This window comes from Alistipes sp. ZOR0009, assembly GCF_000798815.1.
Taxonomy (GTDB): domain Bacteria; phylum Bacteroidota; class Bacteroidia; order Bacteroidales; family ZOR0009; genus Acetobacteroides.
Genome location: NZ_JTLD01000021.1, coordinates 1 through 89,015 on the forward strand (window position 1 = coordinate 1; position 89,015 = coordinate 89,015).

An 89,015-nucleotide genomic window follows, 5' to 3' on the forward strand; every position below is an offset into this window, starting at 1 on the left:
GCGGACGTTTTTGCAGGGGTGAAAATGCTCCAGCAAACTCTGCGGACGTTTTTGCAGGGGTGAAAATGCTCCAGCAGACTCTGCGGACGCCAATACAGGGGTGTATTTGCGACAAAAAAAAGGTAAACTTATAAGTGCATAAGCAACTATAGTAATCCAGCAGCGTTGAAGGAACTGAAGGGCTGTATTGGCGGCTTTGCCTTTACCTTGTAGCAGATGCTCCCTAAATTTATTTGCTACAACCTTTGGCCGTAAGTTTATAGGCTATAAACCTTATACTTAAGTTTGGCGAAAGTACAATGCCCTATGGCAATCGTATATTTTGATGAAAAAGTTAAATAAGACTGTAAATAAGTATTAAATTCGCCACTGAAATGCTTGCAGGCGTAGCCTGTAAACATATACCCATAACCATTATATAACGTAACCTCAAGTGTAAGCTATAAAATCATCGAACAGTACTTTACCTTATGGTAAATTTTATGAGTCTAGTGACCTTTTAGCAAAAGTTTTGGGATTAGTATATAAGGGCGATTTATTAGATATACGCGAGTTAATTGCAAAAAAAAAATATAAACCAGTAATACGGCAGGAATGTTTATACAATTTTTACATGGAGGTGACGAGCATAAACCAGAAACTCAAGATTATATTAGTTGGAATTATCTTGAGCATAAACGTAAATTTATAAAAATTCAAGGCGAATATATTTCTAACTATTACAATCAACCAGAAAAGAAAGTTGCTGAATTAAATTTATGGTGTGAATGGGAACCTCAATCAGTAGTTATTAAAGAGTTTGAATGTAGTCAATCAAAATTATTTCCTAAATATTTGTTTAATCCATATTTTGATTTGTCTGCAAGTTTAACTAAGCATATTGACTATTCTTTTTCAGAAAAGGTAATAAAAAAGCTTATTTCACTGGGAATCCCAGATTCAATTATCAACAATATGAGAAATATTGTTAAGGATGGGGAATTTTATGATTCTGAAAAACAAACTCCTAAAAGACTATCTCTTAAAAAATTTGAATATGCTTTTAAAAATATAACAAATGTATCGAATGTTTTTAGCAAATATAAAGAGCAAATATTGAATGCATCAAAAAATTACTACAATAGACAAAATACAGATCCATTTATATTTGGAGAAAATTTTAATTATTTTGTTTGTAGACAAAATTCGAAAAAAAGTTTTACAAAATTGACTGAACTTAAAGCTGGTGATGTAATTTTATTTGGATCGAACAAGAATAAATGTGATTTTATTCTTGATACAGTTTTTGTCGTTTCGGATAAACCTCCAATTATTTATTGTCCAACAAATTTTGAGCATACAGTAAAAAAAGAGATTTCTGATGAATATTATAACATTTCTTTTGTTTCAGCATTTTCAAAATTTTTGAATATTCAACGAATAAGTCAACCTAACAAAGGTTTTAAATTATATTTTGGTGCAACTTATGATAATCCAATAAATGGTATGTTTTCTTTTACACCTGTAATGTTACATGAAAAAAATAGCAAACGAGGGTTTAAGCGACCAAAAATCAAAATAGAAGATCATATCAAAGATAGGTTAAATACTAATTTTTTTGCAACTGCTTTAAATGATAGTGAAAAAACTAAAAAACTATGGGAGGAAACTGTAAAGCAAGTATTGACAGACGGTCAAAAATTACTGTTGGGAACTAAATTTGCAATGCCAATAAATAAAACTAAACCTGATTATCAAATTCCCGATAATGTTGTTGTTAGTGGGAATAGCTGTATTCCCGAATTAGATGAAATTGATGATGATAATTAATGCAATTCTAAGTTTGAATCTATAATCATTTTTATATATACTAAACGTTGGGTATAATAGAACTAAAATGAATCACCAAGAACAATTTTATAAAATGACTAAAGGAGATGTAATAAAAGGGGAAAAAACAGATCATCCAATTGTCTTTATTAAAAATGATGTAGATGATCAATTTATTGGGTGTATGATAACTCACTCTAGTAGTGATTTGTATCCGAATAATATAGGACTCAAGTCAGCACATTTTTTTGAAAAAGACGATGAGGGAAATGATTGGAAGATAAAATATGATAACTCATATTTTGTAGAACTATATCTTATTAAGAGAAATGATTGGGGGCCATATAAAATAAAAGGGCGATTAACACAAGATGGAGTTGAATTTGTTGAAAAATATTTGAAAGGTAAAACCCCAATTTGGTGGAATGAATATAATAAAAAGTAAAAGTCTTTTGCACAATCGAGTAGGTAGCCCACACTATCCGAAGTTTAGATTAAAAGCACTAAGCACGAAGGAGTTTGTATTCCGTCGAATATAATTAGCAGCTTTTGACTACCGTAAAACGTAAAAAAAAGAGAACTGTATAAAAGAGTTATGGTATTTGCAGATAAAAATAAGTTGTGGTTATCGAAAGGCCACAATATCTTCTATCAAACCAAAAAAACTATTATACCTCCTTATATACAAAACCAAAAGTGCCTCCAATCGGAGGCACTTTGCGTATTATACACCTATGTAGGTTAATGTTTTTGGTGTTTGGGGGCTGGCTATAGCGATAGGTGGAGCGCTAGCCCGACGTTGTTTCTATCTATAAGGGTGGGGCCAAAGGTTAGCTTTCCCTTATTGCTCTCCTTACCCATTTTTCGGATAAACGAAATGGTTTTTCCTCGCGATGTCACTATTTTTCCGTAGGTGTAGCCAATGGCAAGGGCCAACGGGTAGTCGCTAAGCCAATGCACGCCGTTGTTCATCATCGACAGGCCAATAAGTCCGATAACGGAGTAGCCAACGGGGCGTATCCACCTTATTTCGGGATAGTTTTCGGCGTATATGGTAACGGAGGCCATGGCGGTGGCCAAATGGCCCGATGGGAAGGCGTCGTGGTTGGGCACATCCGATTGGTAGTGCGAGGTGCTGGGGAAAAGGTGCCAATCGCCCGTTCCGCTTTCGGTTTTAAAGGGGCTTTGGCGTCCCGTAATACGTTTAATAAGCTGTACGGTTACTCCCATGGCAATATAGCCTTCGGCAATTTGCGATGCGGTAAGTATGGCCCTACTATCCTTGCAAATTAGCCCTTTGGTCAGCACGCCAGCTGTAAAGGCGATGGTTGGCCATCCCTCTCCTATATAGTAAAGGGTAGAGTTTAGGTTTTGCGGAAGGTCCATCATGTTAACCCTAGTACCGCCAACATTAAACTTAATGGCGTTGGCAAACTTACGCTCGTTGCTAACTCCGGCCCATCGGCTAAACTGCTGCACGGCGTCCATTGCCTGCCTGTCGAAGGTCATAAGGATGGCGGTGGTGGCAGCCAGCGCGCCCACGGTAATTAGCCCCTTCTTCTGTACGGTGCGTCGTCCAAATTCGCACCAATCCTTAGGGATGTTGGTAATAAAGTGATATCCTTTTGGCGATTCGTAGGTGATTTGGGTAGAGTCGTTAACTTGGATGGTTGTTGTAGGTCGCGATTTCTTTGCGAGGGTGCTGTCGTTGGCGCTAACGGTGCGGGCAGATACTGCCGTGCTGTCCTGCGCCGATGCCATCCCTACGTGGATAAAAAGGAGAATGAGTGGCGTTAAAAGTAGCTTGTTCATGGTACTATACGTAAACGGGTATTTTGTTTTGTTTCTGTTGCTGCTTGCCCTTCTGCCTTCGGCGATGGGCGTTTTGGGGTATCAAACCCGCTGCGTTGGCTTCGGTATTAGTCGAAGTAGGCGTTAATGCCAATCCCCAGCACGAGATTTTGCGTGGCATCGCGGGTATCCCTAAAGGAGGAGTAGGTGGGAACTCCTGCATCAATGTTTTCTATTTCGGCGTAGCGGGGGCGAGCAAGGCTCATGGAGTAGTCGGCAAAAAGGCGAAGCCCCATGTTGCGCGATAGCATTGTTACCGTGGCAATGCCCGTTTCGAAGCCCCAGTGCCTGTCAATCTTCGATCGGTAGCCAACAATCTTCTCTGGATTGGCGGTACCGGGTACCTTCTTTTTTACAAATAGTATTTCGGATGCCGATGATGATGCGTAGCCACCAAGCAGCTTGGTGTTTAGGTAAAATCGGCGCGAGATGGGGTACGAAAAGTAGGGTCCCACAAAGATATGCGTTACCGACATGCTGCCCGGCTGCACGTAGTCTACCTGCGACTTGAAGTTGGGGTGGGCATCCAAGAAGGAGGACTCGTTAAGCTCCAGTGTACTGGTATTAATGGATATCTTACCGCCAAAGCCTAGGTGGGGCGTTACGAAGTAGGCTCCTTCGGTACCCACATAGAATCCCAAATTTAGCTCTATGTTGGTGTCATCCTCCAGCTCTATTACGTTATTTAAAACGGAGTATCCCGAGCTGATATTCCAGAAGGTAGGCTTAAAATCGGTGGGTGGCAGGTCTTGACAAATGGCGCGCGAGGATAATCCCTTATTTCCGTAGATAAGATCGCCGAAGTAGTATCCTAGGTTAGATGATAGGATGCCAATACCAGCGCCGGCGGCCACATCCGAAAGCCAGTGCTTGTTGTTCATAACCCGCCCCATGGCAATGGAGGTAGCTGTAGCGTATCCAAAGATGCTGTAAAGCGGGCTTCGGGTTACCCCATACTCCTTATGGAGCCAAGTTGCCAGGGTGAAGGCCATTGCGGTGTGTCCCGAAGGAAAGGAGTTGTTGGCAGAGTGATCGGGGCGCCACTTATGGATGGTTCCCTTTAGGGTATTAACCGTTGCCCCCATAATGGCTGCCGAAAAGCCCGTTGATACGGCTAGTCGGCCCCACGAGCTACGTCCATCTACCCCAAACGCTTTTAGCGCGTAGGTAAGTAACCCCGGAGCGTACTGCATGTAGTCGTCGTAGCGGTAGCTGAATTGGGGAATATTGTAGTTGCGGGCTGCCCTAACGTAGTCGTCGCTTTTGCACGAGAGTGCTGCAAACGTAAAGATACCAGCAGGAATGTAGGTTAGCTGAAATGCTTTGCTGGTTGTAATTCGTTGAAACTGATTTTCCAGAGGCTCTTTAGCGAAGGCATCGGGAAAGGAGGGATATCTTATCGCGGTGCGCGTTGTGTCGTAAGCTGCGCGGTGGTACAGGCTGGCATATTGGGCCGTCAAATTTGTTGGAAATAGCAAAAGGGGAGTAAATAGTGCGTTTAGCAATAGTAATCTTATAGCTTTCATTTGTGGTGATTTTGTACGTGGTATGTGCTCCTTATTTCCTCTAGGTTCTACACCTTTCTGCCAAAAAGTGAATGGCAAAAGTAGAATTCATTTTGGCAGATGGATAAACCCTAATGTTAATTTATAGAGATATTTTTTGTAGAATGTACTGGTAAAATAGCTTAAAAAGCGTTTCTAGTGTGAATAACATGCCCAATTGCAGGGGGGCGTAAGGTTGGGCTGGATAAAAAATAAACGCTTTCCGCTATTTATTGTAGGGTAGCATCTCATCGTGTTGGTAATAATTATATATTTGAGGCTCATCCGAAGCAAAATGATTCTATTCAATCGTTTTATTCTTCTTTACAACACCTCCTACAAGGGGCTATTCGAATGCTTGATGTGCTAGCGTTCGCCCTTTCTGCATGATCATTTTTCCTTGGAATATTTTTCTAACCATATAACCTATTTCTTATGTTTTCAGCAAAAACGTATATCGAACGCCGTAGGCGTCTGCAAGCCGATGTTGCATCTGGTATTCTCCTATTCTTGGGCAACGACGATTGCGGCATGAACTATGCCGATAACACCTACCATTTTAGGCAGGATTCCACTTTCCTATACTTCTTTGGCTCCGACTATGCGGGGCTTTCGGCCATTATCGATATCGATAACGATCGGGAAATCATCTTTGGTGACGAGCTAACCATCGACCATATTGTTTGGATGGGCACGCAGCCCACCATCCGCGAGAAGAGCTTACAGGTTGGCGTTAATCTAACCATGCCGCTCTCTTCGCTCAAAACCTACATCGACGAGGCTATCAGAAAAGGACGTAAGGTGCATTTCCTTCCTCCATATCGACCCGAGCATCAGGTTAAGCTGTTCGAACTAACAGGGGTTAACCCTGCCGAACAGGCATCGTTGGCGTCGTTGGATTTTATTAAGGCGGTGGTAAACCAACGTAACTATAAATCGGACGAGGAGATTGTACAGATAGAGGATGCGGTGAACATATCTGCCGAGATGCACCTGCATGCCATGCAAATGGCCCGTCCGGGGATGAAGGAAGCAGATATTGCTGCAGCTGTTACCAGCATTGCGCTTGCTAGGGAGGGGAACTTATCGTTTCCGGTTATTGCCACCATCAACGGACAAACGCTGCATAACCACTACCACGGAAATACTCTGAAGGATGGCGATATGCTGCTGCTCGATGCTGGTGCCGAGAATAGGATGCACTATGCTGGCGACCTATCGTCTACCATTCCGGTATCGAAATGCTTTAGCGATAGGCAACGAAGCATTTACCAGATAGCGCTTAATGCCCACCAAAGTGCAGTGGCCGCCCTTAGGCCCGGTGTTGCCTTTAGGGATATCCATCTGCTGGCCGTAAAAGCTATTGTTGATGGCATGAAGGAGCTTGGCCTTATGAAGGGCGACGCTACCGAAGCGGTAAATGCGGGTGCGCACGCGCTATTCTTCCAGTGTGGCTTGGGGCATATGATGGGGCTAGATGTGCACGACATGGAAAACCTGGGAGAGGTTTGGGTTGGCTACAACGGAGAGCCAAAGAGCACCCAGTTTGGGTTAAAGTCGTTGCGCCTTGCCCGTAAGCTCGAGCCAGGATTTGTGCTTACCATCGAGCCAGGTGTTTACTTTATTCCAGAGCTTATTGATATGTGGAAGGCAGAAAAACGCTTCGAGCAGTTTATTAACTACAGCGAGGTGGAGAAGTATCGCGACTTTGGAGGGCTACGCAACGAGGAGGATTTCCTTATTACCGCCGATGGTGCCCGCCGCCTAGGTAAGCATGTACCCATTACCATGGAGGATGTTGAAGCGATGCGCTAGCATTTAGCGGTTACACCATCATTTACGTTAGGAGTGGAATTTTCGATACTACATTAATACGAATAGTATGAATAAGATAGTTAAGTTGGCTGTGTTGCTTATCCCTGCGCTGCTTTGGCAGAGTAACCTGTTGGGATGTACCGTTATTGTTGCGGGGAAAAAGGCAACGGTAGATGGTAGCGTACTGAATTCGCATACCGACTGTGGCGCCGATTGCCGTATTCGGGTTGTTCCGGGTAAAAAATATCCGAAGGGAGTGCTTGCACCCGTGTATTACGGTATCCAGCGTGTAGATCTTCCTTTTGGAAACGATGGCGAGGTATTGGGGTATATTCCTCAGGTGGAGCAAACCTACTCCTACTTTCGCTCTGCCTACTCGCACATGAATCAGCACCAGCTTTGCATTGGCGAAAGCACCTTAAGCCAAAGGGACGAGCTGCAGGTGGCCAAAGGCGAGGGAAAGCAGATAATGACGGTGGAGCAGGCGATGATTTTTGCGCTGGAAAGGTGTAAGAAGGCCGAAGATGCGCTTGCCCTTATTACTTCGTTGATGGAGAAGTATGGGTTTCTTCCATCGTGCGGACCCGAAAGCGAATGCCTAACCATTGCCGATCCCGACAAGGTTTGGATTCTGGAGCTCTTTAGCGTAGGCAAAGGATGGACGCCCGAAAGCGGAAAGCCCGGGGTGATATGGGCTGCCCAGCGTTTAGCCGACGAAGATGTTGCCATAATTCCCAACTGGAGCATCATAAAGGAGATTGATCTATCGCAGCCAGATAGGTTTAAGGCCTCGTCGAACTACATGAGCGAGGCGATTGAGCGTGGTTGGTACTCTCCTAAAAGCGGAAAACCCTTCATTTGGCAAAAGGCGTATGCCCCCATCGCCAGAGAGTGGGCAACCAACCGATTTTGGCTTTTTGCGAACACCTTTAAGCCCAGCGAAGCTAAAATCCCAAGCCGAAAAACTACCGATGCATACGGTATGCTCGATCAGTACCCCCAGTTTGTCGAAGATCTAGACCTGTATCCAACATCCTTTACGCCAGATAAGAAGGTTACCGTAAGGGATATTATGGATTTTCAGCGCTCTACCTTTACTGGAACCATCTACGATAAGGAAAACGATCCGTCGTGGTACTATATGGGCAAGGATGGTAATGCGGTGAAAAGCAAGCTGGCAACTCCATTCCCCACAAGGGAAATGCAGCGACTTTTTAAGACAACTCGCCGCCGTGCAGTTGCTCGTCCCGATGGCGAATATGGCATGGTTGCCCAGCTAAGAGGATGGCTGCCCAACGAGGTAGGTGGTGTATACTGGGTTTTCCAAGATAATGCCTACACGTCTCCCTATCTTCCAATATTTGCAGGGGTAACGGCTGTTCCGGCTAGCTATGCAACCTATAATCCCAATAAGGTGGAGGATAACTCTGCACGTTGGGCCATAGATATGGTAGATAACCTGCTATACCTAAACTGGCAGGATGGGAAGCAGGATTTGGCGGCTGCGCGCAGGCCTATGGAGGATCGTTTCTTTGAGAGAAACGCTCAGGTGGAGAAGGAGTATGTGGACTTGAAGGCGAAAAATCCTAAAAAAGCGCAGGAGCTGCTAAATGCTCATTGCGCCGAGTGTGCCTCGCAGATTATGGATACCTACAAGGAGTTACGCAATACGCTTTTGGTAAAGTACTCGAATAATAAGAGGTAGTGCGCCGATTATTTTGTGGACTATTGTGTGAATTTATTAGCAATTTTGTAACTTCATCTCCATATTATAAACCAAACTTGACGAATATGAACAGCATTAAAGGAACAAGAACAGAGCAAAACCTTCTTAAAGCATTTGCCGGAGAATCTCAGGCTAGCCGTCGTTACAAAATGTTTGCAAAGAAGGCGCAGGAGGAAGGGTACGAGCAGATTGCCGCCATTTTTAATGAAACAGCATTGAATGAGGACGAGCATGCGCGTATTTACTTCAGCTTCCTAGAGGGTGGAATGGTAGAAATTACGGCTTCTTACCCAGCTGGTGTTGTTGGTACTACTGCCGAAAATTTGGCAGCTGCTGCAGGTGGCGAAGAGGAGGAGTGGAGCGTTCTTTATCCTGAGTTTGCCCGTATTGCAGAAGAGGAGGGTTTCAAGAAGATTGCTACTCACTTTAAGCTTATTGCTGCGGTGGAAGAGACACACATGAAGCGCTATCGTAAGCTTCAGCAGGAGGTAGAGGAAGGAAAGGTTTTTGAGAGAGAAGAGGATATTGATTGGGTTTGCCGCGAGTGTGGGTATCACCACAAAGGGAAGAAGGCTCCTAAGAACTGTCCAAACTGCCAAAAGTCTCAAGCTTACTTCGAAGAGTATAACGATAACTACTAGCAGATATAAAAAAACGAAAAGGCTGAGTATTCTCAGCCTTTTTGCTTACAACCTAATTGTATGAGCGTAAATAGACACGTTGGAATTGATCTGCTGAGAATTATTGCTGCACTTGGGGTGGTGTTTGTGCATGTTTCATCGCCATTTGTAATTAAAAACATGAAGCAGGTTAACGACCTGTTTTGGGCTGGTAATCTTTTCGACTCGATAGGTCGGCTCAGCGTGCCAATATTTGTGGTTATAAGCGGCTACTTCATCTTAAAACCTATTGATGATCTGCGTGGGTTTTACAGCAAGCGCTTTACCCGCATTCTTTACCCATTTTTTGTGTGGTCGGTAATCTACCTTCTTTGGGCTTGGTTGTTCGACGGAACTCGTACCTCTAAAATATGTGAAGGCATTTTGTGGGGGAAACCATACTTTCATCTTTGGTTCTTGGGGATGCTCATGGGGCTTTACGCCGTGGCTCCGCTAATTGCCGACTTGCGTAGGCGTATCAGCTCGCGCAGCTTTTTGATGGTTGGCCTCGGTGCTCTCCTATTTGGAATGGCCATCGAATCGTGGAATGGCTATGCCGGAGCACGAACATGGGTAGGCACATGGTGGTTGTCGTACGTTGGTTACTTTATGGTTGGCGCCTCTCTTCCCGATTTGCGCGCGTTGGGCAATCGCCGCTTTGCGTTATTATGTACCGTAGCGGTTTCTGTGCTCTCCATTTTTATTTTAACGGGATGGCTCTTTGCGCAAAAGGAGTACTGCTGGTATTTCTACAGCTACTTGGGTCTTCCGGTTATCGTTGGATCAGTATCTTCGGTTTTGCTATTCGTAAACCTTGAAATTCGAGGCTATGCTTTTATCTCAACCGTGTCGGAGCTATCGTTTGGGATATACCTATTTCATATGATCCCCCTAAACGTTATAAAGAAGTACTGGAATGGAATGCTGGTGGAGAATCCTTACTGGAATATCCTGCTGGTTTCGTTGGTGGTGTTTACCATTTCAGCAATTGCCATGTGGGGCGTTTCTAGGGTTAAACCAGTTGCCCGGCTGGTAATGTAGTGGTGTGGACAGGTAGTATCACAAGCAAAGGCGGCAGAATGAAACCATTCTGCCGCCTTTGCTTTTTATGCCGAGGGTTTTTCGCCAAACTCGATGGTCAGGTTGTAAATCGCAGCGTGCGAATCGTCAATAACTGCCTCGTTTTGTGCCATCATTGCTTTGATGGTTGAGCCAATTTGTGACTGAATCTCATCAATTGCCTCCTCCTCGCTTTCTGCTTCGACAAAACAATTGGGAATTGATGGTGCCGATGCGATGTATTCATTCTCCGATATCTTCTTAACTAGAATTTTAAATGTTAAGTCTTTCATGGCAAAATATTTTATTTGATGTAAAGTAGCGACACTGGTCGGTAGTCAATTTCCTCGTTGTTATAGTAAACGTGTTCGAGGTATAGTCCAGACGGTGGCGCCGTGTACTTTGCGGGTTCGTTAGAGTAGCTATCGAAAAAGGATTGTAGCTTCCGCTCCGTAATATTTCCTCGTCCAACTTCGATAAGTACTCCTACCATTCTACGCACCATTTTCCAAAGGAAGTGGGAGCCTACAACGTGAATAACAATAGAATCGCCCTCCTTGTAGACGTTTACGCTCTTAACCTCCACCTTGGTTGAGGTTGTCTCTGAATCTTTGTCTCCAAACGAACGAAAATCTTTCAAACCAACCATTTGCTGGGCTGCATGGTGCATATCTTCCATGTTCAGATAGTCTTTCACCCAGTAGGCGTATTTTTTTCCAAACGCCGTTTTGCGTTTCGCAATGTGGTATACGTAGCTACGTGCGGTGGCATCGTAGCGCGCATGGAACTTGGCGTCTACCTCCTCTACATCTATAATGGCAATGGATGCAGGTAGGTTATCGTTGAGCTTAAATCGGATTTGCATGGGTGAGAGCTTGGTGTTCACATCTAAATGTGCTACCTGCCCTAGTGCATGTACTCCTGCATCTGTGCGGCCAGAGCCGTACAGCTCAAATTTATCTGTTTGAAAAGCTTCGCGGCAGGCATCCATTATCTTACCTTGGATAGATGAATGTCCTTTTAGGAGTTGCCAGCCGTGATATGCCGAACCGTCGTATTCTAGTGTTAGCTTAAAGCGCGCCATTATTAAAAATTTGGATCAAAGGTAGGGAGAATGAATTGATTTGCGAAAGGTTATTTGCGGATAGGCTTCTCTAGGCCTCGAATGGCGTTGCAAGCTGCCCGTTGAATGGAAAAGGCTTGAACCTAACTATAGATTCAAGCCTTCCTTATTTTTATTCGGTAGCAGAATGTTGCCTTAAAGTTGGCAATCGGCTATTTAGTTGACGAAGGCTTTTTGCCTGCGCTTCTGATGTTAACGAACTTGTTTAGTATGTCGAACCAGAATGGGGCGCCAAGTGTAATGGCGGCGGCAGTAAACATCCAGCCAATAAACGACTTTACAATTAGGCTGAGAATGAAAAGAATTTTTCCTTTCACATCCTTTTCATGCTTTAACCCTTCGGTAATGGTGGGCTGAGTCCATCCCATTGGTATGCCAACTGTTGTCATGCTGCGGTATAGCGAATCACCCTGCTGCTGTGCTGCGATTGACATGTTTATGGTTTCTTGTACGGATGCTGCAGCATGAGCACTGCTGGTGTCGAGCTTACTTTTTATGGAATCGAGCTTCACTACGGTTTGCTTGTATAGCGTACTGTCTTTAGCCACCTTCGCTGCCGTGGTTGCAAGCAATTCTGCCTGTTGTGGGTTATCTTTTAGGTACTTTGTAATGGCAATGGTGTCTGCATTAATTCCGACGGTTAGCGCTATTGCTGCTATAATGGTAATAATTCGCGTTTTCTTTCGGTATGTTCCCGTTAGCCTATCCATTGCATCTTCATACCAATGCTCAATTCTCGTTTTTAGCAGGTCTATGTTTTTTTGTACATCCTGGCATTCGTCTATGGCCTGTAGCATGTAGCGTCTTAGGTCGGCGGGGATGATGGTCTCTTCGGAGAGAATGGCCTCGCGCAGCCTCTCGCAGTTGAAGGTTAGTCCTGCGTCGGATTTTTGCTGGCTCTTTACGTAATTCTGGTAGATGATGTCGAAAAGAGCAGCGGAAAAGACGTTAGCAGGAATGAAGCTGGCAATTCGTCCCTTCATGGTAAGGCCGTCTACAAGTCCATGGTTAATTATTTGGTCGCCAAGCGTACCTCCCTGGGCGGTGTTAAACGAATCTTTTATCCACTTATTAAGGCTTGCCGCTCTTAAGTTCTTCGCTTGCGCTACTATCTCCACTATGGACGTGCAAATCACGCTTAGGATAAAGTAGATGAAGGCTAGTCCAATTACAAGATCGAGTATCCCAAAGTTTGTCATGAGTTAAGTTTTTGAAGAGGTTGTTTTGTTGCTATATTGTGAGTCATGAGAAATTTGTTTAATCAATTTGTTGAGGTGTTACTGGTCGGCTTATCAGAGGTTTATAATATTTTGGTGTTTTTTCAAATTGTTATATTGTTGCAATTTATGAAAATAATAATTAAATCGAAAGCAATTATAATCGGGGGATTATTAAAAGGTTTATTCTATCTCACAGCATCTTAGCCACAAGACTGAATCCTGAATAGTTTGAATGATCTTGTAGAAATAAGCAAAAATGAGTGTGATTCACGAAGAAAAACTTCTTATTGAAAATGTGAGAAGGGGTGATAAGCATTCGTATGAGGTTCTTTTTCATAAGTACTTCAGCGAATTGTCTCTCCTTTCTTATCGAATTGTGCGCAATAAGGTTGTTGCAGAGGAGATTGTGCAAGATTTTTTTGTGAAATGTTGGATTAAACGGGAGGATCTTTGGATATCGACCAGCTTCAAGGCATATTCGTACCGTTCTGTATATAATTTGTCGCTTAATTTTATCCGAGACAATAAGAAATTCACCTCATTAGAGAATGTTGGTGCTGCTTTTGTTGATGAAAGTGAAATGGGTGATGACTATTCATCAGATAACACCCGGTTACAAGCAGCAATCGAATCCCTGCCACCCCAATGTCGTCGAATTTTTACGCTTATTTGTGTTGAGGGATTGTCTTACGCCGAGGTAGCGGAGGAGCTGGGGCTCTCTGTTAATACAATAAAGGTGCAAATGAGTAAAGCTTACCGGTTGCTAAGGGAAAGCCTCTCGGTACATTCTATTATTTACTTGGCTATAGCTTTTATGGTATAGCATCGTTGTGCGATGCTGACGTAAAGCGCTTTTTATTCTGCTTTTTTACCTATCGTTAATATTTTTTCAAAAAAAATCTATTTGCAGTAATACTTTTTGGGGAAGCGTGTGTCTTTTCGGTAGAAAAAAGGATGCATGGAAAGAATTGATCTCCCCGAAAAGGATTGGAATTACATTATTGAACGAATCGATAGTGATGTTTCTGCCGATGATTTAACGTTTCAGGCTTGGTTGTCGGAAGTGGAGGTTCGACGGGTATTGTATGACGAGCTTTTGCTTATTCGCAGGAGCTCCTCCTTCTCCTCTTTTTCTGGTGAAAGGTATAAGAAGCGTGCTTGGGCGACTATTCTTGAAAAAATAGAGAGGGAAGAGCGACAGAAAAAGATGGCGGCTCGTCGTCTTTACATAAAGGTAGCTGCATCTCTTGCACCTTTTCTTTTTTTAAGCTTTGGCTATTGGTTGGGAAATAGGAATTCCATTCAGGATATTAATCTTAAGGATAACCTGTTTGCGCTATCGAGCAGCATTGAGCCTGGCTCTAAGAAGGCTAGGCTTGTACTTCAGGATGGAACGATGCTTGACCTTGGGAAGCATATTGTGCTTAAGGAGTCGGATGGTACCGAGATTACCAATGCCCCCAATAGTATGATTTCGTACATAAACCCAGATGCGGGGAGAGGGGCAAAAATAAATACGCTAATAGTTCCTAAAGGAGGCGAGTACCGGGTTTTGCTGGCAGATGGTACAAAGGTATGGCTTAACTCTGGGTCAATCCTAAGGTATCCAACCTCTTTTAATAAGAAGGAAAGAATGGTACAGCTCGAAGGGGAGGCGTACTTCGAGGTTAAGAAAAATCCGAAGGTTCCTTTTGCGGTGAAAGTTAGAGGGATGAGTCTCGCCGTTTTTGGTACTTCCTTTAATGTAAACTCCTACGAGCCGGGGAAAGGTATTGGAACGACGTTGGTGGAAGGGAAGGTTACTATGAGAATTGACAATGGGAAAGAGTACGTGATGAGGCCTCATGAGCATATTACCTACAACTTGGAAACTGATACCTATTCCGTTCTAAAGAATGTGGATGTTAGCCTTTATACCTCGTGGAAGGATGGTGTTTTCCGGTTTGAAAATCAGAGGCTGGAGGATATAACAAACCGACTTAGCCGCTGGTATTCATGCGAGGTTGTTTATAACGATAATTCGTTGCGAGATCTGAAATTTACGGGTGTTGCAAAGAAGAATGAACCTATAGATCACTTGCTTAATCTAATATCATTACTAAAAGATGTAGACTATGATGTAAAAGACGGAGTTGTTTTTATTAGCAAGCGAAGGAATTAAAAAAAGGAGAAGTGTTGGCCCACCTCTCCTCTGAAAATTCAATTCGCAAAAGCTGCTACTGATGGCAGCTAGTTACTTAACCAAATTCATTTCAAATTTATGAAAAAACTATGGCATTTAGGTATTCCAACGAAATATTTGGAATGCGGAAAGGCTTTTAGAACCCAATGTTTTATTTTTTTGCTTTTCGGGTCGCTACTATGCTTCTCAACCCAAAGCTTTGCTCAGAAAACAAGGCTAACAATTAACCTTACAAACGTTTCGCTTGAGCAGGTATTCGATCAAATCAGAAGCCAGTCTCAATTTGACTTCTTTTATAGCAACGATGATCTTGATGCAAGTCGGAAGGTGTCCGTGAAAGTTAGTAATGGATCGCTCGATGATGTGCTAAAGCAAGCGCTAGGCTCATCGTACACCTATAAAATCGTCGATAAAAAGATTCTTATCGAAGCGGTTAAAACCAAAAAGGCGGCACCTGCTCGCACCGATCAACCTTCGCGTAAAATAAAAGGAAAAGTAAGTGATGCCACTGGGGCATCCTTACCGGGGAGTACGGTTCGTGTTGTTGGCCTATCCAAAGGGGTATCTACAAATCCGAATGGGGAGTTTGAGATTGATGTTCCTGGCGGGTATAAGCAGCTTGAAATATCATTTATTGGTTTTATGCCCCAAATCGTGGAGTTGGATAAAAGCAGCAATATCGCTGTTACCTTAAAGGAATCGAACCAAAAAATTGATGAGGTAATTGTTACGGGATACCAAAAGGTCGACCGCAAGCTCTTTACAGGATCAGCATCACGAGTTAATGCGGATGATGCTAAGATAGAAGGGGTGTCCGATATCGGTAAAATGCTTGAGGGACGTGCTGCCGGAGTATCCGTACAAAGCGTATCGGGAACCTTTGGTGCAGCGCCTAAGATCCGCGTTCGAGGAAATGTTTCTATCTACGGAGACTCAAAGCCTTTGTGGGTTGTTGACGGTGTTGTACTTGAAGATGTGGTAAGCGTTTCTCCCGATGAGCTATCGTCTGGAGATGCCATTACCCTAATCAGTTCTGCTGTTTCTGGCCTTAACCCCGATGATATTGATAACTTTCAAATCCTTAAGGATGCTTCTGCTACTGCACTTTATGGGGCTCGCGCTATGAATGGCGTTATTGTGGTTACCACAAAAAAGGGGCATAAGGGAAAGACGTCGGTGAGCTATAACGGAAACTTTACAACCCAGTTTAAGCCAACTTACGATACCTACAATATCATGAATTCTAAGGATCAGATGTCGGTATATCGCGAGTTGGAAAGGAAAGGCTGGCTTAACCATTCAAACATATCAAGGAGTAATGATGGTGGTGTTTTTGCCAAAATGTACGATCTGATAAACTTTTATGATCCAGCAACAGGGTTTGGTTTGGAGAATACGCCAGAGGCTCGAGCTAAGTTTTTGCAGAAATATGAAATGGCAAATACAAATTGGTTCGATCTTCTTTTCAAGAACTCCTTTGTGCAGGAGCATTCAATTAGCATGTCGTCAGGAACTGATAAATCGCAGTTTTATGTATCAACCAGTATTTACAACGATAACGGATGGACAATCGCCGATAAGGTAAAGCGCTATACTGGAAATTTTAAGGGGACATTTAATCTTACCCCCAAAATAACAGCGAGCCTTTCTACCTCTGGTTCGTACCGCGATCAAAAGGCTCCAGGTACGCTAAAGCGAGTTCAAAACGTTGTGGAAGGGACTTATGAGCGCGATTTTGATATAAATCCTTACTCATATGCTCTCAACACAAGTAGAACGTTGCGTCCGTACGATGATAATGGGAACCTCGAGTTTTTTAGAAAAAATCTAGCCCCATTTAACATTCTTCGCGAGCTGGAAAGAAATACGCTGGATATAAAGATGCTTGATTTGAAAATGCAGGCCGATTTATCCTATAAGATTACCGACTGGCTTTCTTATGATTTTGTAGGATCTATGAGATGGGTTCAGTCAAGCCGTGAGCATAGCATTAAGGAGGGATCTAACCTTGCTGAGGCATACCGTTCGGCAGGTAGCGCTGTTACTCGCGATGCCAATCCTCTTTTGTACAGAGATCCAGACTATCCAGAAGCCGAAAAAGTTGTTGTGCTACCAACAGGGGGCTTCTATAATAGGGATGAAAACAACTTGACAAACTTCTACATACGTAACGTCTTTAATATTAATAAGACATTTAAAGAGAAGCATGCCATGAACATCCTTCTTGGTCAAGAAATCAGGTATGCCGATAGACAAAGCCTTTTCTTTAATGGGTATGGGTATCAGTTTGACAAGGGAGGAGTTCCTTTTGTTGACTACCGATTTATTAAGAAAATGATTGAAGGTGGTTTTAACTACTACGGAATGGGCTGGGAGTATGATCGATTTACAGCGTTCTTTTCTAATGCAGGCTACTCTTACAACAATAGGTATACTGTTAATGGAACACTTCGTGTGGATGGTTCAAATCAGCTTGGAAGATCTAGAAGCTCTCGTTGGCTGCCAACTTGGAATATAAGCGGGCTATGGAATGTCCATAATGAACAATTTGCTAGCAAGTTTAGCAAGATTTCGAGATTGTCGCTTCGTGCAGGATATTCGATGAATGCCAACATGGGGCCAGCTCGTAACTCTACGCTTATTCTCCGAAATGCAACAACCGATCGTCCATATACTAACGAAAAGGAGTCTTCTATCTACATTGATGACTTGGAGAATAGCGAGCTAACATGGGAAAAGCAGCACGAAATTACAGCTGGTATTGATCTTGGTTTGTTCAACAACCGTCTATCTATTACTGCGGAAACATACCAACGAAAAGGTTTCGATCTACTTGGATACTTGGATGTGTCGGGGATTGGTGGTAGCAGCTCAAAATTTGCAAACTACGCTAATTCGGTATCTAAAGGCTACGACTTCTCCATCAATGGACGAATTTATGAAACAGACGGATTTAGCTGGACATCTAATATTCAGCTGGCTTATAATACAACCAAGATAACCAACTTAAGATCTAAGCCTCGCATATACAGCCTAACCCGTGCTGAAGGCGGTCCGTTGGAAGGATATCCTATAAGGGGACTATTCAGCGTTCGTTTTGATGGTTTAGATAACTCGGGGGTTCCTACTTTTATAAACGAGGATGGAGCAAAAGATTACGGAACATACATTCAGAGCGATAAAATTAAGTACTTAAAGTATGAAGGTCCCGTTGATCCTACTTTTACTGGTGGATTTTCGAACACGGTAAAGTATAAGAGTTGGACGCTAAACCTCTTTATCTCCTACCAATGGGGGAACAAAATCAGGTTAAACCCTGTGTTTAAGTCGTTCTACTCCGACACCGACGCGCTACCCAAAGAGTTTAAGGATAGATGGGTGTTACCTGGAGACGAGCAGTTAACAAACGTCCCTGCCATCATGTCTCGGAGGGAGTATTACCGCATTGACGGGACTAACCTTTACCCATATCAAAACTATAACATTAGCGATGCGCGTGTTGCAGACGGTGGATTTGTTCGCTTAAAGAATATATCGTTAACTTACGATATCCCACAGTCTTTAATCAAAAAAATTGGATTAAAGAGTTCTACGCTAAAAGTTGCAGCGGTTAACCCTTGGCTAATTTATGCAGACTCCAAATTGAAGGGGCAAGATCCTGAATTTTTTGGAGCTGGTGGTGTTGCCATGCCTATGCCTAAGCAGCTAACGCTTACATTAAAACTAGGATTATAATCAACTCAATACATGAAAAGATTAACTCTATATATTGCTGTATTCATGGGCATGCTTACAAGTGTAGCCTGCAACGAATACCTAGATAAAGTTCCGGATAACAGAACAGAACTCGATAGCAAAGAAAAAATAGCAGAGCTTCTTGTAAACGCCTACCCAAAAGCAAACTACTTCAGCTTTTGCGAAGCAATGACAGATAACGTTGGAGACAAGGGATCGGGTGTAACTGCAAAACCTCTGAATACAGAGCCTTACTTTTGGAAGGACTTTTCCATTGACGGAACAGACACACCTGCTAGCTACTGGGACGACTGCTATAATGCAATTGCACATGCTAATGTTGCTCTCGAAGCGATTGACAAGTTGGGTAATGGAAATGAGTATGCTGCACAACGGGGCGAAGCGTTAGTTTGTAGAGCTTACGCTCATTTTATGCTGGTTACTCTTTTTGCCAAAACCTACGATGCCAGTACAGCCGCATCCGATTTGGGAATTCCATATGTTACGGAGCCAGAGAAGGTGGTTATTAAGAGCTACAAGCGCGAAACTGTTGCAAAGGTATATGAGCTTATAGAAAAAGATTTGACAGAGGGTATGGCTCTCATCTCGGACGAATTCTATAAAATTCCAAAGTACCATTTTACCAAAGCAGCCGCAGCTGGATTTGCATCTCGTTTTTACCTCTTCAAAAAGGATTACGAAAAGGTCATAAAGTATGCCGATATGGCTATTGGAGTAAACCTTGCCAGCAAGCTACGCAACTGGAATGTTTACGTAACCAAAAGTTACTACGATCTTCTTAAAACCTATACGTTATCTTCCGAGAGCGCTATTCTGTTGCTTCAGGAAACCATAAGTGTATGGGGGAGGGAAGTTCAGAGGTATCGTTACTCCCTTTCTTCTCAAAAAGTCGATGAGTTTTTTGTTCAAAAGAATGTGACTGGAGTAAAATGGATATACCCTATTTACGGTGACGAAAAAACTTCAGGGATTCCAAAATTTGAGGAATACTTCAAGAAGTTAAGTGTAGATGCCAATACAGGCTATCCAATGAATATGATTCCGCTACTTACCTGCGAGGAGGTTCTGTTTAATAAGTTGGAGGCAATGGTGATGTCAGGTCAACCTGCTAGTAATATTCTACCTCTTATTAATACGTTTGTTATTAGTCGTGTAGCAACCAAAGATGCTGCCGCCGCTAACCTTACGCTTGATAAAATTGCTCAGTTTTATAAAAAGCCAACGGAGAAAGAAAACCTACTTGCCTGCATTCTCAACTTAAAGCAGGTTGATTTTATCCACGAAGGTATGCGCTGGTTCGATATTCTTCGCCACAAGATCGAAGTTACCCATAAGGCAGAAAGTGGCGAAGTTGTAACGCTAAAGGCCAACGATTTAAGGCGAGCCATTCAAATCCCGCAAAAGGCGATAAACAACGGCATTACTCCAAATCCAAGGTAAATACAAGAACTTTATGAAAACTTACAGCAAATCAATTATACTAATTCTCTTTGCTATTGCAACCCTTTGTGCCTGCAGTAAGGAGGAAGATTTAGGGAAGTCGAACATTGACGTAGAAACCCCCAACCGACAAGGAACCGACAAGTGGATTTACGATAACTTTGTAACGCCACTAAACCTTGAAGTAAAGTATCGATGGGACGATAGCGAAGTTGAGATCGACAAGAAGCTTGTGCCCGCCGAAGAATCTCAGGTTATCCCCTTCTTGGAGGTTGTAAAAAAGGTTTGGATAGAACCTTACACTGATAAGACCGTAGTTCCAGACGAAACCTTTTTGAAAAGGTTAAGCCCCAAGCAAATTGTCCTTGTAGGTAGCTTGAACTACAATTCAGATGGAACAATAACCCTTGGAACTGCCGAAGGAGGCCGAAAGATTGTTTTGTATGAAGTTAACGGCTTTAGCAAAACTAATAAGGAGCAGGTGCTACGCATGCTTCATACCATGCAGCACGAGTTTGGGCACATCCTTCATCAGAATAAGCTTTATCCAGCCGAGTTTAAGAAGATAACTCCTGCCTATACCAAGACCTGGAATAACTATGATTTGGAAACCTGTAATAAGGAGGGCTTCATAACCCAATATGCCCGTTCGTCTCCCGACGAAGACTTTGTGGAGATGATTGCTGCTATGCTTACCATGAGCAAGACGGAATTCGACAATATGGTTAAGGCCATAAAGTGGGCTGATGGTAGAAATAAGATTAGGGAAAAGGAGCAGTTTGTGGTAGCCTACTACCGTGATAAGTATGGCATAGACATCTACGCGTTACAGCAGCGAATTGCTGATGCAATGGCTTCGCTCAACGCACCGGTTACTCCTCCTGCTGGGAAGTAATCTCAGCTGCACATGTTTTCTAAAACAAATTAAAACACAATGAACAAGCTATATATCGCGATTGTGGCAATGTCCATTTTACTCTGTGGATGCCAAAAAGAAGACTCGCCGATTTTTAGTAAAAGCGCCGATGAGCGAATTAATGAAAAGCTCAGTGAATATCAAAAGCTGCTAGTGAGCGCGAAGTATGGATGGAAAACCGCCTACTTTCCCAAAGACCTAAAAACTGGTGGCTGGTCGTACATCTTTAAGTTTAAGGAAGACGGATCGGTTACCATGATGGGCGATTTCAATAAGACAACTGCAACAACCGAGCAGCCCTCAAAGTATCGCGTTTGTCAAATCCACAAGCCAAGCTTGATATTTGACACCTACAGCATGCTGCATATTCTGGCAGATCCAGAACAGAGTAATCCTCCTGGTCCAAGCTTACAGGGTGACTTCGAATTTGAATTCTTAGCCTATAAGAACGATACGCTATCGCTTGTAGGAATACACGATAAGACCATTCTTAAAATGGTGATGGCTACCGATAAGGATATCTCGCTCGAAAAGAACGTAGCACGTCGTGCGCAGGCAAAGGCTTTTTTCTCCGACCTCCCTACCCGTCCTTATTTTAAGGGCGTAAGCATAGGCAGTAGTAGCATAGACATCAGCTATGTGGATAAAAGTAAAAAGGTGATTATTCGCTACTCTAAGAACAACACCGTTTACACATTAACCAGAGCCGTTGCTTTCAACGAGCAGGGAATGGTGCTCTCTTCTCCTGTAACGCTACCCAACGTATCTAAACCTGTTAGCACCATTGCTTTTTCGGGTGATTCGCCTACCGAACTTAGCCTGTTGTGGAATAACGAAGGTACGCCATGTATGGTGCAGCATATGGATTATCCCGTAGTCCCTTATATTAAAGAGCTAAATACCATAACGCAGCTAGAGTACTTCAACATCATGAGGGTGTCGCCATCTTTAAAAGATGCATTAGATCAGGCCGAAACAATTCCTAATTTAAAAGACCTGCAGCTAATGTTTGATGCTTTTGTAAAGGAAGGGGCGCCTAGAGAAAGCGCTTTGCTTGCTTACTGTCCAGAAGCTACCAAGAAGAATTGGTTTCAGTATAACCTACAATGGACTTATGGCGATGATGGCGTATTAAAAGGTAAGTATGTTGGGGCTGTGTCTGGGTTAGAGCACGAAAGCAAGGTTAAGCCTTTAATCAACCAGCTTTGTAATGGAGATGGATATACCGTAGCAGATATCAGCATTCAAAGCTTTGATAAAAGCTCGTTGGTAACGGCAACGTTAATATCTCGAGCTAATAGCCAAGATCGGATTTTTATTTACACGTTTTTATAGCAAACTCACGTATTAACTACAAACAAATTTATTATGAGAATTAAATTACTACTAATGAGCTTTGCGCTTTTAATCTTGGCCTCCTGCTCGAAGGACGAGGTGAAAAGTGCTGAAAAGAGCATTCTTGATTTTTCTTTTTCGTTAAACGGAAAAACAATTAAAGGTGCTATTGATAACGCTAAAATGGCTGTTTCGCTAACCGTGCCTTACGGAACGGACGTTACAGCAATTGCGCCTGCTGTGGTAACATCACCGCTATCTACCGTGCTTCCTGCAAGTGGTGCTGCGCAAGATTTTACAAAGCCTGTAACCTATACTGTAACGGCCGAGGATGGATCTAAGCAGGCCTACACAGTTACCATTACCGTCGATAAAAATACGGAGTGTCTTATTAAGGAGTTTAAGTTTACGCAGTTTTCTCCTAATGTGGTTGCCGTAATCGATCAGAACACCAAAACAATTTCTGCAAAAGTTCCTTTTGGTACAGATCTTACTGCTCTTACTCCATTTATTCAGATTTCTAGTGATGCTACCATTTCTCCAGAGGCCAACAAGCCAACCAACTTTACTTCGCCTGTAGAGTACACGGTTACCTCTCAAAATGGAGAAACAAGCAAGTATACCGTTACGGTAGTTACTGACGAAGATCCTTCTGTTCTACGAATTATTACACTTAACAAGACATCGTTTATCGTTGGTCTTGGAGATATCGTAATTACTGGTCGTAACCTAAAAAAGGAGGGAACTACTTCGTATGTTCTTTTTGGTACTACCAAGGTGAAAGGCGTAGTAAACGAAGCGGGTACCGAGATTACAGCAGGAATTCCAACTACGCTAACTCCTGGAAAGGTTATGGTAAAGGTTCAGGTTGGGATAAACAACAACTCTAACGAAATGGAGGTAACCATCATGGAGAACACTTTCCCCAAGCCTACAATATCTAGCGTTACGCCAAGTGAAGTTGTGTCTGGAGATATTATCGAGATTACTGGCTCAAACTTTATGAAATCAGGTAATACCGTACGGTTGGCAACATCTGGCTATCCTGCTCTTAACTATGTACTAACACCTGTAGAGGAGAGCGAAACACGCTTACGTTTTAGCACAGCAGGTATAAGTAAGCCTGCAAGCTTCGACTTATACGTAAAATCGAACGGAAAGGAAGAAAAGTATACAGCAAAGGTAAAGCTTACCTTAAAACCTGCTGTAATTGCAAGCGTATCGCCTCTAAAAGTAAAGGCTGGAGAAACGATCACCATCACTGGCGAAAACTTTAACAAGGAGACGTTGAGCATGGTGCTTATAGATAACGGCGCGCATGCTATTACCTATGTTGATGACAAGCATGTTACCATTAAGGCTAGTACCGATTTAAAGCCAGGTAAATATCTTTTAGAGATTAAGATAGGAGCAACAGCACCATCAGGCGGTCCTACCTTCAAGGTTATCTATTCTACCCAGGTAGAAATAATAGCCTAAGGGTATTATTTAACGAGTTCATCCCTGTTTAGCATATTGTTATATCTATAATTAAAAGTCTTCTTAAACATATACCAAAAGAAACGAGGTTGTCTATTTTTAGGCAACCTCTTTCTTTATTAGAGCCTGTATCTGAACGAATGCTGCCACCTGCGTTATATCTTATTTGTTGCTTACGGCCTTTGCTAAGGCCTACAATTAGAGGAATCGTTCTTGTTTTTGAATGTATATATATGATTTTATTTGGATTTTACACATTGAAATGTGGCGTATTTATTTTAGAATTATTGTGAATTATCTTTCCTGTTAATAATCAAATCTACATCTAAAATACGGCTGGTTCCGTTCGTTTTAAAGGTCTGATATGGTGCTTTAAATTAACATATGTTTAATAAAGCGCCCTTGTTCTGTGGCGATTGACCGTCTGTGGAATTTTTGCCTTGTTTTTTGGGAGTAAATTTGCTAAATATCAGAAAAAGTGAATTGTATGTATTAGTATATGTTAACATATGTCTTTTTATTGACCTTGAGATGGTTCATTCTTTATAGGTTTTGTTCCATTTGATATAAAGGATGAAGCATTCTTTACAGGTTTTGTTCCATCCTTTATAAAGAATGCTCCATTCTTTACAGGTTTTGTCGCATTTTTTGGATGTTTTACTCTATTTTGCTAATGTGCATACCTGTTTTTGGGCTATTTTGGAGCATTTGGTATAAGAAATGCTTCATCCTTTACACCGAATGCTCCATCCTAGATCTAGGATGAAGCATCTAGTATATAATTTACTTCATAATTTATACGATTTGTAGTATAGTATACATGTTTTTTTACATCTACGTTCTTGTTTCGGGCGATGGAGTTACAAACCGTAATAATTAGGGCAAACTCTGCAACGTTTTTGGTAAAAAAAAATCAATAAACGGTAAATTTATTTATAATATATGGCGATATTTTGTTTAAATATTTATTTTAAAATAAACTGAAGTAGGTTTAATTAAATGTTTGCTAATATTTAGTTGAGAATAACGCAGTCTGAAAGGCCCTTTGCCCGTTAAGCGTTGCCTTGCTAAGCTTTCGGAAATGCGCTTATTGCGGCTGCCGTATAGGATAAGTTTTTAAAACGTAAGCCGATAGCTAGGATTTCTATTTAACAGGTAGAGGAATGTTTGAAGCCGATGTAACGAGAGGCAAATCTGCCGTTGTAAGGTTGTGGTCGTAGGTTATAAGCTACCTGACGATATGCGCTATTTTAGTGGGTGTTGTGCTGCATTTTATATGTAGTTGCTTACAGTTGTTTGCACATCGTTCTTAGGTTGTTTTATAGAAGAAGAGCTAATGTTTGGGATTGTTTGGTATATTTATGCTGCTACTCATGTTGTCAAATATAACCGAACATTTATGGAAAATGAAAAGGATAGGCTGTCAATTCTGAAGTATCGGCTTGAGATTTTGGAACAGAAGCATGCCGCCTATGGGAAAGAAATTGCTGAGCTGAGGGAGGCTCTTGGCAGTGCAATGAGGCAGGAGCCTTGCGGCTCTCAGCAGAACGCGCGCGTCTCATCTGTAACAAGGGATACACCTGATTGCGTAGGCGTGGAGGCGAATGCTGTATCCTATAGGGATTCCTCTACTAAACAACGAGCCACCTCGTCTTTTCCCCGAGTTCGCATAAATATTGAGCGGTTTATAGGCGAAAATCTCATCAGTAAGTTAGGTATTGCCATTCTAATTATCGGAGTTGCCATTGGGGTAAAATATGCGTTCGATTACCAGCTTATTAGTCCCGTTGTGCGGGTTGTGCTTGGGTATCTTGTAGGAGTTGCTTTAACGGGGTTGGCTTTCTGGCTAAAAAAGAAGTATGCCGGATTTAGCGCGGTGCTGCATAGCGGTGCTATGGCCATAATGTACTTTATAACGTTTACCGCCTGTAGCTTTTACGGTATCTTTTCTCAGGAGGTGGCATTCTGCTTAATGGTTTTCTTTACGATCTTTACGGTTCTTTCGGCCATTTCATACAACTTGCAGGTGGTTGCTCTTATCGGAATGGTTGGGGCCTATGCCGTTCCGTTTTTATTGAGCGACGGTTCTGGAAATCCCGCTGTGATGTTTGGCTATATGGCGATCATAAATGCGGGGATTTTATTCCTTGCATTCAAGCGTAGCTGGAGGCTGCTTAACTATGCCTCTTTTCTGCTAACTTGGATTATTTACGGGCTCTGGTTGGGGTTTGGATACCAGTACGATCGGCATTTTATGCTTGGGTGTACTTTTGCTTCCATCTTCTTTGTAATATTCTATTTTACGTTTTTGGCCTATCGGTTTATTCAAAATGATAGGTTTGATGTTTGGTCTGTTTCCTTGCTGTTGGCAAACTCCTTCTTGTTTTATGGGTTTGGATATGCTTTGCTAGATAGTAGCAATAGGGGAGTGCTCTATCTTGGTGCGTTTACGTTGGTTAATGCGGCCATTCACTTTGTGGTGGGTGCTATTCTTTATTTCCGTAAGCTGGCAGATCGCAGCCTTTTTTACCTTGTGATGGGGTTAGTTTTGGTATTTATCACGATAGCCATTCCTGTGCAGCTTTCAGGCTCGTGGGTAACGTTGCTGTGGGCTGGCGAGGCTGCTCTTTTATTTTGGATAGGGCGTAAGCTCAAGGTCGGATACTACGAGCTGCTTTCGTATGTGCTTATGGTCATGTCTTTCCTGAGCCTCATTTTCGATTGGCAGGTTTACTTTTATGAAACAGAAGCAGCGATGGCCACGAAGCGTTTTGTACCGTTATTTAATGTGGGATTTTTATCTTCTTCGGTATACGTCGCGCTATTTGGATTTATAGGGTATGTGGCTTTTAAGAATAGAAGTGCGCTGTTGCAGGATAGGTATAGCCAGCTTGTTAAGCTGATGGGATGGGGGATTGCTGCCATCTTTTTATTAGCTGCTTACTATTCGGTTCGGCTGGAAATTGCGTTGTACTGGCAGCAGGAGTTTAATGTTCGGATGGCGTATCTGATGAAATTGCCTGTGCATTTGCATGCAACTCAATTTGGAACTGATTGCGTTGATTTTAGGATAGTCTATATCTCTCTTTATTCGATGCTATTTCTATCTCTCATTTCCATCGCCAATATGCGATGGGCAAAGAACCCTGCTTTTGCAAAGTTAAATTTGGGTGTTAGCCTGGCTGCATTACTTATATTCTTGATACATGCCCTTCTCCATATTAGCAATCTTCGCGATTCATATCAGGCACAGCAGGTGGTGTTTGCAGGAAGTGCTCCTTTGATGAATTTGGGGATTAGGTATGTTGCTTTCCTTTTTGTATTGCTACTCTTAGGTGTTTCCTACTACACTATCCGGAAAGTCCTTATAAAAGAGGAGTTTTATGGCATATTTACCATTATTGCTCATGTTACCACTTTGTGGATTGGCAGTAGCGAGCTAATTCATTGGTTGTATATTTTAGATTTTAGCAATGAGTATCGATTTGGATTGAGCATTTTATGGGGATTATACGCATTGCTGCTTATAGTCTTGGGCATTTGGCAAAAACGGAAGTATTTGCGTGTGGCCTCAATGATTTTGCTTGGCGTTACGTTGGTAAAACTCTTCTTTTACGATCTTCTACTGCTCGACTCTTTGTCTAAAACGCTTGTCTTAATTTGTTTGGGAGTTATATTGCTCGCCGTATCTTTCCTTTACAACAAATACAAAAACGTAATCTTTGAGGATGATGGGCAGTCGTGATTTTTTTAAATGTACAAGACGACTTGAACCATAATAAAAAGGGAAGCCACAATGGTGACTTCCCCTTTTATATTTGAAGAATGGCTAAAGCCTTTCTAACAATTTGGTCATAATTTGGGTCATTTTGGCTTCTGCCTTTTTTCCAACTTCCTGAACCTCTTCGTGCGAAACCTCTACAATTTTACCTGGTACGCCAAGGTCTGTGATAATCGACATCGCAAATACAGGAATATCCATATGGCGAGCAACAATAACTTCAGGAACTGTTGACATACCTACTGCATCGCCTCCAATAATGCGGAAGTATTGGTATTCCTTTGGAGTTTCAAAGGTTGGGCCAGTAGTTCCAACGTAGCATCCTCGGTGTGTCTTAATTTGGAGTTCCTTAGCAACCTCTTCAGCCTTATCCATCAAATCAAAATCGTATGGACGGCTCATATCTGGGAAGCGAGGTCCTAGCTCATTGATGTTGGCGCCAATAAGCGGGTTGGGAAGCAGGTTGATATGGTCGTTGATAATCATCAAATCCCCAATTTCAAACTCTGGGTTCATTCCACCACTCGCATTCGATACAAAAAGCGTTTTTACGCCAATGAATTTCATCACACGAACAGGGAAGGTAACCTGTTGCATATTGTATCCTTCGTAAAAGTGGAAACGCCCTTTCATGGCTACCACATTTTTGCCTCCAAGTTTTCCAAAGATAAGCTTGCCAGAGTGTCCCTCTACTGTAGATATGGGGAAATTTGGAATTTCTGTGTACTCGAGCTCTCTTTCTACTTCGATTTTGGTTGCAAGTCCACCAAGACCTGTTCCTAAAATAATGCCAATCTCAGGCTCGTTCTCAATGCGTTCTTTTATAAAATCCGCGGTTGCCTGTATTTTCTCTAACATACTTAACTATTTTGTTGAGTAAAACGGTATCGGAATCCTCCGACAATTTTGCTTTAATCGGCACAAAATACAAATAATTCTTGACATCTTCAGGCAGATTTAGCGAAGCGAGGCGTTTTGCATCTTTTTCGGTGGTAATAATGTTGGCTGCTTTGCCCAACTTATTGAAAAGTTCTGCTATTTGGGATATGTCTTTAGTCGTAAAGTTATGGTGGTCGGGGAACGCTAGCGGTGTAACGTTTTTATACCGCGACTCAAGATGGGAAATGAAGGGTGTTGGCTCTGCAATTCCGGTTAGTGCAATCGTATTTGGGGTAGCACTAAAAGTTTGAGCATCTTTAAACAGTGGTGTTGGCTTGTCGTATTCTGTTGAGGAGAATAGCAGCGTTTGATAGGGGTATAGGTTTAACTTTTTTGAAAGTAACCTTCTGTCTAGTGGTTTCATGCAGGAAGGGCACTTGGTGACGATTATTACGTTGGCCCTTTTTATCTGGCTGCTGGTGTCTCTTAGGTTTCCTATTGGGAGCATGGAGTCTTCCCATATTGGGCGATTGTAATCTATCAGCAATATGTTGAAGCCAGCAGTAACCTTACGGTGCTGAAAGGCGTCGTCTAGCAGTATGATTTCTGTGTCAGGATGTGTAAAGGTAAGCTGATCTATTCCATCTTTTCTATTCGCATTTACAGCGACTTTTATTTGAGGGAATTTGTGCTTTATCTGTAAAGGTTCATCGCCTGCTTCTGCAGAGGTGTCGTCTACGGTAACCTCTTTGTATCCTTTGCTGCTACGTTTATAGCCTCTCGAAAGAACTGCAAGACGATACTTGTCTGCCAGTAGGCCAATTAGAAGTTCTATATGTGGTGTTTTACCTGTACCACCAACGGTGAGGTTTCCGACACAGATTGTGGGTGTTTTGGGGTGATAGGTGCTGAATATTCCTGTATCGTATAAAGCATTTCTTAGGGCGACTACTAAATAGTAGATACCAGCTACTGGGCTAAGTAATATTTTCCCAAATCCTTTATTCCTTTCCACGGTTCGGTTTTTTTCGAAAGTAGGCAATTTAACTTAAAAAAGTTACTTTTTTTTGGACCATTCCTAGGAAAGAAAAAAGTTCCCTCCCTTTTTGAGGGAAGGAACTTTTATAATCAGATGTTTGTGACTTTCTATGTTTGGTTTTTCAGGTTGGTTAAAAAAAGCAATTTCTTGGAAGTTATCGTATCTCTAACCAAAATGGGAGGCGTGCCTGTACGCCTTGGTTTTTGATGAAGCTGCGAATTTCGTTGTAACTTTTAATCGATTCTTCAAATTGTCCTCTTGCAAACATGGTGCTGATTGATTCTCCTGTAAACTCGGCCATAATTTGCGAGAAGGTGCTTTTTTGTTCAGGAAGATCAACTGTTTTGTATTCTTTCAGCTTTGCAAGTTTCGCGGCTTCTGCTATTGCGTCGGTTAAACCTCCTAGCTTATCTACAAGTTTTAATTTTTGAGCCATTACTCCGCTCCAAACTCGGCCTTGACCAATGCTGTCGATGTAGCTTACAGGTAAACGGCGGCCGGCAGATACGTGACCTGTAAAGGTTCCGTAGATGCGCTCAATCTCCTTCTGAATGGCCGCAGTTTCGTCGTTGTTAAGCATTCTGAAAGGTTGTCCCATATCAGCATGGCTATTGGTTTTGGCAACATCAACGGTGATGCCGAGCTTGTCTTTTAATCCTTTTTCTGCATTAAAGAGCACGCCAAATACACCAATAGAGCCAGTTAAGGTAGTTGGTTGCGCATATATAACGTTGGCTGGAGCGGTGATGTAGTATCCTCCTGATGCGGCAAGGTCGCCCATTGAAACAACTACTGGCTTTGCTTTGCGGGCTAGCTCCATTTCTCTCCAAATTATTTCGGATGCAAGGGCGCTACCTCCAGGAGAGTTGACCCGAAGTACAATCGCCTTGATGTTTTCATCCTTGCGAGCTTCTCTGATGGTGGCGCTAATCTCTTTTTCCGAAAGATTTTTCGAGTCAGATCCCATTACAACTTCCCCATTTGCGTAAATTACGGCAATCTTCTCCTTCGAATATTTTTGGTCTTCGGGGATAACTTGGTCGTACTTTGCAAGTGAAATTGCTTCTGGATCTTTATCTTTTTCAACCTTTGCAAAAGAAGCTAATTTTGCTATCACCTGATCTTTGTAAAGAAGCTCATCAACTAGTTTTGCGTTAACTGCTGATTTCCCGTCGGGGGCGCTAAGGTTGTTTGCTATGTTATTTAATTCTTCAGCAGAAACATTACGGCTTTTGCTTATTTCGGCAGTCATTTCGTTCCATATTGAGCCTAGCAACGCGTCCATTTGCTCGCGATTTGCGGGGCTCATCTTGTCGAGCATAAATGGTTCTACTGCGCTTTTAAACTTGCCGTGGCGAATTATTTGTGCTTGTACGCCCAACTTGTCTAAGGTTCCCTTGTAGAACATGACTTGGGCTTTTAGGCCAAGTAGCTCTAGGTTGCCTTCGGGGTTCATGTATATTTTGTCGGCAGCGGAGGCTAGGTAGTAGGCAATTTGCGTATAGGTGTCGCTAAAAGCAACGACAAACTTGCCCGATTTTTTAAAATCGACTATAGCATTGCGAATTTCCTGAACGGTTGCAAATCCAGGAGCGTTTACCGTCGTTAAATCCATGTATACTCCCGCTATATTTGGGTCGGTCTTCGCCTTTTTGAGGTTGGATACAATTGAGTTTAAACCAAGCGGCTTATTGCTCTTCATGCTTCCAAAGTCAAAGTTGTCAAAAGGGTTGGTTGGGGTTCTTTCGAAGATTGGTTGGTCTAACTCTATTTTTAGAATGGTTTTTGGTGCGATCTCAACTTTTTCTTCTGAGCTCGATGCTATTATCCCAATGAGGCTAAAGCCAAGGAGAATTAGGAGAAGAAACGAGATAAGAACTCCCAAACAGGAGCCCAAAAAAGCTCTGAAAAATTCTTTCATTGCGCTTATCTTTTTAGTTGTTTAATTTTGACTTCAATTTAGCTAATAAAATTCAGTGCTAAATTACTTGGCAGAACTTTTTTTTCAAAATAACGAGAATTATTATTTTATGAAACTATTCCTGCTTATTGGCGGAAATCAAGGAGATAGGTCGTTTTTGCTGCGCGAGGCTAAACGGTTGATAAATAGTCTTATTGGTGTGGTAGTGTCGGAGTCGAAAGTTTATGAAACAGCGCCATGGGGTTTTGATGCAGAACAAGGTTTTCTGAATCAAGCATTAGGTGTCGAGTCCAAGTTGGATCTGAAGACAGCAATCTTAGCATGCCATGAGGTGGAAAATATGCTAGGAAGGATTCGGAATGCCGAGCATCAGTATGCGTCTCGTACGATGGATGTCGACATTATTTTTGCTGATGATCTAATAGTTGACGAGCCTGATTTGATTGTGCCTCATCCTAGAATGCAGGATCGAAGATTTGTACTGATTCCCTTGAATGACATAGCCTCGGAGTATGTTCATCCATGCCTTAAAAAAACGGTGCAAGAGCTGCTTTTTGAATGTTCCGATACTGGCGATGTTCAGGTTTATTCAGACGAAAAGTGAAATAGCCAGCGAAAGTGCTGGCTATTATGCTATTTTAGTTTCTTCCCATAGGCAAGATCACCTGCGTCGCCTAACCCTGGAGATATGTACTTCTTAGGAGTTAGCACAGGGTCAATTGCTCCTGACCAGAAGGTTACATTTTCAAAATTTGTATTGGCAACCGTGTAGTCAATACCTTCCTGGCTTGCAATTACCGATACGATGTGAACATGTGATGGCGTTCCTCGTTCTAGCAAAGCCTTAATTGCAAGAACCATTGATGCTCCAGTGGCAAGCATTGGATCTACCAATATTAAATCCTTGTTGTCAATTACAGGGCAGGAGAGGTTGTCGAATTGGATGCGGAAGGAGCCGTCTTCGTTGTATGCGCGGGATGCAGAAATGAATGCGCTGTCAGCTTTGTCGAAAAAATTTAAAAGTCCTTGATGGAGAGGAAGACCAGCTCTGAGTATAGAAGCGATAACAGGAGGGGAAGAAGGAACGGTTACTTGGGCAACGCCGAGAGGCGTTTGAACTTCAGTTTCTATTGATGGCATTGTTTTGCTGATCTCGTAAGCAAATATTTCGCCAATCCGTTCTAAGTTTCTTCTAAATCTAAGGCTGTCGTTTTGGATGTTGACATCCCTTAACTCTGCTATAAACTGGTTTAGTAGAGAACTCTGCTCTGCTAGGTTGATGACCATACTATGTATTGTTGTAAAAAATCTGTCAAAGGTATTAATTTATTTGTTAAGTCGTTTCGCAAGTTATGGCAGATTAAGAAGGATGCATCTATTAAAAAGGTTAAAGAAGGCCCTCGTCTGTAAAACTGAAGCATTCTCCTTCCGTAATAATGATATGATCAAGCAGGTGAATGTCAAAGATGGCAGCAGCGTCCTTTATTTTGCGGGTGATGTTCTTGTCTGCATCAGAGGGGAGTTTGTTGCCCGAAGGGTGGTTGTGAACGGCGATAATGCCGCTCGCTAGCGAGTCTAACGCATATTTCATAATTATTCGAATGTCCGTAATGGTTCCGCTTACGCCTCCTTGCGAAATTTTATGCTTCTCGATGATTTTGTTCGATCGGTTTAGAAGGAGTATCCAGAATTCTTCATTGGGGATGTCTGCGAGTCGCGGCTGGAAGAGGTCGACAACGTCCGAACTTGACGAGATTTGCTTTCTGTTGACTGGCTCTGCTACGGCTCTACGTCTTCCCAACTCAAGCGCAGAAGCAATCGTTATGGCTCGGGCTTGGCCGATTCCTTTTACTTTGCATAAATCTTTTATTGATTGGCGTCCGAGCTCAGATAGGCTGTTGTTGCAGGAGTGTAGTATCCGTTTGGCCACTTCGACGGCAGATTCATTTTTGGTTCCCGATCCGATTAGTATGGCTAGTATTTCTGCATCTCCAAGGGCTCCGATTCCTTTGGTTAGCATTTTTTCTCGTGGTCTATCCTCTACCGACCACTCTTTTATGCTAAGCTTTTTTGAGAGATAGTTGTCCGGCATTTGCTAGTTGTTGGTTAGGTAAATATAGCAAAAGACAGACAATGTGCGGTTGTTCAAAACAAATTAGGCCGTACTTTTTGAGTACGACCTGTAAAAAATATCTTAAGTTAAGATTATGCTAACTTATTAACGTGAAGTTGAATGCTGCTCTTAAGGTTGGCAGCCTTATTCTTGTGAATCACGTTGATTTTAGCGAGCTTATCAAGCATTGCACTTACCTTTGGAAGTAGAGCAACTGCTGCTTCTTTGTCGGTTGTGTTTCTTAGTGCCTTTAGGGCATTACGAGTCGTCTTAGCATAGTATCTGTTGTGCAATCTTCTTGCAATGCTTTGACGGTTTCTTTTTTCTGCTGATTTATGATTTGCCATTGTACAAAACTTGCTATTTAACGTTTAGTAGTCCATAGGGGAATCGAACCCCTGTTACAAGAATGAAAATCTTGCGTCCTAACCCCTAGACGAATGGACCTTTATTTGTGCAATTCTTATGTTGACATTGCGGGTGCAAAGGTAAGCCAAAATTTTATATCTGCAAGCGTTATTCGAAAAAATTAGAACGTATATCGAGCAAATATTCCTAGGTGCACGTTTAACTTAGTTTCGTCTGCAAGGTTGATGCAAGGTCCTAGCTCTGCACCTATGTTGAGAGGTATTTCTGGGAATTTATATTCAACGCCACCTACTCCGTTGACCCCCAGTGCAATGTTGTTGTCGTGGTTGGAGTCGTTCCATAATGAGTTGTGTCCGCTGATGAAGATGAGGTGTCCTCCTCCTCCTACAAACCAATTTAAATGAGGAACTTCTTTTATGGGGAAAAAATATTGGTAAGAACCCGTAAAACCTAAGGTGTTATTGCCAAAGGTAAACCCTGCTTCAATGGCGTTTTCCCTGCTAACAAAAAGCTTATAGGTGATTCCGCTATATGTTCCAAATTTGATACCAATAGCATTCCCATATTCTTGAGCCTTTGCGCTGCCGCCAGTGGAGCATACTCCTAAAAATATGGCTACTGCAATAAAAAAATGTCTCATTTTTATTTGATGTTTTGTTCTACGAGTTCTTGTGCAAAAGATTTTAAATCTACACCAGAGAAGTTTCCTGATGTCATAATTAGCAGGTTGCTGTTGGTGTACTGTATTTTTTTTAGTTCAGAGATGAGCTGCTCGCTGCTGGTGAAAACTTCCACATTTCCTCCGAAGGCTGCTTTTACCTCCTCTTTGTTGATTTCAGGAAGCCGTTTGTGCTTAATTGTTTCAGGGTTGAAGTAGACATACGCAACATCAGACTTGCTCATCGTTCCTCGATATTCTGATAGAAAATCCTTATTAAGGCTGCTGAATGTGTGTAGTTCCATGCAGGCTATTAACTTCCTATTGGGGAATTGTTCTTTTACAGCTTGGGTTGTTGCCTTAAGTTTTGACGGAGAGTGGGCAAAGTCTAGATATATGTTGGTGTCTGACTTTGAAGCAAGTAGCTGTAGGCGTTTAGCTGCGCCAGCGAAGGTTGCTATTGCCTCATAGAAGAGGTCGCTACTTATGCCTATGGCGGTGCAAATGGCCTTTGCTCCTGCGATGTTTTGAAGGTTGTGCTCTCCAAAAATTTTGAGAGGAACATCTGCACTTTCTGTTGTTAGAATGCAAACTCCATTTACAACCTTGTATGGATGCGTGTTGTATGCCTGCTTGCTAATTGAGGTCTTTGTTTCGTTTGCAATTTTTGAGAGGTGCTCGTCTTGAGCGAAGTATATGAACGTTCCGTTCTCTTCAACTAAATCGGCAAAGATTTTGAACTGTTCAACGTAAATGTCAAATGTTGGAAATACGTTGATGTGGTCCCACGCAATTCCGGTGACAAGCGCAATGTTGGGGTTGTAAAGATGAAACTTAGGTCGTAAGTCTATTGGAGAGGTGAGGTATTCGTCTCCCTCAAATACGGCATATTTTGCATCGTCAGAGAGGCTGACCATTGTCTCAAATCCATCCAATTGAGCGCCTACCATGTAGTCGAATTTGATATTAGCGTGTTTTAAAACGTGCATAACCATTGCCGTTGTGCTCGTTTTGCCATGACTCCCACCTATAACAATACGACATTTGTTTTTAGTTTGCTCGTAAAGGTATTCAGGATACGAGTATATCTTGAGCCCAAGCTCTTTTGCTCTAATTAATTCTGGGTTATCTTCTCGGGCATGCATTCCAAGGATAACCGCATCTAAATTTTGGGTGATTTTTTCAGGATTCCATCCCATTTCGGAGGGGAGTAGCCCTTTTTTGTCCAAGCGTGTGCGAGAGGGTTCAAAAATTTCATCGTCCGATCCTGTTACTTGATATCCTTTTTGATGTAGCGTAAGTGCTAAGTTATGCATTGCGCTGCCTCCAATTGCTATAAAGTGAACTCTCATAGTTACAATGGCTTCTTGGTTGGTAATGTGTGTTTTTCTAGAAAACAAAGATAGGAGAATGTGGTGACGATGCGATGAGATAGGCAACTTTTATTGTGCTGGCTCGTTTATATGCTAACTTTGAATCTTAAAAATGAACGTAATGAAACTGTCGTCAGTTAATATAACCAATTTTAAAATTGATGGAGGAGCAATGTTTGGTGTTGTGCCAAAGGTGCTTTGGCAGCGAACTTATCCTGCAGATGAAAGTAACCTTTGCTCTTGGGCCTTGCGGAGCTTGGTTGTTGAAGATGGAGATCGTGTTGTCCTCGTTGACAATGGATTTGGGGATAAGCAGGATGCCAAATTTTTAAGCCATTTTTATTTGTTTGGAGGAGATGGTCTTTTGGATGGCTTGGCAAAGCACGGCTATGCCCCCGAGGATATAACTGATATTGTCATTACCCACATGCATTACGATCATTGTGGTGGAGGACTTAAGTTTAATGCAGAAACAGGGGGCATAGAAGCCGTTTTTCCTAATGCAACGATTCATATCTCACGCTCGCATTGGAACTGGGCTGTAAATCCCAATGCACGGGAGGCCGACTCATTTTTGCCCGAAAATATACTCCCTATGTTGGAGTTAGGTTTAGTGAATTTTATTGAAGAAGGTGGAATGTTAACGTCTAATGTCGAGCTTCGAATCTTTGATGGGCACACACGAGGTCAGATAATCCCAATAATTCATCATCCAAAGGGAAAACTTGTGTTTGTTGCTGACTTATTTCCTTCAACAGCGCATATTCCTTTGCCATACATAATGAGCTATGACGTAGAACCAATGGTAACATTAAAGGAAAAGGAGGTTTTTTTAACTGAGTCGACAAATTTGGGGTACACCTTTTTCTTTCAGCACGATTTTTATACAGAGTGCTGCACTCTCAAGCATACACCGAAAGGAGTTAGGGCTGATCGCCTATTTGCGTTGTCCGAATTTTTAAAATAAAAGGGTGCTTTTAGGCACCCTTTTTTATTTGGCTACAAATATAAACGAGTAACTGTCGGAGAGTAGAGTATCGCCGTTGAATGCTCCATACAGGTCTACATCATAAAAACCTGCATTTTCTAAGAAAAATAGCGCTTCTTCAGGAAGCAATGGGTATAGCGTCTCCCTATTCTCAAGTATTTTTCCAGAACTTTTGATGTAAGTTCTAGTTTTAAAGTATAAAGGTTCTCCTGGTCCTGTAAACTGGTAGCTTCTTTCGAAGCTAATAAACTCATTGTCTATAGTTGGTAGGCCCGTAACCATCTTGTCAAAGATGCGACGGTAGTTGATGATCTGTCCTATGAACTTTCCATCAGGCTTAAGAAGCGACCTTACCGACGAGAATAGATTCTCGATTGCTTCTGGGCTTCCTAAGTGAACGATTGAGTTGCCAAAGGAGTAGATAGAGTCGAAGCTGCCTGCTTTGAAGCTGCGTTGAATCTTATTCATGTCCTCGACTAAAAAGGTGGTTTTCCCGTTCCCTTTTCCTTTTTGGTGAGCAATTTCGATCATTTTTTCATCAATGTCGATACCTACAGTGTTGAACCCTTCTTCAGCAAGTGCAACGGCAAGGCTTCCCGTACCACAGCCTAAGTCTAGTAAAACGGGATTCTCTTCTGGTGACAGTCTGCTGGTAATAAATTCAATTTGCAGCGGATTTAATGGGAATATGTAGTCGTAATAATCCGCAATGCTTGCATAGGAGTCACTCATAGTTTTAAGTTTAAAATTTTGGTCATTGGTAGCAGTAATTAACCATCAACAAGTTAGCGTAAAACTTAAAAAATCGCAAATAAACTGGCAGATTTTTTTAATATGCTATCTCTCAAACCTATACGATTTAAATAATTGAACGGATTAACCTCCACATTCAAAAAATCACACAAAATTATCTTTTAAATGCATATAAAAAAGGTAAGCGTTGTGCTCGAAGGATAAAATGCTTTAATCGAAAGTGTTAAATCTGGTGTTTTTATGAAAAAACGAGAAGTTTTTACGCTTCTCGTTAAATTATTTTTAAAGTCTTGCTCTTAACTTTTTGCCTTCTTCTTCAAATCCGGGCTTATCGAGGAGGGCAAACATGTTGGCTTTGTAGGCCTCTACGCCTGGCTGATCGAATGGGTTAACATTTAAGATTTGACCGCTGATGCCACAGGCCTTCTCGAAGAAGTAGATGAGACCTCCGAGCGTTAGCTCGTTTAATCTTTCAATATCCAATCGAATGGCAGGTACTCCTCCATCTTGGTGAGCAATAATGGTTCCTAGCTCTGCCATCTTGTTGACATAGTCTATGTTCTTATTGGCAAGGAAGTTTAACTTGTCTAGGTTGTCCTTATCTTCGGGAACCAGTAGAGTTCTGTTTACACTTTCAACCGCAAGGAAGGTTTCAAAAAGGATGCGTTCTCCTTCTTGGATGTATTGTCCCATAGAGTGCAGGTCGGTAGAAAAATCGGCTGCAGCAGGAAGTAGCCCTTTGTTTTCCTTCCCTTCGCTTTCGCCGTACAGCTGCTTCCACCACTCCCCAAAGTAGTGAAGTTTTGGGTTGAAGTTCACCAGCATTTCAACTTTCTTGCCTTTGTTGTAAAGAGCATTTCTTGCGGCGGCATACTGCTCAGCCGGATTTTGATCAAATGAAACCTCCGGTTTACACTGCTCGGCCATGGCCTTTGCTCCTTCTACCAGCTGGGCGATGTCAAAGCCCGCAATCGCAATAGGAAGTAGTCCAACTGGTGTGAGAACGGAAAAACGTCCTCCAACGTTGTCTGGAATTACGAATGTTTTGTAGCCCTCTGCATTTGCGAGCTGACGAAGCGCTCCTTTTGATTCATCGGTAATTGCGACGATCCTGCGCTTTGCCTCGTCTTTACCGTATTTCTCTTCTATGTGATTTTTGATAAGACGGAAGGCGATAGCAGGTTCTGTTGTTGTTCCCGATTTAGAGATGACAACGCAAGCTGCTGATTTTGTTTTTATGTAGTCAAGCAGCTCGGCATGGTAGTCTTCTCCAATGTTCTGACCTGCAAAAATTACATGGGGGTGCTTACCTTGGATGTAAGGCGCAAAGCTGTTGGACAACGCTTCTATTACGGATTTAGCACCAAGGTATGAGCCTCCAATTCCTATTACCACAACAACATCAACGTTGGAGGAAATCGAAGATGCCGTACTTTTGATGTCTGCAATTTGTTCGCTGGTGATTTCGTAGGGAAGAGTTACCCATCCCAAAAAATCACTTCCTTTACTGGTGCCATCGTGCAATTGTTTGTTGCTCTGCTTTGCAAGTTGGCTCAATCCTTCAACCTCTTGAGCCGTAGCGAAAGGCGCCACTTTGCTTAGGTTTACCTTGACTTTTACCATTTTAAATCATTTTTTGTTTAAAAGTACCACTTAAACTTTGTATTCTAACGTAGCTTTTCTATGAGCTGCTTCATTGCATATTTGGGGTTGATGTTGAGGTATAGGATGTTGTACACTGTTTCTGCAATTGGCATCTCCACTTTGTATTTTTTGTTGATGGAGTTTATGCAGTTTGATGCGTAAAATCCTTCTGCAACCATGTTCATTTCTGCCATTGTTGCTTTAACCGTATAGCCTTTGCCAATCATACTTCCGAAGGTTCTGTTTCGGCTGAAGCTTGAGTAGCACGTTACAAGAAGATCACCTAAGTAGGCTGATGAGTCTACATTCCGCTTGCAGGGATAGGTAGAGTCGAGGAAGCGTTTCATTTCGCATTGTGCGTTTGATACAAGTACGGCCTGAAAGTTGTCTCCGTAGCCTAATCCGTGGCAAATGCCAGATGCTATCGCATAGATATTCTTTAAAACGGCAGCGTATTCAACACCATAAATGTCGGTAGTTGTAGTTGTTTTAATGAAATGGCATTCAAACTTTTCGGCAAGAAGCTGCGCGTTGTGCTTGCTTTTGCAGGCTAAAGTAAGGTATGATAGCCTCTCCAAAGCAACTTCTTCGGCATGGCAAGGGCCTGTGACAACTCCTATATTATCGAATGGAATTTCATATTTCTGGTTAAAAAATTCGGCAATGGTTAGAAAGTCATTTGGAATAATCCCTTTTACAGCAGAGATGATAAACTTCTCTTTTATAGAAACCGAGATGTTGTTTAGGCTGTCAACTAAGAATGCTGAAGGGATTGCCACAATAAGTACGTCTGCCTCTTCAATGACTTTGTTGATGTCGTTGGAGAGCCTTATTTTATCTGTGTTTATTTCGGCTGAGCTAATGTACTTAGGATTATGCCCATATTGAAGTATGTGGCTGATCGTATCTTCATTTCTAACAAACCAACCCAGCGAATCGAGGTTGTAGGTCAGTATTTTTACAATTGCCGTAGCCCAACTTCCGCTGCCAAGAACGGCAATTCGAGAGTTTGGGTTTAAGGATATGTTGCTTTTACGTTGCATGCTAGGTAGTTGTTAGTTATGCTTGCGGGGATGTCCAAAACGGGATACGTTGTATTTGGGGCAATCGCAAGGCTTTGTATTCCTTTTATATGACGAATTTGGGGCTGTTCTTGATGTTGTGCAAGACGATGTTACAACTCCTCCTAAAATAATTAGAGGGAAGAAAAGTGTGAGTAAGTGTTGTTTTTTTAATCTTGCCATGGCTAACTTTTTGGAATGTAAAGTTACGACAAAAGAAGTAAAAGTGTAAGAGCTTTCCTGCTTAAGTACCCATTCAGACTTCCCGAGGTATGCTTAAAAAAGAGAAAGGCACTAAAAAGTGCCTTTCTCTTTTTTATATCTTGGGTTAGGCGCCAATCCATCCTTTTACATCGTCGGCAGAAGGATTCGAAAGCCCTAACTTGTGCTTTTTGTTCATTCCGCAAAGATCGTTGAAAAGTTTTCCTGGGTTTGCCTTTTTTAGTGATTCGATGGTGGTGTAGCCCATTTTTTGGATTACAGGGATCCATTCAGCAGGAATTCCAATTGAAAGATAGGCTTCCGTGTCATCCTTTGCGACCTTTTTTTCGGGGCGCATTTGTGGGAAAAACAGGACATCCTGAATCGAAGGTTGGTTGGTCATAAGCATGGTAAGTCGGTCGATCCCAATTCCCATACCAGAACAGGTTGGCATTCCATACTCTAGCGCTCTTACGAAATCCATGTCGATGAACATCGCTTCATCGTCTCCTTTTTCAGAAAGCTTCATTTGCTCCTGAAAGCGCTCTAGTTGGTCTATTGGATCATTTAACTCCGAATAGGCGTTGCAAAGCTCTTTCCCATTAACCATAAGTTCGAAGCGCTCTGTTAGAGCTGGGTTGCTGCGGTGACGCTTGCAAAGTGGCGACATTTCGGTTGGGTAATCCATCACGAATGTAGGTTGGATGAAGTTGCCTTCGCATTTTTCTCCAAATATTTCGTCGATAAGCTTTGCCTTACCCATGGTTTCGTCTGCTTCAACTCCAATTTCTTTGCAAACTTTTCTGATTTCCTCTTCGTTCATGGTGGAAACATCAACGCCAGCATACTCCTTAATCGCATCCAGAATGGTGATGCGGCGGAATGGTGCTTTAAAGTCAATCGTCTTATCACCCACCTGTACTTGTGTTGTGCCATGTAGCGCAAGAGCTACTTTTTCAATCATTTGCTCGGTGAATTCCATCATCCAGAAGTAGTCTTTGTAGGCTACATAAATTTCCATTACGGTAAATTCTGGATTATGAGTTCTGTCCATTCCTTCATTGCGGAAGTCTTTGGCAAACTCGTATACCCCTTCAAAACCTCCAACAATCAACCTTTTTAGGTAGAGTTCGTTGGCAATGCGAAGGTATAACGGCATATCTAGCGCGTTGTGGTGCGTGATAAATGGCCTTGCTGATGCTCCTCCAGGAATTGGTTGAAGGATAGGTGTTTCTACTTCGAGGTATCCTTTTGCATTAAAGTATTCGCGCATCGTACTGATAATCTTTGCACGTTGCACGAAAACGTCTCGAACTTGCGGGTTGACGATAAGATCGACATAGCGCATGCGGTAGCGTTGCTCCGGATCGCTAAAGGCGTCAAAAACTTGGCCTTCCTTTTCTTTTACAATGGGAAGTGGTCGGAGTGATTTCGATAGAAGTTTTAGTTCTTTAGCGTGAATGGAAAGTTCTCCTGTCTTTGTTACAAAGACAAAGCCTTTAATGCCAACAATATCCCCAATGTCGAGCAGCTTTTTGAAAAAGGTGTTGTACAGGGTTGGATCTCCTTCAGGACAAATGTCGTCACGACGAACGTAGACCTGTATTTTTCCTTTGTGATCTTGAAGTTCGAAGAAGGAAGCGCTGCCCATTATGCGGCGGGTCATCATTCTTCCTGCAATACTTACTTCCTGAAAGTTCCCTTTTGCTTCATCAAAAAGGTCTTTGATCTCTTCAGTGTTGGTATTTATTTCAAACTTTTCGGCTGGATATGGGTTGATGCCCAACGCTCTTAGCTCTTCCAGCGAGTTGCGGCGTATAATTTCCTGTTCGCTTAAGTCTAAATTGATCATCTCCGGATTGACAATTTTGTTTAATTCGCAAATATAGTAATTATTAGATTTTATGTGCTGTTGAAACTTTCATGGCTTAATTTCTAGGAGGAAACGTGAACTACTTTAGCTTTTGTTGTCCAAACTTTTTATCATGCATGATGTTTGGCTCAAAAAATAGAGGGATGGAGAAGAAGTTTGCTTCGAAAATAAGTAAGCCAGATTGGCTAAAGGTGAAATTCACGCAAGGCGAACGGTATGCAAAAACAGCTGCGATTGTAAAAAGTCATAATCTGCATACAATTTGCGAAAGTGGAAAATGCCCCAATATAGGGGAGTGCTGGGGGAGAGGTACCGCAACGTTTATGATTGGTGGTGATGTTTGTACCCGCACCTGTGGTTTTTGTGCTACTAAAATTGGGAAAACCCCAGATTTGGATCTGTTTGAACCATTAAAAGTAGCAAAGTCAATCAGCCTGATGGGGGTTGAGTATTGTGTAATAACTTCAGTGAATCGGGACGATTTGGAGGATGAAGGTGCCGAGCATTGGTTTCGGACGATCGCAAAAGTAAAGGAGCTAAATCCGAATGTTGGAGTGGAGGTTTTGATTCCTGATTTTCATGCTAAAAAGGAACTAATTCAGCGGGTGTTGGATGCAAAACCTCATGTGGTATCTCATAATATGGAAACGGTAAAGCGTTTGACCTCAGAAGTCCGCTCTCACGCTGTTTACGACGTTAGCTTGTCTACGCTTAAGTATGTTGCAGATGCTGGTTTTGTTTCTAAATCGGCGGTGATGCTTGGTTTGGGCGAAAAGGATGATGAAATTTTTCAGCTGATGGATGACTTGTTGGCAGTCGGTTGTAGAATTCTTACAATGGGGCAGTATTTGCAGCCTTCCTTTAAGCATCTAAAGGTGGTTGAATTTGTTTCTCCCGAAAAGTTTGATTTGTTCAAACAAGTTGCATTGCAAAAAGGGTTTGATTACGTAGAAAGTGGACCTTTAGTAAGGTCCTCATATTTAGCCGAACGTGCTTTTCATGGAGTTTTCGGGAGTTCGAGCGCAGAGTAAAAAGAAAGAGCAACCTCACGGTGGCTCTTTTTTACTTTAATTGGCTGTTGGAATTAGCTATAACAGCGGGATTGCTGCTACGCTATCTGTCATTCATCTTACTTGTTATGATGAATATTGAGGGAATTATCGTTTGTCAATATTACGAAAAAGGTATTTATCGTAGTTCGGAAAAATCAACAATAAAATTATCTGGTCAAGATTTGGCGATAACTGGTCGTTTTAGCACGATAACTGGTCGTTTTTTCCTGTTTTCTGGTTTTTATAAATTCGATATTCTTGCTAAAAATTCAGTCTTGCGCCTGCGAGATATTTCTATTTTACTCCCATTCGTCATAATTGCATAGCTTGCGCTTCCTCCGCTTATGTAAGATTTTGCATGTGTGAGATTGATAAGTGATGATGGACTTACCCTCATGAAGTTAAATTCTGAGAGCATTTCTTCAAAATCTTTCATTGTTTTGGAGCTATGCTGTTGTTGGCCGTCGATTAAATGAACCGTTGTGTAAAATTCATGATACTCGCAGTGTATTATTTCTCGGACTTCAACGAATGATGTTGTTTTAGCCCCAATTATGGCAATCTTTTTAAGATCGTTTTTAAGATTTTTTAGATTGTCCAAAAGGTTCTTAATCTCTGGAAGGCTGTTGAGGTTGTCGTTTTCTTTTTTTCGTACTATTTTTTTTATAGCTTCCTCCAGTTCAATAGGATTAACAGGCTTTAGCAGGTAATCTATGGCATTGAACTTGATAGCTCTAAGGGCGTAACTTTCGTGTGCTGTAATGAAAATAACGTTGAAATTGTGGTTTTGAACATTGGCAAGAAAGTCAAAGCCGGTTCCATTTGGAACTTCAATGTCTAAAAAAACAACTTCAGGATGGTACAAGTCCATGCATCTTAACGCATCTGTAATATTTGTGCATTTAGCGACGATGTTGATTAACCCGTTGAATTTTTTTTCTAAAATCAAAGAGATCGTGTCAATGCTGTCTATTTCGTCATCAAGAATTAGTGCATCCATAATTCTAAAATAAGTCAATTAGTGGTATTGAGTATGAGATTACCGTTCCTCGTTTTTTATCTGTCTGATTCGATACATCTACAATTTGGATATCGTGGCAAAAATGTATGTTTTTGGCTTTGTAGGCGAGCATAAACTGCTCAATTGTAATATTTATCCCCGATGATTGGTGGGGATGGCTTAGCGTTGTTTTGTTTTCTATAGATTGATTTATTCCAATTCCGTTATCTTCGACGTATACATTCAGAAATTTTTTATTCCTAGAATATCTAATGGCTATATTTCCTTTGATGTCGTTAGGCAGAGGGGCTATTCCATGCCATATCGCATTCTCAATAAATGGCTGAATAAGCATCGGGGTAATCTTTATTTCGTCTGGTTTTAAATTTGGACTTGTTTCTATGGTATACTCAAAGCCATTTTTGAGGCGTTGTTTCTCTAAATTCAGGTATATTTTTAAAATCTCAATTTCTTTTGATAGTAGTATTTCATCTTGTCGTAGGCATTCTAGCGTTTTTCGCATAAGTGTCGAAAAATTGGATAGGTATATAGAGGCTTGTTCGGGATTGTTAGCCCAGATGAACTTTTGTATAGAATTTAGGGAATTGTATATAAAATGAGGGTTGAGTTGGGATCTTCTTAGTCGTAGCTCTATTTCTGTTGAATTTTGAATTGCTTTCGATGTTATTTTTTTAGAAAGAAAAAAAATGGCGACTATAATGGAGGTTGAGCATAGGATTACAACAACTAGTATTGGTTGGTCGTCAGATTTGGTCGTTTCTTTTATTTCGCTTTTTGACGACGGGTAGTTAGACGTTTTTTGAAAAAAAGAATTTGGGTTGGACAAGGTTTGATTTGCATTGTTGCTGTATGTCAGAGTTTTATTTTTTGATGTGTTTTGCGAATAGTTGTCTGTTAATTCTATTGTATCGTTCCCGTATTCCTTCTGGGAGTGCGCCAATATTTCGCCTAATCTATTATAGCAGATGCTAGTCTCTTTTTTATTGTTTAGTATAATGTTTAATCCTAATGCTTCGTAGTATAGTTTTTTTGCTTCTGTGTATTTTTTGCATTTTAAATAAGCAAGGGCTAGATTGGTAGTTGCTATGGAGAGTTTGCTGCTGTTGTTAAGATTTTTAGCTCTTTTAATTGCTTGTTTAAACAGAGGGATGGCTAGATATGGTTGGTTAATTGAAAGATAGTGGTTGCCTGTTTTGTTGAGAATTTCAAAAGACCGGTATGCCGTGGACCTATTTTGTGCTTGTAGAGGAAGTTTTGCGCATACACTATTGCTGTCGAATGGATTGTTGCTTGTTGATTTGGCTGTATTTAGTGCAGAGTGGTTAGCTAGTTTTAGAATATCCGTGTTGGCTAGTTCTTTTGATCGAATGTTTTTGTACGGATGGGGTCGAGATATTGCAATCAACTGGATTGTACATAATGCTGTAATTAGCAGTGTTTTTTGCCAGAAGTCAACGTTGGTTCTTACTCGTTTTGTGGTTGTGTCGTCCATCGCGGGCTATTGTTGTTGTTACAAAAGTAGTTGTATTTTGTTAACGTAAAAGAGTAATTGTTATAATGAGAGTGGCTCGTATTGCTTTTTTTGTTAGATGGCAACCCCGGGAATCTTCAAAAAATTGCTTACTTTGCTACTTTAAAAAGTTATTAACCTTGGAAAACCATCATAAAAGATTAAAGAAACCTGAGTGGCTTAAAATAAAACTTACAGAAGGCGAAAATTTCGCAAGTACGAGTCAGACCGTAAGGGCTCACAATCTCCACACGATTTGCAGTAGCGGAAGATGTCCGAATATTGGAGAGTGTTGGGGGAAAGGCACCGCTACATTTATGGTGCTTGGTGATATTTGTACCCGTTCTTGTAAGTTTTGCGCAACCCATTCTGGTCGCCCTCTTCCTGTAGATCAGGAGGAGCCTGCTCGCTTAGCACAATCTGTCCGTTTAATGGGGGTAAAATACTGCGTTATTACTTCTGTTGATAGAGATGATTTGCCCGATGGAGGTGCAGAACATTGGGCAAAAGTTGTTCGGGCAGTTAAAGATGCTAATCCTGAGACTTCTGTTGAAGTCCTGATCCCTGATTTTGATGGCCGTAAGGATCTTATCGATATCGTCCTTAATGCTAAGCCTGATATTGTAGGGCATAACCTCGAAACCGTGAAACGGTTGACTCCTGAAGTACGCAGCCGTGCTCGTTATGATGTCAGCCTGTCGACGCTTAGATGCATTGCCGATAGCGGAGCTGTCGCAAAGTCGTCGCTTATGCTTGGTTTAGGAGAGACCGAGGAAGAGATACTTCAGTCAATGGATGATTTGCTTTCTGTTGGCTGCCGAATTTTAACTTTAGGTCAATACCTTCAGCCGACCCATAAGCATTTTCTTGTACAGGAGTATATTCATCCAGATAAGTTTGCCCAATATAAGGATATTGCCCTTAAAAAGGGATTTAACTACGTAGAAAGCGGTCCTCTTGTGCGTTCGTCTTATATGGCAGAACGGGCATTTCATGGAATTTCTAAACAAGCTAACCCTTAAATAACGATGAAGAAAGAACTTTCATACATTAACTTGGGGTTGATTGACTACAAGGAAGCATGGGATAGGCAGCAAGAACTGTTTGATAGAATCGTTGAGCGAAAATTGAGTGGGGGAAATGCTAGCGACACCCTGATTCTTTGTGAGCATCAGCATGTTTATACGTTGGGAAAAAGCGGCCATAGCGCTAACCTTTTGATAACCGATGACTTTTTAAGTAGCATTGGAGCTTCTTACTATAAAATAGATAGAGGTGGTGATATTACTTATCACGGGCCAGGTCAGATTATTGGCTATCCTATAATTGATTTGGAAAAATTTGGGGTGTCGTTGAAGGATTACATTCGTTTAGTGGAGGATGTAATTATTCAGACTATCGCTCATTTTGGTCTTGTCGGGGATAGGTTGGAAGGTGCAACTGGTGTTTGGCTTGATCCTTTAAAGCAGGGGAAAGCGCGAAAAATATGTGCTATTGGGGTTAAAGCAAGTCGCTTTATTACCATGCACGGTTTTGCCCTGAATGTAAATACAAATATGGATTACTTTTCGTACATCAACCCATGCGGATTTATAGATAAAGGAGTAACATCCCTAGAAAAAGAATTGGGGACATCCTTAAACATGGATGAGGTTCGAAGTGTTATTGTCGAAAAGTTTTTAAAGGTTTTTGATGCAACTTTAAATAAGAACTTGGAGGCAAAGTAGATGGTGAAATCTTGGATAGTAAAAGAGCAGAGCGACCCTATAAAAGTGGCAGAATTGGCTACATCTTTGGGGATCGATGCTGTTTTAGCCAATCTGCTTGTTCAGCGTGGGGTAACTTCTTACGATGAGGCCAAAGCATTCTTTCGACCTTCGTTAGACGATTTGCACGATCCTTTTCTTTTGACGGATATGGACAAAGCCGTTGAAAGGTTGCATCGTGCAATGGAAAACAACGAGAAGATTCTAGTTTACGGGGATTATGATGTTGACGGAACTACTGCTGTTGCGTTGATGTATTCTTTTTTGAAACCCCGTTACAATAATGTTTCGTACTATATACCAGATCGGTATAGCGAAGGTTATGGGGTTTCTTATAAAAGTGTTGAGTACGCTGCAGAAAATGGCTTTACGCTGTTTATAACTCTAGACTGTGGAATAAAGGCCGTCGAGAAAGTGGCTCATGCTAAGGAGTTGGGAATCGAATTTATCATCTGTGATCACCATTTTCCTGGTGAGGAAATTCCCGACGCTGTTGCCGTGCTGGATCCTAAGCGTACGGATTGCCTGTATCCATTTAATGATTTGTCGGGATGTGGGGTAGGTTTTAAACTGCTTCAGGCTTATTGTCAGAGGTATGATATTCCATTTTGCGAGTTGGAGCCGCTGTTAGATTTGGTAGCTGTAAGCATCGCTTCAGATATTGTTCCCGTAATTGGAGAAAATCGCGTACTTGCATACTTTGGGCTTAAGCGCCTCAACGAAAAGCCGCGTCATGGCTTGAAATCAATCATAAAGATATCTGGATTAGAGCATCACAATATTGCTATTGATGATATTGTGTTCAAAATAGGGCCGCGTATTAACGCTGCCGGACGAATGGAGTCTGGTAAAACGGCTGTAGACCTGCTTACCGCAACGAATGAGGAGTTTGCGCGTGAAATGGGCGAGATAATAAATGAATGCAATAACGACCGAAAAAATGTAGATAGAACAATAACGTTGGATGCTTTCAACTTTATTGAAAGCAACCCTGAATTTGCAAAAAAGAAAAGTACCGTTCTTTTTAATCCAACTTGGCATAAAGGGGTTGTTGGAATTGTAGCATCTCGCTTGATTGAAACCTACTATCGACCAACCGTGGTTTTAACACTGTCGAGCAACGGATTCGCCACAGGTTCAGCGCGTAGTGTTCCTGGTTTTGATCTTTATCAAGCAGTTGAAACCTGCTCTGATTTGCTGGAGAACTTTGGAGGGCATATGTATGCGGCCGGTCTGACTTTGAAGGTCGAAAATGTGGAAAAATTTGCTGAGCGTTTTGAAGAGGTTGTTAGCGCTTGTATTCAACCAGAAATGCTTATCCCTCAAATTGAGATTGATGCTAAACTTGACTTGGAGGCTATAACTCCAAAGTTTTATAGAATTCTTCGCCAGTTTCAGCCATTTGGCCCTGGAAACATGTCTCCTGTTTTTCTTACCGAAGAGGTGTACGATAATGGTGATGGGAGGAAAGTTGGTGCTGGTGCGGAACATTTGAAGTTAGATTTGATTCAAGAGAATAATCCATATAAGCCGATTGGTGCAATAGGTTTCGGATTGTCAGATCATTACGACAACATAAAAAAGGGATCAGCATGCAAGGTTTGCTATGCTATTGTAGAAAATCATTTTAGAGGAGTATCCTCTTTACAACTTCGGATCAAAGATATTAAGTTGCAAGACGAACCACTCTAGATTAAAAATCTAGGGTGGCCTGTAGCTTTATTTCTGTTTTCTTGCTACCTTCAATCATATCGGTTCCTTCTCCTATGCTGCTTATTGGCAGAGCGTAGAATGTTTGAGATATTTTAGCCCAAAAATTCAAGCGTTTTCTTGTTTTTATCTTGAGCATGAGATAAGCTCGATTTCCTTTGTTGTTAAAGGATGCAGATGCATACATTCCAGGGAGATCATTTTCGTAGTTATACTGAGCCACGTCCCAGCTGTCCGCTTTAAAGGTGGTGAATCTAGCGTATACTTGTAGCCGCGTTGAGGGAAAGGAATGCTGGATGTCGGTGTACAAGAGATAGCCCCATTGCGAACTGTGAGATTCTGGGGTGTATTTGCTAACTGATGAGCCGATGGTGATTTCAGTGTTTTTTGAAGGTATAAACTTTAAGTATAAATCACCCTTGTTGGTCTGAATTGTTTCTGTTTGGGAAAAGGTTGGTGGATTTTGTTTTTTATCCTGTTCTATTGTTTTATACCTATAGCGTAGTCGTCCTTCTATCTGTTTGGATAGGAATCCTTTGATGGCAATTCCAACTTCTGAACCATTTGAAGATTTGCTAACTCGATATTTGGGGTAAGGAAATTTAAACATATCGGCATATGCCGTGATAGCGTAGTTGAATTTGGGAATGATTTTTAGCCCGATGTAAAAGCCTTCTTCGTTGGTTGCGTTTGAATTTTCGCCAAAGGCATTGTTCCCAGATATTTTATATTGTCGAGAGTAGTTTCTGTAGGATGCTGATATGGTCGCTTTTGATGATATTTTAGAGGCCGTGCTTATGAGCGATGCCAGATTAAGGTTGTTGTCACTAGCAAATTCTCCAAATAGAGAATATTTTTTCCATTGCTTGTAGAAGTCGAGGCTAAATGCTTGTTCTAAATCTTGGACTCCTTTTTTGTTCATCTTTTTTGAAACGAAGTTTAAGGCGATGCTATTTTGCTTGTTTGAGTAGCTTATCTTGCCCGCAAGCAGCTGTTGGTTTACTGTTGCACGGCTATTGATTTCATTTTGGGTTCGATGCAATCCTGTTGTATAGGTTGTGAATTTAGAAGAATCGCTTGTAGATATTCGGCCGTCAAGCCATCTGTTTGAGGCGGCAAGTGTGATTGTAAAGGGCTTCATGTCTACCTCTGTTGCGATTCCTCGATAAAAAGATGTTTCATCAAATGATTTGTAAGCCGTAATACTACTTCTTTTTCGTATTGTGGAAGGGTCTCCACTTTTATTCATAGAGAATCCAGCCCAAGCAACAAGACCCTGTCCTAAATTTATTCGGTAGTCTCCAATTATAATTTTAGCCACGTGCTTAATGGGCGAAATTGCCGTAATACTAGTTGAGAAATTGTCAAAATAAAGTTGCTTGAGAGGGGCTTTTTCTCCAGCATCTTTTTCAGAGTGGATGTTGATAAAAATATTTGTACCCATTGTGAGATTGTAGGCCGCAGCATAGTGGAGGCGATTTCCTAAAAATTGATTATCAGTGGTGTCTTTGTATCCTTTTGCTTTTTGGAAAGTATAGGTGGATCTTCCCATGGCAGATTGCCTTGTCGGGATCAGATTTTTTAGCGTTAGGTACGTTTTTTCGGACGAAGTGGTGGTAACGAACGGAGAAATGATGCTAACGAGTTCTAAATCAAACCCAGGGACAAAATGGAGCTCGGTTGTTGACTTGAATTCTCCAAATTCTTTGATGTAATCTTTGATGCTTTGGATCAAAAAATCAGATAGTAGAGGGATTTTATCTAGTTTTGAATGGATGCTGTCATTTATGCAAATTGGATTTTTTAGGAGATCTTCGAATATTGACGAAAGTTCTTCAACATCCACTTTATCTTCGCTGATACTTGCGGTGTACTCAACTGCCCTTTTTACAGGGTCTCCTATGTCTGTTTGGGCGTAAGATAGTAGGGTGGCATAGGTTAGCGTTATGGTTATAATGTAGCATCGGAGCATGCTATGTGTTTTTGTTGTTGAAGAGAATTGTGACAGAAACTTGGGGCGAATATCCAAGGATATTATGCTTGGTTACGGCAAAATCAAATGTTAAAAAGTTGGTTGAATATCCAACTCCAATGCTAAGGATGTTCGGGGATGATCTAAACCCAGATCGGGCGTGTAGTCTTTTTAAAATATCCCATTCTATACCGGTGTGAATGGACGCTTTTTTATTAGTTTGATTTTCTATATCTGAGAAAATGGATATTCCCCAAGGTGACATGTAGGATATCCCTATTGCTAATGAAGCGGGGAGAGGTTCTTTAACTTCATTCCCAATAGACTCGTTTGTTGGATTTACAATGTGTATGCCAACCAGTAGTTCCTTGCTGATTTGTGCGTTTATCCCAACTTCGCCTGTAAAAGCCGCTACCGAACCGTAATTTTCGGTAACCTGAATATAGTGGTAGCAAAGTTTCCCTCCAAATGAAACTCCTTTCCAAATTTTCTTTCCGAAAGCAAGGGATGCAACCCCTTGGTTGTAGGAGGTGATTCCAAATCGGGAAATATACAATCCTACATTAAGGAACTTAGAGGCGTAGGTTCCTCCAATGGTAGTTTGATTGAGCTCTTTTATTAAGTAGGAATTTTCATAAAAGATTCCGGCTTGAAAGGTGGCATTTGAAAAAGTGAGGTTGGCTGGATTGTTCAGTGATGACCAAAAATCTGTAAGAGCAACATAGCTGCTTCCAAGGGCATTAGATCGGCTTCCTTTGGGAGTTATTTCTTCTACTTGTTGAGCTAAGGAACGGCTGGGAAAAAGAAAAAGAATGGATATCGAAAAAATACAGTAGATTCTCGATATGCCATTCTTTCGGTTCATTTATGTTTAATTTGTCTTGTATTCGTATTTGATTTCGGCAAGCTCTTTATTTGCTGCACTGATTTTTTTTGCTAAATCGGCTTTGAAAGCCTTAATTTTTTCAAAAATATCAGGCTCTCCAGTGCCAATGATCTGAGTTGCCAGAATAGCCGCATTTTTTGCTCCATCTAAAGCTACGGTTGCAACAGGAATTCCTGCAGGCATTTGTAGTATTGAAAGTATAGAGTCCCAGCCATCTATGGAGTTTGATGAGTTGACTGGCACGCCAATTACTGGTAGTGGAGTAAGTGCTGCAACAACTCCAGGGAGGTGGGCAGCACCGCCTGCTCCAGCAATAATCACCTTAACACCGCGAGTGTGCGCATTCTTTGCAAAATCAAGCACCATTTCGGGTACGCGATGGGCTGATAAGGCGTTGATTTCAAAAGGAATGTGCATTTCGTTTAAGAACTTTGCAGCGTCTTCCATTATTTTCATGTCGGAAGTGCTACCCATGATAATGCTAACTTTTGGTTGCATAAAGCGAACTTGAGGGATTAAATTAAAATTGAACAAATATTCTTACCTTCGCAAGATACTTAAAATTTCAACTCCAACTATGGAACGTATTAAACTTCATGACAAGGTTTTCGAAGTTTCTATTCCTTCAGAAAAAATACAAGAGGCTGTAAGAAAGGTTGCCGAGCAGATTAGTCGTGATTACAATGGGGACGATTGTCCTGTTTTCTTGAGCGTGCTGAATGGTTCATTTATGTTTACCGCCGACCTGCTAAAGAATATAGAGTTCAACAGCGAGATATCTTTCACTAAGCTTTCATCATACGAAGGAACCTCAACAACGGGCAAGGTGCACGAGTTGATCGGTATCACCAAGAGTTTAAAAGATAGGATTGTTATTGTAGTCGAGGATATTATTGATACAGGTACCACGCTTGAAAAGTTGGTGGAAATTATAGGCGCACAGCAGCCTCGTGAAGTCAAAATAGCAACGTTCCTATTTAAGCCTGAGGCTTATAAGAAGGATGTCAAAATTGACTACATAGGAATGGAAATTCCCAATGACTTTATTGTAGGTTACGGCTTGGATTATCAAGAACTTGGTCGTAATTACAAGGACATTTACACGCTAGTATCAGAATAACTTTAAAATAGTTTCGGCTTCTAATTATCATGTTAAATATTGTACTCTTTGGAGCTCCTGGTGCAGGCAAAGGCACGCAGGCCGAGTTGCTCATGAAGGAATATGGACTTTTGCATCTTTCAACAGGAGAAATGCTTCGCGAAGAGATTGCCAAAGGAACAGCTGCGGGGCAGAAAGCAAAGGCTATAGAGCAGGGGAATTTTGCACCAGATGAGGTTGTTATTGAGTTGGTAACTAGTAAGATTTTAGAAAATAGAGATTCTAAAGGTTTTGTTTTTGACGGTTTTCCACGTACGACCTCTCAGGCTGGAATCCTAGATTCCATTTTAGAATCGGTAGATTCTAATGTAACCATGATGATTTCGTTGGAGGTCGATCAGAAGGTGCTTGCAGAGCGACTTTTGAAACGTGGAGAGGAAGAAAATCGATTGGATGATAGGAATATCAGCATAATTGAGAAACGGATTGGAATTTATCACGAGCGAACAGAGGTTGTGATGGATTACTACAAGCAGGCCGGAAAGTTTTATCCGGTCTCCGGAGAGGGGACATTAGATGAGATCCTCAATCGGATTAAGGAACAAGTAATTGTGGCTACTCAGAAGTAGCTTAACGGAACCTAAGTACCAGAGCTGTAATTTTTGTACCTTTGCTGCTTAGGTTTGTAATATCAGCATCATGCAATCTAACTTTGTAGATTACGTTAAGGTCTTTTTACGCTCGGGCAATGGAGGTGCAGGTTCGTCTCACTTTCGTCGAGAGAAGTTTGTGGAGTTCGGTGGTCCCGATGGCGGTGATGGAGGCAAAGGAGCCAGCATCATCCTGCGTGGTAGTACCCAGCACTGGACGCTTATCCACTTAAAATATCGTAAGCATATTCATGCCGACAATGGAGATTGTGGCCATGGGCAGCGACGTTCTGGAAAATCCGGTGAGGATATTATTCTTGACGTTCCGCTGGGAACCGTAGCAAAAGATGCTGAAACGGGCGAGATCCTGATGGAAATAACCGAGGCGGGAGAAGAAAAGGTTATTGCACCTGGTGGGATTGGCGGTTTAGGTAACTGGAACTTTAAAACGGCTACCAATCAGGCTCCGAGATATGCTCAGCCAGGAATGCCTGGAATCGAAGGATGGTTTATTCTTGAACTGAAAATTCTTGCAGATGTGGGGCTTGTTGGTTTTCCCAATGCCGGTAAGTCAACGCTACTTTCGTCGATATCTGCGGCTCGACCTAAAATTGCTGATTACGCTTTTACTACCCTAGAGCCAAGTGTTGGTATTGTGGAGTATCGTGATGATCGCTCTTTTGTAATGGCGGACATTCCGGGTATCATAGAAGGTGCTCATGAAGGACGCGGTTTGGGTCTTCGCTTTTTGCGGCATATTGAACGTAACTCAATGCTACTTTTCTTGGTTCCTGCTGATAGCAAGGATATTCGTCAAGAGTATGATATACTCGTGAATGAGCTTAAAATGTATAATCCAGAGCTGCTCGACAAGAAGCGCATATTGGCTATTTCTAAGTCGGATATGCTTGATGAGGAGCTGATGAGTGAAATGGAGCAAGATTTGCCGAATATCCCTCATATATTCATAAGTTCTGTGGTTGGATATCATATGATGGAACTTAAAGATATGATTTGGAATGAACTAAATACAGATTAGAAAATGGAATGGCTGCTTGGAATTGATACGAAGATACTTTATTTTATAAATGGACTTAATACTCCTTTTCTGGATGAGGTTATGTGGATAATATCAAAGCCGATGCTATCCATTCCTATCTACTTGTTTTTTATTTACCTGTTTTATACGCTCGATGGGAAGAACTTCTGGAAACCTCTTTTAGCCGTTGTTTTGGTGGTTACTTTGGCTGATAGAATATCGGTAGAGTGCTTTAAAGATGTTGTTTGCCGGCTGCGTCCGAGCCATACAGAAGGTATTTTAGAAAATCTGCACTTCTACGTTAAATCCAACGGGCAGGCGTATCAGGGAGGACTTTACGGTTTTGTATCGTCTCATGCTGCCAATACCTTTGGAGTTGCCGTATTTATGATGCTGTATGCAAAGCGAAAGTACGTTACTGCAATCGCACTTGTTTGGGCTTCTGTAGTCTCTTTGAGTCGTGTGTATCTTGGGGTTCATTTTCCAACTGATATTTTGGCCGGTGGAGCGTTGGGTGCTCTACTTGGTTGGTTCGTTTTTTGGGGCTATAAAAAGCTGTCTAAGAAATATGGCTGGGTGAACTAAGCCCAGCCTTTTTTGTTTGATGCTAAAATTGTAGTTATGATATGTATCAACTTAGCATCAACTAACCCATATTTTAATCTGGCTGCCGAGGAATATCTGCTAAAAAACTATACAGATGATGTGTTGATGATCTGGCAGAGCGTTCCTTCCGTTATTGTAGGGAAGCATCAGAATATGATGGCCGAAATAAACTATCCCTACATTCTTAAGAATGGTATTCCTGTAATTCGACGCCTTTCTGGTGGAGGTACCGTATTTCACGACCTCGGTAATGTAAACTTTACGTATATAGCTAATGGCAAAGAGGGGCATATTGTCGATTTTAAGCGCTTCACTCAGCCAATCGTCGACTTTTTAAATTCGTATAAGGTACCTGCCGTTTTATCGGGGCGTAACGATATTTTGGTCGATGGGCTTAAATTTTCGGGGAATGCTGAGCACGTTTATAAGCAGCGGGTTCTACATCACGGAACAATTCTTTTTTCGTCGAACCTCGAAATGTTAAAGCAGGGTATAACTCGTGTTGGAGGTGTATATTCTGATAGCTCTGTAAAAAGTTTTAGAAGTAAGGTGGCAAACCTTGCTCCTTATTTTCGACCTCAGATAGATGTAGATACTTTCCGATCGTTGCTTTTCTCGTACCTAAAGGAAAGGCATTTTAGCGATAGCCACTTTTTTAGTGATGTAGAGATGGTGCAAATTCAGAGGCTGGCGGATGAAAAGTATAGTACATGGGAGTGGAATTTTGGCTATTCACCCGACTATTCATTCAATTCTGGAGATGGTTCTTTGATGAAAATCCATTTTTTTGTAAAAAAAGGGCGCATCGACGATATTAAAATCAGCAGTTCTGATGCTAATTTTTCGGATGTAATAATAGAGAGCTTGCGCGGCCTACCTCACGATGATTTCAAATCAATATCCCAAATTCTTGTTTCAAATTGTAATGATGGCTTGAAAGAATCCGATATAATAGCAGATTGGATTTACTAGTTTGACTTTTTTGTTAAGTGAAAGTTTGCTGCTTGTGATGTTAAATCACTTATATTTAACGTAATTCTGAAGTGATGTTAGAATAATATTTTATATTTTGTTAATCGAATTTATCTATTAGTTAGTAGTACATATGATCCAAGCCATGCATTCCCTATGGCTTGCCTACAGTGCACCATTGATATTGAACACTACACTTAGCAGCTCCCGACAAAAGCTGTTAGCATGATGGAATAAAGCCTCAACGTTGTCTACAAGAGGAAAATATATATACCAGATGTAGAATTAAAAATTGTGGTAGTATGAAGGTGTTAATGTTCGGGTGGGAATTTCCTCCACATATCACAGGAGGACTAGGTACTGCCTGTTATGGAATGACTAGGAGCCTTTCACGTAAGAACGTGGAGACAATTTTTGTAGTTCCTAAGGTTTATGGTGACGAGGATAAAGACGCTGCACGTATTATAGGTGCCGATGGTTATCAAATTAGCGAGCAGATTTTGGATAAAGAATTCCGGGAAAAGGTTTTAAAAATTAGTATTGATTCCAATCTTATTCCTTACGTATATCCAGATGGACCTGTTTTTACAGAACAGCAAGATTTGGAAGTAAAGCTCAATGCTATTCGGGATCAAGCCTCCTCTTTCCACTTTTCGGGGACTTATGGTGCTAACTTATATGAGGAGGTGAATCGTTTTGCTTTTATTGCAGGGATCATTGGTGCTGAATATAAATTTGATGTTATCCATGCTCACGATTGGTTAACATTTCAGGCAGGTGTTGCTGCCAAGCACATATCCGGAAAACCGCTCATAGTGCATGTTCATGCAACAGAATTCGATCGTTCGGGAGAGAATGTAAACAAGCATGTTTTTTCGATTGAAAAGTTGGGTATGACAGAAGCCGACATGGTGGTTTGTGTCAGTAACCTCACCCGTAATATTGTAATTAGCCGTTACGGTATTAATCCCAAAAAAGTAAAGGTGGTGCATAATGGTGTCGATTTTAAGCCGAGTAAGCTCTCCATGGTCGAAAAGCAAAAAACGGTACCAGAAAAGGTCGTAACCTTTATGGGGCGGATAACCTACCAAAAAGGGCCTGACTATTTTGTGGAAGCGGCCTATAAAATTCTAGAGAGAACTTCTAATGTTCGGTTTGTTATGGCAGGCGATGGCGATATGCTTAAGCATTGCATTATGCGTGTTGGTAAGCTGCGCATGGGCGATAAGTTTCACTTTACTGGTTTTTTAAAAGGATCAGATGTTGAGCGAATGTTGGCTAATACAGACGTATTTGTAATGCCATCGGTTTCGGAACCTTTTGGTATTGCACCCCTCGAAGCAATGCGATCAAAAGTTCCTGTTATAATTTCCAAACAATCTGGGGTTTCAGAGGTTTTAGATTATGCATTAAAGGTTGATTTCTGGGATGTCGATGCTTTGGCTGATGCAATTTATGGATTGGTAACCTATCCTGCTCTATCACAACTTCTGAAGCAAGAAGGCTACCTTGAAGCTTCAGATTTGAAGTGGGATAAGGTTGCAGACAACTTAATTCGTTGCTACAAAGCTTTAGTATAACATTCTTCCATTTTTTTAATCACTGATAATGAAAAATATTTGCTTTTACTTTCAGGTTCATCAGCCTTTTCGGTTAAAACGGTATAGGTTTTTTGATATTGGTAAGGATGTCAGCTACTTTGACGACTCTGCAAACAGGAGTATAATGAACAAGGTTGCAGAGAAATGCTATTTGCCAATGAATTTGCTGCTGCTTAAGCTAATCAAAAAGCATAAGGGTGAATTTAAGGTTGCATTTTCTATTTCTGGAACTGCTATCGAGCAGATGGAATTGTATGCACCAAAAGTTTTGGATTCGTTTAAAGAGCTTGCTAAAACTGGATGCGTTGAGTTTTTGGCTGAGACATACTACCACTCCTTATCTTCTATATCGGATACTGAAGTTTTCGAAGATCAGGTTCTTAAGCATAAGCAAAAAGTTGAGTTCCTGTTTGGGCAAGTGCCAACGGTATTTCGCAATACGGAGCTCATTTACTCCGACTTAATTGGTGCAAGGGTTGGCAAAATGGGCTTTAAGGGGATGCTGGCCGAAGGGGTAGATGGCATCTTAGGAAAAAGAAGCCCCAACGTACTTTATGTAAATCCCTTTATGCCTTCACTGAAGCTGCTGCTCCGGAACTATCGCTTAAGCGATGACATCGCCTTCCGCTTTTCGAATCAAGGATGGGCTGAGTGGCCTTTAACTGTAGAGAAATATTTGAAATGGTTGAAGGAGACGGCTATAACCGACCAGGTTGTTAACATCTTTATGGATTACGAAACGTTTGGAGAACATCAGTGGGCGTCAACCGGCATTTTTAATTTTATGGAGATGTTGCCCGCCGCAATACTTAAATCTAAGGAATTCAATTTTGCTACTCCATCCGAAATCGTAGAATCTCTCACACCTGTCGATGCCATTAGTGTTCAAACCAATGTTTCGTGGGCTGATGTAGAGCGAGACCTTTCTGCGTGGCTAGGAAATGGGATGCAGGATAATGCTTTTGAAAAGATATTTTCATTGTCGGCAGCCGTTGATAAGCTTGCTGACGATAGCTTAAAGAGCATTTGGGGAAAGTTGCAGACCAGCGATCATTTTTACTACATGTGCATTAAGTGGTTGGCCGATGGTGATGTGCATAAGTATTTCAACCACTACAGTTCTCCTTATGAGGCGTTTATTACCTATATGAATGTGGTAAGTGATTTTGAGATGCATGTAAATAGGGGTTTAGAATTACAGAATAAGGTGCAGGTTAGCCTGCAAAAAGATATGGTTGAGGAGAAGAGTTCTGCTCAGCCTACCGATCCAATGTGTTACTTAGGTTAAAATGTTTACGATATGAGCATAGCTAACGACATCGTGCCTTCCTACCTTTTTGAGGTTGGTTGGGAGGTTTGCAACAAAATTGGGGGGATTCATACTGTAATAGCAACAAAAGCTCTCCAGATTTCGGAAGTATTACCAGGTCGGCATATCTGCATAGGGCCTGATGTTTATAAAGATACAACAGACAATCCCGAGTTCTTAGAAGATAAGGAGCTTTTTAGAGGATGGCGAGAGCGACTTTTTCATGAGGGGTTGCGAATCCGTGTCGGTAGGTGGAATATTCCTGGGTATCCAATAGTCTTTTTGGTGGATACATCATCTTACATATCTAAAAAGGATGAGCTGCTAAAGTGGTACTGGGAACAGTTTAACCTAGACTCATTGACTGGGCAGTGGGACTATATCGAGCCAGTTCTTTTTGGATTTTCGGCAGGACGTGTGATCGAAAGCTTCTATCACTATACCCTTACAGGCGATAACAAGGTGGTTGCTCACTTTCATGAGTGGATGACAGGAACTGGGCTGCTTTACTTAAAGGCTCAAATGCCTTTGATATCTACAATCTTTACAACTCACGCAACTGTGCTGGGGCGTTGTTTGGCTGGTGCTAGCATGCCTCTCTATGAAAGTATGCTCAGTGTTAATCCGGATCTTGCTGCTCGCGATCATAACGTTCAGGCAAAGCATTCTCTTGAAAAAACAGCGGCAAATGAGGCAGATGTTTTTACTACTGTAAGCAGCATCACGGCAAAGGAGTGTTCCCACTTTTTGAATAAAACGGTGGATTTAATTACCCCAAATGGGTTTGATTCTTCCATTGTACCAGGGGTGAACGATCTTAAGCTGAAAAGAATTGAGGCTCGAATTGCGATGTTAGAAGTCGCAGAGGCTCTGCTTGCTCGTCCAGTTGCTCAGGATTGCATTATATTGGGAACTTCTGGTCGATACGAGTTTAAAAATAAGGGATTAGATGTTTTTATCGATTCGCTAGGATTGCTAAATAAGGACGAGGAGCTAAAGAAGGAGGTGCTTGCGTTCTTTTTTGTTCCCGCAAATCAGCATGGCCCCAGAAAAGATTTGGTAAAAAACTTACACGATAAGAATATTGCCGATGCCGTCACTTTACAGGATCCTTTTTTAACCCATTACTTGGTCGAGCCGAGCATCGATCCTGTTCTGAATAAAATTAGGCAGGCTGGATTGGGGAATGGAGAGTCGGATAAGGTGAAGGTGTTCTTTGTTCCCAGCTACTTAAACGGGAATGACGGTATCTTTAATAAAAAGTATTACGAGCTACTGGTTGGTCTTGATGCAAGTGTTTTCGCCTCCTACTATGAGCCTTGGGGGTATACACCTCAGGAAAGTTTGGCTTTCCATGTGCCTACATTTACCACCTCGCTAGCCGGGTTTGGTAATTGGATGGAGGTTCATGGCTATACAAACAAGGGGTTAGAGGTTATTCCTCGTACCGATAGCAACTACCCAGATGTTGTAGAGAACATTAAAAAGACCATTCTCAACTTTACAACGGTAGAGGTTAAACAGTTTGAGAAGCTGAGAGTGGAGGCCGGAACCCTAGCTGCTCAGACGCAATGGCGATCGTTTGTGAAGTACTATCAAAAGGCCTACTCACAAGCAATCAATAAGTCTTTTGGTAGAACTAATAGGCAAGTAGGTATGGATAAGAGCGACTTGATTTCGTTTATAGATAAAGCTCAAGAATTGAGCAAGCCTCGTTGGTCGAAAGTATTTGTTCAGAAGAATGTGCCTGAGCGGCTCAAGCCTCTTGAGGAGATTTCGAGAAACTACTGGTGGTCTTGGTCGTATGCTGCTCAAGATTTATACAAGGAGATTGATCCTGATCTTTGGGAAAGCTGCGGAAAGAATCCTGTTGACTTCTTGAACCAGCTAAGCTTCTTGAAGTACAGGGCGCTTGAAACCGATAGTGACTTTCTCTCTCGCCTGAACTCTGTTTACTCCGATTTTAAGTCGTATATCGAAAAGAAAGAAAAGAATGGCTACAAGGTTGCCTACTTTAGCATGGAGTATGGTATCGATCGTTCCTTAAAAATCTATTCGGGTGGATTGGGCGTGCTTGCTGGCGACTATTTGAAGGAAGCTAGCGATCAGAATGCTGGAATAGTTGCCGTAGGTTTGCTCTATCGGTATGGCTATTTTGCTCAGCAGCTATCCTCTACGGGTCAGCAAATATCGCTTCATGATGCCCAGGACTTTTCCAAGTTGGCCATTACTCAGGTAAAAGATTGCGATGGCTCTCCGTTAACTATATCGCTACCACTTCCTGGACGACGGCTATTTGCTCGGGTATGGCGGGCTGACGTTGGCCGTACAGAACTTTATTTGTTGGATTCGGACTATGAGGCAAACCTTCCTGAAGATAGAACGATAACCCATCAGCTTTATGGTGGAGATTGGGAGAATAGGCTAAAGCAGGAGGTTTTACTGGGCATTGGAGGTATTCGTGCTTTAAAGAGAATGGGCATAAATCCGAATATTTACCATTGCAACGAAGGGCATGCGGCATTTATTGGTTTGGAGCGTATGGTAAACTACATCGAAGATGAGAAGCTATCCTACGCCGAGGCTATAGAGGTTGTTCGTTCCTCTTCCATATTTACTACGCATACTCCTGTTCCTGCAGGGCACGATGCTTTCCCTGAAGAGATGTTACGTCCTTACTTAAGCTACCTTCCTGCTCGGTTGAAAATTTCGTGGGAGCAGCTCCTTCGTTTGGGTGATTTGAAGGCTAGCAATCCGGCTGAAAAGTTTTCGATGAGCATGCTTGCCGCCAACCTCTCTCAGGAGATTAACGGCGTTAGTATGCTGCATGGAGAGGTTAGCCGAGATATCTTTAAGAAGCTGTATAACGGCTATATGCCATCTGAACTGCATATTGGTTATGTAACAAATGGAGTGCACTATCCAACTTGGGCATCTAAGGAAATTGTACAGCTTATCGAGAATGATGATGTTCCTAATGCGGCAGAAGCCATCGGAACTCCCGCATGGAAGGAGCGAATTGATAGCATAGACGATAGGCAGCTCTGGGAGACAAAGCACAAGCTCCGATCAAAGCTGATAGAGGTGGTTCGGCGTAGGCTCCTAGATCCAACGTATGCTAAGTACGACGATCCAAAGCAGGCCATGAGGGTAGAAGAGGGGCTTCGCGATGATATTCTTATAATTGGTTTTGCGCGTCGCTTTGCAACCTATAAGCGAGCTAGCCTTCTTTTTAGGGATATGGAACGCCTAAAGGCTATTGTTAGTAGTACAGACAGGCCTATTCTATTCCTATTTGCGGGTAAGGCACATCCAAACGATAAGCCAGGACAGGACTTGATAAAGTATATCGTGGAGATGTCTAAGCGGGAAGAGTTTGAAGGCAAGGTGATCTTCCTTCAAAATTACGATATGGAGTTGGCACGTAGCATGGTTCAGGGGGTTGACATTTGGCTTAACAACCCAATGCGCCCTATGGAGGCTTCGGGAACCAGCGGGCAAAAGGCAGTTATGAACGGAACGTTACATTTTAGCGTTCTAGATGGCTGGTGGGTCGAGGGTTACCAGCAAAATGCCGGATGGGCCTTGCCTCAGGAGCAGCTTTACGAAAATCAGGAGTATCAAGACCAGTTTGATGCCGAGACAATTTACTCGATTATTGAGGATGATGTTCTTCCATCTTTTTACGAAAAGGGAAAAGATGGCGTGCCACATATCTGGATTGAGTACATCAAAAACTCGTTGAAGTATGTTGCACCGCAGTTTACCACTAAGCGAATGCTGCACGACTATCAGAAGAAGTACTACAAGGTTCTGATTGGTAGAAATAAGGATATTGGTGAGAACAGCTACGATATGGCTCGCGAATATGCCGATTGGAAACGAAAGGTGCTGAGAAATTGGTCGAGCATAGGTTTGCTTTCCTTGAGCCAATTCCAGGCAGACAATGATGAGATCATTTTAGGAAAGAAGTATAGCTCCTACGTGAAGCTCGATTTAAAGGAGCTCTCAACCGAAGATGTTGGTGTGGAGCTGGTGGTTGCTAAGATGCTCGAAGGGGATGCTGCTGAGATTCTCGTCAAAAAGGAGTACGACTTGGTGGAGACCGAAGGGCCGATTGCCACCTACAAGGTTGATTTGATCCCGATTACCCCAGGTATTTATGAGGTAGGCGTAAGGGTGTTTGCAAAATGTAAGTACATGCCGCATAGGCAAGATTTTTGCCTAGTTCGGTGGTTGTAGATAAAAAAAGAGGGAGACCATTTGGTCTCCCTCTTTTTTATAGTAAAGGTTTCTTTGTGTTCGCCTTTTTTACTTCATTTTTCATCTTGCTCTCATTCTCAAGAGGCGAAGTGCCGTACACCTCGCACTCCATGTAGTATTTCGGAACTTCTCCGTACCCTCCAAGCTCCTTCTTCTCTTTTACCAGCAGGTACATCCCTCCGTTGGCGGCCGCTTTTTTCTTGGCCATAACCTCGGCGCTCGATTTGGCTCCCAGAGCCGTAGTAACGTTGGATGAAGATTTTCCGATGATGATAGCTCTTAGGTACATGCCATCAACATCCGACTGCTTGTCTGTTACAATAATCGAACGCCAGTCTGTTGCCGACACGTTCGAGAAAACAGGCTTGTTGTACACCTCCACCTTGCCAGAGGCATAGACAATACGCTGCACCATCTTTCTAACAATTTCGCGCTCCACATTGTTGGAGTCTGGTAGCGTGTAGAATACTTTTGAGGAGGAAACGCTGGTTACCGAGGTAAGTAGCGTATCGCGTGTAAGGGTAAATATGGTATCCTTCGGATGTTTCGCTGGTAGATTACCTTGACCAAAGCTAAGGTTAGAAAGGGTAATGCCTAGTAAAAATAGAAGGGGGCTGAAGATTCTTGCCATAACATTAGTTTATTCCCGTGACTAAATAAGTACTCCACGCTGCATGCGGGCGTTGAAGATTGGCAAAAATAGCAATAATTGTGCACGAGCCCACATAATTAACATATCTCCTCTCATTTATTGAGGCAGGCACCGTCGCTATGACGAAATAAAAGAATTGACACATTTTACCACACATCCCTAAGTGGTTAGTGATCAAAAAATAAATTGTCAAAATAGAGGGGAAGTGTAGTGCTCTGCAAGAGGTTTTATTTGAGCTCTATTCCTTTTTGTCCGAATTATTCCGAAAAATGATGTAAAATTGTAGCGGGTTCAAAGGCTTGAGCTATTTTTGATGACACGAGAAGATGGAAACAGTAGTTGTTGTAATTTACCTAATCGCTTATATCGCATTATCTTGTATTTTGTTCATCCCTGCTTTGATCGTATGGCTTATCAATTTGCCGTTCGACAGGGAGGTTCGTTGGCTTAACAGCTACCGCTTTTGGTGGGGGCGGCTGTACTTTAACATAAGCCCCGGCTGGACCGTAAGCGCCGAAGGTATGGAGAACATAGACGCTACCAAGCAGTACATCGTGGTGATGAACCACCAATCGGCCCTAGACATTCCATTTTCAACCTTTATTCGATCGCAGTTTAACTGGGTGTCGAAGTTCGAGGTGCTATACATTCCTGTTATTGGATGGCTTATGTGGATGTGCCGAGACATTCCTATCAAGCGCGGAACCACCAAGAGCACCCGCATGATGATGCACGCCATATCGGAAAAAATAGCCAACGGGAAGTCGGTACTCCTTTACCCAGAGGGAACCAGAACCCGAGATGGAAAGGTAAAGCACTTTAAGGAGGGAGCCTTTGTGGTAGCCAAGAGCAACAAGGTGGGAATACTGCCGGTAGTTATAGAGGGTACCTTTGATGCGATGCCCCGCGGTAAGTTCGGGTTTAAGCTCTCCCAAGAGTTTAGAATGAAGGTGCTTCCGGAGGTTAGCTTCGAATCAATCAAAGACCTAACACCGCGCCAGGTGGCCGAGCAGCTCGAGGTGATGATGCGAACCGTGCATCAGGAGATGGCCCCCGAAAAGTACAAGTAGCATGTAATTTACGTCTTATCCCCGGCCATGCTTTTGGCCGTGTGGGGATATGCTTTATAAAAATAGAACAGAAGATGCCTTTGCTCAGATTTAAATCGGTTGACCAAGATAAGTTGGTTGCCATTAGCACCAAGCTGGTGGACGAGTTGGTTGAAATAGTTGGCTCTCCTCGCGATTACTTCAGCTTGGAGCATATCCCTTCGACCTTTATTATGGACGGACGAATTGTAAAAACCAACCCAATTGTGGAGGTCGCTTGGTTTGCCCGTACGCAGGAAATGCAGGATAAGGTGGCGCAATGCATAACCAACCACCTTATAAAGGCGGGGTATCTTACCGTTGATGTCTACTTCGTGAAGCTAAAGCGCGAGCGATACTACGAGAACGGAGAGCATTTTTAACATTCGAGGCATATGTCTAAAGGCTTGCCATATCGTCTATGAAGGTGGATGTGGCAAGCCTTTTGCTTCTAGGCCCTCCATTTTAATAATGCTTTAAATCTGTTGGGGTTGAGGCGGTACGTTAATAACTTGTTGATAATTTGTATTAACGAGCCACGCTATTTTCTCCTATATTTGCAATAGCAATCTATATAGCCAATATGACTGTAAACTATTCTGAAGATAGTATTCAGACACTCGACTGGAAAGAGCACATCCGTCGTCGTCCTGGTATGTACATCGGTAAGTTGGGCGATGGCTCTTCTCCCGATGACGGTATTTACATCCTGCTAAAAGAAGTGCTGGACAACTCCATTGACGAGTTTGCCATGGGCTTCGGAAAGAAGATCTCTATTAAGATTGACGATAAGACCGTGTCGGTACGCGACTATGGGCGTGGTATTCCGTTGGGCAAGCTGGCCGACGTTGCCTCTAAGATGAACACTGGAGCAAAGTATGACTCTAAGGCATTCGTAAAGTCGGTAGGGTTAAACGGGGTTGGTATAAAGGCGGTTAACGCCCTTTCTATCGACTTTCAGATTCAGGCCTTTCGTGATGGGCAAACTCGTAAGATCGTCTTTTCCAAAGGGGAGGTTATTTCAGACACCAATACGGTGGCCGATGAGAATGGCTTCTCCAACGGTACAGCCGTAAGCTATACGGCCGACGAGACGGTGTTTGGTAAGTACATCTTCAACTACGATTTCGTAGAGGCGATGATTAAGAACTACATCTACCTGAACACCGGCTTAACCATCGAATTTAACGGCACCAACTATACCTCGAAGAATGGTCTGCTCGACCTGCTAACCGATAACATCTCGGACGAGCCACTTTACGCGCCAATCCACCTAAAAGGGGAGGATTTCGAGATGGCCATTACCCACGGCACCTCGTACGGCGAAGACTATTACACCTTTGTGAATGGGCAGCACACCACGCAGGGGGGAACGCACCTTGTTGCCTTTAAGGAGGCTTACGTTAAGACTATTCGCGAGTACTATAAGAAAGATTTTGATGCCAGCGATATCCGTAACTCCATTGTCGCGGCCATTAGCATCCGCGTGATAGAGCCGGTATTCGAGTCGCAGACAAAAACCAAGCTGGGCTCTAAGGATATTGGTCCCGATGGCCCATCGGTACGTAACTTTGTTGTCGACTTTGTTAAGGAAAAGCTGGATAACTACCTGCATAAAAATCCAGAGGCTTCCGAGGCGCTGCTAAAGAAGATTCTGGAGAGTGAGAAGGACCGCAAGGCCATCTCTGGCATTCAGAAGCTGGCAAAGGAGCGCGCTAAGAAGGCCAACCTCCATAACCGAAAGCTGCGCGACTGCCGTTTGCACAATGGAGATAAGAATCCTCGTGCCGAAGAGAGTACGCTCTTTATCACCGAGGGTGACTCGGCGAGCGGTTCTATCACCAAAAGCCGCGACGTGAATACCCAGGCTGTGTTTAGCCTAAAGGGTAAGCCCCTAAACTGCTACGGACTTACCAAAAAGATTGTTTACGAAAACGAGGAGTTTAACCTGCTTCAGGCAGCCCTAAATATTGAGGAGGATATCGATAACGTTCGCTACAACAAGGTGGTTATCGCTACCGATGCCGACGTGGACGGGATGCACATCCGCCTGCTGCTTATTTCCTTCTTCCTGCAGTTTTTCCCCGATCTTATTCGTCGTGGGCACCTCTTCATTCTGCAAACACCCCTTTTCCGTGTGCGCAACAAGAAGCAAACCTTCTACTGCTACAATGAGGAGGAGAAGCTAGAGGCCATTGCTAAGCTGGGTGCCAACCCTGAGATCACCCGATTTAAGGGGCTTGGTGAAATCTCCCCCGACGAGTTCCGCAACTTTATCGGGGAAGATATCCGCCTAGACCCCGTGCGCCTTACCAAGGAAGATTCGGTACACGACCTGCTTCAGTTCTATATGGGGAAAAATACCCCCGAGCGCCAGGAGTTTATCATCGGCAACCTGAGGGTTGAGGAGGATGTGGTCGAAGATCTCGAAAAGATGGTTGAAGTGGCCGACGTGCTCGACGAAATTGAGCTGCTGGCCGAAAATATCGAAGAGATGACGCAGCGCCAAACGGCCAACGAATAGATATAGACAAAAATGACTACAGAATAGCTACATAGATGAGCGAAGAGCTGGACAAAAGTTTGGAAATGGAAGACGACTCAGTCAAATCGTCTAGTCCCGAAGAGAAAGCCCACTACCAGAAACTGTTGGGTGAAACAAAGAAGTACAAGCTATCGGGGATGTATAAGGATTGGTTTCTTGACTACGCCTCGTACGTAATTCTAGAACGTGCCGTTCCGCACGTAATGGACGGGTTTAAGCCTGTACAGCGTCGTATTCTGCATGCCATGAAGAAAATGGATGATGGCCGCTACAATAAGGTAGCCAACATCATCGGCTTTACCATGCAGTTTCACCCGCACGGCGACGCCTCCATTGGCGATGCGCTGGTACAGCTGGGGCAGAAGGACCTGCTTATCGACTGCCAGGGTAACTGGGGGAACATACTAACCGGCGACAGCTCGGCGGCCCCTCGTTACATCGAGGCGCGCCTCTCGAAGTTTGCCAACGATGTGGTGTTTAACCCCAAAACTACCGAGTGGATGGCCTCGTACGACGGCCGTAACCAGGAGCCGGTAACCCTGCCCGTAAAGTTCCCTTTGCTGCTGGCACAAGGCGTAGAGGGTATTGCCGTAGGCTTGGCTTCGAAGATCCTTCCACACAACTTTGTCGAGCTAATCGACGCTTCGGTAGCGCACCTGCGTGGTGAGGATTTTGAGCTTTACCCCGACTTCCCAACTGCCGGGATGATTGATGTTACCCGCTACAACGACGGGTTGCGCGGTGGAGCCGTAAAGGTTCGCGCCAAAATCAACAAGCTTGACAAGAAAACCTTGGTGGTAACTGAGGTGCCTTTCGGAAAGACAACCACGTCGCTCATAGAGTCGATTCTTAAGGCCAACGATAAGGGCAAGATCAAGATAAAGAAGGTGGACGACAACACCGCCCAGGATGTGGAGATCGTGATACATCTGGCCAACGATGTGAGCCCAGATATGACCATCGACGCGCTCTACGCCTTTACCGACTGCGAGGTATCCATCTCGCCCAACTCCTGCATCATTATGAATAAGCGCCCCTACTTTATGGGCGTTAAGGAGATACTTCGCCGCTCAACCGAGCAAACGATGCTGCTGCTTAAAATGGAACTCGACATCCGCCTGCACGAGCTCGAGGAGGGATGGCACATGTCGTCGTTGGAGAAGATATTTATCGAAAACCGCATATACATTACCATTGAGGAGTGCGAAACCTGGGAGTCGGTTATCGAAACCATCGACCTTGGGCTGAATCCGTTTAAGCCGCTGCTACGCCGCGAGGTTACCCGCGAGGATATCATCAAGCTGACGGAGATAAAAATTAAGCGCATTTCGAAGTTCGACACCAAGAAGGCCGATGAGTACATTCGCGGCATGGAGGAGGAGATGGACCAGGTGAAAAACCATCTGGCCCATCTGGTAGACTATACTATCGACTACTTCGAGAACATTCGCCGTAAGTACGCCAAGGGGCGCGAGCGTAAAACCGAAATCCGCAACTTCGACGTTATACAGGCAACTCAGGTGGTTGTGGCCAACGAGAAGCTGTACGTTAACCGCAAGGAGGGATTCTTTGGTACCGGCCTTAAGAAGGAGGAGTTTGTTTGCGAGTGCTCGGATATCGACGACGTAATTGTATTCCTACGCGATGGCCGCTACGTTATTACCAAGGTAACCGACAAGGGCTTTGTGGGCAAGGATATTCTTCACATTGCCGTATTTAAGAAAAACGACACCCGTACCATCTACAACGTGGTTTACCGCGATGGAAAGAACGGGGCGATATACATGAAGCGCTGCGCCATTACCGGCATTACGCGCGATAAGGAGTACGATATCTGCAAGGGAACACCCGGTTCCAGCATCCTGTACATGAGCGCCAACCCCAACGGCGAGGCCGAGGTGCTTAAGATATACTTTAAGCCACGTCCAAGGCTCAAGAAGCTTATTGTGGATCTCGACTTCTCCGAGCTGGCCATCAAGGGGCGTTCATCGATGGGTAACATCTTCACCAAGTACGCCATCCATAAGGTGGTGCTAAAGGAGAAGGGCGTTTCTACGCTCGGTGGGCAGAATATATGGTTCGACGATACGATACGTCGCCTAAACGCAGACGGACGCGGCACCCATCTTGGCGAGTTCCTTTCTGACGATAGGATTCTGGTAATTGCCAAAAACGGCACCTACTACACCACATCGTACGAGCTAACCAACCGCTACGAGGATGAGATACTTCGAATTGAGAAGTACGATTCGGAAAAGGTATTCTCCGTTACCTACTACGATGGCGAGCAGAAGTTCTTCTACGTGAAGCGCTGCACGCTGGAGCTCAGCGAGCGTCCGTCGGAGCTTATTGGCGAGCACAAGGCTTCGTACATCATAGAGGTTAACGACGACGACTATCCGCAGCTCGAGGTTGTCTTTGGTGGAGGCCATAGCGCCCGACCAATGGAGCATATCGACGTGGATGAATTCATTGGCGTTAAGAGCTCCAAGGCAAGAGGCAAAAGGGTATCCAACTACGAGGTGGGTAAGGTAACCTTTATCGAGCCGCTGGAGAAGGAGCCCGAGCCTACCGATGAGGAGCTGGAAGACGAGGAGGATGGACCTGTAGATTTAAGCCTCGATCCGGAAGATACCAGCAACGCCAAGCAGATGGACTTGGGCCTTTAGCCCCAGCATCGGCATCCGTAGAGGCATAAAATATCGAATCCCCTTCCAAAGCAGCATGCTTTAGAAGGGGATTCTTCTTTTACATGATGGTCTTGCCCCTGCAGCATCCCTGTTTCTGCGCTTGGGTTCGCTCTGCAGTGGTGGTATATTCTGGGATGCCGCCAAAAGAGGCGGTGGATGGGTGAGTACAAAATCGGGAAAAGTTGCTCTTATATAGGTAGAAACCCCCTTTTATGGATGGGATTTCTGCCTATAACTATAGCTAAATATATCTATCTATGAAAAAGCTTCTTTTCTTGCTCTCGGTACTTGCTCCGTTTGCTCCAAGTCGCACCCTTGCGCAGGAGGCCAGCGTCGAAAAATCTTTATGGCAGGTTCAAACCAGCTTTCTGGATATATGGGGAAGCAACGAGCGGCGCCTGACCAGCCAGCTTACCCTACGCGGTGAGGCTGGTTTTACGGGATACTTCTGGTACGGCTCCTTTTACCCTAAGTCTGGCTTTGCCATTGTACCCGTGCTTACGGTAGAGCCGCGCTGGTACTACAACCTCGAGAAGCGAAGCCGTATGGGTAAGCCTACTGATGGGAATAGCGCGAACTTTTTGGCCTTCAGCACCTCCTTCTATCCACGCTGGTTTCTAATCTCCAACTATCGCAACGTCGAAAGCGTTAACCAGCTCGAGCTTAGCGCGCTTTGGGGGATAAGGCGCAGCTGGAAGTGGGTAAACTTTGAGGTTGCCCCAGGAGTTCGCTACTACTACGCCTTTGCTAAGGCCGTAGGCTACGAGCGTAACGAGGGGCGCTTTACGCTTGCCGCCAGGCTTCGTGCAGGTATCAACTTAAGGTAAGCTACCCGGGCTGCCACAGGTGCCTACTGTACATTGTTTTAGGGGAACTATTGACGTTCAGAATTTAAAACTAGGTGTTTATTTGTTTGAGATTATTTGTACTAAGTCGGTTTCTCGAACAAAGTTTATGAAGATGTAAAAACGAGGGGAGTCTTGATTTTCGAGGTTCTCCTTGTTGTTAAGGTCGTTGATCCCTATAAAAAGAAAGAGGCAGCATTCACATGCGACCTCTTTTTTCCATTTGGGAATAATAAATGGTGACTTTACTTTAAAAAAATAAAGCTGGCTGTTGGAATATAAGGGATAAATTTAGTCAACTTTTATGTGTATACTCGTGGCAAAAATCTTGCCATTTGATTGCCTTCAAAATTATTTTAGTACATTTTTGCATCAAAAGGAAGTCAATCTACTACTTTAACGGATTAAAAAAGGGAAAGGTTCAAAATTGACTATTAAATAGTTTGAATTAGTTTAAATATAGTTGATGTAAGTCAGCCTTTCGTGGTTATCTATTTCCAAAATTATTACTACTTTACTCGAAAATCCAGCCATCGCTGCTTTATTTTGATTTATATGCGTATTTTTTTGATTGGCTTCATGGGATGCGGTAAAACTACAGTTGGAAAACGGCTGTCCTCCAAGTTGGGGTTGAAATTCCTCGATTTGGATCAGTTTGTAGAGGAGAAGTATGGAAAAACCGTTACCGAACAGTTTTCTGAGTTAGGAGAGCAGGGGTTTAGGGAGCGGGAGCGTGATGCGGTTGTTGAAGTTTCAACGATGATGGATGACGTACTCGTATCTACTGGCGGTGGTGCCCCTTGCTTTTACAATAATATGGATGTAATGAGGGAAAATGGCATTACCATCTATCTTAAAATGACCCCCAATGCACTTGCAAGCCGATTAAAAGGTGCTCGAAAAAATAGACCTCTGCTGCAGGGAAAAACTTATGAGGAATTGGTAGACTATATTGCCCTCACCTTAAATAATCGAGAACCTTTTTACGATAGAGCAAGAATTGTGGTTTCTGCATTAAGTATTGATGTTGATGGACTTGTTAATAGGGTGTATCATATCGTGAAATAGCTATCTACAAGGTCGATTGTTGTTGTGTTAATTCTAAAATGTATCGAAAAGTGCAGTACGGTGTTGTTGAAATATTAAATATTGTAGGTTCGCTAGCTTTGTTTCTTTATGGAATGAAATTGATGAGCGAATCGCTTCAAAAGTTGATAGGAGGCACATTGAAACGATTTTTGCCTGCAATGACAGCTAATCGGATTAATCAAATTTTTGCTGGTACTTTTTTTACGGCAGCCATTCTTTCTTCTTCTGCGGCTTCTGTTATGGTTGTTAGCTCTGTGAATGCTGGGGTTATATCCCTGTCTCAGTCGGTTGGCATAATATTGGGCGCAAATATTGGTGCTACTTTTTCTGCGTGGATGGTTTCTTTGCTTGGCTTTAAGTTTGGTGTAGATCTATTTACAGTTTCGGTATTGGCTATTGGAGTCCCTTTGGTCTTTTCTTCGATTGAAAAACGAAAAGCATGGGGAGGCGTTTTAGTTGGCTTTTCGTTGCTTTTTATCGGAGTTGCTATTTTAAAGGATGCAATTCCGTCATCTCGAATGGTAGAAATTGTCATTGATTTTGTGAGCCAAAGTGCTGTTTGGGGTTTTGGAGCAGTAGTTGTATTTTTATTAGTTGGCATGTTGTTAGCGCTTATTACTCGTTCGTCGAGCGCTATCTTTGTGTTTACTTTGGCCCTTTGTAGTCAAGGGTGGATCCCTTTTGCATTGGCAACAGCAATGATTTTGGGTGCTAATATTGGAACGGCAATTGTGACGAACTACATTGCATCCGCAGGGAATGTCTCAGCGCGAAGGTCTGCTCGTGTTCATTTTATTTACAATGTGTTTGCAACTTGCCTAATGCTGCTCGTTTATTCCATTGTAAAAATTGATGGAGTAGAGACGCTTTTTGCAGGTATGGATGTGGCTGTTGCTTTGCCTTTGTTTTATACCTCTTTTAACTTGCTAGTTGCAGCCATCCTTATCTGGTTTTCTCCTCAAATAGTGGCATCGTTGGTTAAATTTGGATTTAGGCCTCACGAAGAGGAAGATTTTCGTCTAAAGTATATCTCTATGGGCTTGTTGCATACATCAGAGATGTCGTTGTTGCAGGCAAAAAAGGAAGTAGGGGCTTACGGAGAGCGAGTGGTTAAGATGTTTGGGATGGTTCGAGAGCTATTTCAACTGTCGTATAATGATGAATTTGAAAGTCTTTACAGCCGAATTGCCTACTATGAGGAGAATTCAGATAAGTTAGAGGTTGAAATTGCTGCTTATTTGCGGCGAATTACGACTACGGACTTGAGTTCCCTTAGTCAACGAAGGATGATGGGAATGTATAAGGTCATAAGCAATTTGGAGAGTATAGCAGATTGTAATTATAGTATTGCCAAAACAATTAAACGAAAAAGAGAGAAAGGGGTAATGCTTGATGATGAAATGAGGTCTAATATCAACATCTTATTTGATTTGATAAGCGAATCATTGGGTATTATGCAAAAAAATTTAGAGATCGGTTATGCTGGCGTGGATTTGGGCAGCGCAAATGAAATTGAAGATAAAATCAATCAGTTTAGGAGCGTGATGAAATCGGAACATGCAATTTATCTCGAATCGCGAAGGTATAGCTATGAAACAAGCGTGTTCTATTCCGATCTATTTTCTGAGGCTGAACGGTTGGGCGACTACTGTAATTATGTGGCTGAAAACATAGCAGAGGTGAACGTTGATTAGAAGCCAAGAGAAACTCCTAATCGAAACGATTTTGTTCTAAACCCATTTCCATTTACAACATTATTGGCGCTAAGATCGGTAATGCCATAGGTTATACCTGCCGTTACGCTGATTTCCATGCTGCCTATTGGGTAACGAATTCCCGTACAAAAAACGCCGCTGGCCATCATGGTTTGAACTTTTTTGGAGACATCTATGAAGGTTGTTACAGAAGTGTATGTCCCATTGAAGTTGAGAATCCGGTTTAGTGCGGCCTGGGATTTTAAAATATACATGCCGCTTGCACCAATGCCAACAAAGAGTTCGGGATATAGGGAGGAAAAGTGATATTTAGCAATTACAGGAACCTCTACCCCATACATCATTAGGTCTAACGATTTGGTGTCATTCAGTAGTATAGAATTCGGATTAAAAAGAATCTCGGTTGGAACATTTTCTCCTCCAAGTGAGGCGAAGTTTGCTTCTACTTCAATACCGAAATCTGCAGGAAGCATATATTCAAAGAAGCCTCCTGCGTATATTCCCGTCTTAAACTGCGTGCCTTGCGAATTCTGGGGGATTAGGTTGCTATAGTTTGCACCGGCATTAACCCCAAACGAAATTGATTTTGACGTTTTGTACGAAAATTTTCTTCGTTGTGCAGATGTGTCTAGCGAGTTGAATAGTAGAAAGCATGTAAATCCAAGTAATATATTTCTTTGTAACCCCTTCATTCCTAGACTTTGTGGTTGATGTGTTGGCTTTTGTTCCTGAGATTTTATCTCAATAGGCTGCTAATATAGCTTATTTTAAAAATTTACGATGCAGATTGACTTAAAAGAATTTGCATTGTTTCTCAAATTATTTCTATATTTGACCAAATGGTTAAATCGAATAGTTAAACTAAATGGTTATGTGTTATGGAAGAAAAAACTGAAGAGAAAATACTAGATGCTGCAAAAAAAATATTTATAGAAAAAGGGTTAGATGGTGCTCGTATGCAGGAGATTGCAAATGAAGCAGGGATTAATAAGGCGCTTCTTCATTACTATTATCGATCAAAAAATCAGCTTTTTGAGGCTGTGTATGAGCAGGTCTTTAAGAAGGTGCTTCCAAAGATGTACGGTCTTTTTATGCAGGAAACATCTTTACTTGACATTATTCCTCAGTTTTTTGAGCTGCATATGGAGTTTCTTAAAAGGAATCCGTCTATACCACTTTTTATTTTAATGGAAATCAAAAAGGTTCCTGATTTTATGAAAAGGATGATGGATAAGAATCAAATTGACATGCTTGCTGTCGTCAAGGCTAAGGTCGCAGCGGCTGTCGATGCAGGGCTTATTCGTTCAATAAAAGGAGAGGATTTGATTCTAAATATGCTGTCGTTAAGTGTTTTTCAGTTTGCTGCTGCGCCCATGTATCAGGCTGTTGCCGGTATTACAGAAGAGGAGTATTTTGAAATTATTGACGAACGCAAAAAATCGTTGGCTGAGTTTGTTATAAACGCAATTAAAAAGTAAAAGTATGCGGAGATTTATACTCTTCTTGCTTTTCTGGGGTACTAGCATAGCCTATTCGCAAGATGTGAGGCTGTTGCAATGTTGGGAAAAAGCAGAACAGAACTATCCTCGGGCAAAGGATCGGGAAGATTATGAGAGAATTGCCAACCTGAGGGTGAAGAATTATAGGGCTGTTTATCTTCCAAAAGTCGATGTGAATGCTCAGGCAACCTATCAGTCGGATGTAACACAGGTAGATGCAAGTAGAATTCCAATTCCGAACTTTAATATTGGCTCGCCCGCAAAGGATCAGTATAAGTTAACGGCAGATATCAGTCAGCTGATTTGGGATGGAGGAGCGGCAAAAGCTTCCGAAAAATTGGAGATGGCATCGCTTTATGCCGATAAGCAGCAGGTTGAGGTGGATTTGTATAATCTAAAAGGACGTGTTGCGCAGCTATTTTATAGCGTTGCGTTAAAGCGGGAGCAAATTAAGTTGCAACGCGCCTTGAAGTCTGATCTTGATGAGAAAATGAAGAGAACGATATCAGGAGTGCGCAATGGGGCAACGCTTAAAGCAAACGAACTATTGCTTCGTTCGGAAATCCTGAAGCTAACACAGGAAATTAATGGTGCAGAAAATGAGATAAACGGATTGATAGATGCGCTTTCTATTCTTGTCGGAGAACCTATTTCTAGAATAGCCGAATTTGTATGGGTAGATGTTGCTATGACAGAGATTTCTAGGCCTGAGTATATGCTGTTTCAAAAACAGAAGGATCGGATAGAAATACTTAACGAGAGTTACACTTCTAAACGGATGCCAAAGATTGCGGCTTTTGGTCAGGTAGGATACGGAAAGCCTGGTTTGAATATGTTTAGCACTTCTTTTGATCCTTTTTACATAGTTGGGCTAAAAGCATCGTGGAATATTTTTGACTGGAATAGCACTAAACGTGATCGTCAGTCGCTGAGGTTGCTGCAAAATATGGTAGATACCCGTCAGGCTATGTTTGAGATCTCCCAGAAAATGGAGTTGGCACAGGAATCGTCTACTGTCGCAAAGTTCGAATCGTTGCTAAAGACGGATGAGGAGCTAATTACAGCGCGACAGGAAGTTGCTAAAGCGTATTCTGTAATGTATGATAACGGTGCAATTGATGCTGCTGATTACGTAGGCCGTCAAACTGAGCTGAAGCAGGCAGAGCTGAATAGGGAGATGCACAGGGTTATGCTGTCGTTCTCCAAAGTGAATATCAACATAATTAAAGGAAAGTAGACAATGAACGCACAAAAATATATTTTGCTGGTAGTTGCCGCATTACTTGCAAGTTGCAGTGGTAATGAGGAGAAGAATGACGCGTATGGAAATTTTGAGGCAACCGAAGTGGTGGTTTCATCGGAGGTGAGTGGATTAGTAACTTCTGCCCCCGTACTAGAAGGTAGCGAGGTCGTGGAAGGACAAATGCTTTGTACGATAGATTCGTTACAAAACTCGTTAAAGGTAGGGCAACTTGATGGTATGCGTGAGGTTACATCATCGAAAAAAGGAACTATCGAGGCGCAGATTGCCGTTCTGCAGGCTCAAAAGCAAACAGTGGAGAAGGACTTTGCGAGAATTTCGGCGATGCTTAAAGATGGAGCTGCGACTCAACGCGATTTCGATAATGTTAGCGGTCAGCTGAGCGTTATCAATAAGCAGATTTTACAGGCAAAAAGCCAGTTGGCTGGAATTCAAGGTGAACTGAAAAGTATTACCTCTCAGCAGTCGCAAGTGAAAGATCTTATTGGAAAGTCGGTGCTGAAGGCTCCTATTGCTGGAATCATACTAGATAAATACATCGAAAAGGGAGAACTGGCAGCCCCGGGTAAGCAGCTGTTTAAGTTAGCTAATACCAAATCTCTAATACTAAAGGTTTACGTAACAGGAGCCGTACTCCCCAAGGTGGTGGTTGGGAAGAGAGTCGTCGTTTATATCGACGAGAGTGCCAAGTCTGACTCTAAGTTGGAGGGCGTGGTAACTTGGGTTTCTCCTCAGGCGGAGTTTACGCCAAAGATCATCCAAACCAAGGAGGAACGAGTAGACATGGTTTATGCCGTAAAGGTGGAGGTGCCTAACGATGGTCGGTTGAAGATTGGAATGCCTGGTTCAGTTGTTTTTCAATAAAGCATTATGGCTGCACTCGTAATCGAAAATATACATAAGCAGTTTAAGGATGTGGAGGCGCTTAAAGGCGTTAACCTAGAGGTTGCCGAAGGCGAACTATTTGGATTGATAGGTCCAGATGGGGCGGGGAAAACTACGCTCTTTAGGTTGATTGCATCTCTACTCCAACCTTCATCGGGTAGAATAAGCGTGCTTGGGCAAGATTCAGTTGCCGACTATAAGTCTATTCGTAGGCAGATAGGCTACATGCCCGGAAAGTTTTCTCTCTATCAAGATTTGACGGTGGAGGAGAATCTCAACTTTTTTGCCACCGTATTTGGAACGACCGTAGAGGCCAACTACGAGCTGGTAAAAGATGTATACCATATGTTGGAGCCTTTCAAAAATCGGTTGGCAGCCAAGCTCTCGGGAGGAATGAAGCAGAAGTTGGCGCTTTCATGTGCGCTAATTCATAAGCCAGAGCTGCTGCTGCTTGATGAGCCCACAACGGGCGTGGATGCGGTATCGCGTAAGGAGTTCTGGGAAATGCTCAAGCGGCTAAAGGTTCGAGGCATAACCATTGTTGTTTCTACTCCATACATGGACGAAGCTAGCCTTTGCGATCGGGTGGCGCTTATTCAAAATGGAGAAATCATGAAGGTAGATTCGCCAGAGGCTATTACTGAACAGTTCGGCAAACCGATATACTCTGTAAGTGGTGGAGACATTTACTCTACCATAAAAATGTTGCGCGATATTCCCAATGTGGCTAGCGCCTTTCCGTTTGGGCAGGATGTTCATCTTGTAATTGGAGATAGGAGTGCTGAAGCGTTTGTTTTAAAAGAGGTCTCCATCCGAAACAGCTCGCTGTTGGTGACGCCAATTAAGGCCACCATCGAAGATTGCTTTATGGATTTAATGGGAGGAAATACCTCCTCAACAGTTAACAGCAAATAGAGGTATAGTATGGTAGAGCAACATAAAATAATCGAAGTAAAGGATATGGTAAAGAAGTTTGGTGACTTTGTGGCCAACGACCATCTTACCTTCGACGTATTTCAAGGCGAAATTTTTGGATTTTTAGGGGCGAACGGTGCTGGTAAAACCACCGCCATTAAAATACTGTGCGGGCTATCGTCGCCCACTTCGGGGGTGATTTCGGTGGCCGGTTTTGATGCCTTTACCCAGTCGGAGCAGATTAAGCGCAACATTGGCTACATGAGCCAAAAGTTTTCGCTATACGAAGATTTGACGGTGTACGAGAATATTCGTTTCTACGGTGGCGTATATGGCATGTCGATGAAGAATATTCGCGAGAAATCGGATTTGTTGCTTAAGCGTTTGGGGCTTTATGAGGAGCGGAATTCGCTACTCTCGAAGCTCCCGCTGGGCTGGAAGCAGAAGCTGGCTTTTTCGGTAGCCATTTTTCATGATCCTAAGATTGTGTTTCTTGACGAACCTACAGGCGGTGTCGATCCAGTAACCCGCAGGCAGTTTTGGGAGCTCATATACGAGGCTACCGAGCGTGGCATAACGGTATTTGTTACCACGCACTACATGGACGAGGCAGAATACTGCAACCGTGTATCCATTATGGTGGATGGGCGAATAGAGGCGCTGGATACGCCAGCAATGCTAAAGGAAAAGTACGAAGTAGAGTCGATGGATGAGGTATTTATAAAGTTGGCTCGTAACTAAACTTGGTGTATGAATAGGTTAGTAAGTTTTCTGTCGAAGGAGTTTAAGCATATTTTTAGGGATAGGCGCACCATGCTCATCCTTTTTGGAATTCCTATAGTTCAGCTGCTGCTGTTTGGCTACGTTATTACCAACGAGATTAAGAATGCCAACATTGCCATTTTGGACAAAAGCAAGGATGCTACCACGCAAAAAATTATAGCAGCACTAGGAGCGCCCGAGTTTTTCAACCATACCATTGATTTGACCAACGAGGCGCAGATACACGAGGTGCTCCGCTCCAATAAGGTGAAGATGGTCGTCGTTTTTGAGCCCAACTTCGAGCGAAATTTGGTGGAGCAGCATAAGGCGTACGTGCAGATTGTGGCAGATGCCACGGAGCCAAACATTGCAAGCTCGTCGGTAAACTACACCACCTCGATAGTCAATAAGGCGGTGAACGACATTTTTGGACAGGATATGGCCAAAGGGGTGATTGCCCAACCTCGGATGATTTACAACGAGCAGCAGATGAATGTTTACATGTTTGTGCCAGGCACCATGGCGCTTATTCTGATGCTAATATCCGCCATGATGACCTCCATTACCATTGCCCGCGAGAAGGAGAGCGGCACCATGGAAATTCTGCTGGTATCACCCTTAAAGCCATCGCAAATAATACTGGGAAAGGTGTTGCCCTACTTTTTGCTGTCGTTTATAAATGCGGTGGTTATCCTGGCCCTTAGCCGGTTTGTTTTTGGGTTACCGATGCTAGGTAGCTACGTTGTGCTGCTAGGCGAGAGCATGCTTTTCATCCTAATGGCCCTGTCGCTGGGGATTCTTATCTCCACCGTAGCGGCAAGCCAGCAGCAGGCTATGTTTATCTCCATGTTTGCGCTGATGCTTCCAACGATGCTTCTCTCTGGGTTTATTTACCCCGTAGAGAATATGCCCGGATGGCTTCAGGTTATCTGCAACGTTATGCCTCCACGTTGGTTCATTGTTATAGTTAAGGATATTATGCTTAAGGGGAGCAGCCTTGCCGGAGTGTGGAAGGAGACCCTTATTTTACTGGGCATGACCATTCTTTTTATAACCGTCAGCATAAAGAAATTTAAGGTTCGGTTGGAGTAGGGAGTCGTGCAAGATTTCCGTATCACGATTTAATTAGAAAAATATGCGAACAGTTCTATTCATATTGCAGAAGGAATTTCGTCAGATATTTCGAAACAGGAGCATGCTGCCCATCATTTTTGTGCTGCCCATTGTGCAGCTGCTGGTGCTCATTCAGGCGGTAACCTTCGATGTTAGCTCGCTGAACTTGGTGGTGGTTGACAACAGCAAAACCGCCGACTCGCGAGAGCTGGTGGGTAAGTTTGTCGGCTCTTCGTTTTTTAAGATGAAGGGCTACCCAGCAACCGTAGCGCAGGCTCAGCAGATTATCGATGCCAACGAGGCCGATTTGGCGCTGGTTATCCCTGCCGACTTTAGCGTGAGCCGGGTGCGTGATGGAAAGGTGGACGTGCAGCTGCTAATCAACGCCATTAACACCATGCAGGCCAGCTTGGCCAACGCCTACGGCAACGCCATTATCGGCGACTACAACCGCGCCTTGCTTCCTGCTGGTGCCAGCGATCAGGTGTATAAGGCCGAGGTGCGGCCGCGGTTTTGGTACAACCCCACGCTCGACTACAAGATGTACATGCTCCCAGGGATTTTGGTGGTGCTGGTTACGGCTATAGGCCTATTTCTGTCGGGGATGAACTTGGTGCGCGAGAAGGAGCTCGGTACCATTGAGCAGCTTAACGTTACCCCCATTAAAAAGTGGCAGTTCATTACCGGAAAGATTCTTCCCTTCCTGCTAATTGGCCTCTTCGAAATCTCGTTGGGGATTGCCATTGGGCGGGTGGCGTACGGGCTGCCCATTGTCGGGAGTTTGGGTACGCTCTACCTAACCGCGCTGCTTTACCTGCTGGTGGTAATTGGTTTTGGTACGCTCATTTCCACCATGTCTAGCACGCAGCAGCAGTCTATGTTTGTTAGCTGGTTTTTTATGATGGTATTTCTGATGATGAGCGGCCTCTTCAACATTGTGGAGAGCATGCCCGAGTGGGCCATCTGGCTGAATAAGCTAAATCCTATCGCCTACTTCATCCAGATTATCCGCATGGTGATGCTTAAGGGGGCCACCATTGTAGATATTGCCGTGCCGCTGCTATCGTTGGGCGTGTACGCGGTGCTGGTGCTGGTGTTGGCGGTATCGCTCTACCAGAAGAAGGCGGCTTAAAAAATAATGGCGGTTCAGCATTTTGCTGAACCGCCTACAATTCAAAAAATGATAGATCAAAACTTTCTTCTCTGGGGATTTTCGTCCCATCTCAGAATCTAAAAGTCTGCCTATTTGGGGTTGGTTTGGTATATCTTAAAGGAATATGCCTACCGTTAGGCTCACATTCCCAGGTTTTCCTACGCTAATGCTGTTTTGGGCACCCGTTAAGGTGGCCTGTTTCCCGAATCCTCCCTCGTAGCGAAGATCGGCTGTAAGCATCTTAAACAGGTCGATGCCGACACCTGCGGCATATCCCCACGACGAGCCGTTTAGGCTATACTTGTAGCCGTCGAAATTCTTAAAGGCGCTGTTTGCGCTGATGTTTTTGGTGTACATCGGGCCGGCGTTTAGGCGAACCGGGCCAAGCTTAAATCCAAAAAGAACGGGGACATTCAGCGTGCTTACCTCGTACTTTACGCCATCCGATGTGGCGCCTTTATTGTCCGTAATGCTAACGCTCGACTTCTGTACCGAGTAGTTAAGCTCTGGCTGCACGTAAATCATCAGCAGCTTAATCCGAGCAAATGCCCCAAATTGGTACCCAATCTCCCGCTTATCGTCAAAAACTTTGTAGCTGCCAGCCTTAAAGTTGTCGATATTGGGGGTGGTTTGGTTGATACCACCTTTAATTCCATACTGCAGCAGCTGGGCGTTGGCGGTAGTGGCAAGTAGCAGAACTACGGCTGCTAGGGCTAATCTTTTCATCCTCTTTTGTAACATGTTTTAGATGTAGGGGCAAATATCAGACCAAAACGGGCCGACTTTGCGTAAATGACATCCTTTGTAATACGTTGGTTAAAGAATCCGGACGGCTCATTTTCTTTTTTGTGAAGGATAATCCCCCGACTTATGAGCCGGTTAGGCGACGATCGCTGGCGTGAGTTTAGTGCTGAGAAAAGGTACGTGTTTAGCTCTTTTTTTAGGATAAGGGAAGAGACGTTCAGCGCGCTTTGCCCAAGTGGAGCGGCTCCTTGTTATTTTTTTGCAGCTTGGCATATTTCAGTAGATTTTAGCTACAATTTTTGGGTGGTTTTACGTACAACCAAGAACCAAAACCGAGTTGCCATGCGAATCGAAGGTCATAAAATCAGCCTAGAAGCCCAGTTTAACCGAGAGTGCTGGGATGATGTAGAGTTTGTGTGGAACCGCAAGCCCTTCATTCGGACGACAGTGGCCGAGGTGATGCACCATCCAATTGTCGATAATCTCGATACGGTAAACCAGAGCCTGCTCCATAAGGCCTACGCCATGAATGCTATTCCTGCCGACAACGATGCGCTGCTGCTGCGGCATCCCATCTCCTCGTGGAAGGAGGAGGTGCTGCTATCGGTTACCAAGCCGCTACCCGATGCCGACAACGTGGAGCTAACCGGCACCTTCCGAAGCCGCGTGTTTGAGGGCAAAAAAACGCAGCTGCGCAGCTTCTTTAGGCAGATGGAAGGCTTCCTCGAAACCCGAAACGAGCGCCCAGTTACCTACTATGTAAGTAAGGTGGCCAACACCCACAACCATAACAACGAGGAGATTTGCACCTACGTCATTATTGCGCAGGTGGCCAATATGGCCAACCATACCGAACCGCTAGATGTTGATCGCTGGTTTCCTTTTATGTAGTATCAGCCATACGATGTAACTGAACGGGAACGGCAGATGGTGGTTGGAAGTATTAGAAAGGGCGGATCATGCAAACGCCCCCATTTGATAAGTAAGGCAGGGCGGATAGGATAGTCGTTGGTATCCTATCCGCTTTTTTTTATGAAATGTATACCGAGATTATTTTATGGTATCGCGGCGTACCTCTAGCGCATATTTAAACTCAACCGTTTCGTTGGCTTTTATTTTGAAGCTATGATAGTCGTGGCATACGTAGTTATATCCTCTTCGGAAAGGTAACATCGCACTGTAATTGCCTTCGGCCAGTTTTATGCTAACCTTACCATCCTTGTCGGGGTAGTAGGTCATCGATTCTTTAACTCTGCAGGTGTCTTGTTTGAAAATATGGATGCTCCTGAACGTGATTGATTGGGGGAGCTCCTGCAGCTCAATATTCAAGTAGCCATACTGAACTTCTTTTTCGGGGATAGGGGCTACCGGGCCAATCAAATCTTCCTTTTCTTTTTCCCTAGAGCAGCTGGCGGCGCCAATTAGGGCAACGGCCAGCAAGGCTAGCAGCTTATTTTTCATCTATTTTATGTTAGGTTATGTTACGTATTCGATTCTCGAATATTGATGCTCCAATTTAAAGGTTGCTTTGCTGATGTCAATCTAAAACATTGTGAATGGCATAAAATGGGTATTGAATGGCATAAAATGGGTATTGAATGGGAGTGTGCCCAGTTTGTGCAAACTAAAAACTCTTGGATGCTATATTTTGCCCTTTAAATGTTGGTAAGTTAAGAATGCAAGAATTTTGCACCTTTAATGAAGGTATTTATTTGAATAAGACCTCCTCTTTAAGCTAATGAATTATGTCGCTATAGGAGTAGTTTTGTTTAATAGAGCAAAAAAGAAGCTGGAATTACATGTGAATCTAAGGGGAAAAGTATCCTTATATTTTAGAATATAGGCTTTCTAACGCATCCTAACCGAAACTTTTGAAGTTACTATAAGAATTAACATAGGTAACACTGTGTGTATGCGTTAGCCTACGGTGGTATGGATATTGAAGGTTAAGAGGAGTGATTGATAATAGAGCCTATATGCGAAGTAAATCAGTTCTCCTATTTTTAGCTGTCGTGATAGCACTTGTTGCTGCTAGCTGCCAAGCTGATGATTTGCAGATATCGAGCAGTAGCGACGAAATTCAGGTTTCCTTTAATGTTGATGATTTTAGGCAGGAGGTAACTCCAATGCCAAAGGCAGTATCAAAGGAATCCTCCAAGTTGTTATACTATAGCTACTACATATATTCAGAGGGAGGCGCATTGGTAAAGTCTGGGCGCAGAAGTATTGAAGATCCAAACTATACCTTGTTAAACGTTTACCTGAAACCGGGCAAATATTTTGCGTTGTTTGTAGGGAATAATGTGGTAGAAAATGTTGCCAGCTACTGGAAGGCAATAGTTAAAGAGCCAAGTCCTTCTGGGGAGGCTTCATTCGGAGCAACCATTAGTTTTATCGTTGATCCGGCTGGTTCTAAATCGCACGATGTAGTTATGAAGCGGCTGGTTGGCCGTGTCGACGTTGATATTCAGGACGAAATTCCCAAAAAATTTGGACGCCTCGAAGTTAATGTTCTGCTATTCCCTCAAGAGTATTCGCTTTCGCTAGGCAAAGCCTATAAGGCAAAAAGCAACGTGAAGATGAGCTTTACATCTAGGCAGCTGCTGGATAAAGAGGTGTGGTTTTACAGCTTTTCGAACAGCGAAATCTGGAACAAGGAACTTCAGTTTACGGTTTACAACACTAAGGGGGAGGTAATTTCAAGCAAACGGGTTCCTAACTTAATTGTCAAAACAAACTATCTCACTAGGCTAACGGGGAATATGTTTGATGGTTCTGATATTTTTACCGTAAGCATAGATAGTTCGTGGGATGGTACAATCGATATTTAGTTTCTGATATAGGTAGCAGCTGAGGGCGGATAACCCTCAAACGCTATTTAGTCTATGTTTCACAGGGCGATTATTGCTGAAGATGTTTTGCTGTACGTAAAGGTACCTTCTTCTATGCCCATAAATGCAAATTTAAATCGTATGAAAAAAATCATTACTTCACTCGCTGTAGCGAGCCTATTTTTCATGTCGTGTACAAAGGATGCTGATGTCCTTACGCCACCATCCGCAACGTATGAGGTTAAATTCGGGGTTTCTGCGCTATCAAGCAACACCTATGAAAAGGCTTCAAAAGAGGTTGAAGCTCCAGATAAAGTGCTAGACAGCTACACCATTTACATCTACGACAGTAATGGGGCTCTTAAGGATAGTATCCGTAAGACAAAATCGGATAGCAACTACGGACAAGCATCAATACGCCTGCAGGAAGGGGTGTATAATGCGGTGGTAGTAGGAAACAATACCATTAAAGCACCTGCAAGTAGCTTCGATGCTGCTGTTATCGAAGAGTCGTTTAGTAAAGAAACCTTTTCGGCCATTCAGCCATTTAAGGTGGTTGCAAATGGGACAAAAGATGTTGCAATTACGCTACGACGTACGATTGGGCGTGTTGAGCTGAATCTTACCGATGAATTCAAGGAAACGTACAAAACGCTAAAGGTAACGTACAGCAATGCCCCGGTTAGTTACAGCTTAGCCCATTCGGCAACTCTAGCAACCAAAGATTTCGAAATTTCCGAAAAGCTCGTTAATGACAATCTTGTTGATGCTGCTTTTTACTCGTTCGGGAATGAGGCGAATGCCGCTGGTAAAACAATAGTTATCGAAGCTTACGATAGCAGCGACAACCTGATTGTCTCCCGATCAATTGGCAACGTAACCATACTTCCTAACCATATTACCAAAATAACCGGAAAGATATTTGACGGTAATGCCGACTTTGTTATTACCGTCGATACGGCATGGGATGATGATATCAATATTCCGATAGAGTAGCAGATTCTAACGGCTGCTGCTGCTCTGTAGCAAGTAGGGCGTAGGACGAATACCTCGCCTTGCAGCCGGTTGCGGTAGCCGAAGAATCTTCTGATATATTTCAGCTGTACGCATTTTGCTGGTTAAACTTGGGTTTAGAGCGCAACATGGCCATATCAACGATATATGGCCATGTTTTTTTGTATGGGATAAAAACGCCATAGCGCAATCCGCCCTTATTAAACGAAAAAGCGCAGCAGGATGCCCCACCGCGCTACAGCTTTACCGGTACCTAATAAGAGGGTACTACCTACTTCTTCTCCTTCTGCTTAGCGCGAAGGGTCGATTTAGTACGTAGCTTCTGGGTGTATTCGGCATCGAGCTGCTGCAGAACGCTGTCTACCTTGCTCCACTCCGAGGTGGGGTCGGCCAAGGCGTTGCCCGATACCTGCAAACGAAACTTGCGGATGGCCACCTCCAGCTCCCCGCGAAGGGTGTAGGCTGCATCCACATTAATACGCTCATCCTTTTCCTCGCGTCGTTCCTGGAACTTCAGGTCAAACTCGGCCTGTACGGTCGCGAGCTCGTCGAGGATAGGTTTAATGGTAGTTTTGGTCACGTCCGAGGCGTACTCGGGGCGACGAAAATCGTTAAGCATACTCTTGATGGCGGCCGACTCCTCGCCGTGGGCAAATTTGGTCAAGCTCAATCCACCGTAGGTTTCCAGCTTAGATAGCAGGTGCGTTGCCGCCTCCACCATCGAGCTATCAGAAGAAAACGTAAGGGCCAGCGTGGTGTAGTAGCACCATTTTACCAGCCTATCGCGATCGATATCCAGCGTAACAATGGGGTTGGTGAGCATGCTCTTACCATCCTTTTTAAACCCATCGTCGTACTTGGTAAATAACGTAGATAACCCAACAAACAAGGGCGACTTGGTCACCGTTGTTGCCCCATGCTCCTGCGCATGGGCGATCGTCTGCGAGGCGTACTCGTAGAGCTCGGAGGTGTTCATCTTAGTTACCGCTGCATTCATAACTGTAAGTTTTAGATAAAATGCATTGTCACATATGGTATCAAAGTAAAGCTGCCTGCACGTGGGCTTCGGGCTGTGCTGGCCCGTTGCCGGTTGGTTACCGCTTCTGCGGGCGGTCTCCTAAAGCCTACCTGGCGGCTGGCCACCAGAGGATGCGGTACGCCTCTTTCTGGAGGTTTTGTCCAAACCGAGCCGTTCGGTCGGCTCACTTCTGTAGGAAAAATGGTCGCCAACGGCTCCGTGATCACTTTTCCTGCAGGATTTGCCCTCCCGGAGTGCTCCGTGATCACTTTTCCTGTAGGATTTGCCCTCCCGGAGTGCTCCGTGATCATTTTTCCTGTAGGTTTTGCCATCCCGGAGTGCTCCGTGACCACTTTTCCTGTAGGATTTGTCCTCCCGGAGTACTCCGTGATCATTTTTCCTGTAGGATTTGCCATCCCGGACGGCTCCGTGATCATTTTTCCTGTAGAAGTGAGCAGACCGAACGGCTCCGTCACCTCACTTCTGTAGAAGTGAGCCAACCGAACGGCTCCGCGAGCTCACTTCTGCAGAAGTAACCTCACCGAACGCGGCGGACAGAAGGCTCCTTCGAGCATTTCCTGCTGCGGCAACTTAGTGGCCCACCTGCTGCACCTATTCTTCGCCTACCTTTCTGTTGTGGATTTCGGGGCTACGCCCGCCAAAAGAGATGCCTAACTTATATGTATAGTTTCCGCTATCGGTTGATAGCAATATGCTTACCCTGCTAATTTAGCAAATTTTTAAAAATGCAAGTGGTGGTGCGATATTTTTTTGGGGGGATGCCCATCGCTTGGCTGCCCCAGCTGGGTGATTCCTTTTTTTGGGCAGGATTTACCCTGTAGGCAGGTGGGGGGAAGCCCTTTTTTTTTGCGCCCTTTGGCCGATTTTTCTGAAAATAAGAATTTAACATTTTCGGGAAAAATCAGAAAAGTAGGGAAATCCCCTATGGAATGTGTCGCCAATTTGATGCCGGTCAAAAAGGGGCCGTTCAGACTTCTTTTGTAAAACAGCTAAGCGCCCCCTCCCAATTAGCTGAAAAGGGCAGCGGCTTACGACCCTTTAATAAAAGTATGCCAAAAAATGGGCGTAAGCCCCGCGCTGTCAGCCCGCTACCCGACGTAATTGGCCTTCCAAAAAAAGCGGCTAAAAGTATGGATTTACCTAATTGAGCCG

Annotated in this window: 72 protein-coding genes, 1 tRNA gene and 4 pseudogenes; 47 read left to right on the plus strand and 30 right to left on the minus strand. The window is 43.0% G+C overall.

The window, feature by feature from the left end; genetic code table 11:
* Positions 1 to 594 precede the first annotated feature (594 nt).
* The gene (locus L990_RS07100) at positions 595 to 1,809 is read left to right on the plus strand and encodes a hypothetical protein (protein WP_047446974.1); all 1,215 of its coding nucleotides are present in this window, start codon (positions 595 to 597) and stop codon (positions 1,807 to 1,809) included.
* A gap of 67 nt (positions 1,810 to 1,876) precedes the next feature.
* A complete protein-coding gene (locus L990_RS07105) occupies positions 1,877 to 2,254 on the plus strand; it encodes a hypothetical protein (RefSeq protein ID WP_047446976.1) in 378 nt (125 codons plus the stop codon).
* Between the two features lie 323 nt (positions 2,255 to 2,577).
* Here the strand turns inward: L990_RS07105 and L990_RS19180 are convergent, their stop codons facing one another.
* Together L990_RS19180 and L990_RS07115 are read right to left on the minus strand one after the other, a co-directional pair.
* Complete coding sequence (locus tag L990_RS19180; RefSeq protein WP_052180817.1) at positions 2,578 to 3,621, minus strand: phosphatase PAP2 family protein; 1,044 nt, start codon at positions 3,619 to 3,621, stop codon at positions 2,578 to 2,580.
* 107 nt (positions 3,622 to 3,728) lie between these two features.
* Complete coding sequence (locus L990_RS07115) at positions 3,729 to 5,186, minus strand: phosphatase PAP2 family protein (RefSeq protein WP_081981637.1); 1,458 nt, start codon at positions 5,184 to 5,186, stop codon at positions 3,729 to 3,731.
* Positions 5,187 to 5,639: 453 nt separating this feature from the next.
* Between L990_RS07115 and L990_RS07120 the strand changes: the two genes are divergently transcribed.
* The 4 genes from L990_RS07120 to L990_RS07135 all read left to right on the plus strand — a co-directional run bounded on the left by L990_RS07120 (position 5,640) and on the right by L990_RS07135 (position 10,445).
* Positions 5,640 to 7,019, plus strand: coding sequence for an aminopeptidase P family protein (locus L990_RS07120; RefSeq protein WP_047446978.1), 1,380 nt, complete (start codon positions 5,640 to 5,642; stop codon positions 7,017 to 7,019).
* A 67-nt stretch (positions 7,020 to 7,086) separates the two neighbouring features.
* On the plus strand, positions 7,087 to 8,724 hold the full coding sequence (locus L990_RS07125) for a dipeptidase (RefSeq protein WP_047446980.1): 1,638 nt from the start codon (positions 7,087 to 7,089) through the stop codon (positions 8,722 to 8,724).
* A gap of 86 nt (positions 8,725 to 8,810) precedes the next feature.
* Positions 8,811 to 9,386 carry a rubrerythrin gene (gene rbr / locus L990_RS07130; RefSeq protein ID WP_047446982.1) on the plus strand — a complete coding sequence of 192 codons (576 nt, stop codon included), beginning with the start codon at positions 8,811 to 8,813 and terminating at the stop codon, positions 9,384 to 9,386.
* A gap of 60 nt (positions 9,387 to 9,446) precedes the next feature.
* Positions 9,447 to 10,445, plus strand: a complete 999-nt coding sequence (locus L990_RS07135; RefSeq protein ID WP_047446984.1) for an acyltransferase — start codon at positions 9,447 to 9,449, stop codon at positions 10,443 to 10,445.
* Positions 10,446 to 10,510: 65 nt separating this feature from the next.
* Here L990_RS07135 and L990_RS07140 read toward each other — a convergent pair whose 3' ends face one another.
* From L990_RS07140 to L990_RS07150, 3 genes are all read right to left on the minus strand, one after another.
* The gene (locus tag L990_RS07140; RefSeq protein ID WP_047446986.1) at positions 10,511 to 10,756 is read right to left on the minus strand and encodes a type II toxin-antitoxin system HicB family antitoxin; all 246 of its coding nucleotides are present in this window, start codon (positions 10,754 to 10,756) and stop codon (positions 10,511 to 10,513) included.
* Between the two features lie 11 nt (positions 10,757 to 10,767).
* Complete coding sequence (gene truA, locus L990_RS07145) at positions 10,768 to 11,547, minus strand: tRNA pseudouridine(38-40) synthase TruA (RefSeq protein WP_047446988.1); 780 nt, start codon at positions 11,545 to 11,547, stop codon at positions 10,768 to 10,770.
* 191 nt (positions 11,548 to 11,738) lie between these two features.
* The gene (locus tag L990_RS07150) at positions 11,739 to 12,785 is read right to left on the minus strand and encodes a hypothetical protein (protein ID WP_047446990.1); all 1,047 of its coding nucleotides are present in this window, start codon (positions 12,783 to 12,785) and stop codon (positions 11,739 to 11,741) included.
* A gap of 277 nt (positions 12,786 to 13,062) precedes the next feature.
* Here L990_RS07150 and L990_RS07160 point away from each other — a divergent pair, with 277 nt between their 5' ends.
* The 7 genes and pseudogenes from L990_RS07160 to L990_RS20610 all read left to right on the plus strand — a co-directional run.
* Positions 13,063 to 13,629, plus strand: a complete 567-nt coding sequence (locus tag L990_RS07160; protein WP_052180819.1) for an RNA polymerase sigma-70 factor — start codon at positions 13,063 to 13,065, stop codon at positions 13,627 to 13,629.
* A gap of 135 nt (positions 13,630 to 13,764) precedes the next feature.
* Entirely contained in the window at positions 13,765 to 14,967 is a 1,203-nt protein-coding gene (locus tag L990_RS07165; protein ID WP_052180820.1) for a FecR family protein, read from the plus strand.
* 99 nt (positions 14,968 to 15,066) lie between these two features.
* A complete protein-coding gene (locus L990_RS07170) occupies positions 15,067 to 18,723 on the plus strand; it encodes a SusC/RagA family TonB-linked outer membrane protein (RefSeq protein ID WP_081981638.1) in 3,657 nt (1,218 codons plus the stop codon).
* A 12-nt stretch (positions 18,724 to 18,735) separates the two neighbouring features.
* Positions 18,736 to 20,184: a RagB/SusD family nutrient uptake outer membrane protein gene (locus tag L990_RS07175; protein WP_047446994.1), complete on the plus strand. Its 1,449-nt coding sequence runs from the start codon at positions 18,736 to 18,738 to the stop codon at positions 20,182 to 20,184.
* A 13-nt stretch (positions 20,185 to 20,197) separates the two neighbouring features.
* On the plus strand, positions 20,198 to 21,079 hold the full coding sequence (locus tag L990_RS07180) for a putative zinc-binding metallopeptidase (RefSeq protein ID WP_052180822.1): 882 nt from the start codon (positions 20,198 to 20,200) through the stop codon (positions 21,077 to 21,079).
* 39 nt (positions 21,080 to 21,118) lie between these two features.
* Entirely contained in the window at positions 21,119 to 22,435 is a 1,317-nt protein-coding gene (locus L990_RS07185) for a DUF4302 domain-containing protein (RefSeq protein WP_047446996.1), read from the plus strand.
* A 54-nt stretch (positions 22,436 to 22,489) separates the two neighbouring features.
* Positions 22,490 to 22,795, plus strand: a pseudogene (locus L990_RS20610) (DUF5018 domain-containing protein); the annotation flags it as partial.
* Here the strand turns inward: L990_RS20610 and L990_RS20615 are convergent.
* On the minus strand, positions 22,691 to 22,924 hold the full coding sequence (locus L990_RS20615; protein WP_410488763.1) for a hypothetical protein: 234 nt from the start codon (positions 22,922 to 22,924) through the stop codon (positions 22,691 to 22,693). The pseudogene L990_RS20610 and the gene L990_RS20615 sit on opposite strands and share 105 nt — an antisense overlap.
* On the opposite strand from L990_RS20615, the pseudogene L990_RS20620 reads away from it, so the two are divergent.
* The 3 genes and pseudogenes from L990_RS20620 to L990_RS07195 form a co-directional block, all read left to right on the plus strand.
* Positions 22,820 to 23,458 (plus strand): annotated as a pseudogene (locus L990_RS20620) (DUF5018 domain-containing protein); the annotation flags it as partial. The gene L990_RS20615 and the pseudogene L990_RS20620 sit on opposite strands and share 105 nt — an antisense overlap.
* The gene (locus tag L990_RS20625; protein ID WP_410488764.1) at positions 23,438 to 23,914 is read left to right on the plus strand and encodes an IPT/TIG domain-containing protein; all 477 of its coding nucleotides are present in this window, start codon (positions 23,438 to 23,440) and stop codon (positions 23,912 to 23,914) included. The pseudogene L990_RS20620 and the gene L990_RS20625, both read left to right, overlap by 21 nt.
* 1,399 nt (positions 23,915 to 25,313) lie before the next feature.
* Complete coding sequence (locus L990_RS07195; RefSeq protein WP_047447136.1) at positions 25,314 to 27,659, plus strand: DUF2339 domain-containing protein; 2,346 nt, start codon at positions 25,314 to 25,316, stop codon at positions 27,657 to 27,659.
* A gap of 84 nt (positions 27,660 to 27,743) precedes the next feature.
* Here the strand turns inward: L990_RS07195 and L990_RS07200 are convergent, their stop codons facing one another.
* From L990_RS07200 to sppA, 3 genes are all read right to left on the minus strand, one after another.
* Entirely contained in the window at positions 27,744 to 28,553 is an 810-nt protein-coding gene (locus L990_RS07200) for a purine-nucleoside phosphorylase (protein WP_047446997.1), read from the minus strand.
* Positions 28,504 to 29,589 carry a tetraacyldisaccharide 4'-kinase gene (gene lpxK, locus L990_RS07205; RefSeq protein WP_047447140.1) on the minus strand — a complete coding sequence of 362 codons (1,086 nt, stop codon included), beginning with the start codon at positions 29,587 to 29,589 and terminating at the stop codon, positions 28,504 to 28,506. Before lpxK ends, L990_RS07200 begins: the two co-directional genes overlap by 50 nt.
* 178 nt (positions 29,590 to 29,767) lie before the next feature.
* Complete coding sequence (gene sppA / locus L990_RS07210; protein ID WP_047446998.1) at positions 29,768 to 31,534, minus strand: signal peptide peptidase SppA; 1,767 nt, start codon at positions 31,532 to 31,534, stop codon at positions 29,768 to 29,770.
* Between the two features lie 109 nt (positions 31,535 to 31,643).
* Here sppA and folK point away from each other — a divergent pair, with 109 nt between their 5' ends.
* Complete coding sequence (gene folK, locus L990_RS07215; protein ID WP_047447000.1) at positions 31,644 to 32,138, plus strand: 2-amino-4-hydroxy-6-hydroxymethyldihydropteridine diphosphokinase; 495 nt, start codon at positions 31,644 to 31,646, stop codon at positions 32,136 to 32,138.
* Positions 32,139 to 32,167: 29 nt separating this feature from the next.
* Here folK and upp read toward each other — a convergent pair whose 3' ends face one another.
* From upp to L990_RS07245, 6 genes are all read right to left on the minus strand, one after another.
* Positions 32,168 to 32,821, minus strand: a complete 654-nt coding sequence (gene upp, locus L990_RS07220) for a uracil phosphoribosyltransferase (RefSeq protein WP_047447002.1) — start codon at positions 32,819 to 32,821, stop codon at positions 32,168 to 32,170.
* Between the two features lie 100 nt (positions 32,822 to 32,921).
* The gene (gene radC, locus L990_RS07225; protein WP_047447004.1) at positions 32,922 to 33,626 is read right to left on the minus strand and encodes a RadC family protein; all 705 of its coding nucleotides are present in this window, start codon (positions 33,624 to 33,626) and stop codon (positions 32,922 to 32,924) included.
* Between the two features lie 113 nt (positions 33,627 to 33,739).
* Positions 33,740 to 33,994, minus strand: a complete 255-nt coding sequence (gene rpsT / locus L990_RS07230) for a 30S ribosomal protein S20 (RefSeq protein ID WP_047447006.1) — start codon at positions 33,992 to 33,994, stop codon at positions 33,740 to 33,742.
* A gap of 28 nt (positions 33,995 to 34,022) precedes the next feature.
* Positions 34,023 to 34,094: transfer RNA gene (locus L990_RS07235), tRNA-Glu, on the minus strand.
* A gap of 82 nt (positions 34,095 to 34,176) precedes the next feature.
* The gene (locus L990_RS07240; protein ID WP_047447008.1) at positions 34,177 to 34,656 is read right to left on the minus strand and encodes a hypothetical protein; all 480 of its coding nucleotides are present in this window, start codon (positions 34,654 to 34,656) and stop codon (positions 34,177 to 34,179) included.
* Positions 34,657 to 34,658: 2 nt separating this feature from the next.
* Positions 34,659 to 36,026: a UDP-N-acetylmuramate--L-alanine ligase gene (locus L990_RS07245; RefSeq protein ID WP_047447010.1), complete on the minus strand. Its 1,368-nt coding sequence runs from the start codon at positions 36,024 to 36,026 to the stop codon at positions 34,659 to 34,661.
* Positions 36,027 to 36,168: 142 nt separating this feature from the next.
* On the opposite strand from L990_RS07245, the gene L990_RS07250 reads away from it, so the two are divergent.
* Positions 36,169 to 37,014, plus strand: a complete 846-nt coding sequence (locus L990_RS07250) for an MBL fold metallo-hydrolase (protein WP_047447144.1) — start codon at positions 36,169 to 36,171, stop codon at positions 37,012 to 37,014.
* 24 nt (positions 37,015 to 37,038) lie between these two features.
* Here L990_RS07250 and L990_RS07255 read toward each other — a convergent pair whose 3' ends face one another.
* The 4 genes from L990_RS07255 to lysS form a co-directional block, all read right to left on the minus strand.
* Positions 37,039 to 37,767 carry a class I SAM-dependent methyltransferase gene (locus L990_RS07255; protein WP_047447012.1) on the minus strand — a complete coding sequence of 243 codons (729 nt, stop codon included), beginning with the start codon at positions 37,765 to 37,767 and terminating at the stop codon, positions 37,039 to 37,041.
* 303 nt (positions 37,768 to 38,070) lie between these two features.
* Positions 38,071 to 39,411, minus strand: a complete 1,341-nt coding sequence (locus L990_RS07260; RefSeq protein WP_047447014.1) for a glucose-6-phosphate isomerase — start codon at positions 39,409 to 39,411, stop codon at positions 38,071 to 38,073.
* Positions 39,412 to 39,455: 44 nt separating this feature from the next.
* Entirely contained in the window at positions 39,456 to 40,475 is a 1,020-nt protein-coding gene (locus L990_RS07265; RefSeq protein ID WP_047447016.1) for an NAD(P)H-dependent glycerol-3-phosphate dehydrogenase, read from the minus strand.
* Positions 40,476 to 40,821: 346 nt separating this feature from the next.
* Complete coding sequence (gene lysS, locus L990_RS07275; RefSeq protein WP_047447147.1) at positions 40,822 to 42,543, minus strand: lysine--tRNA ligase; 1,722 nt, start codon at positions 42,541 to 42,543, stop codon at positions 40,822 to 40,824.
* 167 nt (positions 42,544 to 42,710) lie between these two features.
* Between lysS and lipA (L990_RS07280) the strand changes: the two genes are divergently transcribed.
* Positions 42,711 to 43,598, plus strand: coding sequence for a lipoyl synthase (gene lipA, locus L990_RS07280; RefSeq protein WP_047447152.1), 888 nt, complete (start codon positions 42,711 to 42,713; stop codon positions 43,596 to 43,598).
* A gap of 262 nt (positions 43,599 to 43,860) precedes the next feature.
* Here lipA (L990_RS07280) and L990_RS07285 read toward each other — a convergent pair whose 3' ends face one another.
* Both L990_RS07285 and L990_RS07290 read right to left on the minus strand, forming a co-directional pair.
* Positions 43,861 to 44,619, minus strand: a complete 759-nt coding sequence (locus L990_RS07285) for a LytR/AlgR family response regulator transcription factor (protein WP_047447019.1) — start codon at positions 44,617 to 44,619, stop codon at positions 43,861 to 43,863.
* 4 nt (positions 44,620 to 44,623) lie between these two features.
* Positions 44,624 to 46,132: a histidine kinase gene (locus L990_RS07290; RefSeq protein ID WP_047447021.1), complete on the minus strand. Its 1,509-nt coding sequence runs from the start codon at positions 46,130 to 46,132 to the stop codon at positions 44,624 to 44,626.
* Between the two features lie 65 nt (positions 46,133 to 46,197).
* Between L990_RS07290 and lipA (L990_RS07295) the strand changes: the two genes are divergently transcribed.
* Genes lipA (L990_RS07295) through recJ form a run of 3 tightly spaced genes read left to right on the plus strand, consistent with a single transcriptional unit; the run spans position 46,198 to position 49,608 of the window.
* Positions 46,198 to 47,172: a lipoyl synthase gene (gene lipA / locus L990_RS07295; RefSeq protein WP_081981641.1), complete on the plus strand. Its 975-nt coding sequence runs from the start codon at positions 46,198 to 46,200 to the stop codon at positions 47,170 to 47,172.
* Positions 47,173 to 47,178: 6 nt separating this feature from the next.
* A complete protein-coding gene (gene lipB / locus L990_RS07300; protein ID WP_047447023.1) occupies positions 47,179 to 47,877 on the plus strand; it encodes a lipoyl(octanoyl) transferase LipB in 699 nt (232 codons plus the stop codon).
* Positions 47,878 to 49,608: a single-stranded-DNA-specific exonuclease RecJ gene (recJ, locus tag L990_RS07305; RefSeq protein WP_052180825.1), complete on the plus strand. Its 1,731-nt coding sequence runs from the start codon at positions 47,878 to 47,880 to the stop codon at positions 49,606 to 49,608.
* Position 49,609: 1 nt separating this feature from the next.
* Here recJ and L990_RS07310 read toward each other — a convergent pair whose 3' ends face one another.
* The 3 genes from L990_RS07310 to purE are packed head-to-tail and all read right to left on the minus strand — an operon-like array spanning position 49,610 to position 52,982.
* Positions 49,610 to 51,598 carry a hypothetical protein gene (locus L990_RS07310; protein WP_047447024.1) on the minus strand — a complete coding sequence of 663 codons (1,989 nt, stop codon included), beginning with the start codon at positions 51,596 to 51,598 and terminating at the stop codon, positions 49,610 to 49,612.
* Between the two features lies 1 nt (position 51,599).
* Positions 51,600 to 52,463 carry a hypothetical protein gene (locus L990_RS07315; protein WP_047447026.1) on the minus strand — a complete coding sequence of 288 codons (864 nt, stop codon included), beginning with the start codon at positions 52,461 to 52,463 and terminating at the stop codon, positions 51,600 to 51,602.
* Between the two features lie 6 nt (positions 52,464 to 52,469).
* Positions 52,470 to 52,982 carry a 5-(carboxyamino)imidazole ribonucleotide mutase gene (purE, locus tag L990_RS07320; RefSeq protein ID WP_047447028.1) on the minus strand — a complete coding sequence of 171 codons (513 nt, stop codon included), beginning with the start codon at positions 52,980 to 52,982 and terminating at the stop codon, positions 52,470 to 52,472.
* A 79-nt stretch (positions 52,983 to 53,061) separates the two neighbouring features.
* Between purE and hpt the strand changes: the two genes are divergently transcribed.
* From hpt to glgP, 8 genes are all read left to right on the plus strand, one after another.
* Positions 53,062 to 53,604, plus strand: a complete 543-nt coding sequence (hpt, locus tag L990_RS07325; RefSeq protein WP_047447031.1) for a hypoxanthine phosphoribosyltransferase — start codon at positions 53,062 to 53,064, stop codon at positions 53,602 to 53,604.
* A gap of 29 nt (positions 53,605 to 53,633) precedes the next feature.
* The gene (locus L990_RS07330; protein ID WP_047447034.1) at positions 53,634 to 54,212 is read left to right on the plus strand and encodes an adenylate kinase; all 579 of its coding nucleotides are present in this window, start codon (positions 53,634 to 53,636) and stop codon (positions 54,210 to 54,212) included.
* Positions 54,213 to 54,279: 67 nt separating this feature from the next.
* On the plus strand, positions 54,280 to 55,272 hold the full coding sequence (gene obgE, locus L990_RS07335) for a GTPase ObgE (RefSeq protein ID WP_047447037.1): 993 nt from the start codon (positions 54,280 to 54,282) through the stop codon (positions 55,270 to 55,272).
* Between the two features lie 3 nt (positions 55,273 to 55,275).
* Complete coding sequence (locus L990_RS07340; RefSeq protein ID WP_047447040.1) at positions 55,276 to 55,857, plus strand: phosphatase PAP2 family protein; 582 nt, start codon at positions 55,276 to 55,278, stop codon at positions 55,855 to 55,857.
* A gap of 36 nt (positions 55,858 to 55,893) precedes the next feature.
* A complete protein-coding gene (locus L990_RS07345) occupies positions 55,894 to 56,850 on the plus strand; it encodes a lipoate--protein ligase (RefSeq protein WP_047447043.1) in 957 nt (318 codons plus the stop codon).
* Between the two features lie 302 nt (positions 56,851 to 57,152).
* Positions 57,153 to 58,430 carry a glycosyltransferase family 4 protein gene (locus tag L990_RS07350; protein ID WP_047447046.1) on the plus strand — a complete coding sequence of 426 codons (1,278 nt, stop codon included), beginning with the start codon at positions 57,153 to 57,155 and terminating at the stop codon, positions 58,428 to 58,430.
* Between the two features lie 28 nt (positions 58,431 to 58,458).
* Positions 58,459 to 59,739: a glycoside hydrolase family 57 protein gene (locus L990_RS07355; protein ID WP_047447049.1), complete on the plus strand. Its 1,281-nt coding sequence runs from the start codon at positions 58,459 to 58,461 to the stop codon at positions 59,737 to 59,739.
* Between the two features lie 12 nt (positions 59,740 to 59,751).
* The gene (gene glgP, locus L990_RS07360) at positions 59,752 to 64,002 is read left to right on the plus strand and encodes an alpha-glucan family phosphorylase (protein WP_047447052.1); all 4,251 of its coding nucleotides are present in this window, start codon (positions 59,752 to 59,754) and stop codon (positions 64,000 to 64,002) included.
* Between the two features lie 37 nt (positions 64,003 to 64,039).
* Here the strand turns inward: glgP and L990_RS07365 are convergent, their stop codons facing one another.
* Positions 64,040 to 64,654 (minus strand): hypothetical protein, encoded by a 615-nt coding sequence (locus L990_RS07365; protein ID WP_047447055.1) that lies wholly within the window; start codon positions 64,652 to 64,654, stop codon positions 64,040 to 64,042.
* A gap of 347 nt (positions 64,655 to 65,001) precedes the next feature.
* Between L990_RS07365 and L990_RS07370 the strand changes: the two genes are divergently transcribed.
* From L990_RS07370 to L990_RS07400, 7 genes and pseudogenes are all read left to right on the plus strand, one after another.
* Positions 65,002 to 65,745, plus strand: coding sequence for a lysophospholipid acyltransferase family protein (locus L990_RS07370; protein ID WP_047447059.1), 744 nt, complete (start codon positions 65,002 to 65,004; stop codon positions 65,743 to 65,745).
* Positions 65,746 to 65,819: 74 nt separating this feature from the next.
* The gene (locus L990_RS07375; RefSeq protein WP_047447062.1) at positions 65,820 to 66,146 is read left to right on the plus strand and encodes a DUF1904 domain-containing protein; all 327 of its coding nucleotides are present in this window, start codon (positions 65,820 to 65,822) and stop codon (positions 66,144 to 66,146) included.
* 200 nt (positions 66,147 to 66,346) lie between these two features.
* Positions 66,347 to 68,176 (plus strand): annotated as a pseudogene (locus L990_RS07380) (DNA topoisomerase IV subunit B); the annotation flags it as partial.
* A gap of 146 nt (positions 68,177 to 68,322) precedes the next feature.
* Positions 68,323 to 70,977 (plus strand): DNA gyrase/topoisomerase IV subunit A, encoded by a 2,655-nt coding sequence (locus tag L990_RS07385; protein ID WP_052180827.1) that lies wholly within the window; start codon positions 68,323 to 68,325, stop codon positions 70,975 to 70,977.
* A 278-nt stretch (positions 70,978 to 71,255) separates the two neighbouring features.
* Positions 71,256 to 71,825 (plus strand): hypothetical protein, encoded by a 570-nt coding sequence (locus L990_RS07390; RefSeq protein ID WP_052180828.1) that lies wholly within the window; start codon positions 71,256 to 71,258, stop codon positions 71,823 to 71,825.
* 573 nt (positions 71,826 to 72,398) lie between these two features.
* On the plus strand, positions 72,399 to 72,911 hold the full coding sequence (locus L990_RS07395) for a shikimate kinase (RefSeq protein WP_047447065.1): 513 nt from the start codon (positions 72,399 to 72,401) through the stop codon (positions 72,909 to 72,911).
* Between the two features lie 38 nt (positions 72,912 to 72,949).
* Entirely contained in the window at positions 72,950 to 74,626 is a 1,677-nt protein-coding gene (locus L990_RS07400) for a Na/Pi cotransporter family protein (RefSeq protein WP_052180829.1), read from the plus strand.
* On the opposite strand, the gene L990_RS07405 is transcribed toward L990_RS07400, so the two are convergent.
* Positions 74,623 to 75,339 (minus strand): outer membrane beta-barrel protein, encoded by a 717-nt coding sequence (locus L990_RS07405; protein WP_047447068.1) that lies wholly within the window; start codon positions 75,337 to 75,339, stop codon positions 74,623 to 74,625. The two genes, L990_RS07400 and L990_RS07405, sit on opposite strands and share 4 nt — an antisense overlap.
* Positions 75,340 to 75,525: 186 nt before the next feature.
* Here L990_RS07405 and L990_RS07410 point away from each other — a divergent pair, with 186 nt between their 5' ends.
* The 7 genes and pseudogenes from L990_RS07410 (at position 75,526) to L990_RS07440 (ending at position 82,214) form a co-directional block, all read left to right on the plus strand.
* Positions 75,526 to 76,125, plus strand: coding sequence for a TetR/AcrR family transcriptional regulator (locus L990_RS07410; protein ID WP_047447071.1), 600 nt, complete (start codon positions 75,526 to 75,528; stop codon positions 76,123 to 76,125).
* 4 nt (positions 76,126 to 76,129) lie between these two features.
* On the plus strand, positions 76,130 to 77,383 hold the full coding sequence (locus tag L990_RS07415) for a TolC family protein (RefSeq protein ID WP_047447075.1): 1,254 nt from the start codon (positions 76,130 to 76,132) through the stop codon (positions 77,381 to 77,383).
* A gap of 3 nt (positions 77,384 to 77,386) precedes the next feature.
* On the plus strand, positions 77,387 to 78,271 hold the full coding sequence (locus L990_RS07420) for an HlyD family secretion protein (RefSeq protein ID WP_047447078.1): 885 nt from the start codon (positions 77,387 to 77,389) through the stop codon (positions 78,269 to 78,271).
* Between the two features lie 6 nt (positions 78,272 to 78,277).
* Positions 78,278 to 79,207: an ABC transporter ATP-binding protein gene (locus tag L990_RS07425; RefSeq protein WP_047447082.1), complete on the plus strand. Its 930-nt coding sequence runs from the start codon at positions 78,278 to 78,280 to the stop codon at positions 79,205 to 79,207.
* Positions 79,208 to 79,234: 27 nt separating this feature from the next.
* Positions 79,235 to 79,948: pseudogene (locus tag L990_RS07430) on the plus strand (ABC transporter ATP-binding protein); the annotation flags it as partial.
* Between the two features lie 9 nt (positions 79,949 to 79,957).
* The gene (locus L990_RS07435) at positions 79,958 to 81,061 is read left to right on the plus strand and encodes an ABC transporter permease (RefSeq protein WP_047447084.1); all 1,104 of its coding nucleotides are present in this window, start codon (positions 79,958 to 79,960) and stop codon (positions 81,059 to 81,061) included.
* Between the two features lie 43 nt (positions 81,062 to 81,104).
* Positions 81,105 to 82,214, plus strand: a complete 1,110-nt coding sequence (locus tag L990_RS07440; protein WP_047447087.1) for an ABC transporter permease — start codon at positions 81,105 to 81,107, stop codon at positions 82,212 to 82,214.
* 135 nt (positions 82,215 to 82,349) lie between these two features.
* Here the strand turns inward: L990_RS07440 and L990_RS07445 are convergent, their stop codons facing one another.
* The gene (locus L990_RS07445) at positions 82,350 to 82,961 is read right to left on the minus strand and encodes a porin family protein (protein WP_047447090.1); all 612 of its coding nucleotides are present in this window, start codon (positions 82,959 to 82,961) and stop codon (positions 82,350 to 82,352) included.
* 144 nt (positions 82,962 to 83,105) lie between these two features.
* Here L990_RS07445 and L990_RS07450 point away from each other — a divergent pair, with 144 nt between their 5' ends.
* On the plus strand, positions 83,106 to 83,870 hold the full coding sequence (locus L990_RS07450) for a hydrolase (RefSeq protein WP_047447093.1): 765 nt from the start codon (positions 83,106 to 83,108) through the stop codon (positions 83,868 to 83,870).
* A 159-nt stretch (positions 83,871 to 84,029) separates the two neighbouring features.
* Here L990_RS07450 and L990_RS07455 read toward each other — a convergent pair whose 3' ends face one another.
* The gene (locus L990_RS07455) at positions 84,030 to 84,440 is read right to left on the minus strand and encodes a hypothetical protein (protein WP_047447096.1); all 411 of its coding nucleotides are present in this window, start codon (positions 84,438 to 84,440) and stop codon (positions 84,030 to 84,032) included.
* A gap of 515 nt (positions 84,441 to 84,955) precedes the next feature.
* Between L990_RS07455 and L990_RS07460 the strand changes: the two genes are divergently transcribed.
* On the plus strand, positions 84,956 to 85,810 hold the full coding sequence (locus L990_RS07460) for a hypothetical protein (protein ID WP_156121421.1): 855 nt from the start codon (positions 84,956 to 84,958) through the stop codon (positions 85,808 to 85,810).
* Between the two features lie 141 nt (positions 85,811 to 85,951).
* Complete coding sequence (locus tag L990_RS07465; RefSeq protein WP_197057256.1) at positions 85,952 to 86,806, plus strand: DUF4493 domain-containing protein; 855 nt, start codon at positions 85,952 to 85,954, stop codon at positions 86,804 to 86,806.
* Positions 86,807 to 87,095: 289 nt separating this feature from the next.
* Here L990_RS07465 and L990_RS07470 read toward each other — a convergent pair whose 3' ends face one another.
* On the minus strand, positions 87,096 to 87,821 hold the full coding sequence (locus L990_RS07470; RefSeq protein WP_047447106.1) for a DUF6261 family protein: 726 nt from the start codon (positions 87,819 to 87,821) through the stop codon (positions 87,096 to 87,098).
* A 1,009-nt stretch (positions 87,822 to 88,830) separates the two neighbouring features.
* A partial coding sequence (locus L990_RS20350; RefSeq protein WP_231562261.1) for a hypothetical protein occupies positions 88,831 to 89,015 on the minus strand: 185 nt, incomplete at its 5' end.

Excerpts from the sequence above, each read along its gene's own strand:
- L990_RS07100 (WP_047446974.1), top strand. The coding sequence starts at position 595 with ATGTTTATACAATTTTTACATGGAGGTGACGAGCATAAACCAGAAACT.
- L990_RS07105 (WP_047446976.1), top strand. The coding sequence starts at position 1,877 with ATGAATCACCAAGAACAATTTTATAAAATGACTAAAGGAGATGTAATA.
- L990_RS19180 (WP_052180817.1), bottom strand. The coding sequence starts at position 3,621 with ATGAACAAGCTACTTTTAACGCCACTCATTCTCCTTTTTATCCACGTA.
- L990_RS07115 (WP_081981637.1), bottom strand. The coding sequence starts at position 5,186 with ATGAAAGCTATAAGATTACTATTGCTAAACGCACTATTTACTCCCCTT.
- L990_RS07120 (WP_047446978.1), top strand. The coding sequence starts at position 5,640 with ATGTTTTCAGCAAAAACGTATATCGAACGCCGTAGGCGTCTGCAAGCC.
- L990_RS07125 (WP_047446980.1), top strand. The coding sequence starts at position 7,087 with ATGAATAAGATAGTTAAGTTGGCTGTGTTGCTTATCCCTGCGCTGCTT.
- rbr (WP_047446982.1), top strand. The coding sequence starts at position 8,811 with ATGAACAGCATTAAAGGAACAAGAACAGAGCAAAACCTTCTTAAAGCA.
- L990_RS07135 (WP_047446984.1), top strand. The coding sequence starts at position 9,447 with ATGAGCGTAAATAGACACGTTGGAATTGATCTGCTGAGAATTATTGCT.
- L990_RS07140 (WP_047446986.1), bottom strand. The coding sequence starts at position 10,756 with ATGAAAGACTTAACATTTAAAATTCTAGTTAAGAAGATATCGGAGAAT.
- truA (WP_047446988.1), bottom strand. The coding sequence starts at position 11,547 with ATGGCGCGCTTTAAGCTAACACTAGAATACGACGGTTCGGCATATCAC.
- L990_RS07150 (WP_047446990.1), bottom strand. The coding sequence starts at position 12,785 with ATGACAAACTTTGGGATACTCGATCTTGTAATTGGACTAGCCTTCATC.
- L990_RS07160 (WP_052180819.1), top strand. The coding sequence starts at position 13,063 with ATGAGTGTGATTCACGAAGAAAAACTTCTTATTGAAAATGTGAGAAGG.
- L990_RS07165 (WP_052180820.1), top strand. The coding sequence starts at position 13,765 with ATGGAAAGAATTGATCTCCCCGAAAAGGATTGGAATTACATTATTGAA.
- L990_RS07170 (WP_081981638.1), top strand. The coding sequence starts at position 15,067 with ATGAAAAAACTATGGCATTTAGGTATTCCAACGAAATATTTGGAATGC.
- L990_RS07175 (WP_047446994.1), top strand. The coding sequence starts at position 18,736 with ATGAAAAGATTAACTCTATATATTGCTGTATTCATGGGCATGCTTACA.
- L990_RS07180 (WP_052180822.1), top strand. The coding sequence starts at position 20,198 with ATGAAAACTTACAGCAAATCAATTATACTAATTCTCTTTGCTATTGCA.
- L990_RS07185 (WP_047446996.1), top strand. The coding sequence starts at position 21,119 with ATGAACAAGCTATATATCGCGATTGTGGCAATGTCCATTTTACTCTGT.
- L990_RS20625 (WP_410488764.1), top strand. The coding sequence starts at position 23,438 with ATGAAATCAGGTAATACCGTACGGTTGGCAACATCTGGCTATCCTGCT.
- L990_RS07195 (WP_047447136.1), top strand. The coding sequence starts at position 25,314 with ATGGAAAATGAAAAGGATAGGCTGTCAATTCTGAAGTATCGGCTTGAG.
- L990_RS07200 (WP_047446997.1), bottom strand. The coding sequence starts at position 28,553 with ATGTTAGAGAAAATACAGGCAACCGCGGATTTTATAAAAGAACGCATT.
- sppA (WP_047446998.1), bottom strand. The coding sequence starts at position 31,534 with ATGAAAGAATTTTTCAGAGCTTTTTTGGGCTCCTGTTTGGGAGTTCTT.
- folK (WP_047447000.1), top strand. The coding sequence starts at position 31,644 with ATGAAACTATTCCTGCTTATTGGCGGAAATCAAGGAGATAGGTCGTTT.
- upp (WP_047447002.1), bottom strand. The coding sequence starts at position 32,821 with ATGGTCATCAACCTAGCAGAGCAGAGTTCTCTACTAAACCAGTTTATA.
- radC (WP_047447004.1), bottom strand. The coding sequence starts at position 33,626 with ATGCCGGACAACTATCTCTCAAAAAAGCTTAGCATAAAAGAGTGGTCG.
- rpsT (WP_047447006.1), bottom strand. The coding sequence starts at position 33,994 with ATGGCAAATCATAAATCAGCAGAAAAAAGAAACCGTCAAAGCATTGCA.
- L990_RS07240 (WP_047447008.1), bottom strand. The coding sequence starts at position 34,656 with ATGAGACATTTTTTTATTGCAGTAGCCATATTTTTAGGAGTATGCTCC.
- L990_RS07245 (WP_047447010.1), bottom strand. The coding sequence starts at position 36,026 with ATGAGAGTTCACTTTATAGCAATTGGAGGCAGCGCAATGCATAACTTA.
- L990_RS07250 (WP_047447144.1), top strand. The coding sequence starts at position 36,169 with ATGAAACTGTCGTCAGTTAATATAACCAATTTTAAAATTGATGGAGGA.
- L990_RS07255 (WP_047447012.1), bottom strand. The coding sequence starts at position 37,767 with ATGAGTGACTCCTATGCAAGCATTGCGGATTATTACGACTACATATTC.
- L990_RS07260 (WP_047447014.1), bottom strand. The coding sequence starts at position 39,411 with ATGGTAAAAGTCAAGGTAAACCTAAGCAAAGTGGCGCCTTTCGCTACG.
- L990_RS07265 (WP_047447016.1), bottom strand. The coding sequence starts at position 40,475 with ATGCAACGTAAAAGCAACATATCCTTAAACCCAAACTCTCGAATTGCC.
- lipA (WP_047447152.1), top strand. The coding sequence starts at position 42,711 with ATGGAGAAGAAGTTTGCTTCGAAAATAAGTAAGCCAGATTGGCTAAAG.
- L990_RS07285 (WP_047447019.1), bottom strand. The coding sequence starts at position 44,619 with ATGGATGCACTAATTCTTGATGACGAAATAGACAGCATTGACACGATC.
- L990_RS07290 (WP_047447021.1), bottom strand. The coding sequence starts at position 46,132 with ATGGACGACACAACCACAAAACGAGTAAGAACCAACGTTGACTTCTGG.
- lipA (WP_081981641.1), top strand. The coding sequence starts at position 46,198 with ATGAGAGTGGCTCGTATTGCTTTTTTTGTTAGATGGCAACCCCGGGAA.
- lipB (WP_047447023.1), top strand. The coding sequence starts at position 47,179 with ATGAAGAAAGAACTTTCATACATTAACTTGGGGTTGATTGACTACAAG.
- recJ (WP_052180825.1), top strand. The coding sequence starts at position 47,878 with ATGGTGAAATCTTGGATAGTAAAAGAGCAGAGCGACCCTATAAAAGTG.
- L990_RS07310 (WP_047447024.1), bottom strand. The coding sequence starts at position 51,598 with ATGCTCCGATGCTACATTATAACCATAACGCTAACCTATGCCACCCTA.
- L990_RS07315 (WP_047447026.1), bottom strand. The coding sequence starts at position 52,463 with ATGAACCGAAAGAATGGCATATCGAGAATCTACTGTATTTTTTCGATA.
- purE (WP_047447028.1), bottom strand. The coding sequence starts at position 52,982 with ATGCAACCAAAAGTTAGCATTATCATGGGTAGCACTTCCGACATGAAA.
- hpt (WP_047447031.1), top strand. The coding sequence starts at position 53,062 with ATGGAACGTATTAAACTTCATGACAAGGTTTTCGAAGTTTCTATTCCT.
- L990_RS07330 (WP_047447034.1), top strand. The coding sequence starts at position 53,634 with ATGTTAAATATTGTACTCTTTGGAGCTCCTGGTGCAGGCAAAGGCACG.
- L990_RS07340 (WP_047447040.1), top strand. The coding sequence starts at position 55,276 with ATGGAATGGCTGCTTGGAATTGATACGAAGATACTTTATTTTATAAAT.
- L990_RS07345 (WP_047447043.1), top strand. The coding sequence starts at position 55,894 with ATGATATGTATCAACTTAGCATCAACTAACCCATATTTTAATCTGGCT.
- L990_RS07350 (WP_047447046.1), top strand. The coding sequence starts at position 57,153 with ATGAAGGTGTTAATGTTCGGGTGGGAATTTCCTCCACATATCACAGGA.
- L990_RS07355 (WP_047447049.1), top strand. The coding sequence starts at position 58,459 with ATGAAAAATATTTGCTTTTACTTTCAGGTTCATCAGCCTTTTCGGTTA.
- glgP (WP_047447052.1), top strand. The coding sequence starts at position 59,752 with ATGAGCATAGCTAACGACATCGTGCCTTCCTACCTTTTTGAGGTTGGT.
- L990_RS07365 (WP_047447055.1), bottom strand. The coding sequence starts at position 64,654 with ATGGCAAGAATCTTCAGCCCCCTTCTATTTTTACTAGGCATTACCCTT.
- L990_RS07370 (WP_047447059.1), top strand. The coding sequence starts at position 65,002 with ATGGAAACAGTAGTTGTTGTAATTTACCTAATCGCTTATATCGCATTA.
- L990_RS07375 (WP_047447062.1), top strand. The coding sequence starts at position 65,820 with ATGCCTTTGCTCAGATTTAAATCGGTTGACCAAGATAAGTTGGTTGCC.
- L990_RS07385 (WP_052180827.1), top strand. The coding sequence starts at position 68,323 with ATGAGCGAAGAGCTGGACAAAAGTTTGGAAATGGAAGACGACTCAGTC.
- L990_RS07390 (WP_052180828.1), top strand. The coding sequence starts at position 71,256 with ATGAAAAAGCTTCTTTTCTTGCTCTCGGTACTTGCTCCGTTTGCTCCA.
- L990_RS07395 (WP_047447065.1), top strand. The coding sequence starts at position 72,399 with ATGCGTATTTTTTTGATTGGCTTCATGGGATGCGGTAAAACTACAGTT.
- L990_RS07400 (WP_052180829.1), top strand. The coding sequence starts at position 72,950 with ATGTATCGAAAAGTGCAGTACGGTGTTGTTGAAATATTAAATATTGTA.
- L990_RS07405 (WP_047447068.1), bottom strand. The coding sequence starts at position 75,339 with ATGAAGGGGTTACAAAGAAATATATTACTTGGATTTACATGCTTTCTA.
- L990_RS07410 (WP_047447071.1), top strand. The coding sequence starts at position 75,526 with ATGGAAGAAAAAACTGAAGAGAAAATACTAGATGCTGCAAAAAAAATA.
- L990_RS07415 (WP_047447075.1), top strand. The coding sequence starts at position 76,130 with ATGCGGAGATTTATACTCTTCTTGCTTTTCTGGGGTACTAGCATAGCC.
- L990_RS07420 (WP_047447078.1), top strand. The coding sequence starts at position 77,387 with ATGAACGCACAAAAATATATTTTGCTGGTAGTTGCCGCATTACTTGCA.
- L990_RS07425 (WP_047447082.1), top strand. The coding sequence starts at position 78,278 with ATGGCTGCACTCGTAATCGAAAATATACATAAGCAGTTTAAGGATGTG.
- L990_RS07435 (WP_047447084.1), top strand. The coding sequence starts at position 79,958 with ATGAATAGGTTAGTAAGTTTTCTGTCGAAGGAGTTTAAGCATATTTTT.
- L990_RS07440 (WP_047447087.1), top strand. The coding sequence starts at position 81,105 with ATGCGAACAGTTCTATTCATATTGCAGAAGGAATTTCGTCAGATATTT.
- L990_RS07445 (WP_047447090.1), bottom strand. The coding sequence starts at position 82,961 with ATGAAAAGATTAGCCCTAGCAGCCGTAGTTCTGCTACTTGCCACTACC.
- L990_RS07450 (WP_047447093.1), top strand. The coding sequence starts at position 83,106 with ATGAGCCGGTTAGGCGACGATCGCTGGCGTGAGTTTAGTGCTGAGAAA.
- L990_RS07455 (WP_047447096.1), bottom strand. The coding sequence starts at position 84,440 with ATGAAAAATAAGCTGCTAGCCTTGCTGGCCGTTGCCCTAATTGGCGCC.
- L990_RS07460 (WP_156121421.1), top strand. The coding sequence starts at position 84,956 with ATGCGAAGTAAATCAGTTCTCCTATTTTTAGCTGTCGTGATAGCACTT.
- L990_RS07465 (WP_197057256.1), top strand. The coding sequence starts at position 85,952 with ATGAAAAAAATCATTACTTCACTCGCTGTAGCGAGCCTATTTTTCATG.
- L990_RS07470 (WP_047447106.1), bottom strand. The coding sequence starts at position 87,821 with ATGAATGCAGCGGTAACTAAGATGAACACCTCCGAGCTCTACGAGTAC.